Annotated in this window: 107 protein-coding genes and 1 rRNA gene (1 of these 108 running past the window's edge); 71 read left to right on the top strand and 37 right to left on the bottom strand. The window is 41.8% G+C overall.

The window, feature by feature from the left end; all coding sequences use genetic code 11:
• The 6 genes from E2R53_RS18240 to E2R53_RS18215 form a co-directional block, all read left to right on the top strand.
• Positions 1-102, top strand: partial view of a putative 2-aminoethylphosphonate ABC transporter substrate-binding protein gene (locus E2R53_RS18240; protein ID WP_206197407.1) — the end only. Its footprint begins 963 nt before the window's first position; the window shows 102 of its 1,065 coding nt (coding positions 964-1,065); its start codon lies beyond the left edge, outside the window; its stop codon occupies positions 100-102.
• Between the two features lie 63 nt (positions 103-165).
• Positions 166-1,173: an ATP-binding cassette domain-containing protein gene (locus tag E2R53_RS18235; RefSeq protein ID WP_133313200.1), complete on the top strand. Its 1,008-nt coding sequence runs from the start codon at positions 166-168 to the stop codon at positions 1,171-1,173.
• A gap of 6 nt (positions 1,174-1,179) precedes the next feature.
• On the top strand, positions 1,180-2,937 hold the full coding sequence (locus E2R53_RS18230) for a putative 2-aminoethylphosphonate ABC transporter permease subunit (protein ID WP_133313383.1): 1,758 nt from the start codon (positions 1,180-1,182) through the stop codon (positions 2,935-2,937).
• The gene (gene phnX / locus E2R53_RS18225; RefSeq protein ID WP_133313199.1) at positions 2,938-3,735 is read left to right on the top strand and encodes a phosphonoacetaldehyde hydrolase; all 798 of its coding nucleotides are present in this window, start codon (positions 2,938-2,940) and stop codon (positions 3,733-3,735) included.
• Positions 3,728-4,840 (top strand): 2-aminoethylphosphonate--pyruvate transaminase, encoded by a 1,113-nt coding sequence (gene phnW / locus E2R53_RS18220; RefSeq protein ID WP_133313198.1) that lies wholly within the window; start codon positions 3,728-3,730, stop codon positions 4,838-4,840. Before phnX ends, phnW begins: the two co-directional genes overlap by 8 nt.
• A gap of 133 nt (positions 4,841-4,973) precedes the next feature.
• Entirely contained in the window at positions 4,974-5,741 is a 768-nt protein-coding gene (locus tag E2R53_RS18215; protein WP_133313197.1) for a DeoR/GlpR family DNA-binding transcription regulator, read from the top strand.
• Positions 5,742-5,782: 41 nt separating this feature from the next.
• Here the strand turns inward: E2R53_RS18215 and E2R53_RS18210 are convergent, their stop codons facing one another.
• Entirely contained in the window at positions 5,783-6,802 is a 1,020-nt protein-coding gene (locus E2R53_RS18210; protein ID WP_133313196.1) for an NADP-dependent oxidoreductase, read from the bottom strand.
• 106 nt (positions 6,803-6,908) lie between these two features.
• On the opposite strand from E2R53_RS18210, the gene E2R53_RS18205 reads away from it, so the two are divergent.
• The 3 genes from E2R53_RS18205 to E2R53_RS18195 all read left to right on the top strand — a co-directional run bounded on the left by E2R53_RS18205 (position 6,909) and on the right by E2R53_RS18195 (position 9,523).
• Positions 6,909-7,370, top strand: a complete 462-nt coding sequence (locus tag E2R53_RS18205) for a GNAT family N-acetyltransferase (RefSeq protein ID WP_133313195.1) — start codon at positions 6,909-6,911, stop codon at positions 7,368-7,370.
• Positions 7,367-8,083, top strand: coding sequence for a 5-formyltetrahydrofolate cyclo-ligase (locus E2R53_RS18200; RefSeq protein WP_133313194.1), 717 nt, complete (start codon positions 7,367-7,369; stop codon positions 8,081-8,083). The genes E2R53_RS18205 and E2R53_RS18200 overlap by 4 nt, the downstream gene beginning before the upstream one ends.
• A gap of 87 nt (positions 8,084-8,170) precedes the next feature.
• Positions 8,171-9,523 carry an amino acid permease gene (locus E2R53_RS18195; protein WP_133313193.1) on the top strand — a complete coding sequence of 451 codons (1,353 nt, stop codon included), beginning with the start codon at positions 8,171-8,173 and terminating at the stop codon, positions 9,521-9,523.
• 32 nt (positions 9,524-9,555) lie between these two features.
• On the opposite strand, the gene E2R53_RS18190 is transcribed toward E2R53_RS18195, so the two are convergent.
• The 4 genes from E2R53_RS18190 to E2R53_RS18175 form a co-directional block, all read right to left on the bottom strand.
• Positions 9,556-10,167: a DedA family protein gene (locus tag E2R53_RS18190; protein ID WP_133313192.1), complete on the bottom strand. Its 612-nt coding sequence runs from the start codon at positions 10,165-10,167 to the stop codon at positions 9,556-9,558.
• Positions 10,168-10,252: 85 nt separating this feature from the next.
• Positions 10,253-11,065 carry a YihY/virulence factor BrkB family protein gene (locus E2R53_RS18185; RefSeq protein WP_133313191.1) on the bottom strand — a complete coding sequence of 271 codons (813 nt, stop codon included), beginning with the start codon at positions 11,063-11,065 and terminating at the stop codon, positions 10,253-10,255.
• Positions 11,066-11,186: 121 nt separating this feature from the next.
• A complete protein-coding gene (locus tag E2R53_RS18180; RefSeq protein WP_133313190.1) occupies positions 11,187-11,978 on the bottom strand; it encodes an endonuclease/exonuclease/phosphatase family protein in 792 nt (263 codons plus the stop codon).
• A gap of 2 nt (positions 11,979-11,980) precedes the next feature.
• A complete protein-coding gene (locus E2R53_RS18175) occupies positions 11,981-13,621 on the bottom strand; it encodes a PTS transporter subunit IIBC (RefSeq protein WP_133313189.1) in 1,641 nt (546 codons plus the stop codon).
• Between the two features lie 425 nt (positions 13,622-14,046).
• On the opposite strand from E2R53_RS18175, the gene E2R53_RS18170 reads away from it, so the two are divergent.
• A complete protein-coding gene (locus E2R53_RS18170) occupies positions 14,047-15,114 on the top strand; it encodes a nitric oxide synthase oxygenase (RefSeq protein WP_133313382.1) in 1,068 nt (355 codons plus the stop codon).
• 260 nt (positions 15,115-15,374) lie between these two features.
• Here E2R53_RS18170 and E2R53_RS18165 read toward each other — a convergent pair whose 3' ends face one another.
• Complete coding sequence (locus E2R53_RS18165; protein WP_286166285.1) at positions 15,375-15,650, bottom strand: acylphosphatase; 276 nt, start codon at positions 15,648-15,650, stop codon at positions 15,375-15,377.
• 70 nt (positions 15,651-15,720) lie between these two features.
• On the opposite strand from E2R53_RS18165, the gene E2R53_RS18160 reads away from it, so the two are divergent.
• Positions 15,721-16,137, top strand: a complete 417-nt coding sequence (locus E2R53_RS18160) for a GNAT family N-acetyltransferase (RefSeq protein WP_206197406.1) — start codon at positions 15,721-15,723, stop codon at positions 16,135-16,137.
• A gap of 110 nt (positions 16,138-16,247) precedes the next feature.
• Here E2R53_RS18160 and E2R53_RS18155 read toward each other — a convergent pair whose 3' ends face one another.
• Positions 16,248-16,919, bottom strand: coding sequence for a response regulator transcription factor (locus E2R53_RS18155; RefSeq protein ID WP_133313187.1), 672 nt, complete (start codon positions 16,917-16,919; stop codon positions 16,248-16,250).
• 96 nt (positions 16,920-17,015) lie between these two features.
• On the opposite strand from E2R53_RS18155, the gene E2R53_RS18150 reads away from it, so the two are divergent.
• Genes E2R53_RS18150 through E2R53_RS18140 form a run of 3 tightly spaced genes read left to right on the top strand, consistent with a single transcriptional unit; the run spans position 17,016 to position 20,719 of the window.
• Positions 17,016-17,936 (top strand): R2-like ligand-binding oxidase, encoded by a 921-nt coding sequence (locus tag E2R53_RS18150; protein ID WP_286166314.1) that lies wholly within the window; start codon positions 17,016-17,018, stop codon positions 17,934-17,936.
• 24 nt (positions 17,937-17,960) lie between these two features.
• Positions 17,961-19,508: an aldehyde dehydrogenase family protein gene (locus E2R53_RS18145; protein WP_133313185.1), complete on the top strand. Its 1,548-nt coding sequence runs from the start codon at positions 17,961-17,963 to the stop codon at positions 19,506-19,508.
• Positions 19,508-20,719 carry an iron-containing alcohol dehydrogenase gene (locus E2R53_RS18140; protein WP_133313184.1) on the top strand — a complete coding sequence of 404 codons (1,212 nt, stop codon included), beginning with the start codon at positions 19,508-19,510 and terminating at the stop codon, positions 20,717-20,719. The genes E2R53_RS18145 and E2R53_RS18140 overlap by 1 nt, the downstream gene beginning before the upstream one ends.
• Before the next feature lie 112 nt (positions 20,720-20,831).
• Here the strand turns inward: E2R53_RS18140 and E2R53_RS18135 are convergent, their stop codons facing one another.
• On the bottom strand, positions 20,832-22,286 hold the full coding sequence (locus E2R53_RS18135) for an aldehyde dehydrogenase family protein (protein ID WP_206197405.1): 1,455 nt from the start codon (positions 22,284-22,286) through the stop codon (positions 20,832-20,834).
• A gap of 176 nt (positions 22,287-22,462) precedes the next feature.
• Between E2R53_RS18135 and E2R53_RS18130 the strand changes: the two genes are divergently transcribed.
• Positions 22,463-23,056 (top strand): MOSC domain-containing protein, encoded by a 594-nt coding sequence (locus tag E2R53_RS18130; RefSeq protein WP_133313380.1) that lies wholly within the window; start codon positions 22,463-22,465, stop codon positions 23,054-23,056.
• A 23-nt stretch (positions 23,057-23,079) separates the two neighbouring features.
• Here E2R53_RS18130 and E2R53_RS18125 read toward each other — a convergent pair whose 3' ends face one another.
• On the bottom strand, positions 23,080-24,348 hold the full coding sequence (locus tag E2R53_RS18125) for an MDR family MFS transporter (protein ID WP_133313182.1): 1,269 nt from the start codon (positions 24,346-24,348) through the stop codon (positions 23,080-23,082).
• Positions 24,349-24,522: 174 nt separating this feature from the next.
• On the opposite strand from E2R53_RS18125, the gene E2R53_RS18120 reads away from it, so the two are divergent.
• On the top strand, positions 24,523-25,317 hold the full coding sequence (locus E2R53_RS18120; protein WP_133313181.1) for a VOC family protein: 795 nt from the start codon (positions 24,523-24,525) through the stop codon (positions 25,315-25,317).
• 48 nt (positions 25,318-25,365) lie between these two features.
• Here the strand turns inward: E2R53_RS18120 and E2R53_RS18115 are convergent, their stop codons facing one another.
• Positions 25,366-25,845 (bottom strand): hypothetical protein, encoded by a 480-nt coding sequence (locus tag E2R53_RS18115; protein WP_286166284.1) that lies wholly within the window; start codon positions 25,843-25,845, stop codon positions 25,366-25,368.
• A gap of 81 nt (positions 25,846-25,926) precedes the next feature.
• On the opposite strand from E2R53_RS18115, the gene E2R53_RS18110 reads away from it, so the two are divergent.
• From E2R53_RS18110 to treR, 6 genes are all read left to right on the top strand, one after another.
• The gene (locus E2R53_RS18110) at positions 25,927-26,298 is read left to right on the top strand and encodes a DUF1992 domain-containing protein (protein ID WP_133313180.1); all 372 of its coding nucleotides are present in this window, start codon (positions 25,927-25,929) and stop codon (positions 26,296-26,298) included.
• Positions 26,299-26,323: 25 nt separating this feature from the next.
• Complete coding sequence (locus E2R53_RS18105) at positions 26,324-27,679, top strand: FAD-binding domain-containing protein (protein WP_133313179.1); 1,356 nt, start codon at positions 26,324-26,326, stop codon at positions 27,677-27,679.
• A 13-nt stretch (positions 27,680-27,692) separates the two neighbouring features.
• Entirely contained in the window at positions 27,693-28,343 is a 651-nt protein-coding gene (locus E2R53_RS18100; protein WP_133313178.1) for a DUF429 domain-containing protein, read from the top strand.
• A gap of 742 nt (positions 28,344-29,085) precedes the next feature.
• Positions 29,086-30,501, top strand: a complete 1,416-nt coding sequence (treP, locus tag E2R53_RS18095) for a PTS system trehalose-specific EIIBC component (RefSeq protein ID WP_133313177.1) — start codon at positions 29,086-29,088, stop codon at positions 30,499-30,501.
• Between the two features lie 65 nt (positions 30,502-30,566).
• A complete protein-coding gene (gene treC, locus E2R53_RS18090; RefSeq protein ID WP_133313176.1) occupies positions 30,567-32,252 on the top strand; it encodes an alpha,alpha-phosphotrehalase in 1,686 nt (561 codons plus the stop codon).
• 26 nt (positions 32,253-32,278) lie between these two features.
• Positions 32,279-32,998, top strand: a complete 720-nt coding sequence (gene treR / locus E2R53_RS18085; protein WP_133313175.1) for a trehalose operon repressor — start codon at positions 32,279-32,281, stop codon at positions 32,996-32,998.
• A gap of 154 nt (positions 32,999-33,152) precedes the next feature.
• Here treR and E2R53_RS18080 read toward each other — a convergent pair whose 3' ends face one another.
• Complete coding sequence (locus tag E2R53_RS18080) at positions 33,153-34,652, bottom strand: phytoene desaturase family protein (RefSeq protein ID WP_133313174.1); 1,500 nt, start codon at positions 34,650-34,652, stop codon at positions 33,153-33,155.
• A 182-nt stretch (positions 34,653-34,834) separates the two neighbouring features.
• Here E2R53_RS18080 and E2R53_RS18075 point away from each other — a divergent pair, with 182 nt between their 5' ends.
• The 3 genes from E2R53_RS18075 to E2R53_RS18065 all read left to right on the top strand — a co-directional run bounded on the left by E2R53_RS18075 (position 34,835) and on the right by E2R53_RS18065 (position 37,829).
• Positions 34,835-35,761 carry an alpha/beta hydrolase gene (locus tag E2R53_RS18075; RefSeq protein ID WP_133313173.1) on the top strand — a complete coding sequence of 309 codons (927 nt, stop codon included), beginning with the start codon at positions 34,835-34,837 and terminating at the stop codon, positions 35,759-35,761.
• A gap of 211 nt (positions 35,762-35,972) precedes the next feature.
• Positions 35,973-37,238, top strand: coding sequence for a lysine N(6)-hydroxylase/L-ornithine N(5)-oxygenase family protein (locus tag E2R53_RS18070; RefSeq protein WP_133313172.1), 1,266 nt, complete (start codon positions 35,973-35,975; stop codon positions 37,236-37,238).
• 75 nt (positions 37,239-37,313) lie between these two features.
• Positions 37,314-37,829 carry a type 1 glutamine amidotransferase domain-containing protein gene (locus E2R53_RS18065; protein ID WP_070879686.1) on the top strand — a complete coding sequence of 172 codons (516 nt, stop codon included), beginning with the start codon at positions 37,314-37,316 and terminating at the stop codon, positions 37,827-37,829.
• A 29-nt stretch (positions 37,830-37,858) separates the two neighbouring features.
• Here E2R53_RS18065 and E2R53_RS23360 read toward each other — a convergent pair whose 3' ends face one another.
• Positions 37,859-38,023 carry a hypothetical protein gene (locus E2R53_RS23360; RefSeq protein ID WP_165971030.1) on the bottom strand — a complete coding sequence of 55 codons (165 nt, stop codon included), beginning with the start codon at positions 38,021-38,023 and terminating at the stop codon, positions 37,859-37,861.
• A gap of 82 nt (positions 38,024-38,105) precedes the next feature.
• Positions 38,106-38,333 (bottom strand): DUF1128 domain-containing protein, encoded by a 228-nt coding sequence (locus E2R53_RS18060; RefSeq protein WP_083328402.1) that lies wholly within the window; start codon positions 38,331-38,333, stop codon positions 38,106-38,108.
• Between the two features lie 207 nt (positions 38,334-38,540).
• On the opposite strand from E2R53_RS18060, the gene E2R53_RS18055 reads away from it, so the two are divergent.
• Genes E2R53_RS18055 through E2R53_RS18045 form a run of 3 tightly spaced genes read left to right on the top strand, consistent with a single transcriptional unit; the run spans position 38,541 to position 40,215 of the window.
• Positions 38,541-39,011, top strand: a complete 471-nt coding sequence (locus E2R53_RS18055) for a low molecular weight protein-tyrosine-phosphatase (RefSeq protein ID WP_133313378.1) — start codon at positions 38,541-38,543, stop codon at positions 39,009-39,011.
• Positions 39,012-39,029: 18 nt separating this feature from the next.
• Complete coding sequence (locus E2R53_RS18050; RefSeq protein WP_133313171.1) at positions 39,030-39,368, top strand: YtxH domain-containing protein; 339 nt, start codon at positions 39,030-39,032, stop codon at positions 39,366-39,368.
• 4 nt (positions 39,369-39,372) lie between these two features.
• Positions 39,373-40,215: a YihY/virulence factor BrkB family protein gene (locus E2R53_RS18045; protein ID WP_133313170.1), complete on the top strand. Its 843-nt coding sequence runs from the start codon at positions 39,373-39,375 to the stop codon at positions 40,213-40,215.
• Between the two features lie 391 nt (positions 40,216-40,606).
• Here E2R53_RS18045 and E2R53_RS18040 read toward each other — a convergent pair whose 3' ends face one another.
• Together E2R53_RS18040 and E2R53_RS18035 are read right to left on the bottom strand one after the other, a co-directional pair.
• Complete coding sequence (locus E2R53_RS18040; RefSeq protein ID WP_070879690.1) at positions 40,607-40,753, bottom strand: BH0509 family protein; 147 nt, start codon at positions 40,751-40,753, stop codon at positions 40,607-40,609.
• A 190-nt stretch (positions 40,754-40,943) separates the two neighbouring features.
• On the bottom strand, positions 40,944-42,104 hold the full coding sequence (locus tag E2R53_RS18035; RefSeq protein ID WP_133313169.1) for an MFS transporter: 1,161 nt from the start codon (positions 42,102-42,104) through the stop codon (positions 40,944-40,946).
• 131 nt (positions 42,105-42,235) lie between these two features.
• Between E2R53_RS18035 and E2R53_RS18030 the strand changes: the two genes are divergently transcribed.
• Positions 42,236-42,619, top strand: a complete 384-nt coding sequence (locus tag E2R53_RS18030; protein WP_133313168.1) for an OsmC family protein — start codon at positions 42,236-42,238, stop codon at positions 42,617-42,619.
• A gap of 35 nt (positions 42,620-42,654) precedes the next feature.
• Here E2R53_RS18030 and E2R53_RS18025 read toward each other — a convergent pair whose 3' ends face one another.
• The gene (locus tag E2R53_RS18025) at positions 42,655-43,071 is read right to left on the bottom strand and encodes a pyridoxamine 5'-phosphate oxidase family protein (protein WP_206197404.1); all 417 of its coding nucleotides are present in this window, start codon (positions 43,069-43,071) and stop codon (positions 42,655-42,657) included.
• A gap of 130 nt (positions 43,072-43,201) precedes the next feature.
• Between E2R53_RS18025 and cax the strand changes: the two genes are divergently transcribed.
• From cax to E2R53_RS18010, 3 genes are all read left to right on the top strand, one after another.
• A complete protein-coding gene (cax, locus tag E2R53_RS18020) occupies positions 43,202-44,254 on the top strand; it encodes a calcium/proton exchanger (RefSeq protein ID WP_133313166.1) in 1,053 nt (350 codons plus the stop codon).
• Between the two features lie 195 nt (positions 44,255-44,449).
• Positions 44,450-45,058 carry a YczE/YyaS/YitT family protein gene (locus E2R53_RS18015; RefSeq protein ID WP_286166283.1) on the top strand — a complete coding sequence of 203 codons (609 nt, stop codon included), beginning with the start codon at positions 44,450-44,452 and terminating at the stop codon, positions 45,056-45,058.
• Between the two features lie 94 nt (positions 45,059-45,152).
• Positions 45,153-45,914 carry a YfkD family protein gene (locus E2R53_RS18010; RefSeq protein ID WP_435796805.1) on the top strand — a complete coding sequence of 254 codons (762 nt, stop codon included), beginning with the start codon at positions 45,153-45,155 and terminating at the stop codon, positions 45,912-45,914.
• A 32-nt stretch (positions 45,915-45,946) separates the two neighbouring features.
• Here E2R53_RS18010 and yfkAB read toward each other — a convergent pair whose 3' ends face one another.
• The gene (gene yfkAB, locus E2R53_RS18005) at positions 45,947-47,074 is read right to left on the bottom strand and encodes a radical SAM/CxCxxxxC motif protein YfkAB (protein WP_133313163.1); all 1,128 of its coding nucleotides are present in this window, start codon (positions 47,072-47,074) and stop codon (positions 45,947-45,949) included.
• Positions 47,075-47,215: 141 nt separating this feature from the next.
• Between yfkAB and E2R53_RS18000 the strand changes: the two genes are divergently transcribed.
• From E2R53_RS18000 to map, 8 genes are all read left to right on the top strand, one after another.
• Positions 47,216-47,407 carry an SE1561 family protein gene (locus E2R53_RS18000; RefSeq protein ID WP_070879697.1) on the top strand — a complete coding sequence of 64 codons (192 nt, stop codon included), beginning with the start codon at positions 47,216-47,218 and terminating at the stop codon, positions 47,405-47,407.
• A gap of 358 nt (positions 47,408-47,765) precedes the next feature.
• Positions 47,766-51,992, top strand: coding sequence for a phosphodiester glycosidase family protein (locus E2R53_RS17995; RefSeq protein ID WP_133313162.1), 4,227 nt, complete (start codon positions 47,766-47,768; stop codon positions 51,990-51,992).
• A 369-nt stretch (positions 51,993-52,361) separates the two neighbouring features.
• Positions 52,362-53,894, top strand: a complete 1,533-nt coding sequence (locus tag E2R53_RS17990; RefSeq protein ID WP_133313161.1) for a fumarate hydratase — start codon at positions 52,362-52,364, stop codon at positions 53,892-53,894.
• A gap of 123 nt (positions 53,895-54,017) precedes the next feature.
• Positions 54,018-54,821 carry a delta-lactam-biosynthetic de-N-acetylase gene (gene pdaA, locus E2R53_RS17985; RefSeq protein WP_435796801.1) on the top strand — a complete coding sequence of 268 codons (804 nt, stop codon included), beginning with the start codon at positions 54,018-54,020 and terminating at the stop codon, positions 54,819-54,821.
• Positions 54,822-54,904: 83 nt separating this feature from the next.
• Positions 54,905-55,768 (top strand): DNA-3-methyladenine glycosylase family protein, encoded by an 864-nt coding sequence (locus tag E2R53_RS17980; RefSeq protein WP_133313159.1) that lies wholly within the window; start codon positions 54,905-54,907, stop codon positions 55,766-55,768.
• A 16-nt stretch (positions 55,769-55,784) separates the two neighbouring features.
• On the top strand, positions 55,785-57,182 hold the full coding sequence (gene rlmD, locus E2R53_RS17975; RefSeq protein ID WP_133313158.1) for a 23S rRNA (uracil(1939)-C(5))-methyltransferase RlmD: 1,398 nt from the start codon (positions 55,785-55,787) through the stop codon (positions 57,180-57,182).
• Positions 57,183-57,451: 269 nt separating this feature from the next.
• Positions 57,452-57,952 carry an AAA family ATPase gene (locus E2R53_RS17970; protein WP_133313157.1) on the top strand — a complete coding sequence of 167 codons (501 nt, stop codon included), beginning with the start codon at positions 57,452-57,454 and terminating at the stop codon, positions 57,950-57,952.
• A 127-nt stretch (positions 57,953-58,079) separates the two neighbouring features.
• Positions 58,080-58,820: a type I methionyl aminopeptidase gene (gene map, locus E2R53_RS17965; protein WP_133313156.1), complete on the top strand. Its 741-nt coding sequence runs from the start codon at positions 58,080-58,082 to the stop codon at positions 58,818-58,820.
• 160 nt (positions 58,821-58,980) lie between these two features.
• On the opposite strand, the gene E2R53_RS17960 is transcribed toward map, so the two are convergent.
• The gene (locus E2R53_RS17960) at positions 58,981-59,478 is read right to left on the bottom strand and encodes a DinB family protein (protein WP_133313155.1); all 498 of its coding nucleotides are present in this window, start codon (positions 59,476-59,478) and stop codon (positions 58,981-58,983) included.
• Positions 59,479-60,378: 900 nt separating this feature from the next.
• Here E2R53_RS17960 and E2R53_RS17955 point away from each other — a divergent pair.
• The 4 genes from E2R53_RS17955 to nasC all read left to right on the top strand — a co-directional run bounded on the left by E2R53_RS17955 (position 60,379) and on the right by nasC (position 67,055).
• Positions 60,379-61,035 carry a Type 1 glutamine amidotransferase-like domain-containing protein gene (locus E2R53_RS17955; protein WP_133313154.1) on the top strand — a complete coding sequence of 219 codons (657 nt, stop codon included), beginning with the start codon at positions 60,379-60,381 and terminating at the stop codon, positions 61,033-61,035.
• Positions 61,036-61,213: 178 nt separating this feature from the next.
• Complete coding sequence (locus E2R53_RS17950; RefSeq protein WP_133313153.1) at positions 61,214-62,350, top strand: DEAD/DEAH box helicase; 1,137 nt, start codon at positions 61,214-61,216, stop codon at positions 62,348-62,350.
• Positions 62,351-62,513: 163 nt separating this feature from the next.
• Positions 62,514-64,889 (top strand): nitrite reductase large subunit NirB, encoded by a 2,376-nt coding sequence (gene nirB / locus E2R53_RS17945; RefSeq protein ID WP_133313152.1) that lies wholly within the window; start codon positions 62,514-62,516, stop codon positions 64,887-64,889.
• Positions 64,890-64,919: 30 nt separating this feature from the next.
• Entirely contained in the window at positions 64,920-67,055 is a 2,136-nt protein-coding gene (nasC, locus tag E2R53_RS17940) for an assimilatory nitrate reductase catalytic subunit NasC (RefSeq protein ID WP_133313151.1), read from the top strand.
• Positions 67,056-67,319: 264 nt separating this feature from the next.
• Here the strand turns inward: nasC and E2R53_RS17935 are convergent, their stop codons facing one another.
• Entirely contained in the window at positions 67,320-67,868 is a 549-nt protein-coding gene (locus tag E2R53_RS17935; protein ID WP_133313150.1) for a hypothetical protein, read from the bottom strand.
• Positions 67,869-67,911: 43 nt separating this feature from the next.
• Entirely contained in the window at positions 67,912-68,196 is a 285-nt protein-coding gene (locus E2R53_RS17930; RefSeq protein WP_133313149.1) for an autorepressor SdpR family transcription factor, read from the bottom strand.
• A gap of 321 nt (positions 68,197-68,517) precedes the next feature.
• Here E2R53_RS17930 and nirB (E2R53_RS17925) point away from each other — a divergent pair, with 321 nt between their 5' ends.
• The 4 genes from nirB (E2R53_RS17925) (at position 68,518) to E2R53_RS17910 (ending at position 75,595) form a co-directional block, all read left to right on the top strand.
• A complete protein-coding gene (nirB, locus tag E2R53_RS17925) occupies positions 68,518-70,929 on the top strand; it encodes a nitrite reductase large subunit NirB (protein WP_133313148.1) in 2,412 nt (803 codons plus the stop codon).
• A 35-nt stretch (positions 70,930-70,964) separates the two neighbouring features.
• A complete protein-coding gene (nirD, locus tag E2R53_RS17920; RefSeq protein ID WP_133313147.1) occupies positions 70,965-71,285 on the top strand; it encodes a nitrite reductase small subunit NirD in 321 nt (106 codons plus the stop codon).
• Between the two features lie 69 nt (positions 71,286-71,354).
• Positions 71,355-72,125 carry a uroporphyrinogen-III C-methyltransferase gene (gene cobA, locus E2R53_RS17915; RefSeq protein WP_133313146.1) on the top strand — a complete coding sequence of 257 codons (771 nt, stop codon included), beginning with the start codon at positions 71,355-71,357 and terminating at the stop codon, positions 72,123-72,125.
• Positions 72,126-72,427: 302 nt separating this feature from the next.
• Entirely contained in the window at positions 72,428-75,595 is a 3,168-nt protein-coding gene (locus tag E2R53_RS17910; protein ID WP_133313145.1) for an ATP-binding cassette domain-containing protein, read from the top strand.
• A 200-nt stretch (positions 75,596-75,795) separates the two neighbouring features.
• Here the strand turns inward: E2R53_RS17910 and E2R53_RS17905 are convergent, their stop codons facing one another.
• The 6 genes from E2R53_RS17905 to E2R53_RS17880 all read right to left on the bottom strand — a co-directional run bounded on the left by E2R53_RS17905 (position 75,796) and on the right by E2R53_RS17880 (position 80,902).
• Complete coding sequence (locus E2R53_RS17905; RefSeq protein ID WP_133313144.1) at positions 75,796-77,001, bottom strand: MFS transporter; 1,206 nt, start codon at positions 76,999-77,001, stop codon at positions 75,796-75,798.
• Between the two features lie 482 nt (positions 77,002-77,483).
• Positions 77,484-77,666: a YfhD family protein gene (locus tag E2R53_RS17900; RefSeq protein WP_070879716.1), complete on the bottom strand. Its 183-nt coding sequence runs from the start codon at positions 77,664-77,666 to the stop codon at positions 77,484-77,486.
• Positions 77,667-77,747: 81 nt separating this feature from the next.
• Positions 77,748-77,876: a YfhE family protein gene (locus E2R53_RS17895; protein ID WP_133313143.1), complete on the bottom strand. Its 129-nt coding sequence runs from the start codon at positions 77,874-77,876 to the stop codon at positions 77,748-77,750.
• Positions 77,877-77,979: 103 nt separating this feature from the next.
• Positions 77,980-78,537 carry a GNAT family N-acetyltransferase gene (locus tag E2R53_RS17890; RefSeq protein ID WP_133313142.1) on the bottom strand — a complete coding sequence of 186 codons (558 nt, stop codon included), beginning with the start codon at positions 78,535-78,537 and terminating at the stop codon, positions 77,980-77,982.
• A 310-nt stretch (positions 78,538-78,847) separates the two neighbouring features.
• Positions 78,848-79,975: an amidohydrolase gene (locus tag E2R53_RS17885; RefSeq protein WP_133313141.1), complete on the bottom strand. Its 1,128-nt coding sequence runs from the start codon at positions 79,973-79,975 to the stop codon at positions 78,848-78,850.
• A 24-nt stretch (positions 79,976-79,999) separates the two neighbouring features.
• Positions 80,000-80,902 (bottom strand): TIGR01777 family oxidoreductase, encoded by a 903-nt coding sequence (locus E2R53_RS17880; protein ID WP_133313140.1) that lies wholly within the window; start codon positions 80,900-80,902, stop codon positions 80,000-80,002.
• A gap of 111 nt (positions 80,903-81,013) precedes the next feature.
• Here E2R53_RS17880 and recX point away from each other — a divergent pair, with 111 nt between their 5' ends.
• Positions 81,014-81,823 (top strand): recombination regulator RecX, encoded by an 810-nt coding sequence (gene recX, locus E2R53_RS17875; RefSeq protein ID WP_133313139.1) that lies wholly within the window; start codon positions 81,014-81,016, stop codon positions 81,821-81,823.
• A gap of 4 nt (positions 81,824-81,827) precedes the next feature.
• On the opposite strand, the gene E2R53_RS17870 is transcribed toward recX, so the two are convergent.
• Positions 81,828-82,499: an SDR family NAD(P)-dependent oxidoreductase gene (locus tag E2R53_RS17870; protein ID WP_133313138.1), complete on the bottom strand. Its 672-nt coding sequence runs from the start codon at positions 82,497-82,499 to the stop codon at positions 81,828-81,830.
• A 69-nt stretch (positions 82,500-82,568) separates the two neighbouring features.
• Between E2R53_RS17870 and E2R53_RS17865 the strand changes: the two genes are divergently transcribed.
• The gene (locus tag E2R53_RS17865; protein ID WP_133313137.1) at positions 82,569-82,907 is read left to right on the top strand and encodes a YfhH family protein; all 339 of its coding nucleotides are present in this window, start codon (positions 82,569-82,571) and stop codon (positions 82,905-82,907) included.
• Positions 82,908-82,946: 39 nt separating this feature from the next.
• Here the strand turns inward: E2R53_RS17865 and E2R53_RS17860 are convergent, their stop codons facing one another.
• Entirely contained in the window at positions 82,947-83,105 is a 159-nt protein-coding gene (locus tag E2R53_RS17860) for a YpzG family protein (RefSeq protein ID WP_083328407.1), read from the bottom strand.
• Positions 83,106-83,135: 30 nt separating this feature from the next.
• Positions 83,136-83,300: a small, acid-soluble spore protein K gene (locus E2R53_RS17855; protein WP_070879723.1), complete on the bottom strand. Its 165-nt coding sequence runs from the start codon at positions 83,298-83,300 to the stop codon at positions 83,136-83,138.
• Between the two features lie 113 nt (positions 83,301-83,413).
• Between E2R53_RS17855 and E2R53_RS17850 the strand changes: the two genes are divergently transcribed.
• Complete coding sequence (locus tag E2R53_RS17850; protein ID WP_133313136.1) at positions 83,414-83,683, top strand: YfhJ family protein; 270 nt, start codon at positions 83,414-83,416, stop codon at positions 83,681-83,683.
• 29 nt (positions 83,684-83,712) lie between these two features.
• Here the strand turns inward: E2R53_RS17850 and E2R53_RS17845 are convergent, their stop codons facing one another.
• Positions 83,713-84,693 carry a metal-dependent hydrolase gene (locus E2R53_RS17845; protein ID WP_133313135.1) on the bottom strand — a complete coding sequence of 327 codons (981 nt, stop codon included), beginning with the start codon at positions 84,691-84,693 and terminating at the stop codon, positions 83,713-83,715.
• A 296-nt stretch (positions 84,694-84,989) separates the two neighbouring features.
• Here E2R53_RS17845 and mutY point away from each other — a divergent pair, with 296 nt between their 5' ends.
• Positions 84,990-86,090: an A/G-specific adenine glycosylase gene (gene mutY / locus E2R53_RS17840; protein ID WP_133313134.1), complete on the top strand. Its 1,101-nt coding sequence runs from the start codon at positions 84,990-84,992 to the stop codon at positions 86,088-86,090.
• Between the two features lie 365 nt (positions 86,091-86,455).
• Here mutY and E2R53_RS17835 read toward each other — a convergent pair whose 3' ends face one another.
• Complete coding sequence (locus E2R53_RS17835; RefSeq protein ID WP_133313133.1) at positions 86,456-86,680, bottom strand: hypothetical protein; 225 nt, start codon at positions 86,678-86,680, stop codon at positions 86,456-86,458.
• 88 nt (positions 86,681-86,768) lie between these two features.
• Here E2R53_RS17835 and fabL point away from each other — a divergent pair, with 88 nt between their 5' ends.
• Both fabL and E2R53_RS17825 read left to right on the top strand, forming a co-directional pair.
• A complete protein-coding gene (fabL, locus tag E2R53_RS17830) occupies positions 86,769-87,521 on the top strand; it encodes an enoyl-[acyl-carrier-protein] reductase FabL (protein WP_133313132.1) in 753 nt (250 codons plus the stop codon).
• 100 nt (positions 87,522-87,621) lie between these two features.
• Positions 87,622-87,810, top strand: coding sequence for a gamma-type small acid-soluble spore protein (locus tag E2R53_RS17825; protein ID WP_133313131.1), 189 nt, complete (start codon positions 87,622-87,624; stop codon positions 87,808-87,810).
• Between the two features lie 1,655 nt (positions 87,811-89,465).
• Here the strand turns inward: E2R53_RS17825 and E2R53_RS17820 are convergent.
• Both E2R53_RS17820 and E2R53_RS17815 read right to left on the bottom strand, forming a co-directional pair.
• Positions 89,466-90,974 carry a phytoene desaturase family protein gene (locus E2R53_RS17820; protein ID WP_133313130.1) on the bottom strand — a complete coding sequence of 503 codons (1,509 nt, stop codon included), beginning with the start codon at positions 90,972-90,974 and terminating at the stop codon, positions 89,466-89,468.
• 21 nt (positions 90,975-90,995) lie between these two features.
• Positions 90,996-91,547 carry a methyltransferase family protein gene (locus tag E2R53_RS17815; RefSeq protein WP_133313129.1) on the bottom strand — a complete coding sequence of 184 codons (552 nt, stop codon included), beginning with the start codon at positions 91,545-91,547 and terminating at the stop codon, positions 90,996-90,998.
• Between the two features lie 215 nt (positions 91,548-91,762).
• Between E2R53_RS17815 and E2R53_RS17810 the strand changes: the two genes are divergently transcribed.
• The 9 genes from E2R53_RS17810 (at position 91,763) to E2R53_RS17770 (ending at position 101,638) form a co-directional block, all read left to right on the top strand.
• Positions 91,763-92,017, top strand: a complete 255-nt coding sequence (locus E2R53_RS17810) for a YgaB family protein (protein ID WP_133313128.1) — start codon at positions 91,763-91,765, stop codon at positions 92,015-92,017.
• A gap of 145 nt (positions 92,018-92,162) precedes the next feature.
• The gene (gene ntdP / locus E2R53_RS17805) at positions 92,163-92,693 is read left to right on the top strand and encodes a nucleoside tri-diphosphate phosphatase (protein ID WP_133313127.1); all 531 of its coding nucleotides are present in this window, start codon (positions 92,163-92,165) and stop codon (positions 92,691-92,693) included.
• Positions 92,694-92,842: 149 nt separating this feature from the next.
• A complete protein-coding gene (locus E2R53_RS17800) occupies positions 92,843-94,633 on the top strand; it encodes an ABC transporter ATP-binding protein (RefSeq protein WP_435796800.1) in 1,791 nt (596 codons plus the stop codon).
• Between the two features lie 341 nt (positions 94,634-94,974).
• Entirely contained in the window at positions 94,975-95,976 is a 1,002-nt protein-coding gene (locus tag E2R53_RS17795; RefSeq protein ID WP_133313377.1) for an ABC transporter ATP-binding protein, read from the top strand.
• Positions 95,957-96,925 carry an ABC transporter ATP-binding protein gene (locus tag E2R53_RS17790; protein WP_070879734.1) on the top strand — a complete coding sequence of 323 codons (969 nt, stop codon included), beginning with the start codon at positions 95,957-95,959 and terminating at the stop codon, positions 96,923-96,925. Before E2R53_RS17795 ends, E2R53_RS17790 begins: the two co-directional genes overlap by 20 nt.
• Before the next feature lie 52 nt (positions 96,926-96,977).
• Positions 96,978-98,588, top strand: a complete 1,611-nt coding sequence (locus E2R53_RS17785; protein WP_133313125.1) for an ABC transporter substrate-binding protein — start codon at positions 96,978-96,980, stop codon at positions 98,586-98,588.
• A 155-nt stretch (positions 98,589-98,743) separates the two neighbouring features.
• The gene (locus tag E2R53_RS17780; protein ID WP_070879736.1) at positions 98,744-99,745 is read left to right on the top strand and encodes an ABC transporter permease; all 1,002 of its coding nucleotides are present in this window, start codon (positions 98,744-98,746) and stop codon (positions 99,743-99,745) included.
• Between the two features lie 17 nt (positions 99,746-99,762).
• Positions 99,763-100,659 (top strand): ABC transporter permease, encoded by an 897-nt coding sequence (locus E2R53_RS17775; protein ID WP_133313124.1) that lies wholly within the window; start codon positions 99,763-99,765, stop codon positions 100,657-100,659.
• A gap of 415 nt (positions 100,660-101,074) precedes the next feature.
• Positions 101,075-101,638 (top strand): YdhK family protein, encoded by a 564-nt coding sequence (locus E2R53_RS17770; RefSeq protein WP_133313123.1) that lies wholly within the window; start codon positions 101,075-101,077, stop codon positions 101,636-101,638.
• Positions 101,639-101,816: 178 nt separating this feature from the next.
• Here E2R53_RS17770 and E2R53_RS17765 read toward each other — a convergent pair whose 3' ends face one another.
• The 3 genes from E2R53_RS17765 to E2R53_RS17755 all read right to left on the bottom strand — a co-directional run bounded on the left by E2R53_RS17765 (position 101,817) and on the right by E2R53_RS17755 (position 109,184).
• The gene (locus E2R53_RS17765; RefSeq protein WP_133313122.1) at positions 101,817-102,899 is read right to left on the bottom strand and encodes an aromatic acid exporter family protein; all 1,083 of its coding nucleotides are present in this window, start codon (positions 102,897-102,899) and stop codon (positions 101,817-101,819) included.
• Between the two features lie 204 nt (positions 102,900-103,103).
• The gene (locus tag E2R53_RS17760) at positions 103,104-107,576 is read right to left on the bottom strand and encodes a glutamate synthase-related protein (protein WP_133313121.1); all 4,473 of its coding nucleotides are present in this window, start codon (positions 107,574-107,576) and stop codon (positions 103,104-103,106) included.
• 312 nt (positions 107,577-107,888) lie between these two features.
• Positions 107,889-109,184, bottom strand: coding sequence for a glutamate-1-semialdehyde 2,1-aminomutase (locus tag E2R53_RS17755; protein ID WP_133313120.1), 1,296 nt, complete (start codon positions 109,182-109,184; stop codon positions 107,889-107,891).
• A 130-nt stretch (positions 109,185-109,314) separates the two neighbouring features.
• On the opposite strand from E2R53_RS17755, the gene modA reads away from it, so the two are divergent.
• The 6 genes from modA (at position 109,315) to perR (ending at position 113,459) form a co-directional block, all read left to right on the top strand.
• Positions 109,315-110,103 (top strand): molybdate ABC transporter substrate-binding protein, encoded by a 789-nt coding sequence (gene modA, locus E2R53_RS17750; RefSeq protein WP_133313119.1) that lies wholly within the window; start codon positions 109,315-109,317, stop codon positions 110,101-110,103.
• Positions 110,093-110,749 carry a molybdate ABC transporter permease subunit gene (gene modB, locus E2R53_RS17745; protein WP_133313376.1) on the top strand — a complete coding sequence of 219 codons (657 nt, stop codon included), beginning with the start codon at positions 110,093-110,095 and terminating at the stop codon, positions 110,747-110,749. Before modA ends, modB begins: the two co-directional genes overlap by 11 nt.
• Positions 110,750-110,838: 89 nt before the next feature.
• Positions 110,839-111,243, top strand: coding sequence for an ion channel (locus E2R53_RS17740; protein ID WP_133313118.1), 405 nt, complete (start codon positions 110,839-110,841; stop codon positions 111,241-111,243).
• A 64-nt stretch (positions 111,244-111,307) separates the two neighbouring features.
• Entirely contained in the window at positions 111,308-111,778 is a 471-nt protein-coding gene (gene bcp / locus E2R53_RS17735) for a thioredoxin-dependent thiol peroxidase (RefSeq protein WP_133313117.1), read from the top strand.
• Between the two features lie 172 nt (positions 111,779-111,950).
• A complete protein-coding gene (locus E2R53_RS17730) occupies positions 111,951-112,904 on the top strand; it encodes a D-2-hydroxyacid dehydrogenase (RefSeq protein ID WP_133313116.1) in 954 nt (317 codons plus the stop codon).
• A gap of 117 nt (positions 112,905-113,021) precedes the next feature.
• Positions 113,022-113,459 carry a peroxide-responsive transcriptional repressor PerR gene (perR, locus tag E2R53_RS17725; RefSeq protein ID WP_070877016.1) on the top strand — a complete coding sequence of 146 codons (438 nt, stop codon included), beginning with the start codon at positions 113,022-113,024 and terminating at the stop codon, positions 113,457-113,459.
• A gap of 81 nt (positions 113,460-113,540) precedes the next feature.
• Here the strand turns inward: perR and E2R53_RS17720 are convergent, their stop codons facing one another.
• Positions 113,541-113,894: a YgzB family protein gene (locus E2R53_RS17720; protein WP_070877017.1), complete on the bottom strand. Its 354-nt coding sequence runs from the start codon at positions 113,892-113,894 to the stop codon at positions 113,541-113,543.
• A 214-nt stretch (positions 113,895-114,108) separates the two neighbouring features.
• Between E2R53_RS17720 and E2R53_RS17715 the strand changes: the two genes are divergently transcribed.
• Together E2R53_RS17715 and E2R53_RS17710 are read left to right on the top strand one after the other, a co-directional pair.
• The gene (locus E2R53_RS17715; protein ID WP_133313115.1) at positions 114,109-114,981 is read left to right on the top strand and encodes a nucleotidyltransferase-like protein; all 873 of its coding nucleotides are present in this window, start codon (positions 114,109-114,111) and stop codon (positions 114,979-114,981) included.
• Between the two features lie 241 nt (positions 114,982-115,222).
• Positions 115,223-115,343: ribosomal RNA gene (locus tag E2R53_RS17710) — 16S ribosomal RNA — on the top strand; the annotation flags it as partial.

Here is a 115,343-nt window from a genome sequence, read left to right as displayed (position 1 = left end):
ATGTACAAGGACAATGACCTGAATTGGGCTGCGGAAAACCGCGATATGATCCTTAAAAAGTGGGAAGCAGAATTTGGTGAAAAAGCAGAACCTAAAGAGTAAAAAAATGAGGATTGGGCGGGAACTTAGTTTTTCGCCAAATTCATTAGAAAGGCTGGGGTAAAGATGCCGAATTCCTATCTGAAGGTTGAAGGAATAAGTAAAAACTTCAATCAGTTTACAGCTCTTAACAATGTATCTTTTAATATAAGGAAAAATGAATTTGTTTGTCTGCTCGGTCCGAGCGGATGCGGAAAAACAACTCTGCTGCGCATCATTGCAGGGCTTGAAGAACCAAATGCAGGCCGTGTTTATGTGAATGGAAAAGATGTGACAGAATTGCCGCCAGCTAAGCGAAACTTCGGAATCGTGTTTCAATCCTATGCGTTATTTCCAAATCTAACTGCTCTTCAAAATATTGAATTTGGACTAAAAACGCGCAAGTATCCGAAAAAAGCGGTGAAAGAGAAAGCACTGGAGGCTTTGAATCTCGTAGATCTTCTGCATGTTAAAGACAAATTCCCTGCTCAGCTCTCAGGAGGTATGCAGCAGCGCGTTTCTCTTGCACGAGCAATAGCACTTGAGCCGGACTTCCTGCTTTTGGATGAACCATTATCAGCGCTTGATGCAAAAGTGCGTGAAAAACTGCGCTATGAAATTCGTGCCATTCAAGAAAAGATTGGGATTACAACGATTATGGTTACGCATGATCAGGAGGAAGCATTAACAATGGCAGATCGGATTGTCGTCATGAATCATGCTCAAATCATGCAGGCAGGTACTCCACAAGAAGTGTACCATCAGCCGAATCAGCCATTTGTAGCGAACTTTATCGGCTCTATGAATTTCTTGAATTCAGACACAAACCAAATGATGGCGATTCGCCCAGAGCATGTACAGGTTACAAATGATGACGGAGCAAATGCAATCATTGAGGCAGTTGAATTTAAAGGTCCAGTCTATCGGGTGAAAGTGAAAATTACTGAAAAAGAATCGAAGCTGTTCAATCAGAAGATGCTTGTTGATTTATCGGCTCATATGGCGCACCGCATGGATCTTTCGAAGGGAAAATCCTTGAAGATTACCCTGCCGGATCATCGATTGATAGCTTACAAAGAACAGGTGGTTGTCTAAATGGAGATGCAAATGGCCACTGCACATTCAAACCTGGCATCAAAAAAACGTAAACGGCAAAAAGCAGGATTAAATGAATGGCTGCAGCGTTTGCTCTTGATCTTCTCGCTTTTAGCTATTGCTGCTGTATTGGTGCTCCCATTACTGATGTTGTTTGTACAAGCATTTATTGACAGTGATGGAATCTTTATTGGACCGCAGAATTTTGTCAGTTACTTTCAATCGGAAATACTAGTTCAATCTCTGCAAAATACAGTCTTTGTTTCAAGCATCACGACAATCCTTGCAGTAAGTCTGGCATTTGTCTATGCATTTGCAATCACCCGGACAAACGTATATGGAAAAACAATCTTTCGTTATTCTGCTTTGCTTCCGTTATTTGCACCAACGATGATGCACGGAATTGCCTTGATGTATCTATTTGGCAATCAAGGATTGATTACAAATGGTTTTTTCGATACGATTCCTGGTTTTAAGATCGATTTATATGGTCCAATCGGGATCATTATGGCTGAAACCATTTATACCTTTCCACAAGCATTTCTGATTTTAATGGTTGCATTATCAGGTGCCGATCAGCGTCTATATGAAGCGGCTGACTCAATGGGTGCAAGCGGGCTGAAAAAGTTTTTCACCATTACACTTCCATCAGCGAAGTACGGATTAATCAGTTCTATTTTTGTGGTGTTTACTCTCTGTTTTACAGATTACGGGGCTCCTAAAATAGTAGGCGGCCAATATAATGTTCTTGCGACAGATGTCTATAAGCAGGTCATCGGCCAGCAAAACATGGGGATGGGTGCCACAGTAGGCATGATTCTCATGCTTCCGGCGTTACTCGCTTTTGCCGTTGACCAGCTTACGCAGCGGAAACAACAAGTGGCTGGGAGTTCAAAAGCAGTTCCTTATCAAATAAAACGAAATCCTCTAAGAGACCGTTTAGCATTTCTCTATTGCTCTCTCATTTCATTAGCCGTTTGCGTCCTGTTTTTAGCTGTTTTCATTGCTGCCAGCGTGAAAATATGGCCATATAACATGACATTTACGTTAGAACATTTTGCCTTTGACAGCTTTACGGGCGATGGCTTAACAGCTTATAAAAATAGTTTGCTTGCAGCTGTTCTGACAGCGATCTTTGGAACGATCTTTACGTTCATTTTTGCTTATATGATTGAAAAATTCAGAGGAATGATTGGACTCCGGAAATTGAGCACCTTTTTATCTCTTATTCCTCTTGCAGTTCCTGGTCTTGTCATTGGACTTGGGTACATCTTTTTTTTCAGCAAGCAAAATCTATCATTCTTTGGATATACGATAGCAAATCCGTTTCATTTTCTGTACGGAACCATTGCCATTATTGTCATAGCAAATATTGTTCACTTTTATTCTGTTTCGTTTATTACCGCAACAACAGCATTGAAAAAACTGGACAAAGAATTTGAGCTCGTATCAGAGTCTATGGGCGTTCCGTTTTATAAAACCTTCATGAAGGTGACGGTTCCTATGTGTCTGCCGGCCATTCTTGAAGTAGCAATGTATTATTTTGTGAACGCAATGGTGACAGTTTCAGCGGTCATATTTCTATATACAGCAGATTTTAAGCTTGCAGCAGTATCGATTGTCAATATGGATGATGCCGGAAATCTAGCCTCAGCCGCTGCTATGAGTATATTTATTGTTGCAACTAACATTCTTGTCAGGGTTATCTATGAACTGATTGTAAAATGGATGAAAAATCGTAAATCAATGAAGGAGGAACTTTAAATGGGGAAAATAGAAGGAGTCATTTTGGATTGGGCAGGAACAACGGTTGATTATGGATGCTTTGCTCCGCTTCAGGTGTTTATAGAAGTTTTTCTGAATCGGGAAGTGAGCATTACAGCAGAGGAAGCGCGTAAACCGATGGGATTATTAAAAATTGATCATATACGGGCACTATGTGAAATGCCGCGCATTAAAGAAGAATGGGTAACTGTTCATGGTCAGGAACCGGCTGAACAGGATGTGGAGTCTATGTACGAAGAGTTTGAAACGATTTTATTTGATATTCTTCCTCAATTTACAACGCCTCTTCCAGGTGTGGTTCAAACGATACAAAAGCTGCGTGAACAAGGTTTGAAAATTGGCTCTACCACTGGCTACACAAAAGAAATGATGAAAATTGTGGCGCCTTACGCAAAGGAAAAAGGATATTTTCCCGATTATCTTTTTACTCCTGATGATGTAAAAGCGGGCCGCCCATATCCATGGATGACCTACATGAATGCAATCGAGATGGGCATTTATCCAATGAACAAGCTCTTAAAAGTCGGTGATACCGTTTCAGACATCAAAGAAGGCATCAACGCTGGCATGTGGGCAGTAGGAGTGATTCTTGGAAGCAATGAGCTTGGACTGACGGAAGATGAAGTGAGAAGGCTTGACCAGGACGAGTTAAAGGAAAAGATGGATGAAGTAAGGGACCGTTTCTATCGAGCTGGTGCTCATTATGTGCTGAATGAATTTGCAGAACTGATTCCGTTACTGGAAAAAATAGAAAAGGGGCAGACAGAACATGAATAATCCATACTTGCTGTTAACACCTGGACCTTTATCCACTTCAAAAACCGTCCGTGAGTCTATGCTAAAGGATTGGTGCACGTGGGATAAAGATTATAACGCAATCGTTCAGGATATTAGAATGAGATTAACAGCTCTTGCAGCACCCGGTTCAGAAGAATACACGGCTGTTCTTATGCAGGGAAGCGGAACGTTTTCCGTTGAATCTGTCATTTCAAGCGTAATTCCGAAAGAAAATGGAAAGCTCCTCGTTGCATGCAACGGAGCATATGGCGAACGAATCGCTGAAATGGCGGTTATCCTGGGGATCCCTGCGATCATTTATAGATCAGATGAGCAAACCGTTCTCGATATCGAATCTATACAAGAATTGCTTGAAACGCATAAAGATCTTACACATCTTGCTGTTGTACACTGTGAAACAACAACAGGAATGCTGAATCCGATTGAAGATATATGCCGTCTCGCAAAGGAGCATGGTCTAATCACGATAGTTGATGCAATGAGCAGCTTTGGCGGAATTCCGATTGATGTCTCCGCCTTAAAAATCGATTATTTGATCAGCAGCGCTAATAAATGCATTCAAGGTGTTCCTGGTTTTGGATTTATTATTGCGAAAAAAGAAGAGCTTGCCAAATGCAGGGGAAATGCCAGATCCCTCTCTCTTGATTTATATGATCAATTTGAAACAATGGAAAAGCATGAAGGGAAATGGCGGTTCACATCACCCACCCATGTGGTCAGAGCTTTCTTTCAAGCGTTGATCGAGCTCGAGAATGAGGGCGGAGTTCATGCACGCTATGAGCGCTATAGGGAAAATCAGCGCAGACTGGTTCAAGGAATGCATGAAATAGGTTTTAGGGTATTGTTGAACATTGAAAATCAGTCGCCTATTATTACGGCATTTTTGTACCCTGAAGTCGAGTCCTTTACTTTTTCCGGCTTCTATGAAAAATTAAAGCAAAAGGGTTTTGTCATCTATCCGGGGAAAATTTCAAAATTGGACACGTTTAGAATCGGCAATATCGGCGAGGTGTATCCTGAAGATATCGATCAATTACTGGCTGCCATTAAAAACACATCTTTTAAAGAGGCTGTGGAGCTGTGAAAATCGAGGCACATTACGGCCATTAGTAATAGAGAAAGCAGCAGATATTTATTAAGCTTGAAAATCATAGTATATTTATCTAATAAGATTAAATACTTAAACGAACATAATATGTGATTTAGGAGTCTGAGGAATGTCTTTATTAGCAGAGGAAAGAAAAAAAGTAATCGCTGAGCTAATAGAAAAACAGGGTAAAGTGAAGGTTAACGATCTCGCAAAGGATTTTGACGTTTCAACTGAAACCATCAGGCGTTACTTAGAAGAGCTGGAAAATGAAAAAAAACTTAAAAAGGTATACGGAGGCGCCATAAAGCTTTCGGAGGAAAAGGAAGAACCGGCACTCTTTGAACGGGAAATTATCAGAATTGATGAAAAGCAGTGCATCGCACATAAAGCTGTTTCTTCCATTAAAAAAAATGACGTGATTTTTATCGATGAGGGAAGTACAACCCTGCAGATGGTGAAGCCATTATGCGATTGCCAGAATGTAACGGTCATAACCAACTCCTTTCCGGTCGCTTCGCTTTTGATTTCTTACTCGAACAAAAATCAATTTGATGGAGAAGTTATTTTTATCGGCGGAAGCGTAAGAAGCAAGCATTTCCGTTCCTCCGGGGCACTGGCAGAGCAGATGGCAAAGGAATTTTTCGTAGATAAAGCTTTCATAGCAATAGACGGAATATCGGCTGATGACGGCATCACTTGCTATGATCTTGAAAAGGCCGTTCTTTCAAAGATAATCATTCAAAATGCAAAAGAGGTTTATGTTTTAGCTGATCACTCTAAAATTGGTTCACGCGCCAACTATAAAATGGTGCCTATTGAAAAAGTGGATAAAATTATTTCTAATGCTGACCTGCCAGCAGATTGGGATGTTTCGTGTGATTGGATACAATGTTAAAAAAGTCGACCGATAACGGTCGACTTTTCGTTATAAGAGGATTATTTTACAGCAGGTTCAGCAATCTTCACAAGCTGCTTGCCTAAATTCGTTCCTTCAAACAAGCCAAGGAATGCCTGTGGGATCTTCTCAAAGCCTTCGACGATGGTCTCTTCATATTTCAGCTTGCCTTCCTGCAGCCAGCCTGCAAGTTCTCTTGCGCCTTCGCTGAAGCGGGAAGAGAAATCGCCGACTACGAATCCCTGCATGAGGACACTTGATTTAATCAGTGTTGTTTCAATGCGGGGACCTAAGTCAGCCCCGTCTGAATTATAAGTTGAAATCGCACCGCATACTGGAATTCGCGCAAATTTATTCAGCCGTTTATGAACAGCTTCTGAGATCTCTCCGCCTACGTTGTCATAATAGACATCCACGCCATTTGGGCATGCTTCTGCAAGTGCTTTTCCTACATCTTCTGTTTTATAATTGATAGCAGCATCAAATCCAAGTTCATCAATCAAATACTTGATTTTTTCATCTGAACCCGCAATACCCACAACTCGTGCACCTTTAATTTTAGCAATTTGGCCAACTGCAGAACCAACTGCTCCTGCTGCACCTGAAACAACGACTGTTTCGCCTTCTTTAGGCTTGCCGATATCAAGCAGACCGAAATACGCTGTTAATCCGGGCATGCCAAGGATGCCAAGATAGGCTGAAATGGGTGCGATGGAAGGGTCAATCTGGCGGACCTCTTTTTCCCCTGCCACAGAGTATTCCTGCCAGGGAAGATTGCCGATGATGATATCCCCCTGTTTTAATTTGCTGCCTTTTGAATCGACAACCTCGCCAACAACTCCGCCTGAAATCGGTTCATTCAGCTGAAAAGGCGCCACATAGGATTTGCCTTCATTCATGCGGCCTCTCATATATGGATCGACTGATAAATACAGAGTGCGGATGAGGACCTGTCCTTCCTCGGGTGTAGGCACAGGCACTTCTGCATATTGAAACGTCTCGGCTGTTGGTTTTCCTGATGGACGATCTGCAAGCAGTATTTGTTTTTGTGAATACGTCATTTTTTCATCCTCCTGATATCGTTTTTATTAACGTATCACCTTGCAGCGGACAAGGCAAAGAAAGAGCCTTTTAAAATGTTCTTATGAAGAAGAAAGAGGGAATAACATGATTACAGTAAAACGACTGGATTCTGTAAAGACTGAAGAAATATTAAATCTTTTAGACGAAAGTAAACGCGAGGGATTTCGTTTTCTGGAAAGACTCGCTGCTGATTATCAATCAGGCGACAATACGTTTAATAAGCCAGGTGAGATGCTGCTGGGTGCATTTCATAATGAAACACTGATTGGCATCGGAGGCATAAATCAGGATCCATATTCACAAAATGAAAAGGCTGGGCGCATAAGAAGATTTTATGTTTCAAAAGAACATAGAAGACAAGGTGTCGGCGAACTAATATTAAGAGCTCTTTTAGAAGAAGCTGAAGATTTTTTCGATGTCGCTGTTCTCAGAACGGATACTCAGGAAGCGTCCCTGTTTTACAAACAGGCGGGATTTATAGAAAAAAATCGATTTGAAAACTCTACACATTATTTAGATCTGAAAAGGAAGGGGGATAAACAATGAAAACGAAGGACGAAATTCGCCAGGATAAATGGGACAGGCTTGAGAATGAGAAACTTGGGGGATTTCCGTTTCCTTTAAAAAATAGAATTCCGAATTTTAAAGGGGCAGCAGCTGCGGCAGAGTATGCCTCGCAGCTTGAAGTATATAAGAAAGCGGAAGTCATAAAAATAAATCCTGATGCGCCGCAGCTTCCTCTTCGCGCCCGTGTCATAAAAGACGGAAAAACACTTCTCGTTCCAACTCCAAGGTTAAAAGCAGGCTTTATCATGCTGAAAAGAGAATGGGTTCCTGAAGGCGAAGAGCGCAGAGCTGTCAGCTTAAAGAATATAAAAGAATATGGGAAAGAAGTTCCGTTATCAGAGCTGCCGAAGGTTGATTTAATTGTGGCCGGATCTGTCGCTGTTCATAAAGACGGAAGAAGAATCGGCAAAGGTGAAGGGTATTCCGATCGCGAGTATGCCATCATGATGGAGCTTGGAAATCCTCATGTTCCTGTTATATCAACTATTCACAGTATTCAAGTGACAGAGGAAGAGTTTAAAGTGGATACATATGATTTACCTGTGGATTATATCGTTACAGAGCTCGGTGTGTTGGAAACGAACACACCATACAGCAAGCCGGACGGGATTCACTGGGATAAGGTGACGGAAGAGGAAAAAGGAGAGATGCCGGTTTTAAAAGAGATTTGGGAGCTGACGAAAAATACCTAAATTTCAGGCAGTTTTCACGTTTCTGCTTTTTTGTTAAGATAACATGTACTGCAAAAGAGCATAGAACTTTAGTAAGGAGAGACGAGCATGAGTTTAAATAATGAAAAGCCGGCTAAAGGCAATGAAGAATTAGCCAGAGGGCTTAAATCAAGGCATGTGACGATGATCGCCCTTGGCGGTGCAATTGGGGCTGGCATTTTTCAGGGAAGCAGTTCATCCATTGAACTTGCGGGACCCGGTGTCATTTTATCATATTTATTAGCGGGTATTATTTTATATTTTGTCATGCAGGCAATGGCTGAAATGGCTGTTCAGCAGCCTAAAGCGAAAACATTGAGAGATTTGATTCAGACGATTCTCGGTCCATATGCAGGTTTTTTTGCAGGATGGATTTATTTCATCAGCTGGATGCTTGTTATGGCGGCAGAAATGGCAGCAGCGGCTGGGTTTTTGAAATACTGGTTTACAGATACGCCGCTATGGCTGCTGTCGTTGATTGTTTCTGTCTTAATTACTGTTATTAATTTGTTTGCAGTTAACATATTTGGAGAGACAGAGTACTGGCTTTCTGCCTTAAAGGTATCCGTTTTAACCCTGTTTATTTTACTTGGAGGAGTTCTGATTTTTGCAGGTTTTAATGGAGAAAGTGCTGCAGGATTTGGAAACCTGACAGAGCACGGCGGATTTCTTCCATTTGGAATATCAGGTATTGCTGCTTCCATGCTTGTTGTCATGTTTTCATTCGGCGGCACCGAAATGATTGGGATGACGCTTGGTGAAACAGAAAACCCGGAAAAGGTTATTCCAAAAGCAGCACGCAGTGTTATTATCCGTATTTTAGTCTTTTACGTCCTTCCGATTCTTGTCATTGTCAGTCTGATGCCATGGAATGAGGTTGGTAAGCAAAGCCCGTTTGTCACGGTATTTGATACGCTTGGCATTCCATATATCGGAGGATTTATGAATTTCGTCCTGCTGACTGCTGTGATATCCGCAGCAAACACCGGGATGTATGCTGCATCACGTCTCCTGTACACACAGGCTTTGGACGGAAACGCACCGAAGTTTTTCTCGAAGTTATCTTCTAAACGTGTGCCTGTCAGAGCACTGCTTGCGAGTACTTCATTCTTATATATAGGAGTAATTGTTGCTGTATTTGCTGAAGGTGAAACATTTGGCTATCTAATGGTCGTACCCGGATACGCGATTTTATCCATTTGGATTTTGCTTACACTTGCTCATCTGAAAAGCAGAAAACCAGGTACAGTGCTAAAAGGATTTTTTGTAAAAAGCTATCCATATACATCATGGTTTTCATTAATCGCTTTACTTGCCATTCTGGCGGGGATATTAATGACTTCACCGCCAATCGGTACGATAATCACTCTGTCGATATGTATCATTTTGACACTGATTTATCTGTTTGGTGCAAAAAAATAATCCAGGGGGATTTTCCCCTTGGATTATTTTTATTATATTTTTTGACCGGAGGAACTGGCTGGATCAGGACAATCCTTCTTCTTGTAAACAAAACGGTATAGAAGGAATAGGATAATCGCTAATCCGACAGCAATCATAAGATAAGTCTGCATATCTGACATGAAAGCAGAGATCGATTTTAGATTGCCGATCTGTCCAAGCCAGAGCATCGTGATATTCAGAGGGAATACCCCTAAAAATGTAAGTCCGGCAAATGGCAAAGCTTTTACCTTGGACAGGCCCGAAACGTAAGATATATAGTTGCCGATTCCTAAAGGACGCGCAATTGCAATGCTCCAAAGTCCGCATTTTTTGAACCAGCGCTGTGTTTTCTCGAATGTTTTTTTCTTTTTGGTCAGCTTCTTTTTCATTTTATGCTCTAATTTATATCCAATCCAATAGGGAATAAAACTGAATACCGTGTAAACCGCACTGCCTAAAAAGGCAATCCAGATTAATTGGAGAATCGATAAATCCAGTAAATAGCCATACGCAAGGGTTATAAGTGAACCTGGAAAAGGCAGCGATGAGGCTTCAATTGCAAGACCCGCCATAAGACCCCATATTCCAAACTCCCGCAGCAGATTTATGATGAAATCCAACATGAGATCTCTTTTCTCCTCTCTTTCGTCTTCTTATTGTGAAAATACCCGCTTCCATAAATATCAAACTGGTACATTAAGGAGAAAATCAATCCGGACAGTACTTTTTCTTTCTGCGGCAGACGCGCATGGCATTTATTTCTCCTCCAAGCAGAATGGAGAAGGCGGTGAAATAAAGCCATATGAGCAAAATAATAATGCCTCCCAAACTTCCATAAGCAGCGTTGAAGGCTTTGAAATTATCCACGTAAAAAGAAAATCCATAAGAGCTGATGCTCCAGAGTGATGTTGCTAAAAGTGATCCGAAATAGATATCAAAAAACCCGAGCTTTTCATTTGGCGCAAAATAATAAAGAGCGAGCAAAACCAAATTAATCATGAAAAATGAAATGATCCACCTTGCCTGATTCAGCAGCGGATTTATATTTTCAAGAAAAGGTGCATAGCGGGTCAGGGTGTCAATGATGACTTTTCCGAATACCGGAAGAAGCAGGGCGATTGTAATCGTAATAATAAGTCCTGCTGCCAAAAGCAGAGCATCTATGCGGACTTTGATGTAAGCACGGGTTTCTTTAATCTCAAGCGCCCGGTTGAAAGCCCGAATTAAAATATGCGTTGCATTGCTTGCAGACCAGAGCGCTGCGATCACACCGAATGCAAGTATGTAGCTGTTTGTTTCCCCAAACAGACTTCTAATCTGTTCTGTAAGCAGCTCAGCTGTTTCAGAAGGCACGTAGTGATTAATCCACGTTAATAGTGGTGTGACATCGAGCGAAAAATAAGGGAACATGGCAATTAAAAAAATTAGCAGCGGAAAAAGGGATAGTAAAAAATAATAGGCAATAACTGCTGATAAGTCGTTTAATTCGTGCTGGTGAATTCTTCTTAGCAAATCTTTCATGGTCGACCTCCCTATAACCTTTTTAATTTCCCCGTGAGGTATATAGGATAAACGTATAATGAAGAAGAAAAGATGACAAAATGCAAAAAAAAGCTGCCTCTTTAAAAGAAGCAGCCTTCATTTACATGGAAATCTCTGTCTCCACACCATAATGATCAGAAACGGCTGATTTATGCTCACCATTGAAAATAACCTTTGATGACAGCACTTTAACCTCAACACTTGATAGAATCAAATCAATGCGCAAATCTTGTTTATTTTCATCCCATCCGGCAATTTTGCCTTTAACGGTTATGCCTGAATCCTTATCTTCAGCGAGTGTATACGTATCATATAAACCGTTTGATAGAAGATAATCATATCCTTCATCTCTTATTTCAGCGCTGTTATTGAAATCACCCATTAAGAAGAAAGGATGAGATCGGTCGAGCTTTTGAAGAAGTGAATCAAGCTGGAATTTGCACGGCTCCTCTTCGTCATGCCACCAGCCAAGATGACATGAGTAGAAGGAGACCAGTTTCTCATTGTATTTGATGGTCGCACGTACGATCGAGCGTGTTTTCCAGTAAGAGGTATCTTGCCCTTTTGTCACGCAGAAGACCTCTGAATCCACAACAGGATGTTTAGTCAGGATCGCAAGACCCTCTTCATACCCAGGGTATCCGATATGGGCAAAGCCCCAGACGAGCTTATAATCGGTTACCCCAAGCTGTTTTAATTCATCGAGAAGAACTAACGCGTAATTGTTCTTTTTAACCTGATCATAGACGATGGCTTCATCTTCAAGCTGGCTGACTTCCTGAAGGGCAATCACATCATATGACTTCTCCTGAATAGTTTTCGCCAGTGTTTTGATTTTCTCCATCTGGTTTTCTTCTTGCCAAGAGTGACAATTAAGCGTTAATAATTTCATGGTTAAGCTCCTAACGTATCTTGAATATCAGATTTTAAAACATCTGCTTTCGGTCCGTAGATTGCTTGTACACCTTTGTCTTTAATGATTAAACCGAGAGCGCCATTTTCTTTCCATTTCGCCTCGCCTGCAACCTTGCTTGAATCTTTTACTGTAACACGAAGGCGTGTCATACATGCATCTACATCTTCAATATTAGCAGATCCGCCAAGCAAAGTAATGATAGCAGATGCTTGTGAATCGCTGTTTACTGCAGCAGTGCCTTTAGCAGCAGGCTCTTCAGAATCGATGTAGTTTCCATTGCGTCCCGGAGTAGGGAAGTTGAATCGTTTGATCATGAAGTTAGCGATTCCGAAGTTAAGGCCGAAGAATACTAAACATGCAAGAACAAAGTTCACAATATCCATCCATAAACCAGCTTTGATGATCATTGGAGTACGGGTTAAGAGCTCAATGAAACCAAATGAGTGAACACGGATATCGATAATATCGACAATCGCAAAAGCAAGACCTGTTGTAATAGCGTACACAATATATAGAAGTGGAGCAGCAAACATGAACATGAATTCGATAGGCTCAGTTACACCTGTTAAAAATACTGCAAGACCTGCAGATAAGAACATTGATTTGTATTTCGTGCGTTTTTCTTTGTCAACATTGCGGTACATCGCATAAGCAATACCGATAAGTGAAGCTGTAGAAAGAATCATTTGTCCAACTTTAAAGCGTGCTGGAGTAACATCGTTTAACAATTGGTTATAGCTTGCAGTATCTCCTGCAGCAAGGAAGTTATTTAAGTCGGCAATCCATGCAAGCCATAAAGGATCCTGACCTGCAACTGTTGATCCGGCGCTTCCGCCAGTTAAGATTTCGTAAGTTCCGCCAAGAGATGTATAGTTCATCGGAACTGTCAGCATGTGATGCAGACCGAACGGAAGAAGCAGACGCTCAAGGGCACCGAAGATAAATGGTGCAACAACTGGAGCTGTGTTGCGTGAAGTAGCAATCCATTGACCGAAGTCATTTAATAGACCTTGAATAAATGGCCAAACTAGAGATAATACGACAGCGGTTACAACAGATCCGCCGATAACTGCGAAAGGCACGAAGCGTTTTCCGTTAAAGAACGAAAGTGATTCAGGCAGTTTGCTGTAGTTGTAATATTTGTTGAACAGGTTTGCACCAAGGAAACCTGCAATGATACCTACAAATACTCCCATGTTTAGTGCAGGAGCACCTAAAACAGATGTGAAGTAATCTTTAACAATTAATTCTTGTCCGAATAAAGAGTTTACAGTAGCTTCAGGATCTGCAAGCATGGCAGAGTTAACACCGAAGATTGCGCCTGTAATACGATTAATAAGAACGAATGCAATTAATGCAGCGAATGCTCCGCCAGCGCGTTCCTTAGCCCAGGAACCCCCGATGGCTACTGCAAACAGGATGTGAAGATTGGTAATGATGCCCCAACCGATGTCTTCCATTACTCGTGCAATCGTTTGCACCAATGTGATATCTCCGCCTGACATGGCGATTAACTTGCCGAGTGAGATCATAATACCGGCTGCTGGCATAACTGCTACAACAACCATTAAGGCTTTACCGAATTTTTGCCAGAAATCGAACGATAATAAGTTCTTCATCTTTTGCCCTTCTTTCCCTTAATAAATATAATGTTTGTAAACGAATTCATTACTAATCGGAATTGCTTACATATTTTTTAAAAATAGATTCGTGCAACTATGTGCAATCGCTTGCATAAACCTATTTTAAATAAAGGGCTTTCATATTGCAACAAAAAAATGATAAGTTTTTCATATTTTTATAGAATATCTTTTTTATAGTGCTCGAATCTCTTGATACATATGAATTAGTGGCGATTCCTTTCATATATATTTTTTCCGTATAGAAAAGTTCATGAAAGTTTTGCTTGTAGTAAAAGTATGCTTCAATAGAGATGCTATACTTTAATGATATCGGATATGATCTTTTTTTGAAAAATTTACGTAGTCTTAACTATATAGAGTTGGTTATTTAGGAGGTTATCGTGGCTACTCAACTTGAATATATGATTGAAGCAGAGCAATTCATCAGGCAATGTTATTATGAGCTCGGCAAATCGGAAGAAGAAACCGTTGCCCGTTTATTGCAAATTAAATCTCTGCTGGGTCAAGAGGGTCAGTATCAATTAACGTTTGAAGAACTTGAGCACGGGGCAAAAATGGCTTGGAGAAACAGCAATAAATGTATTGGCCGTTTATTTTGGAACACACTTAGAGTGGTGGATGCAAGAGAGCTTGCTGCGGAAGAAGAAATCAGGGACGCACTGTTTTCACATATAGAATATGCAACAAATAACGGCCGAATCCGTCCGCTGATTACGATTTTTAAGCCAGGGGAGGATGGAACTGCGCCAGTGCGGATCTGGAATCATCAGCTGCTTAGATATGCAGGCTACGAAACAGATTCTGGAATTATCGGCGATCCGGGATCCATCGTATTTACAAAGAAATGCGAAGAACTTGGATGGAAGGGCGAAGGGACGGACTATGATTTGCTTCCTCTTGTCATTCAGGCAGAAAATCGAGAGCCGGTTTGGTATGAAATCCCCTCAGAAATTGTGCTGGAAATTCCAATCTCACATCCTCAATACCCGGAGTTCAGTGAGCTGAATGCCAAATGGTATGCCGTTCCAATTATCTCTGACATGAGCCTTGAAATAGGCGGGATGACATTTCCTGCGGCACCGTTCAATGGCTGGTATATGGGAACAGAAATTGGCGCAAGGAATCTGGCGGATGAGGGCAGGTATAACATGCTTCCAAAAGTAGCTTCACTATTGGGACTGGATACCTCCTCCAATGCGACACTTTGGAAAGACAAAGCGCTTGTTGAACTGAACGTTGCTGTTTTGCATTCTTTTAAAGAAGCTGGTGCCAGCATCGTCGATCATCATACAGCTGCCCAGCAATTTAAGCGGTTTGAACATAATGAAATGTCAGAGGGACGCGACGTGACTGGAGACTGGACTTGGCTGATTCCTCCATTGTCCCCGGCGACAACTTATATTTTTCATAAGCAGTATGAAAATAAAATCAACAAGCCGAACTATTTTTATCAGGATCGTGCTTATTAGAACAAGCTCTTGCGGGGGCTTGTTTTTTTATGATAATTAGGAGGTTGTTGGAAAAAAGAAAGTATTTGAGGCGTTTTGGAAAGTATTTAATTGATTTCTGCATGTAAAATGGGCATTTATGAAAGTATTTGAGCAGTTTTGGAAAGTAAACTCACCTTTAACTGAAAACAGGTTGAAGAATTCCTGTTTCAGAAGGAAGGTATTTGCCAAGGGCACATAGAAAAAGACCATTCTCATGGTCATTTTTGTTAGAGTCCAGTTCAATGCACAATCTTAAACTCAGAAAACGTCTCAGACTGAAGTTCCCCTTTTACTGAAATGTCGTCTACCTTAGCATAACGATTGCCTTCCTTCAAATCCTTCAGGAAATCTTCCAGTTGCTTGTCCTCTCCCTGAACCATCATTTCAACAGTTCCGTCATCTCTATTTTTCACCCAGCCTGTCAGTTCATGTGAAGCGGCAAGCTTCTGGGTGTGAAAACGGAAGCCGACTCCCTGTACCCGGCCAGCTGCAATCATATTTAAGGTTTTCATCATAAAAATCGCCTCCTAACGTCTCATTTCCCGATGTTTACCTATTATAATCAAATTAAAAGATAGAGAGGAGATGCTGCAGGTGGAATGGCAGAAAAAAGAATATCTCGTGTCAGACGATCAAACCTTGCTGCAAATTGAAAAGATAGAGGCTTGGATCAGTGAGTCATACTGGGCAAAGGGCCGCTCTGGAAAAGTAATAGAAGAGAGCATTCAGCACTCTTTGTGTTTCGGATTGTACGGTCAGAATGGAAGACAAATAGGTTTTGCCAGAGTCATAACAGATCAGGCAGTCTTTTCATGGATCATGGATGTCATCATTGACCAGGAATACAGGGGACGCGGGCTTGGGAAATTCTTAGTGGAATGCATCATCATTCATCCCGCAATCAAAAACACGAAAATGGGCCTTGCCACCAAGGATGCTCATGATCTTTACAGACAGTTTGGCTTTGAAACTGAAGAATGCATGAGAAGACCGCTAATCTAAGGAAAGCGGAAGCACCTGTTTCAGTTAGGCGACTCCGCTTGCCATCGAAGGGCAAAAAATTTAAACTTTCGTCTCTCTAAAACCCGCGCAAATAATAGGCAGCGGGTTTTTTAATGGATAATGCCTTTCCTGAGTCCTACCGCAACAGCCTCAGCGCGGTGCTTTACCCCTAATTTCCGGATCACAGCACTTAGATAATCACGCACAGTAAATTCGCTGATTTTCATGTGTTCAGCCATTTCTTTCATGCAATAGCCATTTGCCAGATGCTGAAGGACTTCGGTTTCCCGTTTGCTTAGAATACGATTAGAATTTTGCGAAATAAATTCCTGGAAGTAGTAAGACAGCTGCTCTACATGACTTCTAATAGATTGCCTCCTGCCTGTATACTGGTCGGCAAGAACGCAGCCTATCACGTTATTCGAGCTGCTGATCGGAATGATGGCAAGGGTGGACAGCTTAAATTGATTGATGTACTTTTCTGGAAAAGGAACGTTGCTTTGTGTGAGGTCAATGAGCTGAAGCTGATTATTCTTAAGGGCATTGTATACGGGCGGGATGTAGCGGACGTCTTCTTTTATCCAGTGCATGGGTGTGATTTTTTCTGTGTCTGCCTGAATTAAGCCTTCTCCTACATAACTGAAGGATGAGTATGTAAAAATGGCAGCGCGCTTGAAAGGGAAAAATTGAACACAGCCGAGGACCATCCTCTCGGTCCTTTTCGTAAAATCGTGAATTTGGGAAGCTTCACGAATATATTCTCTTACTCTAGCATCTAGCATTCGACAATTTCCTCCCCTACCTTTTCAGTACTATTTCACCTTCATCTCTCATTGTAAAATAAAAATGTAAGCACTTACAAATATAAGGGCATCACAATTAAAAATAATTCAAATCAGGAGGGAACGATGAACAAACGCGAAATCATTACGACAAGCAGCAGAGGTATTAATGAAGAGTTACTGCCGTACCGGCTTTTTCAGAAGGCGAAGCGATTTGGGATTTGGAATCCGTCAGATATTGATTTTACACAAGATACAAAAGATTGGAAGAGTCTAAGCGACGCGCAGAGAAACGAAGTTCTTCGCCTCATCTCGCAATTTCAGGCAGGAGAGGAAGCAGTAACGCTTGATTTGCTGCCGCTTATGATGGCCATTGCAAAAGAAGGGCGTCTTGAAGAAGAAATGTATTTGACAACATTTCTGTTTGAAGAAGCAAAGCATACCGAGTTTTTCCGTTTGGCTCTTAATGCCATTGGCGAAACAGGTGATCTCTCAATCTACCACACAGACACTTATAAAACGATTTTCTATGAGCTGCTGCCGCAGACGATGGATCGGCTCATCCATGATCAATCGCCTGAAGCGATAGCTGAAGCATCTACTGTCTACAACATGTTTGTGGAAGGTGTTCTCGCTGAAACAGGTTATTTCTCTTTTTACAGATCGCTTGAGGAAGCAGGAATTATGCCGGGTTTGTTAAAAGGAGTAGGGCTTTTGAAAAAGGATGAATCAAGGCATATCGGCTACGGCACCTTCCTTCTGCAGCGCCTGATCAGCGAGCATGAGCATATTTTTGATCTCGTTTCAGAAAAAATGAAGCAGCTGACTCCTTATGCAATCATACTAAATCAGGAAGGCATGTCAGGTGAACAAAATGCATTCGGCCATACCCTTGATGAAACAATGGCCTTCACAATGAGACAGCTCTCTGTCCGCATGGATATTCTTGCAAGGGCGCGCGGAAAGAGAGTGGAAGAGATTTACCGAATGACAGAATACGAGGTTGGCGTTGTTTAATCGACTTATAGAGGAGGAAGGTTCATGAGTGTAAATGTAGATGTCCTAACCCTGCCGCTGTTTATTAATGGGAAGTGGGAAGAGTCGGTTTCTTTAGAAACGTTTGATATTTTCAATCCTGCAACAGGGGAACTCGCTGCAAAGGCATCTAAAGGAACGAAAGAGGATGTGGACAAAGCGGTGCTTGCTGCAAGGCACGCATTTGATCAAACAGAATGGAAAAGCATGAAGCCGAAAGAACGCTCAAAGGTGCTGAACGCGATTGCATATCAGATCATTCAGCATGCGGAAGAGCTCGCGTTTTTAGAGTGCATCAGTTCAGGAGGAACAATCAGGCGCATTACGTCGAATGATATTCTGCAAATGGCCGACCTATTTCAGACGTTCGGAAAATTTGTGCTGGATTATCCGTATTCTGAAACGCTGCCAAATCCGCCGTTCCCAGGCCCTGCTCATAACTTCATCTGGAGAGAGCCAATCGGAGTTTGTGCGGCAATTACACCTTGGAATATGCCGATGCTGATTGCCGCATGGAAAATAGCGCCTGCGCTTGCGATGGGGAATACTTTGGTCATTAAGCCTGCAAGCTATACGCCGTTATCTACTTTAAAACTGGCAGAAATTATTTCAAAAGTTGTTCCGCCCGGAGTTATCAATGTCGTATCTGGACCCGGAGCAGAGACTGGCGAAGCACTTGTCCGTCATCCCAAAGTCGATAAAGTGGCGTTTACCGGATCAACTGAAGTTGGCCGCAGTATTATGAAGCTTGCCGCTGAATCGGTTAAAAACACAACACTTGAGCTCGGAGGGAAATCGCCGAATATTATTTTTGAAGATGCCGATCTTTCACTTGCTTTACCAGGAAGTTTATTCGGAGTTTTCCTGCACTCCGGGCAGCTGTGCGAATCAGGAACCCGCTTGTTCGTGCCTGAGAGCATGCATGATGAAATTGTAGAAGGTCTGCTTGCACTGACAAAGAAATTGAAGCTTGGAAACCCGCTTGAAGCATCAACAGATGTGGGTCCCATTATTTCTAAAAAGCAAAAAGATTCGATTCTTGCCTATATTCAGTCTGGTTTAGAAGAAGGAGCCACACTCGTATGCGGAGGAAAAGAAGTGACTGTCCCTGGATGTGAGGGAGGATCATTTATTGAACCGACAATTTTCACAAACGTGACGAATGAAATGAAAATTGCGCAAGAAGAAATCTTTGGGCCTGTTTTATCTATTATCAAATATTCGGATGATGAAGAAGCAATCAGACTCGCCAATGACACAATCTATGGATTAGCGGCAGGTGTCTGGACAAGGGATGTCAACAAAGCGTACGCTGCTGCTAGAAAGCTTCAGGCAGGAGTTGTCTGGATCAATGACTGGCACATGCTCCGAAATGATGCGCCATTTGGAGGCTATAAGCAAAGCGGGATCGGACGTGAAATGGGCAAGCATTCCCTTGATGCTTATACACAAGTAAAACATGTTCATACCTCGATGGTATCTGATCTTCATAAGCGGAACTGGTACGGTATTTTGTTTTCTGAACAAAATCAAACCGATAGAGGTGAAGAATAATGCTGACAACAACATTTTCACAGTTCATGCTGCGCTCCGGCATCTACAGCGGATCGAATACAAGGGCAATGGTGCCTGATCTGTTCAGGGGTCTTGGTGCAAAAAGAGTGGTTCTTTTCAGTGATCGCGGCCTTGAAAAAGCGGGAGTTGTCGAAAAGACGGCACAGATCTTTGAATTAACCGCACACGGTACTGGGCCTGAACTTGCAGGTATCTATCTCGATATTAAGCAGGATGCAGAAAGCAGCTGTGTAAACGATGCTGTCCGCTATGCAAGGGAGGTTGGTGCTGATGCGCTGCTTGCAGTTGGCGGCGGAAGTGTCCTGGATACAGTTAAAGGCGTAAAGTACTGTCTGCATAAAGGGCTGACGAATATTAATGACGCCATCCCCGGTGGGTTTTTAATGGAATCTTTTCCTGAAGCAGCTCACATTCCTATTCCGCATATTGCGATACCGACAACAGCAGGCACGGGATCTGAAGTCTCTCCGATTGCGGTAATCTACAACGAAGAATTAAAACTGAAGACAAACATTATCAATCCATTTATCAGTGCGGATATCGCAGTCCTTGATCCTGACCTGACAGTTGGATTGCCTTCAAATATTACAGCGTTTACAGGTTTTGATGCTCTCACACATGCAATTGAGGCATTCGCATCGCCAAATGCAACTGCTCTGACTGATGCCTATGCTCTGCATGCCATTCGGCTGATTGAAAAGAATCTGCTGACTGTTGTTGCAGACGGCGAGAACCTTCGAGCGAGAATGGACATGCTTCATGCAAGTTTAATGGGAATCACAGCGTTCAGCTTTGCCCTGAATGCAATACCCGTTCATAATTTCGCCCATGCCTATGGCGCGATGTTCCGCATTCCGCATGGTCTCGCAAATGCCGTCTTTTTGCCTGCTGTTATGGAGGGAATACCATCTCTGTACCTGCCAAAGATACATCAGCTGGCTGAAGCACTGAATGTAGAAGCGAAGAATGAAGATGCACCGGCAGTATTAAATAAAGTCATTGATAAAATCAAGCTGCTTCAGCATAAAGCGGGCCTTCCTGCTGACTTTTCAGACTACAGCATTTCAGAGGGGGATTTAGAGAAAGTCATTCCGGCTGTGGCCCTGGACCCGGCAGCTGTATCTTTTCCAATGCCGCCTGAATTGATTTATGCCATTAGCCAAAAGGTTGTGCCTGCGGGGGTAAAATAATGAACAGCAAAGAGCATCCAATTTGGATGCTCTTTTTCATGATTTATAGGTACAGCTGCTGTAAGATGATTCGCTGCATAATTTTTGAATGTACCATAAATAGGAGTGTCTGTTAATCAAAGAAAGGATAGCTTCTGTCTTTTTCCTGTACACCGATCCATTTGACCGTTGTAAATTTATCAAGCGCCCATTCCCCTCCAAAACGGCCGAGGCCTGAGTCTTTTTCTCCGCCGAAGGCAACGTGCGGTTCATCGTTGACCGATTGATCATTGACGTGAATCATGCCTGTTTCAATTTGCTTGGCAACAGCCACGCCGCGGTGAAGATCCTTTGTGAATACAGAGCCGCTCAGACCATATGGAGATCCATTCGCAAGCTGGATTGCTTCTGCTTCATCTTTCGCTTTAAGGATAGGAGCGACAGGACCGAAGATTTCATTTTTGGCAATCGGCATGTCATTTGTGACGTTTGTCAGGATGATTGGATGCATCACATTGCCGTCAATTTCTCCTCCGTGAATCTTTTCAGCACCAGCTTCAAAACTCTCTTCCAGGTCTTTTTGGATCCTCTTTATTTGATCGTGATTAATCAGCGGTCCGACAGCTGTTTTTATATCGGTTGGATCGCCTGCCTGAAGCATGCTGACTTTTTCTTTGAAAAGTGCGACGAATTCTTCATGAACGGTTTCTTCCACAATAATGCGGTTCAGTGCCATACAAATCTGACCTTGATGCAGGAATTTACCGAAGGCTGCGGATTCGGCCGCCTTTTCTAGATCGGCATCTGCTAGAACGACCATAACATTGTTTCCGCCGAGCTCTAAAGCTGTATCCTTCAAATGCTTTCCTGCAAGCTCTCCAATATGGCGGCCTACTTCTGTTGAACCGGTAAATGAAATTAATTTAGGTACCCGATGCTCGATGAAAGCATCGCCAATCTCAGAGCCTCTGCCTGCGACGACATTTACCGTACCTTTAGGGGCACCGGCCTTTTCAAAAAGTTCGCCGATTAAAAATCCGGATGTAACCGGTGCTTCGGAAGCCGGTTTAATCACAACCGTATTCCCGGCAGCAAGAGCGGGCGCAACTGAGCGCATTGCAAGGTGCAAAGGGAAGTTCCATGGTCCGATGATTCCGATGACACCTTTGGCTGTACGGTAGATTCTATTTTCTTTTCCCGGAATAGTAGAAGGCAGAATTTTTCCTTCCATACGGTAAGGGAAAGTACTTGCTTCTTTAACGATGCGAAGTGTGGCAGCCCATTCAACTTCAGCCTTTACTTTAGTACTTCCTGATTCATGAACGAGCATATCAATAATTTCTTCTTTCCGCTCTGTTAAAGCATGAGCTACCTTGTCCAGAACTGTCTGTTTTTCCTGCGGCAGCGTGGCAGCCCACTCTTTTTGAGCCTGCTCTGCCGCCAGATAAGCGCGGTCAAGGTCTCCTTCATCTGCAGAGTTAAATTCATTTATCAAATCGCCATTAAACGGATTTGTATTTTTAATTTTTTTATCGCTGGACCCATTAATCCATTCGCCGTTGATAAATTGTTTTGTATAGTTGTTCATTATTATTCCTCCTCAGTGTACTCACGTAATATTCCCGCTAGGTGCAGGAGCTAAAACTTTTAAATGTGCCGGAACCATTTTTGTGGGAAAATAATGATAGGAAGACAAAGATTGGTGGGGACAAGGTGAAAAAGATAAAATTTGCACTGGAATCACTGAATATTGGTTTGCCAAGTATGGTTTTGTATAACGGAAGGGAAATTGAGACGGGAATCTATAAGGAGCCTGTGGAGCATCAGCTTTTTCTGTCAAAAACGAATTTAGAAGGAGACGGCCAGGCAGATCTCGTACATCATGGAGGAGAGGACAAAGCCGTTTGCGTGTATTCATTTGATCACTATTCTTATTGGGAAGATGCCCTGGGTGTTCAATTAGAGCCGGGAGCTTTCGGAGAAAATCTCACTATCAGGGGACTGACCGAAGAAAATGTCTTCCTTGGAGATGTCTTTCAATTTGGTGAAGCAATAGTAGAAGTAAGCCAGCCGCGTCAGCCATGCTTTAAGCTTGCGATGAAGCATCAGGTGAAGGATTTGCCGGTCCAAATTCAGAATACGAAGTTCACCGGCTTTTATTTCCGTGTTTTGAAAGAAGGCAGAGTCAGCAAAGAAGATGGGTTAGAGCTGATGGAATCTCAAGCAAAAGGTGTTTCCATTACGGCTGCCAATCAACTAAAATACCACGATAAACAAAATACAGAGGCAATAAAGAGAATCCTTGAAGTAAAAGCATTGTCAGACAGCTGGAGATCCTCTTTTGAAAAAAGACTTTAGAGAACAGGGAAAAGCACACGGACTTAAGACCGTGTGCCAGCTGTTTTTTTCTCATAAACTGAAAACATCATCCAATAGAGAAGCGCGCTTGCCAATGCAAGAATCCCCAGTATGGCAAAGGTCCATTGAAAACCAAACCAGACGGTCATCGGGATGGAAAGCGGGGCAATCGTCCGCCCTACGGTATACCTGAGGCTGGCTGCCGCAAAGTATTGTCCGCGCATATGTTCAGGTGCAAGCTTTGAGACGAAGCTTTGCTGCAATCCTGCTGTCATCAATTCGGCAAATGTAAAGAGCGCCATAGCGAAAAAAAGTCCCCAGATAAAGCCGAACTGGCCAAAAAGGAAAATCGAGACTCCGTATATGACAGAGGACAGGATGAAAACGTTCCTTTCTTTATAAGCCGTCATCCACTTTGTCACGGAAATTGTCAGAATGGCTACAAGCAGGCCATTTTCTGACAGCAGAAACCCGAAAGCCTGCTCACCGCCAAGAGAGATGGACCAATCTCCAAGTGAGAACAGCTGCGCGTTTTGCACGGTTTCTTTTGTATACACAGGAATCAGCATATCAAGCTGCATAAAGGTTTGAGCTGCAAGCACTCCTGCACCGATATAAAGCAGAAAAGCTTTATCCCTGAAAATAATCTTGTACTCCCGTATTTGATGAAGCAGAAATTCATACCACTTAGAACCGATGGCAAGCTTGCTGCCAGTTGAAGGCGCGGTTTCACGAGTCCACAGAAATAACAGCCCTGCAAGCAAGAAACAAACGAACCCTGCGAACACTAATAATTCAAAGAAGTAATTCACATAGAAAATCGCACCTAAAATCGGGCCAATAACAACTGCGAGATTAATGGATGTGTAGAAAACGGCAAACACATTGCTGCGGTCTTTTTCTTCTACGACATCTGCAATCATGGCCTGGCTGGCCGGCCAGTAAAAGGACCCGAAAACTCCCGCAAACGCAAAGCAGATAAAACCAACCAATGGAGCTTCAAACCAAGGCGAAACGGATAGAGCAAACGTAAGAAACGACAGACCCTGTCCAACAGCAGACAGCACCATCATTTTTTTTCTTCCGAAACGATCCGCGCAGTAGCCTCCCATTAAATTAGCCATAACTGAAAAAATCTGTGAAAACACAAGCAAAAATCCTGCCTGTTCCTTCCCGAATTCCTCAGCAAAATATATCGTTAAAAACGGGAAAAACATCCAATATGTTATATTCATCAGTGCTTCGCCAAATAAGCGTATTTTTAAATTTCGGTCCCAATCCCTGAGTCTCATGCTGTTATCCTCGCTTTTTCAAAATCACACCTTCTCTATGATACCTCTCAGCTGAATAGAAGAGCAACGTATTCATGCTTGTGAATACATGGAAGAGATGATAGTTTTTAATGAAAGACCGTTTTGCACATTTAAAAAAATGATAGAGATATCGTGAAGAAAAGGAGTGAATCTATGGAATTCAAACTTGATCACATTGTGCATTTTGTAGACAGGCATCCTCTAGAATCCGCAAATCTTTTCATAAAACAGGATTTACAGGCTGTGATGGGAGGCCGTCATGAAAACTGGGGATCTCACAACAGCTTATGTTATTTCAGTGATCTGGCTTACTTGGAGTTTCTGGCTGTCGAAGACCGTAAAAAAGCTAACGGAACAAAGAATCCGCTGATTCATCGCCTGTTAAAGCAGCCTGCTGAGGGATTAGGCCAGATAGCGATTCGGACAGACCGAATTGAGGCAGTAAAAGATGAGCTTAATGAAAAAGGGCTTGAAACAGGTGAAGTCATTGAAGCCAGCAGAAAAAGAGAAGACGGCAGCCTAATAGAATGGAAAATGCTTTTTATTCAGCAAAGCGATGAAGACTGTCCGCTGCCTTTTTTTATTCAATGGAAACAGACAGATGATGAACGGAAGCAAGACTTACATAAGAATGGGGCATTCTCGGGACGGAACCTGGACGTATCCATTTCAAAAGTGCATTATATCGTAAAAGATTTAAACTCCGCCGTTACCAAATGGAGAAAATATTTTGATCTTCCAAGGGGAGAGGAAACGGTAAATGATGAGTGGAGAGCGAGAAGCTATGCCATCAAGCTTGAATCCTTTCAGCTCATCTTTACAGAAGCATCAGGAGCAGGCATCGTAAAGCAAATGCTTGCGAAAAAAGGCGAAGGTCCATATCTGGTAGAGTTTGATCCGCCGGTTTTTAAATCCTACTATCAGATTTTCGGCGCCATGTATAAATAAAAGATCCGCTTCCATCTAACTGGAAGCGGATCTTCTTTTTTTATACCCTTATTTGATTGCTTTAACTACAATAGCCTGAGAGCTTTTTCTGATCAGACAGTCTTTTAATTCATCTTCTGAAAGCATGCCGAGTGTAAGGGCTGCATCAATTTTTTGCTTATCAGGTTGTTTTACTGAAATAATACAGTCCGTTAAGTTTAAATCTTCTAATACCTTGACTGTTTTCTCGGTGTGATATTGCTCTGAGTGCCGGATTTGCCTTTGAATCTTGTAATCACCGATTCTCTCTTCGCCTTTGCAGAGCTTTCCGTGCGTATGATCGAAAAAGGAATTGAAGATTTTTTTCATCTCTGCAAGTTCCTCTTCTATTTTCTTCGCCTTCTCATTTAACGAAGCATAACGTGCAACCATTTCTTCAGGGATCTGAAATGTTTTTGAATCGCTCATTTGGATGCCTCCATTTACTTGTGATTCTAAATGATATGCTGCACAGCCTGGCTGTAGAACGTTTGTTTGATTCTTTGTCATGAAACCTCTATATTTTAAGAAGGAATAATGAAGCTGATTGTGTAACCTAATTTAAAGAAGGATTTTTGGGGAGGGTTAAGAATGGATCTTTTCACGATTCTGTCGGAAGATAAAATAAAACAAGCGATAAAAGATGGCGAATTTAAACAGCTTCCCGGCATGGGAAAGCCGCTGCAGCTTGAAGATTTGTCTCATATCCCGCCTGAGCTCCGGATGTCCTATAAAATGATGAAAAACGCGAACATGATGGACGAAGACATCGAGCTGAAAAAAGCGATTCATACGCTAGAACAGCTTCTTGCTCAATGTCCGGATGAAATGGAAAAAGCGAAGCTGCAGGTGCAGCTGAACGAGAAAGCCTTTCAGCTTGATAAAATATTGAAGAAGCGAAATACTTTCAGTTCCAGAGCTTCTGCTTTTTATAAAGATAAAATATACTCGAAATGGTCCTAATAGACAACGGTGATGGAGTGATTTCATGAATGTCGTCTGGTTTAAACGCGATTTAAGGATAGCTGATCATAAGCCCCTTGCTGATGCTGCTTTATATGGGGAAGTTCTCCCGCTGTATGCAGCCGAACCATCTATTTGGTCAGAAGAAGATTACTCTGCAAGGCACTTTCAGTTTGTCCGCGAAAGTTTAGAAGATTTGCAGAGTGCTTTAGAAGATAGGGGCGGCAGATTATTTACCTATATCGGGGAAATGGAAGAGGCATTGTCTGCAGTCTTTAAAACATACGGTCCATTTACTTTGTATGCTCATGAAGAAAAAGCGGGGCGGGCCGAACATGAGAGGAATGAAAGAGTAAGAGAATGGATGAATGAGAGAGGTCTCACGTTTTTGGAGTATCCCATTAACGAAAAAAACAGCGGGAGAACATTTCAGGATAGGTGGGATCTATTTTGTCAAAGTGAGCCTTTTGACAGTCCAGGGCAAATAAGAGTGCCCGCGGATAGTTCAATCAGTTTCCATATTGGTGCTGAAAAGCTCAAATCATTTTCTGTTTCAGGCGAACCAATCAGATTCGGCCAGCAGGGCGGCGAACAGCAGGCAATGGAAACGCTTGAAACCTTTTTGGAGGAGCGGTTTCAATCATATGAAGAGAATGGTTCCAACCTTCTTCATTCAACGGTATCTTCAAGCAGACTTTCGCCATATTTGGCATGGGGGAACATTTCGTTTCGGACAGTCGTCCAAAAAACGTCAATAAAGATAGAAAATTGTGATAATTTGTTTCTTGTGAAACAATTAACATCTTTTCAGGACCGTCTTAAGGAACGGTGGAAGCTGATGGAGCAGGGAAATGTCCTTGAATCTGAGCATAATCCATTTAAAAAAGATGATTTGTTTTTGAGGTGGTTTAATGGAGAAACCGGGATTCCCATGATAGATGCAGCAATGAATTGCCTTCATAAAACGGGCTGGATTCCATCGAAATATCGAGGCGTGCTTGTTTCTTTTGCCGTTAATACGCTTTCACTGAACGTGCAAATGTGCTCGGATGCCCTAGCTTCCCTTTTTCTGGACTATGAACCCATCATTCATGTTCATCAAATTCAAAAGATGTCGCAGAAAGTGCAGGATCCCGTGAAAATAGGAAAAAAAGAAGATTCAGACGGGGTTTTCATCAAGAGATACTTGCCAAGTCTTGCAAATGTACCTTCTAAACATATCCATGAGCCTTGGCATTATCCGGGTTTTTTTCACTTAGATTATCAGGCGCCGGTCGTGGATGTGAAGAAAGCGAATCAGGCAGCAAGAAAATCCAAGTCTGGCATGGCCGCAAGTTCTCCAAAGGCATTGGACCATGAACAATTGAAATTTGATTTGTGAAAGGAGATTTCTTTTGTATGCAGTAGGAATAGATTTAGCCGGACCCGCAAATCATCAGGACACAGCAATGGCGATTTTTAAAAGAGAAGGCAATGTCCTTAGCCTTCAGAATCTTGCCTTTAATAATAGTGACAGAAAGATCATTGAAACAATTGCAGTTCTTTCTTCTTGCGGAGAAGAGGTCATAGTAGGAATTGATGCTCCATTATCCTATCAGGACGGCGGCGGAGATCGTCCTTCAGATAAAGAGATAAGAAATGTAATAAAAGCAGCTGGATTGTTTCATGGCTCCATCATGCCGCCCACCTTTCATCGAATGGTGTATCTGACTCTGAGAGGGATCGGCCTAAGCAGATCTCTGCAGAACCTGACGGCATCCATTGTAGAGGTTCATCCTGGAGCTGCTTTGGGGCTCAGGCTGAAGGAAGAAGACCGTCATCTTGCTCTTACTTATAAAAAGAATGAAGAATCAAGGCTTCATCTCATTCCTTATTTTGAGAAATGGGGGATGGAGGGAATAACTGCTTATGCAGCAGAAACAAATCATGGACTGGACGCATGTGCAGCTGCCCTTGCAGCATGGCACTGGGGGGACCCTGTTCATACTCCCAAGTGGAATGTGCCTGCATCCCCTCCGTTTCACCCGTTTGATTTTTGCTGCTGATTTTTTGACCACGCTTAAAAAGCGTGGTCTATTTTTTTGTTCTCGGCTATTAAAGCAATGAATGGCCGGAAAACAGCGTGAGTGGGCACAAACCTGCTGGAGGCGATCGAAAAAGCTTTTTAACTTCGCCAGCATAAAACAAAAAAGTGAAAAGAGTGCTATTTTGCAGATGATAGAGGGTATGGATAATTAATTCGGAATAATGATAGAAAGGCGGGTGAAGGATGGGCTGCAGCTTATGTACATAATTATTCGGTCCTCGTACGATATTTTTCAAAAGCGCTCTTTTTATAAGGCTATTTTCGTAAATATTGTTGCTAACCGATTATATGGTAATAGCCTTAGTGGATTGCAGCGGAAGGAACTTGACTCCTGCGGGAATTAGAGCAAAATGGGAGACCCCACAGGCAAAGCCGAGGAGGCTCTCATGCTCCCCGCGGAAAGCAAGTTCCTCTTGCTGCAAGGAACGGACAACATTTATCATGAAAAACAACAATCTATGCGAAAAATGATACAAGCATCACATTAACAAAAAGATGGATGGATTTGGCAAATAGCCTGATTAAAAGGGAAATTAGCTTAGCCCGTGAAAACGATTACGTTTTTTTGTTGACAACATGTATATACAGGAATACAATATGTTTGTAACTTGTATATACAGGAATGTGAAATGGGATAAATGGAAGGCGTTTTTAGGCAATACTAGGCTATTAATGAAAACGATTACGGGAGGTTGAAATAGATGAGTGTGAACAAACAGGAAGTCCGAGATATCGTTGATGCTGTCGGCGGTAAAGATAACATTGCGGCAGCTACACACTGTGTCACTCGTTTGCGCTTCGCTTTGAAAGACGAAAGCAAAGTGGATAAAGAAAAACTCGATCAGATTGATATGGTAAAAGGTTCGTTTTCGACAAATGGCCAGTTCCAGGTTGTGATTGGACAAGGTCTTGTTGATAAAGTTTACAAGGAAATGGCCGAACAAACCGGAATGGCCGAATCTTCAAAAGAAGACGTAAAGGATGCAGCTTCAAGCAAACTGAATCCTATCCAAAAAGCGGTAAAAATGCTGGCTGATATTTTCATTCCGATTTTGCCGGCGATCGTAACAGCTGGTTTATTGATGGGAATTAACAACATCCTGAGTGGTGCAGGAATTTTCTTTGATGATAAATCTCTTATTGATGTTTATCCGCAGTGGGCTGATTTATCCGGCATTATTAACTTGATTGCGAATACGGCGTTTACGTTCCTCCCTGCCTTAATCGGCTGGTCAGCTGTGAAACGCTTTGGAGGAAGTCCGCTGCTCGGGATTGTTCTTGGGTTAATCCTCGTGCATCCGGATCTTCTTAATGCATGGTCATACGGCGAAGCTCAGGCCAAAGGCGAGGTTCCTGTGTGGAACATATTCGGACTTGAGGTTGAAAAGATCGGCTATCAGGGACAAGTTCTTCCAGTTCTGTTTGCTTCTTATTTGCTCGCTAAAATTGAAGTCTTTTTAAATAAAAGAGTACCTGATTCAATCAAGCTATTAGTAGTTGCCCCAATTACATTATTGGTTACTGGGTTTGCAGCTTTTATCGTTATTGGACCAATTACATTTGCAGCAGGAAACTTTATTACAGACGGTGTCATTGCCATTTTTGATAACTTTGCAGCTCTTGGCGGCTTGCTCTACGGAGGATTATATTCACTTCTTGTTGTAACAGGCATGCATCATACGTTCCTTGCAGTTGACCTGCAGCTTGTAGCAAGTGCTGGCGGCACATTCTTATGGCCGATGCTTGCTTTATCAAACATTGCACAGGGTTCAGCAGCCTTTGCCATGATGCGCATCGTGAAAGATGAAAAACAAAAAGGTTTGGCGCTGACTTCAGGAATTTCAGCTTACCTTGGTATTACAGAGCCTGCTATGTTTGGTGTGAATCTTAGATACCGCTATCCATTCATCGCCGCGATGATCGGTTCAGCAATCGCAGGTATCTTTATTACAATCAATCATGTTAAAGCTTTCTCAATCGGTGTTGGAGGAATTCCTGGATTCCTGTCCATTCAATCCGAATACTGGACGGCGTTCTTTATCGGAATGGCGATTGCAATTGTTGTGCCATTCGTACTGACTTACGTATTTGCCAAGTTTAATTGGAAGAAAAAATAAAAACAAAAAGGACAAGCCATTGTCCTTTTTGCCGTTTAAATCTAAAAGATGGTGGTGCATGTAAAATGAAACAGCCTTGGTGGAAAAAATCAGCGGTTTATCAAATTTATCCGAAAAGCTTTAACGATACAAATGGAAACGGAGTAGGCGATATTCAGGGCATTATAGAAAAGCTTGATTATTTAAAAGAGCTCGGCATTGATGTTGTATGGCTGACGCCGATTTATGAATCTCCTCAAAAAGACAATGGATATGACATCAGCGACTATTATTCCATCCACGAAGAATATGGAACAATGGAAGATTTTGAATCTCTATTACAAGAAGCTCACGATCGCGGAATTAAAATCATCATGGATATTGTGGTCAACCATACTTCTACTGAGCACGCATGGTTTAAGGAATCACAATCATCAAAAGAGAATCCATACCGCGATTTCTATATTTGGAAAGAAGGAAAGGAAGACGGCTCTGAACCGACGAACTGGATTTCAAAATTCGGCGGCTCGGCATGGAAGCTTGATGAAAAAACAGGCGAATATTATCTGCACCTGTTTGACGTGACACAAGCTGACTTGAATTGGGAGAATGAAGAAGTCCGCAGAAAAGTCTATGAAATGATGCAGTTCTGGTTTGAAAAAGGAGTAGACGGCTTTAGACTTGATGTCATTAACCTGATTTCAAAAAATCAGGATTTCCCGGATGATGATGGAAGTACAGCTCCTGGCGACGGCCGCAAGTTTTACACTGACGGTCCGCGTGTGCATGAATATATGAAAGAAATGAACAAGGAAGTTTTTTCGAAGTATGACAGTATGACGGTTGGGGAAATGTCTTCAACGACGATTGAAAATTGCATTGAGTATTCAAATCCGGAATCAAAAGAACTAAGCATGACATTCAATTTCCACCATTTGAAAGTGGATTACCCGAACGGGGAAAAATGGGCACTGGCTGATTTTGATTTTGGTGCATTAAAGCAAATTCTTTCAACATGGCAGGTGGAGATGCATAAAGGCGGAGGCTGGAACGCCTTGTTCTGGTGCAACCATGACCAGCCGCGGATTGTTTCAAGATATGGAAATGATGGGGAATACCGCATCGAATCAGCTAAAATGCTTGCGACAACGATTCACATGATGCAGGGAACTCCTTACATTTACCAGGGAGAAGAGTTTGGAATGACGAATCCTAAATTCGAAAGCATCAGTGAATATCGTGATGTTGAAACCCTGAATACATTCGAAATTTTGAAAAATGCAGGGAAGTCAGAAGAAGAGATTATCGAGATATTAAAAAGCAAATCAAGAGATAACTCACGCACACCTGTTCAATGGAATGATTCCAAGCATGCCGGCTTTACAGCTGGAACACCTTGGATCAAGCCTGCAAGCAATTATCCTGAAATCAATGCAGAGAATGCCCTTCAAGATGCAAACTCTGTTTTTTATCACTATCAAAAATTGATTCAGCTTAGAAAAGACATTGATTTAATCACTTACGGGGATTATGAATTGATCCTTGAAGATCACGATCAGCTGTTTGCATACGTGCGAAATGGAGATGGAGAGAAGCTGCTTGTTATCAATAACTTCTATGAACAGGAAACCGTCTTTACTTTGCCGGATCATGTTGATGCAGATGGATATAACAGTGAAATTCTTATCTCCAACTATTCTGATTCTGCGCAATCATTTAAAGACGTCACATTGCGCCCGTTTGAGTCCATCGTTTATCATCTTAAGAAGTAATGGTAAACTAGTGGTGGTGGTTAAAGATGAAAACAAACAATAAATATTTGGCGATTTATCAGGAGCTATCAGAAGGGATTAAACAGGGACTTGTTAAAGTGAATGAAACTCTGCCCTCTGAAAACGAGCTCGCCGTGCAATATGATACTTCAAGGGAAACGATCCGCAAGGCCCTTAACCTTCTTGCCCAAAATGGGTACATTCAAAAGGTTAAAGGGAAAGGGTCAATTGTTCTCGATGTCACCAAAATGAGCTTTCCTGTGTCGGGTCTCGTCAGTTTCAAAGAGCTTTCGCAGAACTTAGGAAGAACCTCTCATACAGCAGTCGAGAAATTCGGTCTCATAAAGCCAGGCAATTTTATTATGCAGCAGCTGAACCTGGGTGCGCATGACGAGGTCTGGGAGGTTGTCAGGTCAAGAAAAATTGACGGCGAGAACATCATCCTTGATAAGGATTATCTCAATCGGAAGCACATTCCTTTTTTAACAAAGGAAATCTGCGAGGACTCGATCTACCGCTACATTGAAGAAGAATTAAAATTAAAAATCAGCTTTGCGAAAAAAGAAATTGTCGTAGAAGAGTGTACAGAGGAAGATTTCAACTACTTGGATTTAATAAACTTCCAGCATATCGTCGTTGTAAAAAATCACGTATATCTTGAAGATACAAGCCTGTTTCAGTACACAGAATCACGCCACAGACTTGATAAATTCAGATTTGTTGATTTTGCGAGAAGAGGACATTAAAAAAGTCAGGCTTAATATGCCTGGCTTTTTTTATTGAGAATTAGCGGAATATTGATTTTGAGGTTTGCCGAAACATTTCAAGAAACGGCTGAATACTCTAAAAAACGGCTTAAAAACAATGGCTGTAAAGAAATCTTCACACTTTCCTCCCAAATCATTCCCTCTCCGCTTTCCGAATATCAGCCAAAACCGATTGATAAGCATGATATCCGCTTACCGATACGCCAATCGTGCCCGCTCCAGGAAAGACGCTGTCCCCGCATAAGTAAATTCCCTTAATTCCAGTCCGATGTGAAAGACTTTTGAATAAGGCGTGATCAAGTGTTTGAGGATAGCCGCCAACCATACCCGAAGGCCGCTTTGTGAACCGTTCCCATGCTTTTGGGGCGCCTGTCATCATGTCTATTAAGTTTTCCCGAAGACCGGGCAGTGCCATTTCAATGGATTTCAGCATCTTTTCAGCGAGAACCTCTTTGTAATGATCGTATTTTTCTTTCGTGTCCCAATTTTCAAGCTCTGTGTGCGTGCTTGATGTCATAGTGCGGAAACCGGCTGGTGCACGCAGCTTGTCATTTTTCTTCGAGATGGAAAGGAAGATATGGTGACCTTCTGCCAATTTGCCTGAATGATTATCTATGACTTGATGAAAAAGCGGGAAGTCTTCCGGTAGCAGTTTTTCTTTCACCGTCATGTAGAGAGTCATCGTTCCCCATTGGGATTGAGTCTCTTTCTTGGCATAAGATTTGCTTAGAGAATGCAGCAGCTCAGGTGACAAGATCTTGGTGAAGCTTGGCAAGGGAAGGTTGCATATGACGTAATCAGCGTAATAGGTCCGTTCTCTTTGATCTGTTACCATATAGCCGTACTTTTCCCTGTGGATTTGCTGAACCCAGGAGCGCTTGCGCAATGTCCCTCCTCTAGTTTCAACTGATTCTGCCAAACGCTCCGCAATTTGATACAAGCCTCCATTTAAGTAAAAAGCACCCTCGTGGTAGACAGTCAGTGCGTATGCACCGAGTATGGCCGAGCAATCGCTGCTTGCTGTCTGCATGGAATCGATCAGCTGTGCATCAATGATATGAACAAATTCATGCTCATCGTTCAATCGGTGCTTATTCAAGAGTGCGCTCATTGTTTTTTGGAAATAGGGGAGGAGCTTCAAAGTAGAGGGCTGTATTGACTGCAGCAATTTTCTCCATTCCGAAGCTGTTTTTGGAGGAAGAACAGGAAGCGGATCAATCAGTTTTTTTACCTCTGCTCCCATTCGCCATATTTCCATGTAAAATGAATCGATTTTATTGCTCAAATGCGGAAAGTGGCTTTTCAGTTCAGTGATGTAAGCATTGCGGTCACGGCGGTAGCTCACTGTTCTTCCAGGCAAATGAATGTCCATAATGGGATCAAGCAGGGAATGTTCTTCAAAAGGAAGATGTAGCTCTTCAAAGATTTTTTGGTGAACACCGCCTGTTTCAAAACCCATACCGAGTGTTGCTCCAACAGGAAATAAGTACTGACCATGCCGAAACTTTCCTGCACATCCGCCCCATTCATTAGAAGCTTCAAGCACTGTCACATCGATCTGATTATCAGCAAGCAATGCAGCAGCTGTCAGCCCTCCGATTCCGCCTCCAATCACAACAACTTTATGCGTCATTTTTCACACCTCATTCAACCTGATTTCTGTCATTGTACTGTTAGCATTCACAGATACCCAAGTTCCAATATGCTCTGCATAATTAAAAAAACTTTTACAGAACTTAAAACATCAGCTTTACATTTTTCACCTATGATGGAAGGAAATAATATGATGGGAAAAAGGGAAGTGAAGGTGATTTCATGTGGATTGTTATTTGTTCTATCCTTGCCGTTTTTTTGACGATCCTCGCTGTGTCCTATTTTTTCAGCAGTCTGATTACCGTTCCAAGAAAAGTGGCATACGAAAAAACGTATTTGCTTGGAGTAGAGAGCGGAGAGATCAATACGGATATATTTGAAAGCGCTCAAAAAGAAGAATGGTTTATCGACTCCTTTCACGGCTATCAAATTCACGGAATGTGGTTTCCTGTTTCAGAAAGCAAAAAAGCAATTATCATCGCGCATGGCATCACCTGGTCACTGTTCGGGAGCTTCAAATATGTGGATATGTTTCAAAAAAAGGGATTTAACGTGCTTTTATGTGATCATCGTTTTCATGGTCTGAGCGGCGGTGACCACACCTCTTTCGGCTATTACGAGAGTGATGACTTAAACGCATGGGTGAACTGTCTTCATGAAAAACTGGGTGAAGATGCTTTTGTAGGAATTCTCGGTGAATCACTTGGAGCAGCTTCTGCTCTTCAATATGTAAAAAAAGATCCAAGGGTTGCGTTTTGCATTGCCGATTGTGCATTCAGCGATTTGACGGAATTGCTGAAAACGAGACTAAGAATTGATTTCAAAATAAAGTTTTACCCGCTGATCTCCTGGACCAGTATTGTGACGAAACTCCGTTATGGGTGGGGGTTTGAAGAAATCAAGCCAGTCAGGGACCTTGAGCATACGAAAACGCCGATTCTTTTTATTCATGGAAAAGAAGATCGATTTATTCCGATGAAAATGTCGGTGGATATGTATCATTTGAAAAAAGGGATGAAACAGCTTTATTTAGTCCCAAAAGCAGGTCACGCGCAGGCCTTCTTAACAGACCCGAAAGGATATGAAAGAAAGGTACTGGAATTTATTTCATTAATCGAAAGCTATAAAGAGAGTGCAGCGGAAATGTAAAATCCTGCAGATGTGCTCTCTTTTGGTTATCCTATATCCGGTATGGGTAAAGATATTTTAAAAGAAAGGCTCTTTTCGTAAATATTGTTGCTATTAGACTAGATGTTAAAACCTTTAGTTCCTCTCGCTGCAAGGAACGGGCATCATTTGTAATGAAAAACAACAATCTATGCGAAAACAGCCAAATGAAAAGACAAGCAGGTGACAGGATATGTATGACGTAATAGGAATTGGCATTGGACCTTTTAATCTTGGACTGGCAGCATTAATAGAGGACATACCTGAGATAAACGCCGTTTTTTTTGACAAAAGCGAGGAATTTGTATGGCATCCGGGTATGCTCATTGAAGGATCTGATCTTCAAGTTCCCTTCCTGGCAGACTTGGTTACATTCTGCAACCCGAGAAGCAAATATACATTTCTAAACTATTTACATACTCATAACAGATTATATCCATTCTTCTTTTTTAATCGATTTGATATTCCCCGGAGAGAGTACAGCGAATATGCAGCATGGGCCGCTTCAGAGCTTGATAGCTGCACATTTAGTTCATGCGTTACTCATGTAGACTATAAAAAAGATCATTATGAAGTACATGTTGATCATGACGGGGAAGCTGCTGTCTATAGAACAAAGCATGTATCACTCGGCACAGGGAGCATCCCTCTTATACCTATTGAAACAACTACAGGGGACTGTGTCATCCATTCAAGCGACTACTTGTATAAACAGGAAAACATAAAGAAGAAGAATGCCATAACAGTTGTAGGATCTGGACAAAGTGCAGCCGAAATCTTCCTTGATCTGCTGCAGTCGGAGGATCGTTGTAACTATGAACTGAGCTGGTTCACCCGTTCGGCAGGTTTTATGCAGCTTGAGTCTGCGAAGCTTGGCCAGGAGGTTTTTTCCCCGGACTTTGTTAACTATTTCCAAGAGCTAAGCTTTGAACAAAGAACGAAGGCGCTTCCTGAGTTAGAGCACCTGAGGAACGGCATTGACAAAAAAACGCTCGTTTCTATTTATGATCTGCTTTATCACCGTTCCATTCACGGCAAGGATGCGCGTGTGAAAATTATGCCTCTTACTGAGGTAAAGGACTTGAAAGAGGATGAAAGAGGATTTACGCTGAAATGCCATCAGTGGCAAAAAGAAGAATCCTTTCTGCATCAGACAGAAGCCGTTATTTTTGCAACTGGATATAAGCCGAATCTTCCTGACTGGATTGAGGAAATGAGGGATGACATTGTCTGGGAGGACGAAAAAAGGTATAAGGTTGAAGCTGATTTCAGCCTTGTTTTTAAAGATCAAAGAGAGCAGAACATTTTTGTCCTGACTAACCTTGAGCATTCTCATGGAACAGGAGCAACAAACCTTGGATTATCTGTCTACCGAAATCAGCAGATTATTAATTCCATTTTAAACAGAGAGCATTTTAAAGATCAGGGAAGAACGGTGTTTCAGCAATTTGCGCCATAATATGCTAATACATGTTTTGTTTGTGTTCCAAAGGGTAATTTAAATAGTGTTAACAATTTGAGGAGGTTCTAAGATATGAGTAAAAAAATTGCTGTCGTTGTAACGGATCATTTTGAGGACTCGGAATATACGGAGCCTGCAAAAGCATATAAAGAAGCAGGTCACCAATTGACTGTTATTGAAAATGAAAAAGGAAAGACCGTAAAAGGCAAACAAGGACAAGAGTCCATCAAGGTAGATGCATCGATTGATGAAGTAAATGCAGATGACTTTGATGCGCTGTTTATTCCGGGAGGTTTTTCTCCGGATATCCTGCGCGGTGATGATAAGTTTGTCACATTCACAAAGAAATTTATGGATGACAACAAACCGGTATTCGCCATTTGTCACGGGCCGCAGCTCCTTATTACAGCGGAGACCCTTAAGGGCAGAGATGTAACAGGCTTTAAATCGATTGCCGTTGATTTAAAGAACGCCGGTGCAAATTTCCATGATAAAGAGGTTGTTGTATGCGGCAATCAGCTTGTAACAAGCCGCACACCTGATGATCTGCCTGCATTTACACGTGAATCGCTGAATCTTTTAAAATAATTAAAAAATAGCCCGCGCAAAGCGCCGGGCTATTTTTTATCTTCCAGATCTGGGTTTTCAGAACTTGGGATTGGGTCAATATTTATCGCATCTTCTGTATGAATCGCCGTCTTTAGTGCATAAATTATAAAGACAATACAAGTAATTAATAACAGGAATAAAACAATCGTTGCAAGCCACCACATTGCAGCCATTTTTCAGCCCCCTTTGTACACATATATGCAAAAGGGGACGTGCTGAGAATCTTTTTATCCTTTTTCTAATGGAAGAAATGAATTAAACTTTTCTCAGGTTGCCAAGCTCTTCAACAATAGCCTGCATTTCGTTAGGTGAAAATGTATTTTTCTTCATCACTAAATCGTAGATATCCTTCAATTCTTCATACATTTCTTCGTCAAAATGGGACGGTTTAATCGCACCAATGTTAATGACGCGCAATTTTTCTTTAATTTGTTCAATCATGTATTCTACGTTTTCAACCGATTTTTCTGATAGATTATTCAACTGATTTCATCCTTTCAAACTTTCCCTTTTAAGTATTATTTATTGTAACATGTTTTATATCAATAAAAGATGCTTATTATGAATTCACTTATGTAAAGAATAGAGAAATGTACCATAAATAGCGCATAGGGAAACATACATATTAATAAGACTTGTTTTTTATCCCTTTTACATTATGGTATTTGTCTTGTTCGCAGGAGGAAAATGATGATTAAAGTAGTATTTGTTTGTTTAGGGAATATATGCCGTTCTCCGATGGCAGAAGGAATTATGAGGCATTTAATTGAAGAAGAAGGTTTAAGCAAAGCGATTATAACGGATTCAGCCGGCACCGGGGACTGGCATATTGGCCATCAGCCGCATGAAGGAACAAGGAAAATCCTTGATCATCACAAAATTGGGTATGAAGGGATACAGGCAAGAAAGGTGACCCTTGATGATCTCCTGAACTTCGATTACATTATTGCGATGGACAACGAAAACCTAGGTTACTTAAGGAGGCTTGCGGGGTACTCTAAAACAGGATATGTGGGAAGGCTGATGGACTTCGTGCCGGATTCAGATCTTGCAGACGTACCTGATCCTTATTTTACAGACAACTTTGATGAGGTTTACGAAATGGTGCACACAGGATGCTGTCACTTGCTTGAGCGTATTAGAATAGACCATAACTTATAAGAAGAGGGGTTATTTCGAATGAGTAATGAATCAAACAGTTTATTTCTAAAAGGACTTTTTGCCGGTGCTGCGGTTGGAGGAGCCCTTACACTTCTTCATAAGCCGACAAGAGATCAGTTTGTCGCACAGGGAAAATCTTTAAAAGATAAAACAGCTCTTTATATTGAAAACCCGTCTCTATTAACGGAAGAAATCAAACAGCAGATTGATCAGGCAAAGAACGTAATCCAGGAAGCTAAGGAAGATATTGAATTTATCAATGAAAAAATAAATGAACTTAAAGAAACAACACCTCAAATGATTGAAATGATAGAAGAAACAAAAGAAAGGTTTCTGACCGATTCAAAAGAGAGGTGAATAAATGAAAAGCGTGAAACAGCATAAGCAGACCCCGAAATCCATCTTGAGAGATCTGTTTGAGCGTTTTTCTAAAGATGAAATTATCGGCCTTTCGGCAGAACTCGCCTATTTCTTTTTACTTTCTCTGTTTCCGTTTTTAATCTTTTTAATTACGCTAATCGCCTTTCTGCCGCTTTCGCAGGCAGATATCTTAAACTTTCTGGCGCAATATGCACCAGGGGAGTCTGTAGAGATTATCAAAAACACCCTGGCTGAGATCGTCAGCAATTCAAGTGGAGGATTGCTTTCGTTCGGGATCCTTGCCACTTTGTGGTCTGCCTCAAATGGCATTAATGCCATTGTCCGAGCTTTTAACCGCGCATATGACGTCACTGAGAGCCGATCATTTATAGTAGCGAGGGGAATGGCGGTTTTACTTACAATTGCGATGGTTTTTGTCATTTTAGTGGCTCTGCTTTTGCCAGTATTCGGTAAAGAAATCGGCATGCTCCTTTTTTCTGTCTTTGGACTGTCAGAAGAGTTTTTAACCGTATGGAATATGGGAAGATGGATTGTCAGTGCGATTATTTTATTTATTGTTTTTACAGCTCTTTATTTTTTTGCCCCGAATAAACATCTGCATCTTTATGATGCGATGCCGGGCGCTGTATTTGCAACAATCGGCTGGGCCTTTGTGTCATTCGCCTTTTCTTATTATGTCGGAAGCTATGGCCATTACAGCGCTGCCTACGGCAGTTTGGGCGGAATCATTGTTCTGATGATCTGGTTTTATCTGTCCGGAATGATCATCATGATTGGCGGAGAGCTGAATGCCATTCTTTACAAAAGAAAAGGGACCCATTAATATTTCCAAGGATTGTGTGTGATAGAGAGCGGAGAATAGTGAAACAGTAAAGAAGAAGATCATGATCTTCAAATCTTGCTGGGCAGGTGAATCTTCATGGCAAAGCATACGAAAAAAGGCGGGAGCCATAACAAGCAGAATTCAAAAAGCAAGCCGCAGCATAAAACAAGTGGCAGTGCAAACGGTCAGAACGGCTACCACTAAACCAAAAAAGCAAACCGCATCTCTGCGGTTTGCTTTTTTGGTATCAGAGGTTCCGCTTTTCTTCATTGTCCAGCTCCACCTCCTAACTCCTCGGCCAGAACGAAACAGCCAGTAAAGGCAAAAAGCGCCTTTACTGGCTGTTCCTTATCTGTCTGTCGGAGCTAACCAGTCGGTTCCGCTTTTCTTGCTACTCAGCCAACTGAATGTAACTGTGATAAGCCGATGAATAAATATGCTCAATATCCTCATCCGTCATATACATCAATGTCTCTGTCTCGATATCCTTCATTTTTGAAATAAATTCGATCATGTTTTTGCGCTCTTGTCTTTTCATAATAATAATTCCTCCTGTTATAGTATTGTTATGATACAGATTGTATTTGTTAATACTATTATATAACAGACAATTCAAAATGTTCAACCTATATTTTAAAAAAACCGCCAATTTTTTAGAGATAAACTCCCCGGCCAAAACTGATTCGCCAAAAAAGGCAAAAAGCGCCTTACAGGCGCTTTAGCTTTTCTTAATTATTGGCGGTTTTAAAAGCAGGCTGCTTAAAGAAAGCAGTCGTTATAAAAATCAGAAGCAGGATAAAGCTCACTACGTGAAAAAAATTGGCGGATGTCACATGTTCTATATATAGCCCGCCTAAAAATGGACCGGATATGCTTCCAATGCTGAAAAATATGCCGCACAGCAGGTTTCCGGCAGGCAGCAGATTTTTAGGAAGCAAATCAGCCATATAGCTGATGCCAAGTGAAAAAGTTGACCCGACAACCATGCCAGCTATGAAGAAACAGATGACAAGCGGAACGAGTGTTTCGGCAAAGCTTGCGGCCATAAAACTGATAAAACCAAACAGCATAACGAACATAATGGTGTTTCTCCTGCCAAACCGGTCGCTGATGATCCCGAGAGGAAGCTGAAAAACAATCGCCCCGACAGCAAAAGAGGATAAAATGATCGAAACAGATGAGACGTCTATCCCTGTCCGAAGTGCATACACAGGGTAATTTCCGTTTAGAGAAGCTTCCAAAAAGCCATATCCGAACGTTGGCAGAAAGGCGACCCAAGCAAGCTTGGATACTTTTGCAAAGCGTTTTGCAGTCCCAAAAAATGAAGTCGATCCCATGTCCTGTTCAGGAAAGTCATTCTTAAGGAAAAAGACGAATGCCCATGCAATCAGGCTAATGCTGCCAGAAAGGATAAATGGCAGGCTTGAGCTTATTTCAGCAAGCGGAACCATAAGCGGACCTGCTGCAAAGCCCAGCCCAAAAAACAATCCATAAAGAGAGATATTTCGTCCGCGCTTTTCTTCAGAAGATATGGATGTAATCCAAGTTTGGGTTGAAAAATGCAGCATATGATCTCCGACACCGATTAAAAGTCTCAGCAAAAACCAGAACCAAAATGACTGTATCCATAGAAATCCAAATAAACTGAGCGCAACCATGATTCCTCCAACTAAAATCAGAGGCTTAAAGCCAAACCGCTTTAAAGGACCTTCCATAAAAGGAGAGGCAATTAAAACACCTATGTAGAGTCCTGTGGCATGCAATCCATTGACAGAAGAGGAGTACCCTTCCTGTTCAAAGATAATGGCGATCAAAGGGAGAAGCATTCCCTGTGAAAATCCTGAAATAGCAACAATACTGACGAGAATAGCAAATTTGAATTTCGGCATAATCCTGACTCCTAACTCTATTTTCCATCCTGAATGTTACACTCATTATTCATGCCAGACAAGGAAAATTGCCTATCGTTTTCGAACAATTGTTTTTTCGGGTATGATGGCATAAAGAAAGGATGATTACAGTGGAATTTAAAATGAGAGAAGCAGGATTCACCGCTGACTTTGAATACGGGGAACTTCATGTTGCGGGAAATGAAGAATATGGTTTTCGCCCCTATCAGCTGATGGTTTCATCCATTGCCGTATGCAGCGGAGGCGTTCTTAGGGGAATTCTTGAAAAGAAAAGATTAGTTGCTGAGGACATTACGATCCAGACTTCTGTAACAAGAAATGAAGAAGAAGCAAACCGGATTGAGAGCATTGCCATCCATTACATGATTAAGGGACAGGACCTTCCGGAGGAGAAAGTGGAACAGTCAATTAAATTGGCCAGAAAAAATTGCCCAATGGTGCGTTCAGTGGAAGACAGCATTCAAATAACGGAATCGTTTGAAATAATAAAATGAGACTGTGCATATGCACAGTCTCATTTTATTAGGAATTATAACTCAATAATTTCCGGTTTGCTTCCTGCCTTTTGATAATATCTGATTGATTGAGGCGATATTTTTAACAGTAAGTAGTTTGGATCGTCAGGGCCGGAAATCCATTCTTTTAACTCCTTGTTCCAGAATTTCTCTTTTAGTTCGGCAGATTCTTCAACAGAAGCATTGCCTTCAATCTCCGCGTAATCATTTTTCCAGCCGTCTCCTTCAAAGCCAAGAAGAACATGTACGTTTGGATTGCTTTCAATATCTTCTGCTTTGTGGGTATCTTTGTTCGTGGCAGTATATAAGGTCAGTTCATCGTGGAAAAACAGCATAAACCTCGAAAATGGCTTGTTTTGACGGATTGTAGCGAGTGTTCCGATTTTATGTTCTTTAAACATTTGCAGAACTTTTTCTTTTGCTTCACTCATATCCAATCACTCCTTTCATATCTATCATTAATCTGCTTCAAATGAGCGTTTTCATACGCCGCAAAAGAGTGTGGTTTAATTTTTCATAAAAGAGAGAAAGAATAAGGAGAAGAAAGGGTGAGAATTAGAAATGAATCGAATTTTCTTTATTTTGGTAATGGCAGGTGTTCCGCTATCTGTAATAGGCAGTCTGATGCACTGGCCGCAGCTCATTATGTTTGCCGTTTATTGTATAACGATTATTGCTCTTGCAGGTTACATGGGAAGAGCGACTGAAAGCCTGGCAATTGTGACGGGGCCGAGAATCGGAGGTCTGCTGAATGCAACCTTTGGGAATGCTGTTGAGCTGATTATTTCTATTTTTGCATTAAAAGCAGGTTTAATTGGAGTTGTTCTAGCCTCTTTAACAGGCTCGGTTCTTGGGAATTTGCTGCTTGTAGCAGGACTGTCCTTTTTCGTTGGCGGATTAAAGTTCAAAAGACAGGAGTTCAATGTGTACGATGCGAGGCATAATTCAGGTTTATTAATATTTGCTGTTATTGTGGCATTTGTGATTCCTGAAATTTTTGCAATGGACATGGATGAGGCAAAAACGTTAAACTTGAGTATAGGTATTTCTGTTATTTTAATTCTCTTATATTTAGCAGCCTTGTTTTTTAAGCTTGTCACTCATCGCGGTGTTTATAAGCATAAGACAGATGAGACAGAAGACCACGAGGAACCTGAATGGTCTGCAAAAAAAGCCATTACGATCCTCTTGCTTGCTACAGTTGCAGTAGCTTATGTCTCGGAAAATCTTGTACATACATTTGAAACTGTTGGCGAGAGCTTCGGCTGGAGTGAACTCTTCATCGGGGTCATTATTGTTGCAATTGTGGGAAATGCTGCTGAGCATGCATCTGCAATCATTATGGCTTATAAAAATAAAATGAATATAGCAGTCGAGATTGCGGTAGGATCCACCCTGCAGGTCGCCATGTTTGTAGCGCCGCTTCTTGTCCTGATCTCCTTATTGTTCACAAAAAAAATGCCGCTTGTCTTTACAATGCCGGAATTGATTTCAATGGTAACGGCCGTTCTCCTGACCATTTCAATTACGAATGATGGGGACACGAACTGGTTTGAAGGGGCAACCTTGCTTGCAGCCTACTTGATCATGGGCATTGGCTTTTATCTTTTGTGAAAAAAAAGGGACTCTGTGCTTAGCACAGAGTCATTTTTACGTGTAGGACGAAACAATTAATAAGAAGCTAACCCTCATGAAATCATGGGAGTTATTCTAAATGTAGCATATTATTTAAAATTTGTAAATATTCAGTTTTTTATTCTTTGCTTCAAAAGAAGGACATACATATAAAGATTAAAGGGGATGGAGAGCATGATTTATCGATTGGCCTTTTTTGTAATCGGTTTATTTGTTTTGGCATTTGGCGTGACACTGACAATTAAAGCCAACCTGGGAGCAGGAGCATGGGATGCACTGAACGTCGGACTGACAGATCAAATCGGTTTAACAGTCGGCAGCTGGATTTTTATTGTAGGGATCTTAATTATTCTTTTAAATGCCGTTATTATGAGAGAAGCTCCAAAAGTACTCGGCGTCTTTACCATTTTATTAATCGGTTTTTTTGTTGATTTCTGGATGCTTTCTATTTTTCAGGACTTTAATACACAGAATATCTTTTTCAAAGGAGTCATTTTATTTTTAGGGATTTTATTAATAGCCATTGGCGTTTCTATTTATCTTCAAACCAGCTTTCCGGCAAATCCAATTGACCAGCTCATGATTACGCTTCATCAAAAGTTTGGACTAAGCCTTATGGCTGCAAAAACAATTGGCGAAGTCGGTGCCCTTCTACTGGCTCTTTTATTTGCAGGCCCTATCGGTCTTGGGACAATCATTATTACCTTCGCAATCGGACCGCTGATTCAGCTGTGCAATCCTCCTGTAAACGCGGTTATTGGAAAATGGGTGGCCAAAACTTAAATAAAATGTTGGATAAAGAAGTAAGAGCTTGAAAACAATAATTGTAAAGCAACCGAAAGGGGTTTAGGAAATGAGAAAATGGATGCTCGTTTCAATGGCTTTGCTCTTATCAATTGGTTTTTCAAGCTCTGTTTTTGCTGTGAACAAAATGAAGGTGCCAAGCTCTGTTCTGGATATCTCGAAGGAGAATACGTATCCGAATCCAACTCAGGATCTCCCGTATCTTCAGCCGAGCGAATTTGCTCAAAGCCTGATTGAAACATCTAAAATTCCGATTGAAAATCCTAATTTAATTCGTCTCCTGAATGAGTCGACAATCTCTGATAATCCGCTCTCAATTGGATACAGAGCAACGATTTTCCTCGGGCAATGGGCATTAAATTACGAATCTGGCGAAACAGCAGTTAACTGGGAATACCGGAAAATCAATACCAATTTCTTTGATAACCGCGGCGGCAAGGCAACAACTCAAATTCATTACAAGCAAGAAGCCCAAAAGCAAGTAAAAGGCGGCCTAACCGCCCATATTCCAAGTGAAGAAGATGTGAAAAAAATGATGCTCCTTAAGGCAATGAAAAAGACAAGTCTGCCTTTATCATTTCAGACAATCATCGGAACGGGATCAAAAAAAGAACAGATTTATAATATTCCTCCAAAACGAGTCGGATATTTAAATGCATACGCACCGGCAGTCAATGAAAAGGGCAAAGTAACATACGGCGAAGTCTACTTAGTATTAAAAGGAAACAAACGAAAAATTGTTGTTCAAAATGTAACATCTCAGGGAGTTGGCGCCTGGATTCCGGTTCAGGATCACGCTTCTTTTGGGTTTACCGTTTCAGAACAGCCGAGATAATCAGAAAAGCGAGCCTTTAACGGCTCGCTTTTTTATATGACGGATTTCCTTTTTTGAAAATCTATCTCCTGATAATAACTATTTTTCACCAGAAGGTTTGGACCAAGGCATGAAACAGCGGGGCAATGGCAGTTAAGCTCCCGTGCAAGCTTCGATTCATTCCAGCGGTCATAGGCTGATTGAAGCGTATCTGTTTGAATGTTGCCAAGCTCAGGTGTATCTCCAAAGTCTGTTACGATGATGTCTCCGTTGAAAATATTGACATTAAGTCTTGAGCGGCCGTCAGGGTCATTCCGCACTGTTACATTTTTGCTTTCCCGAAGCCTCCTGATCAGCTTTATGTCCTCTTCTTCATCACTGCAGGCATAAAAAGGCAGTGTGCCAAACAGCATCCACACATTTTCATTGCGGATATCGAGCAGCTGATGAATCGAAACTCTGACTTCTTTTAATGAAAGGGTCTCAAGGGCACTTGCGAAATCTGAGGGATACATAGGATGAATTTCATGACGCTGGCATTTCATATCATTCACGATTTGTTCATGTATTTTTTGAATATGAGGCAATGTCCGCTTATTAAGCATCGTTTCAGCAGAAACCATCACTCCCGCATCCACCAGAGCACGGCTGTTTTCTATGATCCGGTCAAAATAAGCAGTCCGCTGCTCATAAGTTGGCTTCCGGTCCATCATTGCAAATCCGCCTTCTGCAAAATCATCCTGCGTTCCCCAGTTATGAGAAATATGTAAAACATCCAGGTAGGGAGCAATTTTTTCGTAACGCGCCAAATCAAGTGTCAAATTTGAGTTTATCTGCGTACGAACCCCCCGCGCACGGGCATACTTTAGTAAAGGAAGCACATAATTGTCTACTGATTTGAGTGACAGCATAGGTTCCCCGCCGGTAATACTGATTGACCTGAGCGTATCTACTTCGTCTAATCTTTTCAGGATTAAATCAATCGGCAATGCTTTCGGATCTTTTGGAGAGAGCGTATAACCCACCGCGCAATGCTCACAGCGCATATTGCACAGGGTCGTAGTCGTGAATTCAACATTTGTTAAAGTCAATTTTCCATACTGTTTTATATCTAAATAAGCCTCCCATGGATCATGAGAAGGTGTAATGGGCTGTAGTGTATTTGCAGCTGATGCATTCATTCATAAAACTCCTTTTTCAAGTTCACATAGAGAACATTCTATCATGAACAACATATTTTAGAATACCTTATCGGCTCGTGCTGTTGTCAAAGCATGGTGAATAAGCTACGATATCACTATCAGTGAAAGGAGAGATACATCTTGGGCAACGCCGTTCATGATAAAGACTCACAGTTAAAATATTTAAAAACACGCTTAAATATGTTTATGAATGTTATCGATTCAATGGATCCTGAGTCAACAGACGTAGAGGATATTGATCGTTTAATTAAAATGCTTGATGAGCTTGAAGTAAAGCAGGAGCAGTTTAAAAAGGACTGGGATAAAGAATAGATGATGGAAGAGCACCTTATGAGGGTGTTCTTTTTTTGTTTTTAATCTTATAGAACTCCAGTGAAAAGCAAGTCCTGGAACGGATATGAACGGGTAATGATTGCAAAAAAAAAAAAAGGAAAAAGGTACCATAGAAACAAAGAACAAATCAGCTCCATAGTCTCCTCATACCAAAGACCTGAATGTAACAAAATCCTCTTCTATCATACGTAGTCCATACATCCCTCGTTTACACTAAATCCACAATCACTGGTACTTTTAGACCTGTAAAATTTACAAGCATTAAAAAAAATACTAAATCCTATCAACAATTACCTTCTAGAATAGAGGAGTACTTACTACTATCCGGAGGTGCAAGATGAAAGGGAAAAACAAGCTTGCTGTCATGCTGATGGCCTGCGCGCTGCTGATTCAGCCGGTTTCTGTTCTTGGTGAAGAAACCGTGCCGTCAGAAAAAAGCACTGTGTTAAAAGCGCAGCAAATTTCTTCAGGCATTACACACACTGAAAAGCAAATCGAGAATTTTGGAGGAACAGCAGGAAACAGCCAGAGAGTGAACGTTCTTGAAGCAGATCTTGCGAACCCGAATGTATCCGTTGTTACATCGAAGGCACTTGAACGAGTCGTTGCTGCAGAGACCCTCCCGTCGCAGGCTGCTAGAGAGGAATTCAAGGGGAAAGACATTGTTGCAGGCATAAATGCGGATATGTTCAATATGCAGACAGGCATCAATATGACGCTGCAAGTTCAAAACCGCAATCTTCTTATTAATCAGAGCTACCCATCAGGCGTTGCTCTTCATCCTGTTTTTGCCATTGATCAAGAGAAGAAACCTTTTATCGGAGAAGTTGAAATGAGAGGCTCGCTGTCCTACAGCGGCAAAGATGTAAAAGTTGATACACTGAACCGCAATGAAAACGCGGGAGAAAAGCTTGGCATATTTACACCAAAGCTAAACCAGAATGGTATTCTGACCTTTGATGACCGCAATGAGACCTTCATTAAGAATGGTGCCATGGCAGTTGTCAGGGAGGTAAAGGATGCTTCAGCCATAAAAGCAGGACAGGCCTACACCGGAAAAATTGAAAAAATCTACTCTTCTTATGAGAGCATTGATATTCCATCAGACAGTGTGATCATTGCCGGGTTTGGATCAAAAGCGGAAATGATCCGAAATGAATTAAAAGAAGGGATGGAGATTTCCTTCCAGTTTGATCTTTTCACCGGAGAAGACAGAGTCCTCAAAAACGATATAACAGAGGCATCAGGCGGCTATAACTGGCTTGTTAAGGACGGAAAGGCTCTTTCAAAAGACGAGCTTGTGTCCAAGTACGGCAGTCACGTGCTGCTGAAAAGTGCCAGAACCGCGGTGGGGATTACAGCAGAACAAAAGGTCATCACGATGACGATTGATAAACCAAGTACCCTTTTTGATAAAAGCCAGGGGGTAACGCTTGTTGAAATGGCTGAAATCATGGAGGAGCATGGAGCAGTCTCGGCTCTTGGCCTTGACGGCGGAGGATCGACAGAAATGATCGTCCAGCCAAAAGGAAAAAGCGCGCTCGAGACGGCCAATCATCCGAGTGACGGGCAGTCAAGGTCGATCACAAACGGCATTCTCTTTGCCAATCATTCAACCAAGACAGGTGAAATCGGGGAAGTCATTGTAGAAAGAGATCTTACGATTTTCAAAAATGCAGCTTTTCCATTCGGGGTAAAAGCAACTGACAGCAACGGCAACCCTGTCATGATTGCGAGCCGCTCTATCCAGTGGAAAGCTTCAAAGGGCACCATTGACAAAACGGGTCTGTACAAGGCGCCTGATCAGGCAGGGACAGATACAGTGGAAGCTGTCATCAACGGAGTAAGCGGGCAGGCATCCGTTACCGTCATCGACCAGGTGGATGACTTCCAATTTGCTGATCAGGGCCCGGTTATCCTCCAGCCTGGTGAAGAAAAGAAACTAGAGGCTGAAGCGGTGAAAGACGGAAAAGAAGTCATTCTCACAGGGGATTCGATTGACTGGGAGATGGACAGCCAGTTTGGTGAAATCACTGCAGACGGCACCATTAAAATAAGAGAAGATGTACCCGAAGGCACAAGAACAACGGTAACAGCCAAGCTTGGCTCCATTGAAAAACAGATTGAGTTATTAATAGGCCTTAAAGAACAAGTCATCGATGATTATGAAACGTATCCAAACGAAGGTTACGAGGTAACAGGCTACATGGGCGGAACACACCAGCTGTCTGCGGACGAAGCGAAATTCGGAGAGCGCAGTCTGCGTGTGGATTATGATTCGAAAAAATGGGAACGGAAGTACAACGGCACGATTAATGTCATTCCCCACTGGTACCGTTCATCAACAGGAAAGTGGCAGGACGAGCTTGCTGATTCCATGTATGAAACGTATAAAACGGACATCAGACCGAAGAAATTCGGCGTATGGGTGTACGGTGACGGAAAAGCGCCGTGGGCACGCCTGATTTTCAAAGCAAATGGTGTCAACAAAACGCTGGATCTTGCACCAAAAGTAGACTGGACCGGCTGGAAATACCTTGAGGTTGAGCTTCCGCAGGACTGGGCGCTGCCGATCGTTTTCAACTATCTCTATTTTGTAGAAACGAACAAAAGCATCCCTGACTACAGCGGCAGTGTATACATCGATCACATGAGATATATTTACACGAACGAAACAGAAGACTTTAACGGACCGGAATTCAAAGAGATTATACCTGCGGGAAATACCGTCTATGAAAACAGGATTGCTTTTTCTTCCCTCCTGATTGATGAAGAATCAGGCGTGGATGCTGATTCAATCGAAGTAAAACTAAATGGAGAAAAACTTCCGCACACATATGATGCTGAAACCGGAAAAGTAGAAGCATCAACTGAAAACCTGACAGAAGGCACCTATCATCTTACAGCTTCAGCGCGCGACACAAACGGAAATGTGTCTGTTCCGTCTGTCGATAAAACAATCAAAGTAGACTTGAGCGATGATACAGAAAAACCGGTTCTTTCAAATGTAACGCCAACGGGGAAACCGGTCGAAAAGACAGCAGAACCGCGAATTACCTTTAAACTCAAAGATGAAAAAAGCGGCGTGAAGAAAAATAGTGTTGCTGTAAAAATTGACGGCATACCTGCTCCTGTCCACTACGATGAAAAAACGGGCTGGGCATATGCCGTTCCTGAAAAACCGCTTAAAGACGGAAAGCATTCTTTTATCATCGAAGCAAAAGACCAAAGCGGGAATGTCATGACACCATTTGTGAAGGAATTTGAAACAAAGCAGCTTCAGCAGCCGGAAAAGGCCAATCAATTCGCCATATCTGTCCTTCCTGATACACAAGGATTTATGTATTCGAAACGCCTGTTTGACAGAGCTGCAAAAGAAGAAACGGACTTCGTGATGCATGTAGGTGACATCGTGGATACTTCTTCACAGGCAGAATGGGACAGAGCCGTGAGTGATCTTGCTCTGCTTGGAGAAAAACCGTTTTTTGCAACGCCTGGAAACCATGAATCATTCCAGGGGAACATTGATTTCTACTCAGACATCATTGGATCCCCAACCTACCATTTTGAATATGGAAACACGCTGATCATCAGCTTGAACAGTGCATTTGGACAGAGCATTTCAGCCTCTGATCCGACTCAGTTCCATTATCTTCAGAAGCTCCTGAAGGAAAATAAAAAGAAGAATGTCCTTGTCGTCACCCATAATACGACAAAAGATGATTTCGGCACAAAGCATGAAATGAATCCATCAGATGCCAAGCAATTTGAAGACATTCTCGGAACCTATAAAAAGAAAAACACAGGCGTGAACGTTCAAGTATTGTTCGGTCATCTTCACCTCCTGCAGTCATGGGAAAAAGACGGCGTCAACTACACAATTACAGGCAACGGTGCAAGCAAAGGTTATGTTTCAAACGACAAAGGAAATATCCTTGGAAGCGGCGTGCTTGCCGTTACGAAATCAGGAATGGACTATCAGTTTAATCCATTGCTGACGGATGTATCCATTGTCGATGATGCCCTCAACGAACAGCGGGAAATGAAAATGGCAGCAGGTGCAGAGCGCACACTCAACCTTTTCGGCGATTTTAGAGAAATCTACGGAAACTATCTCGTCAACCTGAGCGCTTTTGAAGATGTTTATACAATTTGGACCTCTGATAACGAAAAAGCCGTAAAAGTGGTTGCCGACGGAACCATTCAGACAATCAAGCCGGGTACAGCGAACATCACAGCCGTTTCAGGAGGGAAAAGCAGCACAATTAAAGTGACTGTGGTGGACCCGGCCACTATCAAACCTGTCAACGTTGAACTTAATCCAAATGACGAAGCCGTCATGGAAGGAAAGAACATCCGCCTGACAGCAACAGCCATCGATAAAGACGGCAACCGATTTGCCATGGACCCGGACAAGCTCTTCATGGAGCTTTCGCCTCCGGACCTCGCAGAATGGAAAAACGGAAAAATCAAAACGAAGAAAAGCGGAACCTTAACCATTTCTTATCAGTACCTGGATATCAGGAAAAGCGTTGAGATTGACATTCTCCCTAAAAAACAGTAGCAGCAGATGCTGCCCGGTCATTGGCCGGGCGGTTTTTTGACTTTAATAAGACTTTTTGAAATGAAAGTTGCTAATAATCAAGATCATACTCCAGTGGATTGCAGTGTAAGGAACTTAACTCCTGTGGGATGAAGAGGGAATGGGAGATCCCGCAGGCTGGCCGGGGAAGCTCCCAGACCTCACAGCGGAAAGCAAGTTCCTGAAGCGCAAAGGAACGGGTAACAATCTAAGGCAATTCGTGCAGAAACAGTCTTTTTAAAGAATGAAAAGGTATTCAAACTGTAAGCCTTTCCAACCAAATCACAAAGGAGTATAATAAAAATTGAATGAAATTGACCGAATTCTATAGACAATAAGGGGAGAAACAGGATGGAGAAATTTTATCAAAGCATGTACGAATTAATCGTTGAAACGTCAACAAAACTTCCTAAAGATGTCCGCCGAGCAATATTAAAAGCTAAATTGAAAGAGAATGCAGGAACCCGTGCTGCCATGTCTCTCGCTACTATATCTGAAAATATCAAAATGGCTGATGAGAACGTATCGCCGATTTGCCAGGATACAGGACTGCCGACTTTTAAACTGAAGGTTCCCGTTGGAGCCAACCAGCTGAATATGAAGGAAGACATCTACCGTGCGATTGCACAGGCAACAAAGGACGGAAAGCTGCGCCCGAATTCCGTTGATTCGCTGACTGGCGAGAACAGCGGAGATAATCTAGGGTACGGCACCCCTGTCATTAAATTTGAGCAATGGGAAAAAGATTACATTGATGCCCGCTTAATTTTAAAAGGCGGCGGCTGTGAAAATAAAAACATTCAATACAGTCTTCCATGCGAGCTTGATGGACTTGGAAAAGCAGGCCGTGATTTAGATGGCATCCGCAAATGCGTTCTTCATTCTGTTTACCAGGCACAAGGACAAGGCTGCAGCGCAGGTTTCATCGGGGTAGGTATTGGAGGAGACCGCACTTCAGGCTATGAGCTTGCAAAAGACCAGCTTTTCAGAAGTTCAGAAGACGTCAATCCAAACCCGGATCTTCAAAAACTGGAAGAATACATTGTGGAAAAAGCCAATCAGCTTGGCATCGGCACAATGGGCTTTGGAGGAGAAGCTACTCTTTTAGGATGCAAGGTTGGCGTGATGAACCGGATTCCTGCAAGCTTCTTTGTATCTGTAGCATATAATTGCTGGGCATACCGCCGTTTAGGGGTAAACATTGATGCTGCAAGCGGTGAAATTCAAAACTGGCTGTACCAAGAAGGTGAGATGCCGGACTTAAATGATGCAGATCAAGCGGAGGAAGTTCCTAATGCTTCTCGTGAAGTTGTGCTCGAAGCACCAATCACTGAAGAGAAGATTCGTGATTTAAAAGTTGGGGATGTCGTTCATATCAATGGAATGATGTACACAGGCCGCGACGCGATTCACAAATACTTATCTGACCATGATGCTCCAGTTGATCTTGATGGTCAAATTATCTACCATTGCGGTCCGGTTATGATGAAAGATGAGGACGGGAATTGGCACGTCAAAGCGGCTGGTCCGACAACAAGTATTCGCGAAGAGCCGTATCAAGGCGATATTATGAAGAAATTCGGCATCCGCGCAGTCATCGGAAAAGGCGGCATGGGGCCAAAAACACTGAAAGCCCTAAGTGAACATGGCGGAGTTTATCTGAATGCAATTGGCGGAGCTGCACAGTATTATGCAGATTGCATAAAATCCGTTGAAGGCGTTGATCTTATGCAATTTGGTATTCCAGAAGCGATGTGGCACCTGAAGGTTGAAGGATTTACAGCGGTAGTTACAATGGATTCGCACGGCAACAGCCTTCATGCAGATGTTGATCAATCGTCTCTTGAAAAGCTTTCACAATTTAAAGAGCCTGTTTTCAGTTAAGGAGAAGCCGGATTAATTCCGGCTTTTTTCAGTTGGTTCCATATGTTACCTGATAAAAAACAGTATGTAATCTCCGCTCTTTCCGACACTATAAATAGAAACTATGTCAGGGGAGCGATTTCTTTGAAATACTTTTGCGCAATACTAGGCTTTCTGGTGTTTTTATCATTCGGAATACATGCAGCTGAGGCGTCCGTCTCCAATCAGCCAATTAACTGGGGCTTTGAAAAAAGCAGGAACCACAAATCAGCGAACCCCGGTGAACCGCTTATTAAGCTGCTGAGTAAGTATGATGCTTTTTTTATGGGAGATCCCAGTCAAAAATACATTTATCTCACCTTCGACAACGGCTATGAGAACGGGTATACAGAAGGGGTTTTGGATGTTCTGAAAAAACAGAAGGTGCCGGCAGCCTTTTTTGTAACCGGACACTACCTTCTTGACCAGCCGGACCTTGTAAAGCGGATGGCAGATGAAGGACATATTGTCGGAAACCACTCATGGCATCATCCGGATCTGACAAAAGTCAGTGATGAAAGGCTGAAAAAAGAACTGGATTCCGTAAAAGAAAAGACTGAAAAGCTGACAGGCTATCAGGGAATTCAGTATCTCCGCCCGCCGAGGGGCGTTTTCAGCGAGCGGGTGCTGGCTAAATCAAAAGAGCTCGGGTACCAGCCGGTTTTCTGGTCGCTTGCTTTTGTGGACTGGCATACAAATGCTCAAAAGGGCTGGAGATATTCCTATGATCAGATGATGAGCCAGATTCATCCCGGATGCATTCTTCTGCTGCACACCGTTTCAAAAGACAATGCAGAGGCGCTTGATAGAGCAATCATAGATTTGAGGAAACAGGGCTATATCTTTAAAAGTCTGGACGATCTCATGATAGACAGGACATTCCATCAGCCGCATTTTTTCTCCCTCTGACCAAGGTCACAGGGAGTTTTCCCTTTTCACCGTGCGTTTCATGATATAATATTCAGTATCAAAAATAAGGGGTTTGAGAATGAATGTGGGACGAGCGAGTAAAGATAGATCCTCCATATGATTTTGACCGTGTCCTTGACCGTTTATCCATGGATCCGCTTCATCATGTGACGATGGCTGAACGCGAAGTGTCCATTCCGATGAGAGATCAGGAAAAAAAGCCGTTTGTTGTTAAGGTGAAGGCTCTTGGAACAAAGGATTCACCTGAGTTTTTAGTGAGCGGAAGCATAAACCGGGAGGCTGCGCTGAAAGAGACGATGCGCATTTTTCAGTGGGATACTTCCCTGCTTGACGTTCAGACCCATTTTCGTTCCTCAAACATAGCCGGTATTTTTCAGGAGCATGACGGCACGCCGCTCGTTCTGGAATTTGGCCTGTATGAGTGTCTGATGAAATGTATTATTCACCAGCAGCTGAATCTGAAGTTTGCCCATACGCTGACAGAGCGGTTTGTGCATGCATTTGGCGAGCAGGTGGATGGAGTCTGGTTCTATCCGCTTCCTGAAAAAGTGGCGACACTTGACTACAGTGACCTGCGGGAACTTCAGTTCAGCGGACGCAAATCAGAGTATGTCATTGATACATCAAAGCTGATTGCAGAAGGCAAAATAAACCTTGAAGAATTGAAAGATCAGCCGGATGAAGCAATCCTGAAAGAACTCGTGAAAATCCGCGGAGTAGGGCCGTGGACGGTTCAGAACCTGCTTCTGTTCGGTCTCGGGCGGCCAAATCTGTTTCCGATTGCAGATATCGGCATTCAAAATGCGATGAAAAAGCACTTTGGCCTCGACCGCAAGCCTACTCTGGAAGAGATGCAGGAGCTGAGCAGGGAGTGGTCACCTTATTTAAGCTATGCGTCTCTTTATTTGTGGAGAAGCATTGAATAGAAATGGAGCGGCAAACATGAAAACCAATGAAAAAAACAAAGGCATTACTCTGGAAAAGGGACAAACCTTTCCATTAACGATAAAAAGACTCGGAATCAACGGAGAAGGAGTCGGCTATTTCAAAAAGCAAGTCGTATTCGTGCCGGGTGCCCTGCCAAATGAAGAAGTTGTTGTGGAAGCAACGAACATCAGCGCGAAATTTGCCGAGGGAAAAGTGAAAAAAATCAGGAAGGCCTCCCCCCACAGAGTGGACCCGCCATGCCCAATTTATCACGAATGCGGCGGCTGCCAGCTCCAGCATCTCTCCTACGAAAAACAGCTGCATGAAAAAAGAGACATTGTCGTTCAGGCGATGGAGCGCTTTTCCGGACTTGATCTCGGCAAAACCGACATCAGACAGACGATCGGCATGGAGGACCCGTGGAATTACCGCAACAAAAGCCAGTTCCAGACAGGGCTCAGAAACGGGAAAGTCATCGCGGGACTGTACAGCAAAAACTCCCATCACCTTATAAACATTGATCATTGCATCGTACAGCATGAAGCAACCAACAAAACGGTTCAGACAGTCAAACAAATTCTGCAGGACCTGAAGGTATCTATCTATGATGAGCGGAAACGCAAAGGAATCGTCCGGACTATCGTCAGCAGAGTCGGTTTCAAAAGCGGACAAGTTCAAATCGTCCTCATCACCGCACAGGAAAACCTGCCGCGCAAGGACCTGATCGTCAGCGAAATCAAAAAGCGTCTCCCTGAAGTCAAATCCATCATGCAAAACATCAACGGCGAAAAAACATCCCTGATCTTCGGGGAAAAAACCGTCCACTTAGACGGAGAAGAAGTCATCCAGGAACAGCTCGGCGACCTGACCTTTGACCTCTCGGCACGGGCCTTCTTCCAGCTCAACCCCGTCCAGACAGTCAAACTCTACGACGAAGTCAAAAAAGCCGCCCAGCTAACCGGCAAAGAAAAAATCGTCGACGCATACTGTGGCGTAGGCACCATCGGCATGTGGCTCGCAGACGGAGCGAAAGAAATCAGAGGCATGGACACCATCGCCGACTCCGTCGAAGACGCCAAAAAGAACGCCAAAAAACACGGCTTCAAAAACGCCACCTACGTAAAAGGCACCGCCGAACACTGGCTCCCAAAATGGCTCGGAGAAGGCTGGCGTCCAGACGCTGTAGTAGTGGATCCGCCGCGAACAGGCTGCGACCAAAAACTGCTTGGTGCGATATTGAAGGTCAAACCAAAGAAGTTTATTTATGTGTCGTGTAACCCGTCGACATTGGCAAAGGATATAAAGACACTTTCGAAGGCGTATAAGGTTGAATATATTCAGCCTGTGGATATGTTTCCGCATACGGCTCATGTGGAGTGTGTGGTGCAATTTACATTAAAAGGAGGCAACTAACCCTTGAGGAGTTGTATCTTTTTGTTTATTGAAATGTTTTAACAAAGCTATTTCTGAATTGAAAAAAATGTTGCATAGAGATTTACGCAAAAATCAATAACCTCCACTTTTGTAATCAGGCAAACGAAATATTCCTTTAAGATAATGAATTCCTTTTTGTTATAATTATTTATTAATAAAAGTTGCTATTTGATTTTAATGAATAGCACAGCTGCACATTGAAAAATTCAGCACAAGTTCAACAACAATTATCAAGGGCGGGATAGCAATTGAACCAATCAGGAACCCTATACTTCTTCTGCGGGAAAATGGGCGCCGGAAAATCTACTGAGTCAAAACGATTGGCGACAGATAAACGTGCGGTACTGCTTTCAGAGGATGAATGGCTTTCATCTCTTTATCCGAATCAGATTAAATCATTTGAGGATTACAAACGATTTTCCCTTCAGCTAAAGCCACTGGTGAAAAAGCACGTTCAAAACATATTATCTGTTGGTACAGATGTAGTTATGGACTTTCCGGCCAACACTCAAAAGCTGCGGAAATGGTTTTTAGATATGGCTGAAGAGGTTCATGCAGATCATCAGCTGATTTATCTCAACCTGAGTGACGAGCAGTGCTTGCGCCAAATTGCTCAAAGACGTAAGGAACAACCCGAACGAGCGGTTTTTGATACGGAAGCGGTGTTTCATCATGTTACAAGTTTTTTCGAAGAGCCAGATGCATCTGAGGGGTTAGATGTTTTGGAACTTAGTGGAGGAACTAATTAGCCAAACGCCTTTTAATTATAGCCGGCAGACTAACCCTTAAGCATATTCCGGGTATTTTCAATTAGAAAATGGAATAATTACCTCTATAGAAGAAAAAGAAAAAGAAAAAGAAAAAGAGGTAGAAAAAATGATTGCTAAAACAGAAGAAGATTTCAACGGCTTAAAGGAAATCGGCAAAATTATCGCATCCATTCGGGATGAATTGGTTCAAAAAACGGTTCCCGGCATAACAACGAAAGAACTTGATGATTTGGCGGGGGAGCTTTTTGAAAAAGCAGGGGCCGTTTCAGCACCAAAAGGCGAGTATGATTTTCCCGGGTTTACGTGCATCAGTGTGAATGAAGAGGTGGCACACGGGATTCCGGGTGACCGGGTTATTCAGGAGGGGGATCTCGTTAATATCGATGTGTCTGCTTCCAAGAACGGTTATTTCGCTGATACGGGAATTTCATTTGTTGTGGGAAAAGGCGAAGAAGTCTTAACGAGATTATGTGAAGCTGCGAAGAAGGCTTTTGAAGCGGGCCTTGAAAAAGCAAAGCCTGGATCAAAAAAAAGCAGAATCGGAAAAGCGGTTTTCGAAACAGCGAAACAGCATGGATTCACCGTTATCAAAAATCTTACCGGACACGGGATTGGCCGTAAGATCCACGAAGCCCCTGACCATATTTTGAATTATAATGACCCGTGGGATGATGAGATACTAAAGGAAGGAATGGTCATCGCCTTCGAACCGTTTATCTCCACCTCTGAAGAAGAAGTGTTCCAATTGGATGACGGCTGGACCTTTGCTACGGAAAAGAGCTATGTCGCTCAAGTGGAACATACGATCATCCTGACGAAGAACGGGCCGGTTATTTTAACCCTTTAATGCTGGATATATACAAATTTTGAGAAAAGGTAACCAATACTAGATGATGCCCAGCTCCATTTCACCGAAGCGTGGGGCGTGACAATTAATTCTAAAACAAGAAGCAGGAACCCGTTAACAGGTTCCTGCTTCTTTTCAATTACATTCAAACAGGAGCGCTCTAAGACCAATCAACCCCACCCCAAGAAGATTGTAACTTCCGAAGCAAAACAATTTGTCCAATATGATAAGAATCATGCATCATAATACTGCTGATCAAGCGCTCTATGGAGGAGCTGTTCGCTGCATACGGGGCTTTTAGCTTTTCGTCATCTAGTTCCGCGATGACGGTTTTGAATTGATTCATGACTTCATTAAGGCGCTGTAATGTTTGGACCCAGCCATTTTCGTCTTCCGGATCCCCAGGATTTGCAAAGGTTTCTTCATTATTCTTTATTATATGCGGATTTTTTGTGCCCTTGATTCGATGAATGACGTCTTCATTCCAATAAATCAAATGGTTGACAATCTGCCATATCGAATTGCTCTTTCCTGAACTTGTCCATGATGCCTCAGGCGCGGATACTCCATCAAGCGCCTGCTCCAAGGACGCAAACCAGTCATTCTCGTGCCAATGCATGTCGAGCTGATCAGAAAAAATGTTGGTTACAGTTTGCATACATCAAATCTCCTCACTGATTAGGGTAATCTTCCAAAATGAAAACAGTTGAAAATCCTGTAAACATTGATTAAGGGTAAAATTCTTCATCCTTCTATTCGGTTCAACCAGCTCATATTCCTGCATCATGACGACTAAATAACACGATGATTCTGCTGTTTCGATAGCAAGTGAACCCTCTTTGTTGTTAATACAGGTGGCTTCTATGCTTTTATGTCTTTAATGAGGGCTGCCTAAACCGTCCTCATACTTTTTTTTAACCACGAAGCGGTGTGTGACCATCTGGGCGTTGGGAAGCGCCCTGTTCTATTCGTCAATACAGCATACGCTTTGAAATTTCCATCCCTTCGATGGAACATGAGGACAATCAAAACCTTCACCAAATCGAAGAACGAAGCACAGGTATATCCAATAAAATGTTTCAGGCTGGAGATGACTGCTTTTAATAACCGACATTCAGTGCGAAAAGAACGACCGGTTCCTGCAAAAAAGACCATTAAAAGTGTACCCAAAATACATAAATAACAAAGCGCTGATGCAAAAGTTGCAGCATATGGCAGTGCGGACATGCAGTGGCAAGAGTTATTGAATCTGAGTAGTGTGAGATATTGATGCCTGCCCCGCCTTAACCCATATAAGAGGTAATATAAAGGAAAAATAAAAGGTGTTTGTCTAAAAGTACTTTTTATTCATTAACGTGCTGGGGACAGGCACTTTTTTAATACTTGAAAGGATTATATTTTCAGAACATTATAAAAATAATATAATATAAGTTGGTAGTCTAAAAAGTTATTGAACAATTGCACTAGTCATCCTTGATATAGAGTATGAAAATCAGTTGCTGTTTAGAGATATGAAATACTTTGACAGCACACACAATGACAAGGAGCTGATTGAGTTATGAAATTACTTCTCACATCTGCAGGCATCATGAACAAGAGCATACACGAAGCGCTGGTTGACATGCTGGGCAAACCGATTTCAGAGGCGAGCGCCCTCTGCATTACCACTGGGATATACGCCATATCCGGTGGTGCAGGCAAAGCATGGCAGTTCTTCAGTGGACAAGCCACCACACCGATGTGTGAGCTGGGCTGGAAGTCCATGGGGGTGCTGGAGCTCACCGCGCTGCCCAGCATCGATGAAGAGTTTTGGGTCCCTGTGGTCAAGGAGACTGACGTAATACTGGTGAATGGCGGAGACCCTTTGTATCTATGTTACTGGATGCGGCAGTCTGGACTGGCAGACCTATTGCCGTCGCTGCGCGCAGTTTATGTGGGACTGAGCGCCGGGAGCATGGTGATGGCACCTAATATCGGGGAATTCTTTGTTGGATGGACTCCACCAAGCGGCGGTGATAAAACCCTTGGTCTGGTCGATTTCGCAATGTTCCCGCATCTGGAACACGAGATGCTGCCGTATAACACGATGGCTGCTGCAGAGAGATGGGCAGCAGGGATGAAGGGTCCGGCGTATGCAATTGATGACCAAACCGCCATCAAAGTGGTCGATGGAGAGGTCGAAGTTATCTCCGAAGGGCAATGGAAACTGTTGTAATGTCTTTGTTAAGAAGCACGGGAACGGGTTCTGCTGCTTGGAAGCAAGAGAAACGTCCCCGTGCTTTCCCGTGCTAGAAAAAACAGGAGCTGTTTTTCCCTCAGCAGAAATGGTATATAATAAGAAAATGCGTCTTTCGTTATGAAGACGGACTTCAGATATGAAAAGGTGAAAGCAAATGAACAGCACATGGTCACTGCTTGAAGAAGCAAAACCATTTTTACAGGAAGCCTGGAATAAGGCTTCGTATACAACTCCAACCGCTATACAGGAAAAGGCGATTCCTGCCATTCTGGACGGACGTGACGTGATTGCCGAATCACCGACCGGAACAGGCAAAACGCTTGCTTATCTGCTGCCTGTCCTGCAGCGCATTAACCCTGAAAGCAAAAATATCCAAACACTGATTATGGCGTCTTCAAGGGAACTGGTGATGCAGATCCATGAGGAGATTCAAAAATGGTCAGCAGGGAGCGGGATTCTCGGCGCAAGCTTCATCGGCGGAGCAAATGTAAAAAGACAGCAGGAAAAGCTGAAAAAACGTCCGCAGATCATTGTCGGTACACCGGGCCGTGTCTCTGAGCTAATCAAACAAAAGAAAATTAAAATGCATGAAGTGAAAACAATCGTCCTTGATGAAGGCGATCAGCTGCTTCAGCCTGAACATTTGTCAGATATCAAAAACATCATCAAAACAACACTGAAGGACAGACAGCTTTTGCTGTTCTCGGCAACCCTTCCAGAAAAAACAGAGGCAGAAGCGAAAAGCCTGATGCAAAACCCGGAAGTCATTAAAGTAAGCAGAGATGAAAGTATCCAATCACAAGTCGATCACATTTACTTCACTGCAGAAGCGAGAGATAAAATTGATCTTCTTCAAAAGCTTTCAAGATTAGAAGGGGCTAAAGCAATTGCCTTTGTAAAAGATATCGGCAATGCTGCTGTTTTAGCGGAAAAACTGATGTACAAAGGATTACCACTTGGCATTCTTCACGGGGATTCTACAAAGCGCGAGCGCGAAACTGCGATTAAAAGTTTCCGTACAGGTGAGCTTCCGATTCTTCTTGCAACAGATGTAGCTGCAAGGGGACTTGATATTGAAGGTGTAACGCATGTGATCCATTATGACCTTCCGGAAACAGTTGAGCAATATGTTCACCGCTCGGGAAGAACAGGCCGGAATGGAGCAGATGGAACGGTCGTATCGCTAGTAACAGAACGAGAAGAGCGTGAACTGAAGCAAATTTGCAAAGGATTAAAGGTTGAACTTCATAAAAAGCGTTTTTACAAGGGGGAAATTGTAGAATCTAAATAATAAAATCCCGCAGCTATCAAGCTGCGGGATTTTTTATGCTTCACGCCTCTTATACATATCACAAAACATGTAAGGAAATGTAACATACTTACTACTTTTTTAAAGGATATATGAAATAATGAAAATCTCAACTACCACATTTAAGGATGGTGGAGGTTTCAATATGACTAAACAAAAAGTAGTAGTAGTAGGAAACGGAATGGCAGGCGCAAGATTTGTGGAAGAAATGATAAAGAATGACCCTGAAGCGTTTGATATTACCATTTTCGGAAGTGAGCGGCATGTTACCTATAATCGGATTTTATTGTCAATCGTTCTGCAGGGCAGCATGACTTTTGATGATCTTACAATAAATGACCTTAATTGGTATACAAATCACAATATCCAGCTGTTTACAGGTGAAACGGTTGTGAATATCGATACATTGAATCAAATTATACAAACGGATAAAGAGAGGGAGTTATCCTATGACAAGCTGATTCTGGCCACAGGGTCTGTTCCTTTTTTTCTTCCTGTTCCAGGTGCTGATAAAGATGGAGTAATCGCATTCCGCACAATTGATGATTGCCGGAAAATGATTGAAAGTTCGCTGCAATATAAAAAAGCGGTCGTTATTGGAGGAGGGTTATTGGGTTTAGAAGCGGCAAGAGGACTTTTAAATCTGGGGATGGAGGTTAGTGTCGTCCATATTTCAGCATATTTAATGGAGAGGCAGCTTGATCGGACAGCATCCATCCTTCTCCAAAAAGAACTCGAAAGGCAAGGTATGCATTTTCTATTAAATAAGAAGACAGAAGAGATCATCGGAAACGGCCGTGCAAAGGGCGTCCGTTTTCAAGATGGAACAGAAGCAGAGGCAGATTTAGTGATTATGGCAGCGGGAATCAGACCCAATATAAAGCTTGCAAAAGAATGCGGCATTCATACAAATCGGGCTATTACTGTAAACGACTATTTAGAAACAAATGCTGCCAATATTTACGCTGTGGGAGAGTGCGCTGAGCACCAGGGCATCGTTTACGGACTGGTAAAACCTCTTTATGAGCAATGTGCAATAGCAGCTAAACGTATATGCGGGATTAAAACTCAAGGTTATCAGGGATCCGTCCTTTCTACGCAGCTGAAAATTTCAGGTGTGGACGTATTTTCAGCAGGACAGTTCGCTGATCAAGATTCAACAAGATCAATAACAGCATTTGATGAGCTGGATGGGTGTTATAAAAAGGCGGTTTTTCAAGATCGAAAACTCATTGGAGCTGTTCTTTTTGGTGATACAAAAGCCGGTGCAAAATTATTTGATTTGATCTTGAAGCAAAAAGATATTTCCTCAGAGGAAAAAAATGCACTGTTCCAATCCGCAACAAATTCAAGCGGAGGTTTGATTGCTGAAATGGCAATGGGTGATGTGATTTGCAATTGTAACGGAGTAACAAAAGGAAACATAATTGAAGCTGTACAAACGAAAGCATTAACAAGTTTTGAACAAGTGAAAACATGTACAAAGGCATCAAGTTCTTGTGGAGGCTGCAAGCCGGCAGTAACCGAGCTTTTATTTTATATGAATAGTGATGAGTTTGATGAAGTTGAAAAAAAGAGCATGTGTTCATGTACTGATCTAACAGAAGAAGAAGTCGTACATGAAATGCAGCTCCAAAATGTATCATCTAATCAAGAAATCATGAATGCACTTGGATGGAAAAATAGTGAAGGCTGCCTAACCTGTCAGCCTGCTCTAACGTATTATCTGGGAATGATTTACCCAGAGTATGAAAAGAGTCAAAAAATGATTTTTATAAATGAAAAAATGAATGCTGTTCGGCAAAGCGATGGTTTGTACACCGTTATTCCCCAATTGTACGGCGGAATCACGAATCCTGAAGAACTCCGGAAAATTGCGGATGCAGCAGATAAATACAGTTCGCAGGTTGCTGTAACAAGTGAACAGCGAATTCATTTAATGGGAGTTAAAAAAGAGGATCTCAAAGGGATGTGGGCGGATTTAAATATGCCATTATCCTCTAAGGCCGGAAGCTATGTTCAAAATATTAAAACGTGTACCGGAGAGTATATCTGCAGGTGCGATAAACAGCAATCGCTAAAGCTTTCTGTGGCTTTAGAAAAGAAACTGGCACTCATTTCAGCTCCGTATCGTTTAAAAATAGGTGTTTCTGCCTGTATGCATAATGGAGCAGGATCCACAACGAAGGATATAGGCATAATGGGAATTGACAGAGGCTGGGAAATGTATGTCGGGGGGAGCAGCGGACGCAATGTGCGGGCGGGGGAACTATTATGCGTCGCCAGTACAGATCAAGAAGCAATAAATATGACTTGCGGCCTTATTCAATATTACCGTGAAACAGCCAATTATTCAGAAAGGACTTGGCAATGGATTGAGCGCATTGGTTTGCTTCATATCAGGGAAGTGCTTTTTAATCAAGAACTTATCCTGCAGCTTCTTCATTATTTTGAAAGGGATGCCTCCCAGCGAAAAAATGCAAGGGAGAACCAGCAGCTTATTAGCATTTTTGATAAATGATCAAGTGAATTTTCAGGAGGATGTGAGAGCTTGACAGAGTTATTATTGAAATATTTCCGCGAGAAACAGCGGGAAGTCCAATCGGAAAAATCATATGATACACAATGTCCATTTTGCAGTATGCAGTGTAAGATGCAATTGCTTGAACAATCGATTGTCACAAGAAAAAAGTATATGACACTTGGCAAAGACAATCCGGTTTCAGAGGGCCGTTTATGCATAAAAGGCATGAATGCACACCAGCACGCTTTGCATAATGACCGTCTTAAATATCCGTTATTAAAAGTAAATGGTGAATTTATTCAAGTTTCCTGGGAAGAAGCATTGGACCACATTAAAGAAAATGTTGCTGAAATTCAAGAAAAAGATGGGCTAAATGCTTTGTCTGTATATGGAAGTGCTTCGATTACAAATGAAGAAGCGTATTTACTTGGCAAATTTGCAAGAGTGGCTCTGAAAACGAAATACATCGATTATAATGGCCGTTTGTGTATGTCTGCAGCAGCATCAGCTGCAAGTCAAACATTCGGGATGGATAGGGGTCTGACAAACAGCTTAACCGAAATACCATTCGCCAAATGTATTATTTTGGCCGGGACGAATATTGCGGAATGCCAGCCCACCATTATTCCTTATTTTGAGAAGGCTAAGGAAAATGGCGCATTTATCATCGCAATAGATCCAAGGGAAACAGCTACAACGGAACTCGCAGACTTACATATGAAAGTTAAACCAGGGAAGGACGCAGCATTGGCTAATGGATTACTGAACGTGCTGATTGAGGAGGACCTTATTGACCATGCGTTTATCAGGAATCGCGTGAATAGCTTTGAGGAAGTAAAAGAGCATGTTTCTTCTCTGGATTTGGAGGAAATTGCTCAAATGACAGGTGTTTCTGCAGATCAAATCCGTCTTGCAGCCAAAACGTTCGGGCAGGCAGAATCAGGAATGATTTTTACAGCTAGAGGTGTTGAACAGCAAACAGACGGATCTGCAGCTGTTCGGAATTTCCTCAATATTCTCCTCGTAACAGGGAAGATTGGAAAGCCTAACTCCGGTTATGGAGCCATTACTGGACAGGGGAATGGTCAGGGGGGAAGGGAGCATGGCCAAAAAGCAGATCAGCTGCCAGGATACCGCTCTATTGAAAACGATGAACACAGATCATATATTGCAAGTGTTTGGGGAATCGATGAAGGAGATTTACCGAGAAAAGGTGTTTCTGCATATGAAATGATAGAGAAAATACATGAGGGTGAAATCACAGGCATGTTTTTAATGTGTTCAAATCCTATCGTCTCTAATCCAAATGCTGATTTTGTCAAGAAAGCATTAAAAAAATTAAAGTATCTTGTAGTTGTGGATCTATTTGTTTCAGAAACTGCAAGATTAGCAGATCTTATTTTACCTGCTTCCTCCTATCTGGAAGATGAAGGAACAATGACAAATTTAGAAGGCCGGGTCACGCTCCGTGAAGCAAGCTTTCCTTCACCCGGTGAAGCGAAACATGATTGGCAAATTATTTGTGATATTGCGCGTGTTCTGGGAAAAGGAAAGTATTTTCCCTTTCGATCTGCTGAAGAGATTTTTAATGAATTAAGAGCGGCAAGCCGCGGGGGAACAGCTGATTATTATGGCATTACATACGATCGTCTAAGAAAAGAAGGCGGAATATTGTGGCCATGTCCAGCTCTTGATCATGAAGGGACAAACAGATTATTTGAACAATCATTTGCGCATGCGGATGGCAAAGCGGCTATGGCTTTAGTTCCAAACAGCCCGAAAGTTCCGAAAGAAGAACCAACTAAAGAGTTTCCATTATATTTAACAACAGGGAGGGTCATGTCACACTACTTGACTGGGGTGCAAACAAGAAAAAGTTCAACACTTGCAGCCAGAAATTTCGAATCATTTATGGAAATTCACCCTAACACGGCCAGGGAGTATCACATCCCAAATCATACTCTAGTGAAAATAGAGTCAATGCGCGGCAGTATTACAGTCAGAAGCAGATGGTCTGAAAAGATTCGTCCGGATACTGTTTTTGTTCCATTTCATTGGGCAGACTCTCAAAATATCAATCTGCTTGTTTCAAAAGATTTAGATCCAGTATGCAAAATGCCTGGATTTAAGGTGAGTGCGGTAAAAATTGCACCTCTTGGCTGAATCAGCTCTATAATTCTCAAAATACTCTAAAACCGGCTGCTTTAACTAACGGGCTCTATCTCTATCACATGCACCGCAAAATGCGGTGTTTTTTGTATGGTAAAAACAGCTCAGTCACAGGAAACTGAGCCAATTTCCTATATTTTTTTAATATCTTGTTAAATTACCACAGGTTAGTTCAATAAGACTTGTAAAATAATATTTTCTGGATTTCTTTCTTTCAGAAACAAAATAAAACCACTAATTCTCTCCTGTGTATATTAATCATTTATATGTTTGTGATTGATATGCTTTGTATGAACGAAGTATGGATACGAGTAGTGTAACCGAAAGAATTAAGAAGAAACCAACAAACATCAGGTTACCTGGAAGAAAAACGCAAAACAGCATGAATGTACCCCCAATAAACAACGGTAAAGAAAATGGGCGTATGACAATGTTCCACATGTGGTTAGTTGATTTATAAAATTGTGAAGGATGTTCATTGTATTCAAGTAGAAATCTCGGAAGTGTGTTAGCAGTAGTAATTAATACGATTACAACAGTTATAGGAATTAATAAGAGTAAGTTAAATTCTGTCCCTGTTGCTGCAAGAAGTATTCCACAATGAATGATAAATAAAGTGATTGAAAGTGATAAAAAAATGCTCTCGATTCCATTTTTAAAACGAGAATAGGAACCTGTCTTTTTAATTAGATTTGGAAGAATGAAGAGGTTACTGTTAACTGCAGCCAGTGTGAAAGGAATAATAAACAAGATTACTTCCCTTGTTCCATATAATGCTTCATCAACGGGTATATTCGCAACAGACAAATAGATACTTACGCCAAACGATAAAATGGTAACAAATATTATGCTAATTACCTTTGACATTAATATTATTTGAATTAAATTGAATAATCCACTTCATAACATCCTGGAACACGGTAGAATTTAAAGAATAATAGACATATTGTCCTTTTTTTATAGCAAAAACTAAATCTGCATTTTTTAACACTGTCAAATGCTGTGATATTCCAGGTTTGCTCATCTCAAAATGTTCAGCAATTTCTCCAGAAGTCAAATCGCCATTTCGTAAAAGGTCTAATATTTTCCTCCTGTTTTCATCAGATAATGCTTTGAATAACTCATTTATGGACAATCAATCCTAACCTCCTTAACTAAATATTTAAGTAGTTACTTAATTACTTAAATTACAATCAACCTGGATAAAACTGTCAATAAAGTGTTGGAAAAATTTACACATTTGATTTGGGGTTTGTTGGTCATTATGTATTACATTTCTGATATTTGTGATAGGAAACTGAACCCGTAACGCTTTAAAGTCTGATGTCGATTGAAACAAAGCTTAAATAGTTTAAATTATCTAAAAAAAACAATGTCAGAAAACCTTACGCAAGAAGTTAAGTATAGTTTTTGCTGTGATATAGTTTAAGAAACTTTCTAAGAGGAGGAACGCCAAGTGAAGAAAAAGCTAATTCTTATCGGTAATGGAATGGCGGGCGTCAGAACCATTGAGGAGGTATTGAACGTATCAGGAGAAGAATTTGAGATTAAAATTTTCGGAAGTGAACCGCATCCGAATTATAATAGGATTTTGCTGTCAAAGGTCTTGCAGGGAGATACAGAAGTAAAGGATATTACATTAAATGACTGGAATTGGTACAAAGAAAATAACATTCAATTACATACAGGCGAAACGGTGACAAAGATTGATGCGGAGATGAAGGCTGTTTTTTCTGATTCAGGAAGAGTAGAGTTTTATGATGAATTGATTTTAGCTACTGGATCCCTTCCTTTTATTCTTCCAATTCCCGGTGCAGATAAAAAAGGTGTTACGACTTTTCGTGATATTAAGGATACAGACGAAATGCTTGAAGCCTCAAAAAAATACAAAAAAGCTGCTGTAATCGGAGGGGGATTGCTGGGGCTTGAGGCGGCAAGGGGGCTTTTAAACTTAGGTATGGATGTCTCTGTGATCCATCTCTCGCCAAATTTGATGGAGCGTCAATTGGATCCTATAGCTGGAAAGCTCTTGCAAAAGGAACTGGAAAATCAGGGGATGAACTTTCTTTTAGAAAAGCAAACAGAAGCAATAATGGGAGATGATCGGGCAAAAGGATTGAAGTTTAAAGACGGTACGGAAATTGAAGCTGACTTAGTCGTTATGGCAGTGGGCATCAGGCCGAATACAGAGCTTGCAAAGGAAAGCGGACTTTCAGTAAATCGCGGAATTGTTGTCAATGATTATCTGCAGACCAATCTTCCTCACATATATGCTGTTGGAGAATGCGCAGAACATGATGGTATTGCATACGGATTAGTTGCACCTCTGTATGAACAAGCAAAAGTACTGGCTAAACAAATTTGCGGGAATAAAACAAATCCTTATAAAGGATCGATTGTATCCACTCAATTGAAAGTTTCAGGTGTAAACGTATTTTCTGCAGGCGATTTTACAGAAGGAGAAGACAAAAAAGCAATCAAGGTTTTTGATGATCAGGATGGAATTTATAAAAAAATCGTATTGCGGGGGAATCAAATCGTCGGCGCAGTTCTATTTGGAGACACAAATGATGGCAGCCGCCTCCTCTCAATGATTCAAAAGCAAGCAGATGTTTCAGAGATATCCAAAGTATCCATACTTCAGCCTGCAGGGGAAATGGCTGGATCAAGCCTTGTAGAAAGCATGAGTGCTGAAGAGATGGTCTGCGGATGTAATGGTGTATCAAAAGGAGCCATTGTTCAGGCTATTCAAAAGCAAGGATGCTCATCAGTTGATGAAATAAAAGCTTGTACCAGCGCTTCCCGTTCTTGCGGAGGCTGCAAGCCGCTTGTTGCAGAGCTGTTGCAATACACGCTTGGAGAAGATTTTGATGCAGGCTCTCAAAAAGAAGCGATCTGCGGCTGTACAGAACTGTCAAGAGATGAAATCGTCGATGAAATTAGAGCCAAAGGATTGTCTCATACAAAAGAAGTCATGAACGTACTTGGCTGGAGTTCTGAGGAAGGCTGTTCAAAATGCCGTCCTGCTCTTAATTATTATTTAGGAATGGTAAAGCCGACAGAATATGAAGATGAGAGAGAATCGCGTTTTGTAAACGAGCGCATGCATGCAAACATTCAGAGAGACGGAACATACTCGGTTGTACCGCGGATGTACGGCGGGGTAACAAATGCCAAAGATTTAAGGCGAATTGCTGATGTAGTGGATAAGTATGAAATTCCGCTAGTGAAGGTAACTGGAGGACAGCGCCTGGACTTGTTTGGAGTGAAAAAAGAAGATTTGCCGGATGTATGGAAAGAACTTGATATGCCTTCCGGCTATGCGTACGGCAAATCCCTTCGTACAGTGAAAACGTGTGTTGGGGAGCAGTTCTGCCGGTTCGGCACACAGGATTCCATGTCACTTGGAATTGCCCTTGAAAAAAAATTCGAAGGATTGCAAACTCCCCATAAAGTCAAAATGGCCGTTTCTGCCTGCCCGAGAAGCTGTGCAGAATCGGGATTCAAAGATATTGGATTTATTGGCATTGAAGGCGGATGGGAACTTTATGTCGGCGGAAATGGCGGTACGCACGTCCGCGGAGGAGACTTGTTGATCAAAGTGAAAACGGATGAAGAAGTGATGGAAATCACAGGGGCTTACTTGCAATATTACCGCGAAACCGCAAATTATTTAGAGCGTACTTCTGCATGGATTGAGCGCGTTGGGTTGACTCAAGTTCAATCTGTATTGGAAGATAAAGAAAAATGCAAACAGCTTAATGACCGAATGAATGAAGCTCTATCTGTCTATAAAGACCCTTGGAAAGAAATTGTAAATAATAATAAAACAAAGAAAGAATTGTTTGAGAATGTCGTCATGTCTTAAAACAGCGGTCTGAAAAGATTAGGGGGAAATCATTCATGGTAAACAACAGTTTAACAAAAGTGCTCGTTTGTGCTACTGATGAACTTCCAGAACGTTTAGGAAAAACGGTTCGTGTTGAGGGTAATGAGATTGCGGTATTCAGATTATCAGACGGAAGAGTCCGTGCAGTCGAAAACCGATGTCCTCATAAAGGAGGAGTGCTTACAGAAGGAATTGTCAGCGGCGAATTTGTTTATTGTCCAATGCATGACTGGAAGATCTGTTTAGATGATGGCAACGTCCAGGAGCCAGATGCAGGCTGTGTTAAAACGTATCAAACGATAATAGATGACAACGATATTTACCTTCTTTTATAAAATGGGATCCGGTTCAAACAGTATGAAGTCCTGAATCAGTAAGGGAATGAGCAGATTGGGAGGAAAAGGATGAAAAAGGGAAAAGTCTATATCGTTGGAGCTGGACCAGGTGACCCGGAATTAATTACTCTCAAAGCTGTGAAATGTCTTGCAGCAGCGGATGTCATTTTATACGACCGATTAGTCAATCCAGCCTTGCTGGAATATGGAAAGGAAGAAGCTGAGTTCATATACTGCGGTAAAACTCCGAGAAATCACTGTGTCTCACAGGAGATTATTCAGAAATTGCTCATTGAAAAATCTCTTCAAGGTAAAACTGTTGTGCGATTAAAAGGCGGGGATCCATTCATCTTCGGGCGGGGCGGAGAAGAGGCAGAAGTTCTTGCCCAACACGGCATTACTTTTGAAATTGTTCCTGGAATAACAGCGGGAATTGCGGCTCCTGCATACGCTGGCATTCCTGTTACCCACAGGGAGTTTGGGGGTTCCATAGCATTTGTCACAGGTCACTGTAAAACAGGTAAACCGGATAACATCCGATGGGATTATTTAGCGAAAGGTGTTGATACTATATCCATTTACATGGGAATAAAAAACCTTCCTTATATATGCAGAAAGCTTCAATCCTGCGGTAAAAATCCTCAAACGCCAATCGCTGTCATTGAACAAGGAACGACAATGAATCAGCGGATTGTAACAGGTACCCTCGAATCAATAGTGGAATCTGTTAGAAGTGAAGAAATCACAAACCCGGCCATGATTATAATAGGAGAAGTTGTTAAATTGTCGGAGCGTTTAGCTTGGTTTTCACAAAGGAAAAGAGAGAAGGTATTTATTTAAGGCTGATCTATATCTATTTATATTATAAATGCTGGTTAACTGCTTTGATTTACAATTGGGCGCTTATCTATAATAAGGTAAGTGTCTTTTTTTAGTGGAATAAAAGATTGAGTTAATTCTGTGATTTTGAAATAATTGGTATTAAGCAAACATGACAGGGTGGTTGAAGAAGTTTATTTTAAAATAACTAAAGAGGTAAGTGAAACCTTTGCTGGATTTGTGCCGATTTAAAAACGACTATATACATTATCATTTATACAAACATGGAAAGACTAAATTTAGAGAATTGAAAGGATATCATAATGAAAATAAATCAATTAATTTCGAACAATATTAACAAATTAGATGCAATACTGCCAGTAGATAAATCGTTGGGAGTTGCTGGTTTATCCGGATCTGGCAAAACCACATTTTGTCAAGCTATTGGCGAAGAATCCAAGAAACGTCTCGTTTCCTTATTGCCAAAGGCTGAATATCAGTATTTATTTTCTAATATAATGGAAACGAATTTCAGTGCCATCAAGATGGAAGAAATACCTTTAGTGCTTTTTCTCGGGAAATCATCGATTTCTTCTAATCCGCGGTCAACGATTGGCACCCATACCGGTGTGTTTAAAGAGATTCGTGTTACGCTTGCGGAAAAATTTAATCTTTCTCCAGAAGTTTTTTCCTTTAATAATGCATTAGGCTGGTGTGTTGAGTGTAAAGGACGCGGTACTACCAAAAATGTCGAATGTAAAAAGTGTGAGGGCAGGCGTTATAATCCGGAAGTTGAGCAATATAAGATAGATTTATGGAATCAGCCGCATAGTATTTCCGATCTCAACAATTTAAGCATTGAATCGATTCATTCTCTTTCAGAGGAATTACATATTAATGAAGCAAAACAGCATATTCTTAAAAATATAATCAATATGAATATTGGTTACTTAACATTAAACAGGATCATGGGTACATTGTCAGGAGGGGAATTAACACGGCTTTACTTGGCAGAATTCATGGCAGTAAGTGAAAATACCGTGATTATTATTGATGAAATCTCTGTGGGCCTTGATCATCAAACCCTATTGAAAATTTTAGAACAGATTAAACAATTAGGCTATAAGAATCAAATTTGGCTTATTGATCATTCTGATACAGTGCTGGATACGGCGGATGAGCAATTGTTCTTTGGACCTGGCAGCGGTAAATATGGCGGAAAAATTGTCGAAGAATCGCCTCGTCCAAAACCTGTTTTTAGGGAACGGAATAAGGAAACGCCAACAGATTACTATCAATTTCATGATCTATACTGCCGTAATATTCAAATGGCTGAAATTCAGATTCCGAAAAATAGACTTGTAACCTTTACTGGTGAGTCGGGATGCGGGAAATCGACCCTTGTAAATGAGTGTATCTCCAAGGATTTTCAGAAACGGTATCCAAAAGATAAACTGGTTATGGTAGGGCAGGATCGAAATCAGTCGATTACCAGCCGGTCAACCGTTGCGACTTTTCTTGATATCAAAAAGAAACTCACCAAATACAGCGATATTGATGACATTTTTCAGCGCTCAATTGAAGATATTATCCAGGACCTTCCAAATGAAGACGTTGCTTATAAACGCTTGAGTTTACTGATCAAACTGGGACTTGGTTATTTGACGCTGGAAAGAAAAACACAAACTTTGTCGACAGGCGAATTTCAATGTGTTCATTTAGTTTCTGAGCTGTTTTCGAACTCAAGAAACCCCCACACGCTGTTTATTTTTGACGAGCCTTCAAAAGGTTTATCACAAAATATTTTAAACCAATTCATTGATAGTGTAAGGGTCATTCTGCAGGATGAATCTGTCTCAATCATGATGATTGAACATAATGCCTATATGTTAGAAAGCTCTGATTTTATCGTTGATTTTGGTAAAAGACAGCTGGCACCTGTTGAACATCTTGATGTTGTCAGTCATGATGATTATTTTCATCAAAAAAAGAGTGCAGATAGAGCTGCCCTATTGCATATTTCTTCATCACTCAAGCAACAAAAGGGTATTCACTACTTAGAAGAAAATCATATTGCCTATTTTAAGAATGCAGAAAACGTCTTTAAGGGCGGCATCTTAAAAAGCTTATCATCAATGGCCCGTCTAATTTATGGTGAATACGAATCTGAAACCATTGCTCCCGTTATTGCCATTGATCTTGAAAGACATTTGTATAGCCAATATAGTTTTCTCTATGAAATTGGCGGACTGATCAACCATATTGTGGCAGCGCATCCGGCCAATAAAGATACTGGAAGCTTCGATTTCTATTTTCACGAAAATCATTGTCCCTGCTGTTCGGGACGGCGCGTGATTGAAAAATTCGATATAGATGTTGTCATTCAGGACAAAACCGTTCCATTTTGGGAAGGCCTATTGCATTCAGACGTGATGGAGGTATTAAAATATTATCAATATCCAAAATTACAATTCCTATTTGATGAGATAAAGATTGAACTTGGTCAAGATATTAGTAAAAGCTATAATGAGATGACAGAAGCAGAAAAGCATACATTTTTATATGGTTATTGGGAAAAGTCATTCTATGATAAAGCAGGCAAGGCACGGAGAACATGGGAAGGCTTTAATATAATCATCGGGCGTTATATGTTTATTTCGAAATCGATCATTAAAGAGCATATGAAAGCATCAAAAGAGATGATTACTTGTCCGATTTGTTATGGCACCGTGTTAAACCATCATAAAAAACTCAAATTTGGCGACACGGATATTCGTGAGATTATTCATCAGCCGCTTGATCAAGTTATGAAAACTGCAGGGAAGTTACCGGAACTGGTAAAAATGAAATCTATTGTTGGCGGCGATGTGGCTTTGACGGAAGATGTCTCTCTATTGCCAAGGGAAACACAAGTAGCGCTGAAAATGCTTGAACTGGAACTAGCAAGCTTTTCTGGTTATGAAATGGTATTACAAAATGTCTTGCCATACTGGAACATAATCAAAGGCAATATCGAATCCATCAGCAAAAATAATCAAGTGACCATCTGTGATTTTCCTGCTATCAATGAAACAAGAGAAACGATCATAGATAAGTATTTCACAAATGGAAAATACAAAAAACTAACATATGTATATGAAGCATTTGGTTACAAAAAATTAGTTACCCAAATAAATAAAATTAAAAAAAGCCATCCATGTCCATTTTGTAAAGGAAAGAAAGTAATAACAGAAGATAATCTGCATGATGGTGTATTTAAATTAACAATTCCATGTGTAAGTTGTTACGAAAGTGGCATCAATGATGAAGGGCGCAAGGAAATCGTAGATGGCACAGACGTGCAAACATGGCTAACTGGCAAAGTAGGTGATGTTGTTGCTGAAAGGGTCCTGCCAGAAGATGTTGCAGATATTCCAATTTTCAATCGAATTCGTGAGTTAAATAAACGAGATATGATGGCGGTTTATCGATGCCTTGAGCAAAGTAAATAATTTGAAAGATTGCTCAATCATATTCATCCAATGCAACTTCGTTGTTTTGGAGTATATTTATCTCAAGAATTTCCTCAAAAAACGCTTAGGAAAATTCCTAAGCGTTTTTTGATTTTCACCAACATATTTGTTAGAGGGATGAAGAATCTGCCTTTTGACATTATCTAAACTCTAATATAGAAGGAAATGCGTAATGATTTCTAAATTTTCACCGACTTCTTACCGATAACCCAAGTCTTTCTCCATGAAAACTGTGCTGATAATAAAATCGTCAGTGCAGCAATTCCTACAACAGAAAAGACTGCAAATCCAGCATCATATGTTCCGGTAATTTGTTTTAAGGTACCCAGGATGTTTGGTACAAAAAATCCTCCTACACCGCCAGCTGCCCCTACAATTCCGGTAATAAAACCAATTTCCTCGGGAAATCGCTGTGGAACTAACTGAAAGACGGCTCCATTCCCCATACCAAGAAACAGCATGCCGAGAAACAGCAGAATCATGACAGCAGTAAAAGATGATAAAACACTGACGCCAAACATGCTGATTGCTACTCCAACAAATAGGAACAATAGAAGTTTAACCCCGCCAATCTTATCTGCAATAAATCCTCCTACTGGACGAAAGAAGCTGCCTGCGATCACACATAATGTAACAAAATCACCTGCTCTAACCCGGGATAAACCGAACTCATCCACAAAATAGATGCTTAAAAAGCTGGTAAAACCTATAAAACCTCCGAAGGTTACACTGTAAAGCAGACAGAAATACCAAGTATCCTTCATTTTAAAGACATTAAAATACTCTTTGACAGGTTTAGCAGCTGGCTGGGAAGGAGCGTCCTTTGCAATTAACACATAAATGACGAAGACAATAGATAATGGGATTAAGGCTAATCCCATTACATTATGCCAGCCAATTGATTCTGCAAGACGCGGTCCAAATAAAGTTGCAAAAAGTGTACCGCTATTGCCGGCTCCTGCTATCCCCATCGCAAGGCCCTGCAGGTGCGGCGGGTACCAGCGGCTGGCCATAGGAAGAGCAGCAGCAAAGCTTGCACCTGCAACTCCAAGCAAGATTCCAATCATATAAAGTTCTGCTAAACTTTCTCCTGATAACCATCCCCATAAAAGGGGAATCATTGTAACGAGCATACCTCCAATTGCTGTTTTCCGAGGGCCAATGCGGTCAGTCAGAATACCTAAAATGAGCCGGAATAATGATCCTCCTAAAATAGGAATGGCAACAATTAATCCTTTTTCAGCTGGTGACAGCCCAAAATCCTTTGTAATATAAACACCTAATGCGCCTAATAAAACCCAAATCATAAAACTGACATCAAAATAAAGAAATGATGCAAACAGAGAAGGGGCATGACCGCTTTTTCTCAAGTTATGTAATTTCAATATCATCTCTCCCGTTTATTTTTTTTAAATATTCACTTATTCTACTATTAATGAATTTAGATTTCTTTATATATGTAAGGAAACATGACATGGTTTTAGTCAGAGGTGCTATAAATAAAATAAGAGCTGCCTGCGGGCAGCTCTTTCATTGATATCGTGATGTCAATCATTGGTGTATATTTAAAATTTGTAAAAAGCAAAGAAAATATGCGCAGTAATCTTTAAATATTTATCCACAATAAAAATCCATAAAACATAAAGGCTCCACAGGTTTATGCACATTATCCACAGTTTAAAGTCAGGTTGTCCACAATTTTATTAAAAAATCTGATAATTTCTTATCTAACTGTATTAATAAGCGTCTTATTAATCTTATCCACAAAATACACATGGCTGTGGATAATTTTATCCACAGTTCATTAAAAGAAAATAATAAAGAGAGTGCATTATGCACTCCCTTTTCTGAATCGTATCTAAATCGCTTACTTCCCTTGACGCTCATCAGCAGCTTTTGCTCTTGCCTGAGCCGTTTTATCTGCTTGATCTGCGAGTTCAGCCGAATATTCTTCATAAACTCCGTCAGATTCTTTTTTAAGGTTTTTTGGAACCTGTGCTAAATTATTTTTGCTTTTGCTTCTAGAATGCTGGCTGTTAGCTCTGCCCATTTTTTAGCCCCCCTGAAGTTAGCTTGAACACCATGTGTTCATTTTTAGTTTTATCTGAACAGGAGGAAGGTATGCTGGCAGTTAATGACTCGGTTTGCTGTTTATGTATCCGCCGGCACGGTCAGCCATTTTAAATGCTCTTGAATAGGTAACTTCCTGTGCACCGCTTAAAGAATTGCGGGTTTTTTCGCGTTTTCTTTTATCTGCCATTTCGTTCACCCTTTCTTTTATGTATCAGTACTATTTTTATCATCTTTAAAGAATCTCATACAAAAAAAACCTGCTCAATTCCATCTGAGCAGGTTTAGTATCATTAAGCTTCTTTAAGATGCTGTTCTTCCATTTCTGAGGCGGTGCGCATCGTATAAAAAGTATATAGGTCTTTTGAAATTTCGTATAAGTTGTAAATATCCTCGCCCTGATTGATTTCGTCAAGAAGAGGCTTTCTTGTTTCGTTCGCATTTACAACGTAAGGCAGCTTTTCAGCGGCTTTTGTTGAGCGTACGTTTTTCTTTCGGATCCGGAGAAAAATACGTTCAATGTCAAGCTCAAAAAAGAGCTCGTTGAAAAAAGCATCTTTTGCAGCCTGGTTATAGCCTTTTCCGTGAAATGGCTTCCCAAGCCATGTTCCAAGAAACCCGGCATTGTCCTGAATATCAAATAAACTGATGGTTCCGATTGGAGAGCCCCATTCATCGAGAATGGTACGTGAAATCAATTCCCCGCGCTCTTCTGCTTCAATTGTTTGTTTTGTTAAAAATAGATATTCTTCAATTGATGCTGCTTTGTGGCGCACAAAAGGGAAGACATCAGGGTGAACCATTTGATCATAGAGCGGCTGACTGTCTTGAATATCACGTTTTTTTAGCATCTGCTATCCCTCCAACCAGAGGGCAGACTTACAGACTTGTCGTGTTGAAGTCCCACCCTCGAAATTTTTTAAATTAGATAAAAAAATTTCGGGGTGGGAATCGAACCCACTAGGACCAGTTTACTGGTGGCGCACCATTTGCCTTCCCACGCATTTACATCATTCGGTTTTTAGTAATTATTTTATTACTCTTTCCTCTCGTATCATACTCGATTTTTTTTCAAAATGAAACAATTTTTTTTGTTAATTTTTTATGAATTTGAGCACATTTTTTTATGCCATAATTTGCACCTGTTTCAGGCAGGAAAATTCAGGTTTTTTGAAAGACAATTTCCCCGTTAATCATTGTCAGGCCGGGCTTTGCGAGGTAGTGAAATGGGTGATGATTCCATAGGACTATGTCAGCATCTTTTCCTATTTCAAGACTCCCGGCCCGGTCGTCAATTAATAAGTTTTTTGCAGCGGTAATCGTTATCGCTTCCATGGCCAATTTTTCATCAAAACCTTCTCTTACGGCGATGGATGCCACAACATTTAAATACTGAATTGGCGTGTATGGATGGTCTGTTGTTATGGAAACTTCAACGCCTCGGTCTGCCAATGCCTGATAAGTAAGCCAGCTTTTATTTTTAAGCTCGATCTTGGATCTTCTTGTAAGCGTTGGACCTACGCTCACCTTAATATTTTTGCCGATGAATTCATCGGCAATCAGGTGCCCTTCTGTACAATGTTCAATTCGGAAATCAAGATTGAATTCTTCAGCAAAACGAATCGCTGAGAGGATATCATCTGCACGGTGAGCATGAATGCGCAATGGTATTTCCCGATTAAGCACTTTGCGGATGGAAATCGATCTGAAGTCATCCGGTTCTTTGCTGCACTTTGCGTTATAAAAAGCTTCTCTGAGCATCCCCATGATGCCCATTCTCGTAATGGAATCTTTATTGCCGTGACTGTGAATGCGTTTTGGATTTTCGCCAAGTGCGATTTTTAATGCCGCCGTTTCAACAATGATCATGTCCTTAATATTCACGCCATGAGTTTTAATGACAGATGTTGTGCCTCCAATCACATTTGCACTTCCGGGCATGATATGAACGGTTGTAATCCCGTATTGAACTGCATCCTTAAAGCCCTGATCAAGTGGATGAACTCCGTCAAGAGCACGAATGTGAGGAGAGAGCACTTCTATGGTTTCATTGGCATCATTCCCTGCCCAGCCTGTTCCTTCATCGTAAAGACCGAGATGTGTATGAACATCAATAAAGCCGGGGAACAAAAATTGCTCATAGCAGTCAATGATTTTTGTTCCTTCAGGGCAAGCCAGATGTTTGCCGATCGCCTTAATTTTGCCTTCGGAAACAAGGAGATCGGATTGATAAAGTGTTTTTGATGTAATGGGGTATATTGTTGCATTTCTAAATAAAAAGCTATCCATGTTAAACTCCTATTCTGAGTGTACTTATGTGGATTTTAATATGTCAGATAGAGCTTCTTCAAGCACTGGATGTGAAAATTGAAAATGATTTTCAAGTGCGACTTTCGGAATCACGCGCTGCCCTTCAAGAACAAGAATGCTTTTTTCCCCGAGTGCAAGCTTTAAAGCAAAGCTTGGAGCAGGAATCCAATGAGGACGGTGCAGCACTTTGGCAACCGTTTTTCCGAAATCCTTCATTTGAACAGGGTTTGGAGATGCTGCATTCACAGGACCTTCAATCGTTTTTTTATGAAGCAAAAAGTCAATAAGTTTCACTACATCATTTATATGAATCCATGACACCCATTGTGTGCCGGAGCCAACTGTTCCTCCTGCAAATAATTTATAAGGCAGTACAATAGAAGGAAGTGCGCCTTTTTCTCCCAAAATAATGCCAAAGCGGGTAAATACCGTCCTCACCCCAAGCTCGGAAATTTTTGCTGCTTCCTTCTCCCATTTGATGACGGTTTCAGAAAGGAAGTCTGCTGCATTTGGACGGGATTCCTCTGTAAATGTTTCTTCTTCAGAAGTCCCGTAAATACCTACTGCGCTGGCGTTTATCAGCACCTCCGGCTTTTTTTTCAGATTGTCAATGATTCTGTAGACTTCACGAGTTGTTTTGACGCGGCTTCGGGCAATCTGCTTTTTTGATTCTTCAGTCCAGCGGTCATTAATTGATTTTCCTGCAAGGTTAATGAAAGCATTTATTCCATCCAATTCCTGTTCAGGAGCTGCCTCTTCAGTCATCCATTCAACGTACTTAAGCCCGGATTTCGTGCTATCTTTTTTCGTTCTGCTTAAAATCAGCACTTCGTTACCTTTTTCTAAAAGGTAGTCGGTGAGCTTTTTTCCTACAAAACCAGTTCCGCCAGCAATCGCTATTTTCATCGTATCACTCCTTGTTATTCTCTTTCCTTATAATTTAACAATCAAACCCTGATAATCCTTTTTTAAATGTTCTGAAGGCGAATTATGATAAGATGAGGATGAGGTGTAAATATGCCAACTATAACGAAAATAACCGCTCAAAAAAGCAGTGAAGAGCGTTTTAATGTGTTTTTAAATGACGGCAGCGGCGATAAATTCGCATTCAGCGTCGATCAAAATGTTCTTTTGAAATTCGGCCTTAAAAAGGGCCTTGAACTCGACGAGATGGAAATCCTTGAAATTCAATATGGAGATTCGGTAAAAAAAGCTTTTAATAAAGCAATCGAATATTTAGGGTTCAGAATGCGTTCAGAAAAAGAAGTAGCGGACATGCTGCTGAAAAAAGAGTACCCGGAAGCTGTTGTCTCTGAAGTGATGCACCAGCTTCGCCACTATAAATATGTAAACGATGAAGAGTTTGCAGATGCCTATATCCGCACGCATTGGAAAACCGGCGGAAAGGGACCTGGAGTGATGAAGCAGGAGCTTTCTTTAAAAGGCATCAGCAAAGAAAATGCTGAAAAAGCACTGCAGCAGTATTCAAAAGAAGATCAAGTGGAACAAGCGATGGTCCATGCGGAAAAAGTGGTCCTTAAAGAAACGAAGATCTCCACAGTGCAGATTAAGCAAAAAGTGGAACAGACCCTGATGAGAAAAGGCTTCAGTTATGATGTCATCTCTATTGTAAAAGAAGAATTAATGTATGAAAATAATGATGATGAAGAGTGGAATTCTCTTGTGATTCAGGCAGAAAAACTGAAAAGGAAGTATGCCAAAGGAGCGCAGGCGCAATATAAAATGAAAATGAAGCAGGCTTTATACAGAAAGGGATTCTCAATCGAAATCATCGATCGCTATTTAAACGAAGAAGAGCAGGAGTGATATCCTACTCTACAATGATTTCTGCTCTGCCGTCATCAAGACGATAAATTTTTTCTGCGATAACTTCCGGTGATTTCAGACGGGATTTATCTTTGATGTGATCATTGTTGTCCCAAAAAGGTGTATCCATGCCGCCCATGTAAGCTCCGGCAATGGTAATGGCAGTTCCGCCCAGCTCTTTTGCAAGACTTTCTGTAAAACCTCTGACGGCGAACTTAGATGCAACATATACACTTTCGTTCACCTTGCCGCGCAGTCCGGCGGTTGAGATGATGTTTAAAATTTTGCCTTTTCCTTTTTTCTGAAACTCTTTAATAAAAGCCTGAGATAATAAAATGGTGCCTTTTACATTTGTGTCGAGCATTTCACTGATTTCATCAGCTGATAATGAAGTGACAGGGCCAAAGTGGCCTACACCAGCATTATTGATAAGGGCAGCTGCATCATGCTTTGTGAACAATGATGTGCATAATGATTCAACTTCATTTTGATTTTGGATGTTCACGGTATATGTAGACACTTCAAGCTCCCGCGTTTGCTGCAGGATATCTTTTGTTTGCTGAAGCCGTTCATGATTTCTCCCGATTAAAATGATTTCATTATAATCTTTGCTGTACTGAAGAGCGAGTGCTCGCCCCAGCCCTGAACCGGCTCCTGTAATAACGATAGCTGACATTGGCTCACTCCTTCTGAATCATACTTTTATTCTATACTTAATTGACTGAAATGCGAAAGGATGATCATCTTGCAGACAAAACGCTACAGCACTCTGTCTGAATATGAATTAAAAACAGAAATTGCCCTGCTGCGTGAGAAAGCCCGTAAAGCGGAACAATTGGGAATGATAAATGAATTCGCTGTATTAGACCGGAAAATTACAATGGCACAAGCCTATTTGCTGAATCCGGACAGCTTTTTGCCGGGAGAGATCTATGAAATAGAAGGGGCGCCAGGAACATTTTTTAAAATCTCCTACATGAATGGAGTATTTGCCTGGGGAAATCGTCTGCAAACTCCAAATGAAGAAGAAGGTCTTCCTATTTCAATGCTCGGACAAAAAAAGAATGAAAACGAACCACACTGAACCTGGATCATTCAGCATGATTCGTTATACCTTGAAAAGCTAAGATCTTTTTCTTGTTTGAGCTTCTAATATAATCAAGTCTTGGGTTTGCTGTGTCTGTCCATTAACCTGAGCATGTGCATGCTTAGGATTGGCCCAAGGCTGCTGAAACGGATTTGCACTTCTGTTGTTGTAGAACTTTTTATGGTTTGAACCCATTATAAGCACCTCCGCAAAATTTGTGCAAAATCAAGAACCAATATCATTGCGTTCGCCTGAAGCTCTCATTCTTTCCTGCGGGTTCGTGTTGATTGTCCCATTTGCCCGTTTTGAGGCGAAATCGTCTTTTGCTCTAGGTTCACCCTCGAACTTATTGCTGGATTGAATCGGAAAGTCTTTTGCTTTGTTCCGCATGCGTATGACCTCCAATGGGTTTAAAATAGCTTCAATTACTGAAGCGTATTTATAGTATGTGATGCTGGAGCTAAAACTATAAGCAGTGAATCAATGCCTCGAGGTGATGAAAAATGGAAACTTATTATGAACGTTTAACCAAATTGCTGATGGAAAAAAATCCGTCCTTAAGCTATGAAAAAGCCCGGACCTGGATAGAACTTCTTTGGGAGGATTTTGAAGCAACCTACGCCAGGGCCGGCGAAAAATACCGCGGCAAAAATGTCACAGAGAAAATTGTGACGCAGTGGATCACCAACTACGGTGAGCATTTGCATGAATTTTTAGCAACAAACCCTAAATATAAGCATTTGCTGAATGATGAAGATCATTTGCTGCATTAAAAAACTTGGCTGCAATGTAGCCAAGTTTTTTACTCAGGCAATAAATCCAATTTCTTTCTGAGCTTTTCCTCACTGAATATCCAGCCTGTATACGAACTTACGATGTTTAAATCCTGATCGAGCTGAACGATGGCAACAAAGGGATAATGGCCTTTACTCCGGTAGCGCAAGTCAATGAATTTCACCTCGTAATGGTCTGTATATTCATCAACCTCCCACCTGTAAACGGGTGAAAAAGACAGGAATGCGGAAATGTTTTCATCCTGTTCCGCAGCCTGAATGATTTCCGTTTGAGGCACGGGAACACGGTCATATTCATCAAGGATGGTCAGTTCATCATTGTGTGATCTTCCAACATAATAATGGTTTTTTGAAATAATCGCGATGCGCCATCTTCTGAATCTCATCGTTGGAGAAATAATGATTTTTTCAACATCGCCATATTTTTTGTGAATTTTATGGACAATCCTTCTTTTCATGATGAAGCGAAGAATGTAATACCCGAACGCAACAATAAACACTGTTAAAAATGTGTAGCCGGCCGGTGCTCCAAATATCCATACGACAATGCCTGCTGAATAAATAAGGAACAAAAAGGGATCAAAGGTATTGATCATGCCAAGGGCGATCCACTTTTGTGAAAATGGACGCAGTGCCTGGGTTCCGTATGCATTGAAAATATCAACAAATACATGAAGAACGACAGCGACTGAGGTCCATATAGCTAAATGCAGCAAGTCAGCTCCCGGAAAGATCCAGTACAATAAAGCAGTAATCAGCACGGACCAAAGAATTACAGCGGGTATCGAGTGAGTGATGCCCCGGTGATTGCGTATATATTTAGCGTTGTTTCTGAACTTTAATACGGTATCAAGATCCGGCGCCTGAGACCCTGCGATGGCTCCGATCATAACGGCCTGTGCAGTCACAGGATCTGCGCCAACGGCCGGATCAAGTGTTGCAAGTCCGCCGAGAGCAATCCCCATCACAACATGTGTGCCTGTATCCACTCATTAAAACCTCCTGTCACAATCATATGATGAAATAAGGTTTTCCCATCCCTTTAATTTATAGGATACATTACTGATTTTTATGGTTTTTGTGAAAAGGCATGCCTGCCCCTTTTTAATTTGCGGCGAATGCTGTATGATTTTTTAGTTGAACTAAGATAAGCGCAAAATCCCGTTTAGCTCAGGTAAAACCACAGGAAAGCGCAAAAATCTATCCTTTGTTTAACTCAAGCGGAAAGCCTACCATTTATTTTCCCAAATTTCCTATAAAAATAACATGCGGAGGATATTTAAATATGCTCGATTCAATTGATAAAAATTTACATTCGTTAAATATAGTAGGTTTTAGAAAAGATTTAATCTCCTGGTATTTGCTTGAGAAAAGAGATCTGCCCTGGAGACTTAATCAGGATCCTTATAAAATTTGGGTGTCTGAAATTATGCTTCAGCAAACAAGAGTAGATACAGTCATCCCGTATTTTCTTGCCTTCACAGAAAAATTCCCGACGCTTGAAGCCTTGGCTGAGGCTGATGAAGAAGATGTTCTGAAAGCGTGGGAGGGGCTCGGCTATTATTCGAGAGTCCGCAACCTGCATTCGGCGGTTAAAGAAGTTGTGAGCAGCTATGGCGGAATCGTACCGAATACACCAGGGGAGATCAGTAAATTAAAAGGCGTGGGTCCTTATACAAAAGGAGCTATTTTGAGCATTGCCTATAACGTGCCTGAGCCTGCAGTGGATGGAAATGTGATGAGAGTGATGTCGCGTATTCTTTCAATCTGGGAAGACATCGCAAAGCCTAAAACACGTACGATTTTTGAAAACATTCTATATGAGGTCATTTCGAAGGAGCAGCCTTCAGAATTTAATCAGGCATTAATGGAACTTGGCGCAATCATCTGTACGCCAACGTCCCCGTCCTGTCTGATGTGTCCTGTGAGAGAGCATTGCCAAGCGTTCCATGAAGGAGTGCAAAGGGAGCTCCCTGTCAAAAGCAAAAAGAAAAAGCCCAAGCAAGTGACAATGGCAGCTGCAGTCCTGAAAGATGAAGAGGGCCATTACTACATTCATAAGCGCAATTCATCTGGTCTGCTCGCTAATTTATGGGAATTCCCAAACTGTGAAACAAACATAGACATCGTCTCACAAAAAGAGCAGCTTGTTACTTTTCTTCGTGAAGAATATGAGACAGAAGCTGAGCTGGAGCCGCTGACAGGCACCATTCAGCATGTATTTTCACATTTAGTCTGGAACATTTCCGTCTACGCTGGTCAGCTGAAGCCCGGCAGCAGCTATAAACATCTTGTAAAAGTAACAGAAACTGAAATGCAGAGATACGCATTTCCTGTTTCACATCAGAAGATCTATCAGATGTCACTGCAGACGAATGAAGAGTAGAAACTTTTAAAGTTTCGGGCTCATTTTTCTGAGATTGCTTCCTTTCTCACTAAGTTTAAAATACACTAAACGATTCCGGCTGATTTTTAGAGATGAGATAAGATGAAATTTTGCGCAGTTGTGTCTAGCTACAACGCCCAACTCCTCGGCCAGAACTTCTCCGTCTGTAAAGGCAAAAAGCGCCTTTTCAGCCGGATCCTTATCTGTCTGTCGGAGCTAAACGGACGCTTCCGCTTTTCAGTATTGTCTAGCTCCGCCTCCTAGCCCCTCGGCCAGAACAAAATCACCGAAAAAGGCAAAACCGGCCTTTTCCGGTGATTTCTTATCTGTCTGTCGGAGCTAAACGGGCGCTTCCGCTTTTCTAATTAGTCATAGCTTATTTTAGTCCCATGTGTGTAATCAGCTTCATTGCGATTTAAACCGCCGCGTTCTTCGATTTCCTGAATAATCTCACGGTGTATCGTTTGTCCTTCGGCGTTTAAGTATGGCATCATTTGCTGAAGTCCATGATGGAAGTAAGCTAATTCACTGTCCTTCCACTCGTGGATGGACATCATGGATAATTCAGTCATATCACGGCCTACATACATAAGCAATCCTCCTCTACTACTCGCTTGTCCTATTGTTTGATACAATAAAAGCAACTATACGATTAACAGCAAATAAGGAGATGTAAAAATGAACCAGAACAAAACAGCTCTAATTACAGGAAGCAGCAGGGGAATAGGGAAAGCAATCGCTCTCCGTCTTGCTAAGCAGGGGTACAATATTGTCATCAATTATGCCAGAAGCAAAGGTGCGGCCCTTCAAACAGCGGAAGAAATTGAAGCGCTTGGCGTAAAGGCCCTTGTAGTAAAAGCAAACGTAGGAAAACCTGAAAAGATTAAAGACATGTTTACCGAGATAGATGAAACCTTCGGCCGTTTAGATATATTTGTAAACAATGCTGCATCAGGGGTATTAAGACCTTTAATGGAGCTTGAAGAAAGCCACTGGGACTGGACAATGGATATCAACAGCAAGGCCCTTTTATTCTGCGCTCAGGAAGCGGCAAAGAGAATGGAGAAAAATGGCGGCGGAACGATTGTCAGCATCAGTTCATTAGGTTCAATCCGCGTTCTTGAAAATTACACAACAGTTGGAGTATCGAAGGCTGCACTTGAATCTTTGACACGTTACTTGGCAGTCGAGCTTGCATCTAAAAACATTGTTGTCAATGCTGTTTCAGGAGGAGCTGTTGATACAGAAGCACTGAAGCATTTTCCAAACCGGGAAGAACTGCTTGCGGATGCGAGAAGAATGACACCTGCAGGCCGCATGGTGGATATGGAAGATATGGTTGACGCAGTTGAATTTCTCGTTTCAGACCAGGCATCCATGATTAGAGGACAGACTATCATCGTCGATGGCGGACGTTCTCTTCTGATGTAAAATCAGCGGCTGTCATAGGGCTGAAAATCAAAAAAATTTAAAAACCTTTGGATATTAATTTCACCTCCGGGACATGATAAATTTCGTGGAGGTGATAAACATGGCAAACAATCAACAACAACCAAACAAAACTCAATCTGGCACTAGCGTACAACACGTGAAACAACAAAACGCTCAAGCTGCGCAAGGTCAACAACAATACGGAGCTGAGTTCGCTAGCGAAACAGATGCTCAACACGTAAAGAAATACAACCAGCAAGCTGAAGCTAAAAAGAACCAAAACTCATAATTAAACTGTTTAAAAAACGAAAAGAGACACTTCTCCCTTGTGTGGAGAGGTGTCTTTTTTATATGTGGTAAAAGCGCAGGTGGTACAGTGTTCTAATGTGTTTAAGAGCACTTTTCAGAAGGGGAAGAGGGGACAAAGTGATCTAATCGTGAGTTTGGAACACTTTACGCAAGAGCGGGCAGGACAAAGTGTTCTAATCGTGAGTTTGGAACACTTTATGAAAGAGAGAGTCAGTCTAAAGTGATCTAATCGTGAGTTTGGAACACTTCCCAAAAGAGAGAGTAAGTCTAAAGTGTTCTAATCTGGAGTTTGGAACACTTCACGAAAGAGAGAGTCAGTCTAAAGTGTTCTAATCTGGAGGTTAGAACACTTCCCAAAAGAGCGGGTCAGGGCAAAGTGATCTAATCGTGAGTTTGGAACACTTCCCAAAAGAGAGAGTAAGTCTAAAGTGTTCTAATCTGGAGGTTGGAACACTTCACGAAAGAGAGAGTCAGTCTAAAGTGTTCTAATCTGGAGGTTAGAACACTTCCCAAAAGAGCGAGTCAATCTAAAGTGATCTAATCGTGAGTTTGGAACACTTCCCAAAAGAGCGAGTCAATCTAAAGTAATCTAATCGTGAGTTTGGAACACTTCACAAAAGAGCGAGTCAGCCTAAAGTGATCTAATCGTGAGTTTGGAACACTTTACGCAAGAGCGAGTCAGTCTAAAGTGATCTAAACGTGAGGTTGGAACACTTCACGAAAGAGCGAGTCAGTCTAAAGTGATCTAATCTGGAGGTTAGAACACTTCCCAAAAGAGCGAGTCAATCTAAAGTGATCTAATCGTGAGTTTGGAACACTTCTCAAAAGAGAGAGTCAGTCTAAAGTGTTCTAATCTGGAGGTTGGAACACTTCACGAAAGAGAGAGTCAGTCTAAAGTGTTCTAATCTGGAGGTTAGAACACTTCCCAAAAGAGCGGGTCAGGGCAAAGTGATCTAATCGTGAGTTTGGAGCACTTCACGAAAGAGCGGATCAGGCTAAAGTGATCTAATCGTGAGTTTGGAACACTTCACGCAAGAGCGGGGCAGGACAAAGTGATCTAATCGTGAGTTTAGAACACTTCACGCAAGAGCGGGGCAGGACAAAGTGATCTAATCGTGAGTTTGGAACACTTTACGAAAGAGCGAGTCAGCCTAAAGTGTTCTAATCTGGAGGTTGGAACACTTCACGAAAGAGAGAGTCAGTCTAAAGTGATCTAATCGTGAGTTTGGAACACTTTACGAAAGAGAGAGTCAGTCTAAAGTGATCTAAACGTGAGGTTGGAACACTTCACGAAAGAGCGAGTCAGTCTAAAGTGATCTAATCTGGAGGTTAGAACACTTCCCAAAAGAGCGAGTCAATCTAAAGTGATCTAATCGTGAGTTTGGAACACTTCCCAAAAGAGCGAGTCAATCTAAAGTAATCTAATCGTGAGTTTGGAACACTTCACAAAAGAGCGAGTCAGCCTAAAGTGATCTAATCGTGAGTTTGGAGCACTTCCCAAAAGAGCGGGTCAGTCTAAAGTGTCCCAATCTTGATTTTAGCAACCGAGCAAATCGTACCCCGAAAACATTTTAACTCACAAAAAAACACCGCATCACCTCTAAAGGCAACACGGCATCCAGTGCACAAAATCTCCTATTTCACAGAAGCAAGCTCATTCTTCTTGATCAGATCAGCTGTAAGCTGGCCTGACAATGTAACCATCGGAACTCCGCCCCCTGGGTGAGTCGATCCGCCCACAAAATACAAGCCTTCATAAATATCGCTCTTTGCTGGAATTTTAAATCCGCTGTTTTTCTTTTTGTCAGAAGCAACCCCGTAAATAGAACCGCCATTTGGTCCATACAGCTCCTCAAGGTCCTCTGGAGTGAAGCGGTACTCAAATTCAATTGATTTCCGCAAGTCTTTCATGCCCATGCGTTCAAGTTTGTTTAAGACAAGTTCCCGGTACTCTTCCCAATCAAAGCTTGTTTTAGCTCCTTCCTTTAGAGGAGGGACGTGGGTAAGGACGAACAGGTTGTCTTTTCCTTCCGGAGCTTGGCTTGCGTCAGATCTTGAAGAAATACCGATATAAATCGTCGGGTCATCAGCCGGCACGCCCTGATCGAATATTTGCTGAAATTCTTTTTCCGGATCCTCGGAGAAAAAGAAATTATGATGCTTCAAATCATCAAATTTGCGGTCTGTCCCAAGCAGCAGCACTAAGCCGGAAACACTTGGAATAAAGGTTTTGCCCAATTTTTTAATTTCTTTTTTAACTTCTCCGGTTGAAGGAGCAAGATGGCGGTATGCAGGGATTGCCTCTAAATTCGAAATAACGACATCTGCATGATAAACATCCCCATTCTCCGTCATGACGCCTTTAACAGTTTTTCCTTCCAGCTCCAGGCACGCTACAGGGGTATTGGTTTTGACTTCAATTCTAAGCTCATCCATTAACTTCTGCATCCCTTCAGCAATTCCGTACATGCCGCCTTTTACATAGTGAATGCCAAGACCGAGCTGCACATAAATCAGCTGATTAAGAATGGCAGGTGCAGAATAAGGGTTAGATCCCACATACATTACGAAGAAATTGAACAGCTGCTGCAGATGCTTGCTGTCCAGGTGCTTTTCAGTTCCGTCTGCTACGGTGCTGAGGGGATCCATTGCCATTAAATCCTTCAGAGTATGATGTTTCTTCAAATCCTTTAAATCTTCAAGGCTGAATTTATAAAAACTTTTTAAACAAAGATCATACATTTTTTCACTGTAGGAAAGAAGGCCGCTCAGGTTGCCATGGGGTTCCTTAGATACCTTTGCCATTTCTGCTATCATTGTCGGAAGGTCGCTTGAAACATCAATTTTTGTGCCGTCTTCAAAAAACGTGCGCCATTGCGGCTCTACCCGTTCAACCGTTATGTAGTCTTCCAAGTGCCTGTTTACACTTCTGAAAAGCTGCTCGAGCACCCAGGGCATCGTTAAAATAGAAGGGCCTGTATCGAAAGTGAATCCTTTGCCGGAGCGGCGATTTAATTTTCCTCCAACATTGCTGTTTTTCTCAAGCACGGTCACATCATATCCATCTGCAGACAGCCGAATTGCAGCAGACATTCCTCCAAGCCCGGCTCCGATTACGATAGCTTTCTTTTTTTGATTGATCATTTCAGCACCTCCTGTTAATGGTTAATAAATAGGGGGAAAGAGCCGGTATCTTTTTTTTGCCCAGCTCCGGTATTCCTCTCCATATGCTTTGATAAGCATTTTTTCTTCAATTCGGATCCTTTGAATTAAGCTGAATGCTCCGGCAGATCCGCCAACAATTGCAAGGACAATATTGCCGAGAGAAAGACAAATCCCGATTATGATCAGCAAAAGCCCGGTATAAAGCGGATGTCTGAGCCGCCTGTATGGACCTGAGCTAACAAGCTCGTCGCTGACGCGGACGGATACATGCCTTGTAAATTGCTGGCGAAGGTGGCCGATTCCCCAGTATCTTAATAAAACCCCAAGCGCGTAAAGCATGAGTCCTATTAATTGAATAAAGGTATTTTCCCAGTAAAATATCCCCCATTCTTTCATTAAGACCGCACTCAAAATCGTTGAAGCGAAAACAAATAAGATAAAGGGGTAAGAGCGCTTCTCTTTTGTTTCTTCCTCTGTGAATCCCCTGTTGCGGTAAAGGATGAATTCAGCGATCCAGATGACCGTGATGACAAAAAATAAAAGGGAATTCAAGTTGAACGTGCACCGCCTTAGTATTATTGGGAAAATTCAGACTGTTTAACGTTTCCCTCATTTTAACCGATACAAACCAAAATCAGGAATTTCAATGTGCTGTAAGGCGACAAAACCTCTTATTCCTCAACATATTAAGTCAAAGGAAATTCATTAATAGAGAAGAAATAATACGTGTACAAATCACCAGGACGGAAGAGAGAGGTGTCATTAGATTGAAAGAATTTGATCAATTAGTCGGCAATCAGCTCCAGACGATGGAGAAGCTGCTGAGCCTGCAGTCCGAAATTGAGAGATGCCAGGAGTTAAAAGAGCAGCTGAACAATCTTCCTGATGAAATACAATGCAAGGAGATTGAGTCTGAGATTCATTTTATGAAGGATGAGCTGCATATGATTCAGAAGGTGTTTGAAAAGCAGACAGAAGAGGTCATCCGTTCATATCAGGCTGCGGAGCCGTTACATAAATAAATAGGTTTTCTTAAGAGTCTGCCAAAACCTCAGGGCGGCTCTTTTATTTTCTTTTTTTTCCTGCAAACGGTATAATAGTAAAAACAAATTATTGAAGACCTTTGCCCTTTCAGCAAAGCGGCGATACGGAAAGTAGGGGAGTAAAATGGGATTTCCCAAGGAAGGAGATAACATACAAATTCATAGTTACAAACATGATGGGCATATTCACCGAATTTGGGATGAAACAACCGTATTAAAGGCTAGTCAGCATTGTATTATCGGCGGAAATGACCGTACAGTTGTGACAGAATCTGATGGCCGCACATGGATTACCCGTGAACCTGCGATTTGTTACTTTCATACAAAGTACTGGTTTAACGTAATAGGGATGATCCGGGAAGACGGCATATATTATTATTGCAACATAAGCTCGCCATTCGCTTGGGACGATGAAGCGCTGAAATACATAGATTATGACCTTGATGTTAAAATTTTTCCTGATATGACCTATATCATCTTAGATGAAGATGAATACGAATATCACCGTAAAAAAATGAATTATCCTGATGTCATCGATTTGATTTTGAAGAGCAACCTTGAAAAACTGCTGCGATGGATCAGACAGCAAAAAGGGCCGTTTTCAGCTGAATTTATCGATGAGTGGTATGAACGTTATTTAACACATGTAAAATGATTTGTTGTCAATTTACACTTCCTGAAGAACAGCACATAGATAGCAGATTCGGGGATGCTTAACCTGAAAGCCTGTTTGATAAACAGGCTTATTCTTTTTGCCGGGATTTACTTAGTTAGTGATATAGGTGAGGCCCCGGCACGTATGAGATGATCTGCTGTGCGCAAAATAGAAAAAGAAAGGGGGAGACAAGGCCCTTGAGTTCAGTAAAGCGTTATATGAAATTCGTCAAACCTTATAAATTGCAAATTGCAGGAACAATCCTTATCGGAATTATTAAATTCTCTATTCCTTTATTAACACCTCTGCTGCTTAAGTATGTAGTCGATGATATATTAGGCGGAAAAATGTCAGCAGATGAAAAAACGGCAAAGCTGCTGACAATCATGGGAATCATGTTTGCCATCTTCCTAATCGTCAGACCGCCAATTGAATATTACCGTCAATATTTTGCACAATGGACAGGGAGCAAGATCCTTTATGATATAAGGGACAGCCTGTTTACCCATCTGCAAAAGCTCAGTCTCCGCTACTACGCAAACACAAGAGCGGGAGAAATTATCTCCCGGATCATTAACGATGTCGAACAAACAAAAAACTTTGTCATCACCGGTCTGATGAACGTATGGCTGGATATGTTTACAATCGTGATTGCAGTCATCATCATGTTTACTATGGATATCAAGCTTACGCTTGTTTCCATTATTCTGTTTCCTCTTTACGGCTTTTCGGTTAAATACTTTTACGGGAAACTGAGACATCTGACCAGAGTCCGCTCTCAAGCATTGGCACAGGTTCAAGGACATCTTCATGAGCGGGTACAGGGGATGCCTGTAATCCGCAGTTTTGCCATTGAAGATCATGAGCAGGCTGAATTTGATAAAGAAAATCATAACTTTTTAACGAAAGCGCTCGATCATACAAGCTGGAATGCGAAGACGTTTGCCGTTGTGAATACCATTACGGATGTTGCCCCGCTGCTTGTTATATCATTTGCAGCCTATCAGGTTATTCATGGGAACATGACAGTCGGGACAATGGTAGCATTTATTGCCTATATTGATCAGCTGTATAATCCGCTAAGACGTCTGGTTACTTCATCAACTACTCTTACTCAGGCCCTGGCATCGATGGACCGTGTGTTTGAATTGATTGATGAAAAGTATGATATTACGGACAAACCCAATGCTATCGAAGCAAAGGCGGTAAATGGGACAATTGAATTTGAAGAAGTGTCGTTCAAATATGAGGAGAAAGAACCGATGATCCTCGATCATGTCTCGTTAAAAGTGAACAGAGGGGAAACGGTTGCTTTAGTAGGAATGAGCGGGGGCGGAAAATCGACTTTCATCAGCTTAATTCCGCGTTTTTACGATGTTTCTGAAGGACGCATTCTTCTTGATGGAACAGATATAAGAGACTATCGCGCTCAAAGCCTGAGAGATCAAATTGGCATGGTGATGCAGGATACATTTTTATTCAGCCAGTCCGTCAAAGAAAATATTCTGATCGGCAAGCCAGGAGCAACGGATGAGGAAGTATTTGAAGCGGCAAGAGCAGCAAATGCGCATGACTTCATTTTAGGCTTTCCTGAAGGCTATGATACGAAAGTCGGTGAACGCGGCGTTAAACTTTCCGGGGGTCAAAAACAAAGACTTGCGATTGCAAGAGTGTTCTTAAAGAATCCGCCTATTCTTGTTCTTGATGAAGCAACGTCTGCTCTTGATTTAGAAAGCGAGCACCTCATACAGGAAGCGCTTGAGAAGCTTGCTCTGGACCGGACGACATTTATCGTAGCTCATCGTCTTTCAACCATTACACATGCTGATAAAATTGTAGTCGTAGAAAACGGAAAAATTGCAGAACAGGGAACTCATGCCGAACTAATGGAGAAACAAGGCCATTATTATTCTCTCTTCCAAATTCAGCAATTAGATTAGACCATGTTTTTCTATCATAATAAAATCACTTTTTTAGGCAAAATGAATTCCATAATAAGTAAAAATAAGCAATCCTTTCTGGATTGCTTATTTTTTATGATTAAAAAGCCACGAGTTTAATTAACATAATCACTTTATTAAAGTAATGCAATAAAACTATTTAGGTACAAAGAACTATTTTAATATTTAGAATTTTTAGTCTATAATTTGTACATATCCAATTTTTTTGTACTTTGAATAGTATCTTACAGAAATATCAGGAGAGAGCATAGAGGATGATCCGGCATCATATGTTTTTTAGGTGTTGGTAAAAGAGTATCCTCGAGCAGGGGGTGAGCGGTCTGTCACGGGAAAAAATACTGGAAATCAGAGATTTAAGCATCACATTTATGCAAAGCAAAGAAGAAACGCGAGTTGTAGACTCCATTCGCTTTGACGTACATAAGGGAGAAGTTTTAGGAATCGTAGGAGAATCGGGATGCGGAAAAAGTGTGACTTCGCTTTCGATTATGGGGTTATTGCCAAAGAAAACATCTAAGCTTACAGGGGAAGTATTGTTTCAAGGAAAGGATCTTCTGAAGCTGAATGAAAAATCACTCCGAAAAATGCGCGGAAATGAAATTGCGATGGTCTTTCAGGAGCCAATGACCTCACTTAATCCATTATTTAAAATAGGCAACCAGCTTGAAGAGTCTCTCCGTGTTCATCAGAATTTGACTAAAAAACAGGCAAAGGACAGAGTTATTCAAATTCTGAAACTGGTCGGACTGCCGAGACCTGAGGAGTTATACGGGGAATATCCCCATCAGCTCTCAGGAGGTATGAGGCAGCGTGTCATGATTGCGATGGCAATGATTTGTGACCCTAAGGTACTGATTGCTGATGAGCCGACAACTGCACTGGATGTAACAATTCAAGCACAAATATTGAAATTAATGAAAGACCTCAATCAAAAGCTTGAAACGTCCATTGTTTTTATCACACATGATCTTGGTGTAGTAGCGGAAATGTGCGACCGCGTCATGGTCATGTATGCAGGACAAGTCGTGGAAGAGGGAAGCGTCAAAACGATTTTTAAAAATCCTAAGCATCCTTACACAAAAGGGCTTATGAAATCAGTTCCGGATATCCGGCATAAAAATGACAGATTATATTCCATTTCAGGGCAGGTGCCGCGCCCTGGCACTGTTCAGCAGGGATGTCTGTTTGCAGGCCGCTGTGAGTATGCAATGGCTGAGTGCCTGAATGATGCACCGCCGCTGTACAAGTTAGAGAATTCCCATCAATCAAGATGCTTTCTGGCACGAGAGGAGGCAATTCAGCATGACGAAGCCTTTGCTTAAAGTGGATAAGCTGTCAAAGCATTTTCCGATCAATGGCGGCGTGTTTGGCAGAAAAGTCGGTGCGGTCAAGGCAGTAAATGATTTGTCTTTTGAAGTATATGAAGGAGAAACACTTGGAATCGTCGGTGAATCCGGCTGCGGGAAGTCAACTATGGGACGGCTTCTGCTGAAACTGATTGAGGCTACAGAAGGTTCGGTTTCTTTTCAGGAAGAACAGCTGCTCACCAAGTCTCCAAAAGAGATGAGAAAGATGAGACGGGAGCTGCAGATGGTCTTTCAGGACCCTTATGCATCGCTGAATCCGAGAATGACGGTTGAGCGTATTCTTGAAGAGCCGCTTATCGTACATAAAATAGGAAACAAGGAGCAGCGCAGGCAAAAAGTAAAAACGATGCTGAAAATTGTCGGTCTTGATGAAGCATACGGCAAAAGGTATCCCCATCAGTTCAGCGGAGGACAGCGCCAAAGAATTGGGATTGCAAGAGCACTGATGACGAATCCGAAGCTGATCATTGCAGATGAACCCGTTTCGGCTCTTGATGTATCCATTCAATCTCAAATTCTGAATCTATTAAAAGACCTGCAAAAGGAATTTTCCTTAACGTATATTTTCATTTCCCATGACCTTGGAGTCGTTCGCCACATCAGCGACAGGCTTGGAGTGATGTATTTGGGAAGTTTAGTAGAGCTTGCAGACAGCGAGAGGGTGTACGCTGAACCATTGCATCCTTATACAAAAGCGCTGCTCTCAGCCGTGCCTCTGCCGGATCCTGAGGCAGTTAAAGAACAGATTGTTTTAAAGGGCGATCTTCCGAGTCCGTCTGATCCGCCTAAAGGATGTGCTTTTCATACGAGATGTCCTGCGTGCTTTGAACCATGCAAAGTGAAAAAGCCCGAATGGACTGAAGTAAAAGAAGGTCATTATGTCGCGTGCCATTTATATCAATAATGGCACAGATGTGATTGATAGATTGATAATTAGGAAATAGGGGGATGTATGCGTGAAAAAGAAAAGCCTGTTGGTCTCAATTATGTTTGTGCTGCTGTTATCAGCGGCATTGATGGGATGCAGTTCAAATGACACCTCATCAGATGGCAAATCAGAAGGCGGAAGCAGCGATCAGAAACAGGACAGCCTGGTTTTTGGACGCGGCGGGGATTCAACTTCACTTGATCCAATTACAACGACAGAGGGAGAAGCATTTAAAGTAACGGTCAACGTATTTGAAACACTATTGAATTACGGTGAGCAGGATACAACTGTTCAGGAAGGTCTTGCAACAAAATGGGAAGTTTCTGATGATAACCTGACGTATACTCTTACTTTAAGAGAAGGCGTGAAATTCCATGACGGCACAGACTTCAACGCTGAAGCTGTTGTATTCAACTTCGAGCGCTGGATGAATGGGGATGCCGATAAATTCCCTTACTATACAATGTTTGGCGGATTCAAAAAGGATGAAGGCCATGTCATTAAAGAAGTAAAAGCAGACGGCGACAATAAAGTTGTCTTCACACTTAAACGTCCTCAAGCTCCATTCTTAAAGAACCTTGCGATGTCACCATTTGGAATTGCAAGTCCTGCTGCTGTTGAAAAGCACGGAGATAAATTCAGAGAAAATCCTGTTGGAACAGGTCCATTTAAATTTGTAGAGTGGAAGCCAAACGACAGAATCGTTCTTGAGAAAAATGAAGACTACTGGATGAAAGGATACCCGAAATTAAATCAGGTTATCTTTAAATCTATTCCGGAAAACTCAGCTCGCTTAAATGCATTGCAGACAGGCGAGATTGATCTAATGGATGGAGTGAATCCATCTGATACTGAATCTATTACAAGCAATAAAGACTTACAAACGTTTGAGCGTCCGTCCATGAACGTAGGATATGTTGGATTAACAACAAACCGCAAGCCTCTTGATAACAAACTTGTTCGTCAAGCATTGAACCATGCAGTAGACAAACAGGCGATCATTGATTCTTTCTATGGCGGCCTTGCTGAGCCGGCGAAGAATCCAATGCCTCCTTCATTAGAAGGCTATAACGATGATATCGAGCCATACCCATATGATTTAGAAAAAGCAAAAGCGCTTCTTGCTGAAGCTGGTCATCCTGATGGCTTTAAAATGGAGCTTTGGGCAATGCCTGTACCTCGTCCATATATGCCAGAAGGTATGAAAGTGGCTGAAGTTCTTAAATCAAGCTTTGCAAAAATCGGTGTTCAAGCCGAAATCAAAACTTACGACTGGGCAACTTATTTAGACAAAGCAAGCAAAGGGGAAGCCGATTCCTTTATGCTCGGCTGGACAGGAGATAACGGAGATGCTGATAACTTCCTTTATACTCTATTAGACAAAGACAGCATCGGCAGCAATAACTACACGTACTACAGCAATGATGAATTACATGACATCCTGATTGAAGCACAATCAAATACAGATCAGGAAAAACGAAATGAGCTCTATAAAAAAGCGCAGGAAATCATTAAAGAAGATGCACCATGGATCCCGCTTGCTCACTCAACGCCAATCCTTGCTGGAAGCAGCAGTATTACAGGCTTCATGCCGCATCCAACTGGATCTGACATTTTAACAAAGGTTGAATTTAAGTAATCTTGAAGGAGGAGGACTTGTCCTCCTCCTTTTTTCAGAAAGGCTCTTTTCGTAAACTTTATTGCACGATAGGACTTCTATACTTGAACAATATGAATACGCAAAACAACAATCTATGCGAAAACAGCCTTCAGAAATAAAAGCGAGGTGAGACGATGGTTTCATACACAGTAAGAAGAATTGGATTGCTCATACCGGTTTTAATTGGGATGACACTGGTCGTTTTTTCTATAATCCGAGCCATTCCGGGCAACCCGGCACAGGTCATTCTCGGGCAGCGCGCTACACAGGAAGCGATTGAAAAATTAACGCAGCAGCTTGGTCTTGATCAGCCTTGGTACATACAATATTTTGATTATGTCGGGGGACTGCTGACAGGTGATCTGGGCCAGTCTATCCGAACAGGAGCCCAAATCAGCCAGGAGATGACTCCTTATTTGGCTGCAACAATGGAACTGACAATTTTCGCCATGATGATTGCCATCGTGGTTGGAATCAATGCAGGAATTATCAGTGCCTGGTTCCGAAATTCGTGGTTTGATTATACGGCAATGGTTATCGCATTGATTGGAGTGTCGATGCCGATTTTCTGGCTTGGATTAATGGAGCAATATGTCTTCTCCATCCAGCTGGGCTGGCTTCCAACGACAGGCCGGGAGGAAATTCGGAATCCTGTTGATTCAATCACAAATCTTTATTTGCTCGATACGCTTTTGCAGGGCAGGTTCGATCAATTTATAGAAGTTCTCAAGCATATTCTTCTGCCGGGAATTGCCCTCGCGACAATTCCAATGGCGATTATTGCAAGGATTACCCGCTCAACCATGATCGAAGCTATGGAGTCGGATTTTATCCGGACAGCGCGTGCTAAAGGTCTTCACATGTTCTGGGTTGTCTATAAGCATGCTTTAAAAAATGCCATTATTCCAATCTTAACGATTATTGGACTTCAAACAGGATTATTATTAGGCGGAGCTATTTTGACGGAAACCATTTTCGGCTGGCCGGGGATGGGAAGGTATATTTTTGATGCCATCAGCTATCGTGATTATCCGGTTATTCAATCCGGAATTTTAATTATCGCTACAATATTTGTCTTTATTAATCTGATTGTGGATCTGTTGTATGCTGCCATTGATCCAAGGATTAAATATTAGAAAAGGGGGAGACTGCTATGTCACTACCATCGCTGCAGGAGCAGCAGACTGCCATTATAAAACAGGAGAAGGTTGTCACTCCTTTTCAGCAGAAGCTGCGCGTCTTTTTACAAAATAAATTAGCTATCGCAGGAAGCTTTCTCGTCCTTTTCTTTATTGTTATTGCAATCGCTGCACCTCTGATTGCCCCTCAAGGCATTGATGAGCAGGAGCTCTCAAAGAGACTGCTTCCTCCTTCATCAGAGCATTGGTTTGGAACGGATGACTTTGGGCGTGATATTTTTTCAAGGGTCCTATTTGGTGCCAGGATTTCACTGTGGGTCGGCTTTTTCTCTGTTCTTGGATCAGCAATAGTCGGAACACTGCTTGGTATTATGGCAGGTTATTACGGTAAAGTCATTGATACAATCATCTCTAGAATTTTTGATATTATGCTTGCCTTTCCGAGCATCCTGCTTGCTATAGCGATCGTTGCTATTTTAGGACCTTCCCTGCAGAATGCACTGATTGCCATTGCTGTCATTAACATCCCAAACTTCGGCAGACTGATCAGAGCGAAAGTGCTAAGTGTAAAAGAAGAAGAGTACATACACGCAGCAAAAGCAGTAGGAACAAGTGATAGGAGAATTCTGCTTGTTCATGTGCTGCCGAATAGTCTTTCGCCGATAATTGTACAAGCTTCACTGGCGATTGCTACTGCCATTATAGAAGCAGCTGCTCTTGGATTTCTTGGACTTGGCGCTCAGGCTCCAAATCCGGAATGGGGAAAAATGCTTGCCGATTCCAAGCAATACCTGGTTCAGGCCCCTTGGACCCTGTTTTTTCCCGGCCTTGCCATTATGCTGACCGTTCTTGGGTTTAACTTAATGGGTGACGGACTTCGGGATGCACTTGATCCGAAAGGGAAGCATTGAAAAAGGAATATACATGAAGAGTCCAGATCCTGCGGGATTTGGACTTTTTGTATTCCATCTCGTAGTACTTTGAGCAGACCAGTCGGTTCCGCTTTTCGTGGTGTCTAGCTCCATCGCCCAGCTCCTAACTCCTCGGTCAGAACAAAATCCCCCAAAACGGCGGGACCCGGACTTTTCGGGGGATTTCTTATCTGCCTGTCGGGTCTAAACAGTCGGTTCCGCTTTTCGCGGTGTCTAGCTCCACCTCCTAACTCCTCGGTCAGAACAAAATCCCCCAAAACGGCGGGACCCGGACTTTTCAGGTGATTTCTTATCTGTATGTCGGGTCTGATCAGTCGGTTCCGCTTTTAGTGGTTGCACAAATTCTGCACAATTTTTTTGTATTATAGGGTCAAAGCTTATGGGAGGGATTTATATGGTGAAGAAGAAAATGATTTTATCGCTTGTTGCGGCTGTTTCATTGTCTCTTGGTGCTTGCGGAAACAGCGGCGGTGATCAGGGAGAGAAAAAGGAAGATTCGAAGCACATGGATCATGGCAGTATGAATCACTCGAGCTCTGGAGAGGTGCCTGAAGGGTTAAAAGAGGCTATGAATCCTGCTTATGAAGTTGGAAGCAAAGCAATCATCAAGACAGATCATATGGAAGGCATGAACGGGGCAGAAGGTACAATTTCGGGTGCATATGATACAACTGTATATTCCATCTCTTATACTCCTGAAGGCGGAGGTGAGCCTGTTGAGAATCACAAATGGATCATTCATGAAGAAATCAGGGATGCTCCTGAAGAACCGTTTAAAGCAGGAGATGAAGTAACTGTTGAGGCGAGCCATATGGAAGGCATGGAAGGGACGGAAGCTGTCATTGATACCGCCGAAAAAACAACAGTTTACATGGTTGATTACACACCTGAAGGCGGCGGGGAAAAAGTGAAAAATCATAAATGGGTGACAGAGAGTGAGTTAGAGAAGGCTGAATAATATGTTTTTAAGCCTGTGTCACCTAAACATCGGATATCGGATATTCCGTGATTAAGGGTGTCAAACTTGGTCAGTCATCATACACACAGCAAAAAAATCGTACCCCTCTGAAAATAAAGAGATATAGAAAAGGACTAACCATTATCGGTTAGTCCTCTCTTCTTTTCCTGAGTGAAAATCAGCTGTTCTCTTCCAGTTCATTAATTTGCAGTTCATTTTCTTCTTTATGATAATTATGGAAGCTGTTTATTAGAGTGTCCAGATGCTCGAGCTGCTCGCTGTAGTCAATAATGACAGCGATAAGAGGAAGCAGGTGATAAAAGCACTCCTGATCAATGCAGCTGCCTTTAAATTTCATGAAAGTATCGACGAGCTCCTGCTTGTTAAACTGACCTTCCTTAATAAGATCTGTTGTTGACTGAGGTTTAATTTTGCCTATAAATTTCAGAAGGCTTCTTTCATGAAAATCGATTAAATAGTCGAGCTCGTTTGCAAGAATCTCTTTAAAATCTTCTGGAAGGTGATGCAATTCATTTTCCAGCCTGTGGAGCTTTTTCAGAGTATCCAAAGAACGATTTGTTGTAACAAGCATTTGCCTGAACAAAACGAGCTTGCGGGATTTTGCATAGATATTTTGTTTGAAATAAGCGCGTTCTTCCTTGTACAGCAAGTAAAGCTGATCGAGTTTAATCATTTTATCTTTTATTTTTTCGATGTCTGTTTTCAGTTCGCTGTATTCGGATACCTGCCTCATATTAATGCGGATCCATTTAATGATTTCCTCTGTATTATCTACAATTCTGTAGTAAAGCTTAGTTTCATACTTTGGCGGAATAAAAATTAAGTTAACTATGAAAGCCGATAAAACTCCCAGCAGAACCGTTCCAAAACGGATCAGAGAAAATTCGATGAAATCTTCCCCGGGGCTTTCCAGAATCGCAATGACAGTAACAATGGAAACAGGAATCGTGTTTTCGATTTTTATTTTTAAGTTAATCGCAATGACAATAATGACGGTTAGACCGATAACAAACGGATGGGGACCAAAAATCAGCCCGAACAGAATGGCAAAGGCTGCTCCGATGATATTTGCCTGTACTTGCTCAATGACAGATAAATAAGAGCGATAAATGGTTGGCTGGATCGCAAAAATAGCTGCGATACCTGCAAACGCGGGAGACGGTATTTTTAATAACGTGGCCAAGTATAGAGCCAGCGTAATGGCTATCCCCGTTTTTATAATGCGGGCACCAAGTTTCATGGGGTGTGTATGGACATTCCCTTCTTTACTGATTGTTGTTGGCTATTTTACACGAATTGCGGGAAAAAGAACAATCTTTGCAGAAAAGCCTTCTTATTAAACAATTAATGACTATACAACGTTTAAACAAATTATTCAAGTTACTTTTTCCCGTTAAGGTAAAAAAATAACACCTGACAGGCAGGTGTTATTGGGAAGGAGAGATTATTCAGTTGATACAGACGGATCTGCCTGCTCTTTAACAGGGACCAGCTGAATAAAGTTATTTGTTAAGTCCTCCAAAAGAGGTTTCAATTCTTCAGCTTCTTCATTCTGACCATGTCGCTCGAGAGCCTCGATGTATGTTGTAAGCAATTCTGATACATCACTTTGGCCTTTTGAATTTAAAGGTGAAATGTCAATTTTAGCGCCTTTTGCAATTCGGCGTTCTAAAGCCTGCTTTGTTAATCCAAGCTCAGGCTGATGTCTGACATACACAACCCCGCCGGTCATCCCTGCGCAAATCCATGGTCCTGGATCTCCAAGGACGAGCCCTCTGCCGTTGGTCATGTATTCAAACGCGAATCCTTTAATATTGGCGTTTACACCAATATTGCCATTCTCCTTTGCAGGAATTGGCTTATCAATCTTGCCGCCAATAATCATATCAGCTCCTGAGAGTCGAATTCCAGCGCGTGCATCTGCATTTCCCTGTACTAACAGCAGACCGCTTTGTGCGCCATACCCGAATCCTTTACCAACAGAACCGTTGTAATACTTGCCGTCAGTTCCTTTAGATTTGAATACTTGAATGGTTCCTCCAAATGACGTTTTTCCTGTCCCGTCCTGTGCTCCGCCTTCAACACGGATATGAATGCCGCTTGAATTGTAGGCGCCAAGACCGTTTCCTGGAATTGAACCTTCTTTATAGTAAAGCTCAACGTCATCGAGTTTCTTGTACGAGCCATCAAGACGGCCGCGCACTCTGTGACAGGAAACCCTGCTGCCCAGAATTCGCTGTTCAGAAGTGACGCTTCGGAATTCTCTTGAATCATGAAGTTCATTGTCATCATAATCCAAATACTCAGCTCCTGCTGCAACAGCGAGACGTTTGCTTTCTAAGCTTGCAGCAACCTCTTTATGAGATAAATTCTGAATATCCAATGTTTCAAGCAAGAGGGACAAATCCATTTCTTCTTTGCCGCGCGTTTGCTCAAGCAAGTCAGATCTTCCGACAAGATCCTGAAGATTTGTAAATCCAAGTGATGCTGTTAAGGCCTGAAGTTCTGCACCGAATGCGCTGAACATATTAACAAGGCCCTGCACAGCCGGATCGTATTTTCTTGGAACAAAGCGTCTTAAGCCATGCTCTTTTGCCTGTGCTTCTGATTCAATTTGAGTGGCGATTCCCACGTGGCATGTATCTAAATGACAGCCGCGGCATGTTGTACAGCCGATGGCAATCATCGATAATGTTCCAAACCCGACGCGGTTCGCTCCAAGCAGCACGACTTTCATCACATCGAGTGCACTTTTTATTCCGCCGTCTGCCCAAAGCTCTACTTTTTCACGCAGTCCCGCTTCAAGCAATGCGTTATGTGCCGCTTTAACACCGATTTCAACAGGCAGCCCGACATGCTGAAGGGCATGGATGCGGGCTGCACCAGTACCGCCGTCAAACCCGCTCAGCGTGATGATGTCCGCTCCGGCTTTTGCAATTCCGACTGCAATCGTTCCGATGTTTGGAACAACAGGGACTTTAACAGAAACCTTCGCCTGATCATTAGCTGTTTTCAATTCAGAAATCATTTGCGCCAAATCCTCAATTGAGTAAATATCGTGGTTATTTGACGGCGAGATGAGATCTGAGCCGATTGTGGCATTTCTGGATTCGGCGATTTTTGCTGTTACTTTTGAACCCGGCAAGTGACCGCCTTCACCAGGCTTCGCCCCTTGGCCGATTTTAATTTCCAGCAGGTTGGAAGAGTTAAGCAGCTCTGCATTTACTCCGAATCTTCCTGATGCGATTTGCTGTCCGCGTGTGCGCGGATATTTGCCGAGCATATCTTTAATTTCTCCGCCTTCACCATTTAGGCTCACCATATTTAATTGTTCAGCAGCTTCAGCGTATGCACGGAATGCTACTTCATTTTGTGAACCGAAAGACATGGAGGCGATCACGAATGGAAGACTGTGCTCTCCCACTCCGATATTTACTTTTTCTTTTGGCACGGCAGATTTGGCCGTTTTTAAATCAGTTAAATGACGAATGGTAATTGGATTGCTTTCTTCTTGCTCTGTCAATTTTTCACGATATCCGTCATAGCTGCCCGTTTTTGCCACATCGCCAATTGCTTTCCAGATCCTCGGGAAGATGTGGAACGTCTTGCTCGGGCGGGCTTTTTCATTATTAAAGTCCTGGCTGCGTTCAAGTGCATCTGCTTTCAGGCTTTCAAAATTATATTTAAGAGAACGGGAGCCTAAGAAGTTTACAATGTTAAGCTCTTTTTCAATTTCTTCATTTAATCCGATAGCAGAGAAGAGTCGTCCGTATCCTCTAAGTTCATGAATGCCGATTGTAGAAATGACCTTCTCAAGTCCTTTGTTTAATGATTCATATAAGTTAACAGCAGGTTTTGCTGATTCTTCCTCCGCAACAGTTGCAAAAAGAATATACGGACTAATTAGGTTTGCTCCAAGACCGTATGCAATCATAATGTCATGCAGGGATCTGATGGCACCTGTGCGCAGTACGATTGAACAGTTTCTCCGCAGGCTTGCTTTAACCAATGCCTGATCAATAACGGAAGTAATCAAGTGCGGATCAATCCACAAGTTTCCGTTTTGATGGGCTTCCTGATCGTCAAGCACAAGTAATACAGCACCATCATTTACAGCTTGAATGGCTTCAAGCTTCAGACGGTCAAGAGCGTCCTTTAGGCTTTCACTCTCAGAGAAGACAGCGGATAGAACATGCAGCTGTTTTTCCTTTGAGAATGTATCGATGACTTCTTCATAAGGCAGCTGATCAATCTGTTCAGATGCCATTATGCCAAGCTTGCCTTCAAGCAATAAAGGTGATGGCAGCTCGATCATTGCCGTTTTTTCATGCTGTTCTGTCAGTGAAGGACGTTTCCCGATCACTGAGCGAATGGAGAAGTGCTCTGACTCGCGGTCGCGGTCAATTGCCGGATTGGTAACAACAGCAACACTTTCTTTAATGAAATCAGCAATGTTTTTCCGGTCTGGATGGATTGCCGCAAGCGGACCATCATGACCAAGTGAGCGAATAGGCTCTGCTCCTTTTTCAGCCATTTGTTCAAGCAGCTGAATATGTTCGCGATCCCAGCCGAATGCAGCATAGTGACCATTGTGAACTTTGAAGATAGGAGATGCTGAACATTTGCCTTTGCTGACTGGATGCGCCAATCGTTTGCGGTAGCCGCCGATATCCGTTCTGTCTGAAAATCTTTTATAGACTTCCTCCTGAAGAGAAGGGTACTCAAACAGTTCAATATCATCCTTGTTCCATTTAAGGCCAAGCTTTTCGCCAGGTCCAAGCGGCTTAGGATCACCGGCATAAAGAGAAGTCGGAATGATTCCCGGTTCAGAAGCAAATATATAGGAAGATTCTGATTCTACTTTCCATAGCGGACGAAGTCCAAGAGCATCTACACTGAAAACTGCTTCATCTGCAAATCTCGAAATGATGCCTGCAGGACCCTGAGCAAAATGGCCCCAGGCTTCACGGATATATGTGTATAAGTCCTGAAGGTGATCAGGATATGCTTTGATTTCATTAACAATTGGCGGGAAAAGAACATCCAGTGCTTCAAACAGGCTGTATCCGTCTCTCGCTACCAGTGTTTCAATCGTTCTGTTCAAATCTTGAGAATCACTTCCGCCGTCAGTAAGCGGAACATTCATCATTCTTGCTTCGTCGCGAAGCTTTGCAATTGTATTGATTTCACCGTTATGGCCTAACAGGCTAAATGGCTGCACACGAAAAAAAGTAGATAATGTATTAGTAGAATACCTGTTATGTCCCAGAGTCATCGTTGATGCAGCAAGCGGATCTGCAAGATCATGATAAAACTTCGGAAGAACATCTCCAGCACCCATAACTTTATAAACAGCAGCATGCTGACTGAGTGATGCGACATGAACATTGAGGTTTTTCTCAATCTGAATCGTCAGCTCAAAAAGATCCTTATTAAGAGAATCATGTTTTCCAGCTGGAATCATGGCAAATTGCCAAAAGAGAGGTTCTTCTTGCAGGGCGATGGGACCTAATGCAGATGAAGTTGTAACTTTGTCTGTTTCGAAAACAAGTTCGAAATTCTTTTCGGATAGAAGGTTTCTAATTTCTTTCTTCAATTTATCAGGATTTTCATTTTTAGATAAAAAGAGGTGTCCGACGATAAAATCGCCTCGTTCGGCTAATTGCTGATCAGCCTTTGCGTCAGCAAGCTTCTGCTTCCACAGAGCTCTTGGAATATCAATATGAATGCCGACACCGTCTCCTTCGCCGTTAATAAACCCGGCGCGGTGATTCATCGTAATCAATGCATTTATACATAAATCGATGTTTTCTTTAGTCGGCACGTTCCGTTTTTCGATGACTGATACGATGCCGCAAGCGTCATGCTCTGCGTTGTAATATTCCTTAAACTTACTTGGGCTCCAATTTTCTTTCATAAAAGCGGCTTGAAAGGGGGATGTGTTCCCGCTTATAGCCTTCACCTCCCGATAAAATATGAATCTATCATTTAAAAACTATAGATTGCCTTGTGAGATTTAATAACAAAATTTTCAGAAATGTAATACTTATCATATCATTTAGATTGAGAAAATTCAATTATTTATGCATGATTTTGGGGAGGGCATACAAGTTTGAAAAGTTTAAATATTCTTAAAATCATTTACAACGCTTCAATGGAAGCGTTTTCAATATTTTTCAAATAATAAAAAAAACAGGGACTAAAATCCCTGTTTGAATAAATTGTATATTTATACATTTTGCATTTGCTTGAACGAACGCTCGACTGCATGCAATGTGTCCTTAATATCTTCTTCTGTATGAGCTGTTGTCAGGAACCATGCCTCGTACTTGGATGGAGCAAGATTAATTCCTTCAAGAAGCATCAGCTTGAAGAATTTGGCGAACATTTCGCCGTCGGTTCTTTCTGCCTGTTCGTAATTGACAACCTTCTCTGTCGTAAAGTAGATGGTCAAAGCGCCTTTCAAGCGGTTCATTGTAATTGGGATTTGATAGGTTTCAGCATGGTTTTGAATGCCTTCTTCAAGCATTTGTCCAAGTTTATCAAGGTTTTCATATACGCCTTTTTCCTGAAGCACTTCAAGACAGGCAATACCTGATAATATTGAAGCGGGATTGCCGGCCATTGTTCCGGCTTGGTAAGCAGGACCAAGAGGTGCAACTTGTTCCATGATCTCTTTTTTGCCGCCATATGCACCGATTGGCAGACCGCCGCCAATGATTTTGCCAAGGGCAGTCAAGTCGGGTGTGACACCAAGCATGTCCTGTGCTCCTCCGTACATAAAGCGGAAAGCAGTGATGACTTCATCATAAATGACAAGAGCTCCGGCATTGTGAGTAAGCTCGTTAACTGCTTCTAAAAAGCCTGGATAAGGTTCAACAATCCCGAAGTTTCCTACGATTGGTTCAACCAGTACAGCTGCAACCTCGTCTCCCCATTTCTCAAGTGCTTCTTTAAAAGGTTCAATATCATTGAAAGGAACCGTGATCACTTCTTTTGCAATGCTTTTTGGGACCCCTGCAGAATCAGGTGTGCCTAGAGTGGAAGGTCCGGAGCCTGCCGCAACAAGCACAAGATCAGAGTGACCGTGATAGCAGCCTGCAAATTTTATGATTTTGTCCCGGCCTGTATATGCCCGTGCAACACGAATTGTTGTCATGACGGCTTCCGTTCCCGAGTTGACAAAACGGACCTTGTCCATTCCAGGCATAGCCTGTTTCAGCATTTTCGCGAACTTCACCTCATGTGGAGTCGGAGTGCCGTAAAGTACGCCATCTTCTGCTGCTTTTTGAATGGCCTTTGTAATGTGCGGGTGAGCATGTCCGGTAATGATCGGGCCGTATGCTGCGAGGTAATCGATGTATTTATTGCCGTCAACATCCCAGAAATAAGCTCCTTTTGCTCGTTCCATTACGACTGGAGATCCGCCGCCGACCGCTTTATAAGAACGCGAAGGACTATTAACCCCTCCGACAATATGCTGCAACGCTTCTTCGTGAAGCTCTTCAGATTTAGTGAATTTCATGTCTTCCTCCTGAAAAAAAGTTCTAAAGTCTATTCTACCATGTTTAAAAAAGATGAAAAACTTTTGCGCAATCATTAAGTATATTAGAATGAATATGATGATTCTGTAAGTAAAGGATGGACGCTGACCAGTGCTGAAAAAATACCTGATTCTTCTTATTAGTATAGTTGTCTTAACATCATGCGTCCCTCGGCAGGGCGGCTCTGAAAAGAAAACCGTTTTGCTCGTTTCGGCTGCAGTTAGTTTAAAAGATTCATTAAATGAAATAAAAAAACAATTTGAAGAAGAGAACCCTTCTATTGAAGTGCGCTATAACTTCAGTTCAACTGGCGCTCTGCAGCGTCAAATTGAACAGGGGGCTCCGGTAGATATCTTTTTCTCCGCTTCAAAAGATCTTTTTGAACAGCTTAATAAAAAAGGGATGATCAACCAAGCCCTGCAAATGGATTATTTAGGCAATAGCTTAGTGCTTATCACAAATAAAGAGAATGAATCATTAAAGATGGAGGATCTTGCTTCTGGAGACTTTGGGAAATTAGCGATTGGCACCCCGGAAACAGTTCCTGCCGGCAAATATGCGAAGGAAGCTCTTATGCATGATGACTTGTGGGAAAGTAATATAAAACGAATGGTATTTGCTAAAGATGTGCGGCAAGTGCTCTCCTATGTTGAAACAGGTAATGTTCATGCAGGAATTGTATACAAGACAGATGCCATGACTTCAAAAAAGGTGAATCAGACCCCTATAGAACCGGACAAATATGATAGCATTATTTATCCAGCCGGCGTTTTAAAAGAATCGGAACACGAAAATGAAGCAGAAGCTTTCTTTCACTTTCTGCAGCAAGAACAATCGTTAGAAGTATTTGAACAGCAGGGGTTTGAGGTGCTTCATAAAGGTGACCGCGATGTGGAGTGAATTCAGTCAGCCTATTGCGCTTTCCCTTCAGGTTGCGGTTTTCTCCAGTTTAATCGTCATTATAAGCGGAACGTTCACTGGGAGGGTCATGGCAAGGACCTCTTTTAAAGGGAAAACGGTGATTGAAACCTTTCTCATGCTTCCGCTTGTCCTTCCGCCTACAGTTGTTGGATTTCTGCTGATAGTGATTTTTGGAATGAACAGCCCGGTCGGTCAATTTATTGAATACATTTCAGGCTTTCCAGTCATTTTCACTTGGCGGGCAGCCGTTATTGCCGCATGCGTTGTTTCTTTTCCGCTGATGTATCAGGCTGCAAAGCTTGGGTTTCAAATGATTGATCGTGAAATCGAGGATGCTTCAAGGGTGGACGGGGCTGATGATCGACAGGTCTTGAGGTATGTTTCGATTCCGCTGGCAATTCCGTCACTTGTCACGGGGGCTGTTCTCTCGTTTACAAGAGCCCTCGGTGAGTTTGGGGCAAGCCTGATGTTTGCCGGTAATATTCCGGGACAGACGCAGACGGCTGCAACGGCTATCTATGTAGCAATCGATTCAGGAGATATGACGATGGCCTGGCTTTGGGCGGGAGCGTTAGTGCTGCTTTCATTCAGTCTATTGCTCGCAGTCCAGCTTATAAGAAAATAGATGCGGTGAAAATTTTAAGACAGGCCGAATAATAAAAACCTTCTTGTATATATTGTACCATTACGTGTTTTGAACATGGGGTGCACATTATGGGAGGGTTATTTGCTTTAGCTGTATCGCTTTGTTTACTGATGAGCTTTAACATCTTCATCCGCACATTTAAAGAACGAAATTTTCTTTCTATAGATACACTGTTAATTGTTATCTTCTTATATCTTTCCATTTTAATTGGATTCAGTATGATTTTCTTGATTTTGGACTCCGGCGGGTTTGATGTGCTTGTTGATAATGGGGTTATTATGGAAGGAAGCTACCTTGAGCGTTTGCATACTTGCCTGTATTTCAGCGCCGTTACTCTTTTTTCTTTAGGATATGGGGATGTCATTCCGATTGGGTTTGGCAGACTGCTTGCTGTTCTTGAGGCCCTTATAGGGTATGTACTGCCTGCTGTATTTGTTGCAAGAACAGTATGGGGACTCGATAAAGGGTCATAAGTTGTATCATTCGCAGGAATTGGGTAGTCTTAAACTAAACCAAATTTTTGCGGAGGCTGATATCATGACAACTCAAATCGGACAAACAGCACCAGATTTTGAACTGACAGCTGATAACGGGGAAAAAGTGAAGCTTTCAGAGTTTAAAGGAAAGCATGTCATTCTTTATTTTTATCCAAAAGATATGACTCCTGGCTGCACAACGCAAGCATGTGATTTCAGAGATCAGCACAAAAGCTTTGAGGAGCTTGATGCTGTCATCCTTGGAGTCAGTACAGATGCACAGAGCAAACATGAAAAATTCAAAGCCAAGTATGATCTTCCTTTTCTTTTATTGGTAGATGAAGATCACGAAGCTGCTGAAAAATACGGAGTATGGAAGCTGAAGAAAAACTTCGGCAAAGAATATATGGGGATTGAACGTTCAACTTTCCTTATCAATAAGGACGGCGAGCTTGTCAAAGAGTGGCGTAAAGTAAAAGTGAAAGGCCATGTTGAAGAAGCGCTTCAATATTTGAAAGAAACTATTTCATAAATGGCCTTTTTTTAAGGAACTGAGTCAAACGTCCAGACAAAAATTCAGAACCCGGAGTATGTTGTAAAGAAGGCATAACCTCCTCATTCGTTAGCGCAATTAAGTGCAGGGACCAAAGTTCCTGCACTCTTTTTATTAATGGTAAAATAAAAGGAAAAAGGGGAATTTGGTTTTGAAGATTTTATCAACAGTAAAGCTGCCTAGTTATTTAAAGGAAGAATTAGTAAATGAGTTTCCTAATTTGGATTTTAATTTTGACAACAGGATAAATGACGTCCTAAATGAGGTAAAAGAAGCTGAAGTGATTTTGACATACGGGGAAGATCTGACAGCTGACATTGTTGGACAAGCCATTGGACTGAAATGGCTGATGGTTGCGTCTGCAGGGATGGACAAGCTCCCTTTTGATGCTTTAATTCAACAAAATATTATGGTCACCAACTCTAAAGGCGTTCATAAGATTCCAATGGCGGAATATACCATTTCAATGATGCTGCAAATTTCAAGAGAGTCACAGCAGCTCTATAAGAATCAGCAGGAGAGAAAATGGGACCGCAGTGTCAAAATGCACGAACTGCATGGGAAAACGATCTTTATATTAGGAGCGGGTGCCATCGGAACTGAAATTGCAAGACTCGCTAAAGCTTTCGGGATGAAAACAGAAGGTATGAACAGATCCGGCAGAACCGTTGAATATTTTGATGGAATCCATACATACAATGGTTTAGAAGCAGGAATGAGAAAAGCAGACTTTGTTGTTTCTGTTCTCCCTAGTACAAAAGAAACAAAAGGGCTGCTGAATTATAAAGCATTCAGCTGGATGAAACCAGAAGGCATATTTATTAATATCGGACGCGGAGATGCTGTATGCGAAACGGATTTAGTAAAAGCATTAAATGAGGGAAAGATAAAGCATGCAGTGCTTGATGTGTTCGAAGAGGAGCCATTGAGAGAAGATCATTCATTCTGGGGCATGAAGAATGTCACAGTAACACCGCATTTGTCGGGCATAACTGAGAACTATCTGCCAAGAGCGATGGATATCTTTAAGAGAAACTTGGCGTTATATATAGATGGAGATTATTCATCCATGGAAAATATAATCAACCTAAAACAAGGATACTGAGCCTTAAAATAAATAGAAGGCTGTCTAAACGCAATTGACAAAAGTCCCAGTCACAATGTACACTATTTATAAATATTATAAAGTAAGAATGTTTTTCAAGAAAGAGGTGCATAGCGGATGTCTGAACATCAGTTAAAAGAAGCACTTGACACGCTGAAGCAGACTGGAGTGCGCATTACTCCACAGCGTCATGCCATTTTAGAATACCTTATACAATCTATGACTCACCCTACAGCTGATGATATTTATAAATCTCTTGAAAGCAAATTTCCAAATATGAGCGTTGCAACGGTCTATAACAATTTGCGTGTTTTTCGCGAGGTAGGCCTTGTGAAAGAACTGACGTACGGGGATGCTTCGAGCAGATTTGATTTTGTCACAACGGAGCATTACCATGTTATTTGTGAAAAATGCGGGAAGATTGTAGATTTTCATTATCCGGGACTAGATGAGGTAGAACATCTTGCTTCACACGTGACAGGTTTTAATGTAAGTCACCACCGCATGGAAATCTACGGAGTGTGCGGCAGCTGCGAGAAGAAAGAAACGCATTGATCAGACTGAATGTCTTAATAAGCATTCAGTCTTTTTTTGTGCAAAAAAATAAGCGAGGTGCACATCCTGCACTCCGCTTATTTATTCTACTGTTTTACGATTGTATTTTTCATCAAAGTCTTTACCTTCAAGATTTGGATCTAAAGTCAATGGTTCATTGCAGTACATGCACATGTCAACCCTGCCGAGAATCTTCGTTGTTTTGCCGCATGAAGGGCATGTTACTTGGACAGCTTTAGTCGAGAGCATGCCGATCCAGAAGTAAACCACCGTACTTCCTACTATAGATAATAACCCGAGCATCATGAATATCGTCATAACAATCGGAGAAGTTCTGAAGAAAATACCGATATACATAATAAAAAATCCAATAAAAACCAAGCTTAATGCAAACGTGCGGATTTTATTAATCTTGCTAGAATATTTCGCTGCCATTATTCCGACCTCCCAAATACCAATATAGCACAAATGTAAGGGATTTCGCAGAAAAGATCCAAAGGTGCCTTAAATAAAAACGACAGGAAATCTCAGAAAATAATAGATTCTCTTTCATCATTCCCTTATAATTTTGAAGTGCTGTAGTTGAAAGGGATTTTATCTCCTATGTAGAATTCTGATATATAGTCATAAATTAAATGGGGGAATCACAATGGAAAATCTTCTCCGTCCTATTTATCAAGAGAGAGCAAGTCATCCAGACACATTAGCAATCGTCATGATTGAAAAGAGAAACCAAACATCACCGCTTACAGATAACTTGGATGTCGCGCTGCTTGTGATTGTAAAAGAAGCGAAGCAGCCTGTTTATATTAAGCATTATGAATTTGATAATCAAAAAGCTTCACTGAATATAGTGACTGATGAACAGATTCAGCAATGGATCCTGCTTGGTACGAACCGCCGCATTGTAGAATGGATTTTAAACGGAAAAGTTCTATTTGACAGAAATGAATACCTCGGCAAGCTTCTTGACCGTCTGAAAATGTTTCCTTTCTCAGAGCGCAGATTAAAAATCGGCCTCGAGTATGGCAAGCTTATTAGAAGATACTTGGAAGGCAAGGTGTTTTTTGAGTCAAAACAGTTCCTCGATGCATACAATCATATCGTGCACGCCCTTCATCATCTGGCAAGACTCGAAGTGATTGATCACGGATTTTATCCGGAGGTTACGGTCTGGAATCAAGTGAGACAGATGGAACCTCAGGTTTACAAGCTGTATAAAGAGCTGGTTGAAAGTGAAGAGTCATTAGAAAAAAGACTCGAGCTTCTCTTTTTGGCGAGTGATTTCCTTATCCATTCGAAATCAGAAATTGGAGCGGGACATCTGCTTGGCATCCTTTCTGAAAAAGAAGTATGGCATTATGCAGAGCTTCTCCGGCATCCGGAAGCTAAATATTATTCAGTAGATTTAAGTGTGTTATTAGAGTTTCTTGTAGATAAAAATTTCGTTGAAGTTGTTAAGATTGAAACGAAAGGACAGAGAATTTTCCATCGCGGATATTCTGTTACAAAAAAGTATTGACTTTAGTTTTTTACGATGATATATTAATAAGCGTCGCTGCTGAAGCAAGTTCAATCATGACGGCGCAGACAGCGACTTTCAACTAAAAAAACTTCTTAAAAAATGTTGACACTGAGTTAACGAAATGGTATATTAAGAAGGTCGCTTCAAGAGCGAAAATGATCTTTGAAAACTAAACAAAACCAAAAGCGTACCAAACGTTTTAAATTTTTAAGTCAGCAACAAATTGAGTCACAAATTTTCTTCGGAGAGTTTGATCCTGGCTCAGGACGAACGCTGGCGGCGTGCCTAATACATGCAAGTCGAGCGGACTTGCTGGAGCTTGCTCCAGCAGGTTAGCGGCGGACGGGTGAGTAACACGT

This window comes from Peribacillus frigoritolerans (assembly GCF_004358755.1).
Taxonomy (GTDB): Bacteria; Bacillota; Bacilli; order Bacillales; family Bacillaceae; genus Bacillus_P.
This window is presented reverse-complemented; position numbering and strand designations above follow the sequence as displayed.

Coding starts and splice junctions, on each gene's coding strand:
- E2R53_RS18235 (WP_133313200.1), top strand. CDS start 166: ATGCCGAATTCCTATCTGAAGGTTGAAGGAATAAGTAAAAACTTCAAT.
- E2R53_RS18230 (WP_133313383.1), top strand. CDS start 1,180: ATGCAAATGGCCACTGCACATTCAAACCTGGCATCAAAAAAACGTAAA.
- phnX (WP_133313199.1), top strand. CDS start 2,938: ATGGGGAAAATAGAAGGAGTCATTTTGGATTGGGCAGGAACAACGGTT.
- phnW (WP_133313198.1), top strand. CDS start 3,728: ATGAATAATCCATACTTGCTGTTAACACCTGGACCTTTATCCACTTCA.
- E2R53_RS18215 (WP_133313197.1), top strand. CDS start 4,974: ATGTCTTTATTAGCAGAGGAAAGAAAAAAAGTAATCGCTGAGCTAATA.
- E2R53_RS18210 (WP_133313196.1), bottom strand. CDS start 6,802: ATGACGTATTCACAAAAACAAATACTGCTTGCAGATCGTCCATCAGGA.
- E2R53_RS18205 (WP_133313195.1), top strand. CDS start 6,909: ATGATTACAGTAAAACGACTGGATTCTGTAAAGACTGAAGAAATATTA.
- E2R53_RS18200 (WP_133313194.1), top strand. CDS start 7,367: ATGAAAACGAAGGACGAAATTCGCCAGGATAAATGGGACAGGCTTGAG.
- E2R53_RS18195 (WP_133313193.1), top strand. CDS start 8,171: ATGAGTTTAAATAATGAAAAGCCGGCTAAAGGCAATGAAGAATTAGCC.
- E2R53_RS18190 (WP_133313192.1), bottom strand. CDS start 10,167: ATGTTGGATTTCATCATAAATCTGCTGCGGGAGTTTGGAATATGGGGT.
- E2R53_RS18185 (WP_133313191.1), bottom strand. CDS start 11,065: ATGAAAGATTTGCTAAGAAGAATTCACCAGCACGAATTAAACGACTTA.
- E2R53_RS18180 (WP_133313190.1), bottom strand. CDS start 11,978: ATGAAATTATTAACGCTTAATTGTCACTCTTGGCAAGAAGAAAACCAG.
- E2R53_RS18175 (WP_133313189.1), bottom strand. CDS start 13,621: ATGAAGAACTTATTATCGTTCGATTTCTGGCAAAAATTCGGTAAAGCC.
- E2R53_RS18170 (WP_133313382.1), top strand. CDS start 14,047: ATGATTGAAGCAGAGCAATTCATCAGGCAATGTTATTATGAGCTCGGC.
- E2R53_RS18165 (WP_286166285.1), bottom strand. CDS start 15,650: ATGATGAAAACCTTAAATATGATTGCAGCTGGCCGGGTACAGGGAGTC.
- E2R53_RS18160 (WP_206197406.1), top strand. CDS start 15,721: ATGCTGCAGGTGGAATGGCAGAAAAAAGAATATCTCGTGTCAGACGAT.
- E2R53_RS18155 (WP_133313187.1), bottom strand. CDS start 16,919: ATGCTAGATGCTAGAGTAAGAGAATATATTCGTGAAGCTTCCCAAATT.
- E2R53_RS18145 (WP_133313185.1), top strand. CDS start 17,961: ATGAGTGTAAATGTAGATGTCCTAACCCTGCCGCTGTTTATTAATGGG.
- E2R53_RS18140 (WP_133313184.1), top strand. CDS start 19,508: ATGCTGACAACAACATTTTCACAGTTCATGCTGCGCTCCGGCATCTAC.
- E2R53_RS18135 (WP_206197405.1), bottom strand. CDS start 22,286: ATGAACAACTATACAAAACAATTTATCAACGGCGAATGGATTAATGGG.
- E2R53_RS18130 (WP_133313380.1), top strand. CDS start 22,463: ATGGTTTTGTATAACGGAAGGGAAATTGAGACGGGAATCTATAAGGAG.
- E2R53_RS18125 (WP_133313182.1), bottom strand. CDS start 24,348: ATGAGACTCAGGGATTGGGACCGAAATTTAAAAATACGCTTATTTGGC.
- E2R53_RS18120 (WP_133313181.1), top strand. CDS start 24,523: ATGGAATTCAAACTTGATCACATTGTGCATTTTGTAGACAGGCATCCT.
- E2R53_RS18115 (WP_286166284.1), bottom strand. CDS start 25,845: ATGACAAAGAATCAAACAAACGTTCTACAGCCAGGCTGTGCAGCATAT.
- E2R53_RS18110 (WP_133313180.1), top strand. CDS start 25,927: ATGGATCTTTTCACGATTCTGTCGGAAGATAAAATAAAACAAGCGATA.
- E2R53_RS18105 (WP_133313179.1), top strand. CDS start 26,324: ATGAATGTCGTCTGGTTTAAACGCGATTTAAGGATAGCTGATCATAAG.
- treP (WP_133313177.1), top strand. CDS start 29,086: ATGAGTGTGAACAAACAGGAAGTCCGAGATATCGTTGATGCTGTCGGC.
- treC (WP_133313176.1), top strand. CDS start 30,567: ATGAAACAGCCTTGGTGGAAAAAATCAGCGGTTTATCAAATTTATCCG.
- treR (WP_133313175.1), top strand. CDS start 32,279: ATGAAAACAAACAATAAATATTTGGCGATTTATCAGGAGCTATCAGAA.
- E2R53_RS18080 (WP_133313174.1), bottom strand. CDS start 34,652: ATGACGCATAAAGTTGTTGTGATTGGAGGCGGAATCGGAGGGCTGACA.
- E2R53_RS18075 (WP_133313173.1), top strand. CDS start 34,835: ATGTGGATTGTTATTTGTTCTATCCTTGCCGTTTTTTTGACGATCCTC.
- E2R53_RS18070 (WP_133313172.1), top strand. CDS start 35,973: ATGTATGACGTAATAGGAATTGGCATTGGACCTTTTAATCTTGGACTG.
- E2R53_RS18065 (WP_070879686.1), top strand. CDS start 37,314: ATGAGTAAAAAAATTGCTGTCGTTGTAACGGATCATTTTGAGGACTCG.
- E2R53_RS23360 (WP_165971030.1), bottom strand. CDS start 38,023: ATGGCTGCAATGTGGTGGCTTGCAACGATTGTTTTATTCCTGTTATTA.
- E2R53_RS18055 (WP_133313378.1), top strand. CDS start 38,541: ATGATTAAAGTAGTATTTGTTTGTTTAGGGAATATATGCCGTTCTCCG.
- E2R53_RS18050 (WP_133313171.1), top strand. CDS start 39,030: ATGAGTAATGAATCAAACAGTTTATTTCTAAAAGGACTTTTTGCCGGT.
- E2R53_RS18045 (WP_133313170.1), top strand. CDS start 39,373: ATGAAAAGCGTGAAACAGCATAAGCAGACCCCGAAATCCATCTTGAGA.
- E2R53_RS18040 (WP_070879690.1), bottom strand. CDS start 40,753: ATGAAAAGACAAGAGCGCAAAAACATGATCGAATTTATTTCAAAAATG.
- E2R53_RS18035 (WP_133313169.1), bottom strand. CDS start 42,104: ATGCCGAAATTCAAATTTGCTATTCTCGTCAGTATTGTTGCTATTTCA.
- E2R53_RS18025 (WP_206197404.1), bottom strand. CDS start 43,071: ATGAGTGAAGCAAAAGAAAAAGTTCTGCAAATGTTTAAAGAACATAAA.
- cax (WP_133313166.1), top strand. CDS start 43,202: ATGAATCGAATTTTCTTTATTTTGGTAATGGCAGGTGTTCCGCTATCT.
- E2R53_RS18015 (WP_286166283.1), top strand. CDS start 44,450: ATGATTTATCGATTGGCCTTTTTTGTAATCGGTTTATTTGTTTTGGCA.
- E2R53_RS18010 (WP_435796805.1), top strand. CDS start 45,153: ATGGCTTTGCTCTTATCAATTGGTTTTTCAAGCTCTGTTTTTGCTGTG.
- yfkAB (WP_133313163.1), bottom strand. CDS start 47,074: ATGAATGCATCAGCTGCAAATACACTACAGCCCATTACACCTTCTCAT.
- E2R53_RS17995 (WP_133313162.1), top strand. CDS start 47,766: ATGAAAGGGAAAAACAAGCTTGCTGTCATGCTGATGGCCTGCGCGCTG.
- E2R53_RS17990 (WP_133313161.1), top strand. CDS start 52,362: ATGGAGAAATTTTATCAAAGCATGTACGAATTAATCGTTGAAACGTCA.
- E2R53_RS17980 (WP_133313159.1), top strand. CDS start 54,905: ATGTGGGACGAGCGAGTAAAGATAGATCCTCCATATGATTTTGACCGT.
- rlmD (WP_133313158.1), top strand. CDS start 55,785: ATGAAAACCAATGAAAAAAACAAAGGCATTACTCTGGAAAAGGGACAA.
- map (WP_133313156.1), top strand. CDS start 58,080: ATGATTGCTAAAACAGAAGAAGATTTCAACGGCTTAAAGGAAATCGGC.
- E2R53_RS17960 (WP_133313155.1), bottom strand. CDS start 59,478: ATGCAAACTGTAACCAACATTTTTTCTGATCAGCTCGACATGCATTGG.
- E2R53_RS17955 (WP_133313154.1), top strand. CDS start 60,379: ATGAAATTACTTCTCACATCTGCAGGCATCATGAACAAGAGCATACAC.
- E2R53_RS17950 (WP_133313153.1), top strand. CDS start 61,214: ATGAACAGCACATGGTCACTGCTTGAAGAAGCAAAACCATTTTTACAG.
- nirB (WP_133313152.1), top strand. CDS start 62,514: ATGACTAAACAAAAAGTAGTAGTAGTAGGAAACGGAATGGCAGGCGCA.
- nirD (WP_133313147.1), top strand. CDS start 70,965: ATGGTAAACAACAGTTTAACAAAAGTGCTCGTTTGTGCTACTGATGAA.
- cobA (WP_133313146.1), top strand. CDS start 71,355: ATGAAAAAGGGAAAAGTCTATATCGTTGGAGCTGGACCAGGTGACCCG.
- E2R53_RS17910 (WP_133313145.1), top strand. CDS start 72,428: ATGAAAATAAATCAATTAATTTCGAACAATATTAACAAATTAGATGCA.
- E2R53_RS17900 (WP_070879716.1), bottom strand. CDS start 77,666: ATGGGCAGAGCTAACAGCCAGCATTCTAGAAGCAAAAGCAAAAATAAT.
- E2R53_RS17895 (WP_133313143.1), bottom strand. CDS start 77,876: ATGGCAGATAAAAGAAAACGCGAAAAAACCCGCAATTCTTTAAGCGGT.
- E2R53_RS17890 (WP_133313142.1), bottom strand. CDS start 78,537: ATGCTAAAAAAACGTGATATTCAAGACAGTCAGCCGCTCTATGATCAA.
- E2R53_RS17885 (WP_133313141.1), bottom strand. CDS start 79,975: ATGGATAGCTTTTTATTTAGAAATGCAACAATATACCCCATTACATCA.
- E2R53_RS17880 (WP_133313140.1), bottom strand. CDS start 80,902: ATGAAAATAGCGATTGCTGGCGGAACTGGTTTTGTAGGAAAAAAGCTC.
- recX (WP_133313139.1), top strand. CDS start 81,014: ATGCCAACTATAACGAAAATAACCGCTCAAAAAAGCAGTGAAGAGCGT.
- E2R53_RS17870 (WP_133313138.1), bottom strand. CDS start 82,499: ATGTCAGCTATCGTTATTACAGGAGCCGGTTCAGGGCTGGGGCGAGCA.
- E2R53_RS17860 (WP_083328407.1), bottom strand. CDS start 83,105: ATGGGTTCAAACCATAAAAAGTTCTACAACAACAGAAGTGCAAATCCG.
- E2R53_RS17855 (WP_070879723.1), bottom strand. CDS start 83,300: ATGCGGAACAAAGCAAAAGACTTTCCGATTCAATCCAGCAATAAGTTC.
- E2R53_RS17850 (WP_133313136.1), top strand. CDS start 83,414: ATGGAAACTTATTATGAACGTTTAACCAAATTGCTGATGGAAAAAAAT.
- mutY (WP_133313134.1), top strand. CDS start 84,990: ATGCTCGATTCAATTGATAAAAATTTACATTCGTTAAATATAGTAGGT.
- E2R53_RS17835 (WP_133313133.1), bottom strand. CDS start 86,680: ATGTATGTAGGCCGTGATATGACTGAATTATCCATGATGTCCATCCAC.
- fabL (WP_133313132.1), top strand. CDS start 86,769: ATGAACCAGAACAAAACAGCTCTAATTACAGGAAGCAGCAGGGGAATA.
- E2R53_RS17825 (WP_133313131.1), top strand. CDS start 87,622: ATGGCAAACAATCAACAACAACCAAACAAAACTCAATCTGGCACTAGC.
- E2R53_RS17820 (WP_133313130.1), bottom strand. CDS start 90,974: ATGATCAATCAAAAAAAGAAAGCTATCGTAATCGGAGCCGGGCTTGGA.
- ntdP (WP_133313127.1), top strand. CDS start 92,163: ATGGGATTTCCCAAGGAAGGAGATAACATACAAATTCATAGTTACAAA.
- E2R53_RS17800 (WP_435796800.1), top strand. CDS start 92,843: ATGATCTGCTGTGCGCAAAATAGAAAAAGAAAGGGGGAGACAAGGCCC.
- E2R53_RS17790 (WP_070879734.1), top strand. CDS start 95,957: ATGACGAAGCCTTTGCTTAAAGTGGATAAGCTGTCAAAGCATTTTCCG.
- E2R53_RS17780 (WP_070879736.1), top strand. CDS start 98,744: ATGGTTTCATACACAGTAAGAAGAATTGGATTGCTCATACCGGTTTTA.
- E2R53_RS17775 (WP_133313124.1), top strand. CDS start 99,763: ATGTCACTACCATCGCTGCAGGAGCAGCAGACTGCCATTATAAAACAG.
- E2R53_RS17770 (WP_133313123.1), top strand. CDS start 101,075: ATGGTGAAGAAGAAAATGATTTTATCGCTTGTTGCGGCTGTTTCATTG.
- E2R53_RS17765 (WP_133313122.1), bottom strand. CDS start 102,899: ATGAAACTTGGTGCCCGCATTATAAAAACGGGGATAGCCATTACGCTG.
- E2R53_RS17760 (WP_133313121.1), bottom strand. CDS start 107,576: ATGAAAGAAAATTGGAGCCCAAGTAAGTTTAAGGAATATTACAACGCA.
- E2R53_RS17755 (WP_133313120.1), bottom strand. CDS start 109,184: ATGAAATTCACTAAATCTGAAGAGCTTCACGAAGAAGCGTTGCAGCAT.
- modB (WP_133313376.1), top strand. CDS start 110,093: ATGTGGAGTGAATTCAGTCAGCCTATTGCGCTTTCCCTTCAGGTTGCG.
- E2R53_RS17740 (WP_133313118.1), top strand. CDS start 110,839: ATGGGAGGGTTATTTGCTTTAGCTGTATCGCTTTGTTTACTGATGAGC.
- bcp (WP_133313117.1), top strand. CDS start 111,308: ATGACAACTCAAATCGGACAAACAGCACCAGATTTTGAACTGACAGCT.
- perR (WP_070877016.1), top strand. CDS start 113,022: ATGTCTGAACATCAGTTAAAAGAAGCACTTGACACGCTGAAGCAGACT.
- E2R53_RS17720 (WP_070877017.1), bottom strand. CDS start 113,894: ATGGCAGCGAAATATTCTAGCAAGATTAATAAAATCCGCACGTTTGCA.
- E2R53_RS17715 (WP_133313115.1), top strand. CDS start 114,109: ATGGAAAATCTTCTCCGTCCTATTTATCAAGAGAGAGCAAGTCATCCA.